Genomic DNA, 115,343 nt, shown 5'->3' on the forward strand with positions numbered 1-115,343 from the left:
GGCGATTGCAGCGCGTGCCACGATGCTGCCGACCATACGCCGTTGGGCGGAGGAATGCCGGTCAATTCGCCGTTAGGTCCGATTTACGCAAGCAACATCACGCCGGATCCCACGCTTGGCATCGGGCAGTACACGTTAAAGGAGTTCTCCGATGCATTGCGCTATGGCAAGCGTCGCGACGGCAAGCGGCTTTACCCTGCCATGCCTTATCCCTCGTTTGCGAACATGACCGACGACGATGTCGCCGCGCTGTATGCATATCTGATGCACGGCGTGACTCCCGTGGCAAAGCGCGCGCCGCAGACGGAATTGCCGTTTCCGTTCAATCAACGGTGGGGCATGGCCTTCTGGAATTTGCTGTTCGGCAACCGCGACGAGTTTTCTCCCAGTCCAAAGCAAACGGCACAGTGGAACCGGGGCGCCTATCTTGTGCAGGGCCTTGGGCACTGCGGCGCCTGTCATACGCCACGCGGTCCTGCCTACAATGAACTGGGTTATAGCGAGAAATCGCCGTGGTACCTCACAGGAGGCGTCAATGACCATTGGCTTGCGCCCAACCTCACCGGCGACCCGGGAAGCGGACTTGGGCGGTGGTCTGCGCGCCATATCGCTGACTTCCTGCGCACCGGGCACGGTGCGGGCGCGATTGCCTTTGGCGCAATGGCTCCCGTCGTGGGGGAAAGCACCCAGTACATGACCGACGCGGATCTGGACGCTATCGCCGTCTATCTCAAGTCGCTTGCGCCGCAGCAAACGTATGGAAGCTACAGCAACGACAAGCGCGTACGCGTTCAAACCGAGCGGACGCTCGGAACCGGCGAGGTTGAGCGTCACGGTGCGGGAATCTACCTGTCGTTCTGTGCGCGTTGCCATGAGGTCGACGGACGTGGTCAGCCGGGCAAGATCGCAGCGCTTGCCGGAAGTCCACTCGTGCTCGCGAAGGATCCGACGTCTGTCTTGCGCATCGTGATCGAAGGAAGCAGGAGCCCGATGACGCGAACCGGACCCGCGCCGCAGAAGATGCCTGGCTTTCATGGTGAGTTGACGTCCGCGCAGATCGCAGAGGTGGTGAGTTTCGTGCGAAACGCGTGGGGAAACCACGCGGACCCCGTATCCGATAGGGAAGTGGAGCGGCTTCGCTCGAAGATTCATCGGTAATCGCGTGCTGACCAGATGGACTTCGTATTGCAGGACGCGTCAGCCCACGCCTCGCCATTCCGGTGTGGCGCTTCGCACGCAGTGGTTCCGGTAGTGCTCCGATTCGTTGCCTGATTTGCATTCGTCTCGGGCGACGGGCGACTCCAGAAACGGTGGCTCCCGGTTCAAAGCGCCCCCGCACAATCGCGAATTTCTTTTCGACACGTGCGGCGTCGGCGCTGCTCATGGATAATCGCTGAATCGCGACGTGGGCTCGTCCACTGTCGACGTCGGCGTATAGCCCGGTACACTCGCGCGAAATTGATTGAGCAGCCCGTTATCGACCTGCGAAAAGCCCTTGAGCTGTAGCTGCATCAGGACGCGCGTTCCGGTACTCGGCGAAGTAGTCGAGCTGGTTGCATTGGTGTACTTTTCAAATGCCACGCCCAATGACCAGCAGTCCGCCTCATATTGCAGCCCGAGCAATCCGGCAATCAGCCGATGCGCGCTCATGTCGTAATTGACGCGCGCCACACTCACCACATTGCGTGCAAGCGGCCATTGCCCGGAGACAATGAACTGATTGACCGGCTGATAATCCAGCGTACTATTTGCACGCGTATAGCGGTACGCCATGTTCAGCACCTGGTGCGCGCCGGGTGCCCAGCCGAACCCGGCTTCGGCATGCGTGAGGTAATGATTTGCCTGGCTGTACTCGACCGCCTGCTCGGCGCTTATGTCCGGACCGACTTTGTACGACGCGCCCGCAATAATGCCGGTACGCGCAACCGTACTGATTGCGTCATCGGCCTGCAACGTCACGCGCGGCGTGCGAAAGTCGTATTGCTGCGCGAGAATAAAACGCGCGCGCTCATCGCCGCTTGCGGGATCGATAAAACGCGTGGTCAATGCGGCCGTCGCGCGGTTCGAATCGGACACTCTGTCATTGCCGACAAAGCTATTCGCCATGAAGAGTTCTGTGAGTCCGAAATCGGCCGCGGCAGTATCGAATAGCGGCACATATGCCTGATTGCGATAAGGCGTGTAGACATAGAAGAGGCGTGGCTCGAGCGTCTGGATGTACGACTGCCCGAAGAGCCGCACGCTTCGCTCAAAGCGCATGCCCGAATCGAGGCTGAACGTCGGCACATTGACGCTGAACGACTTGGGCTCGCCGGCGGGCACGTCCGTCCCTATCGACGTGAGATCGTACGCAGCAAAATGCCAGGCGAGCTTCGGTGTGATGAACCATCCCGGTCGTTCTATCGGATAGCTCACGTAGGGATTGAAGACGAAGCGGTTCCCCTGCGTCATATCCGACGACGAGATCGTGAAGCGCGTGGCGTCCGCTTCCGCGCCGAAGTCGAAGCCGCCTACGTCGTAGCGCGCATAATGCACGTTTACCTGGGGCTCGCGGTTGTATGTCGAGTCGCTGGAAAACGACTGCCAGCGCTGCTCGCGTGCAAGCACGCTCCACGGCCCATTGGAATAGGTCAGCCCGGCTTCCTGCTGATAGAGCGTGGTCGAACCCGTGGGAAACGCGACGCCCGATGCAAGATCGGTCACGACCGTGGAGTCGGAGACGCGGTTGTAGTCGACGTATGCGCCAAAGCCGGAGCCCAGATTCCAGTGCTGATTCAACGCGATCGAATAGCGCTGTGTGTTGGTGATTGCATCATGCGGCAGCCACGCAATCGAAATCGAGCCCGAATCGTTTGGCCGCAGGTAGCGGTAGTCCGCAGTCAGCATCTCACCTCTACGAGTCATGATGCGCGGTGTCAGTGTGAGATCGTAATTCGGCGCGAGGTTGAAGTAGTACGGCAGCGCAACATCCACGCCGTCGGTTGAGCTCATTGAGAAGGTCGGCGGCAGTAAACCGCTGCGCCGCGCTCCCGACAAAGGAAAAGAAAGCCAGGGACTCGCGAGAAGCGGCACCCCCCGGAAGAACAGCACGCCGTTGTGGGCAATGCCCTCGTCGTTACCGCTGTCCATGTCGAACTCGGATGCCTTCACGTACCAGGCAGGCTCCGACTCGCATTGACACGTGCTGTACGTGCCGCGCCGCACCACCGTGCGCTCTTTATCCAGAAGATCGATGCGCTGCGCGCTGCCCCATCCGCCCGTTAGGTGAAAGCGGTACTTCGGCACGCTGATATAGCCTTCATTCGCTTCCACGTAGAAATGCGCGTCCGGCCCGTCGAACACGTTGCCGTTCTGGACGAGCTGCACATTGCCGTAGGCATCGGCTTTGTCAGTATCGACGTCGTAATGCAACGCGTCGCCCTTCACGATAGACACATTGCGCCGCAACTGCGCGTGACCCTTCAGCGATACGTCTGTGTCCCTGGTAGTCGTTATCGAATCGGCAATAGCCGACATGGCGGGCTTATCGCCCGCGCGCAAGGTCTGTTCGGTCAATTGCGGTGCGAGCCGCAAGCCCCACACGCCGTCAACCGATTCCGGCAGAGCGGCCGCGCCGCTCAATTGAGCATACGCGGCGAGCGGCACATAGCCCGCTGTGCATAGCATGAAAGAAACGAGCGGCTTCAAGCGAATACATAGAAATACACTGCGTAGTTTCAAAAGAAATAACGATCGGAAAGGATAAAGGACGCAGCGATGCAGCGACGCATGAGGAACCCGGTTCCGCGCGCGGACGGCGCGCCAGAAAATGACTCCGCTACTGGAGCGTCACGTCACCGGCCCGAGGCTCGCTCGCGGCCACCACGCCGCCGAGCGCCTGGAGCAGATAAGGGATCTGCTCGGCCGGCAATGAGAACGAGAGACCTGCATTAGCAGACAGGCGGAAGCGGATCACGACCATTTCCATTCCATTGAGCCTGCCGACTTCCCAACCCTGACAGTGCAGCGCGAAGCCCATGTCCTGATTGTTGTGTGCCACGCGGTCCGCGTGTTCGATGGCATTCGGCAGGGCCACGAGCAGATCGTTGAGCACCGAGCGATGCAGTGCCGCAGTGGGCTGATTTCCGTGAATCAGCAGGTATTGACCATCCGCCGTCAACTGCATGTCGGTAATCGAATTCAGCATGAAGGAGACGTCAGACACGGGTCGCATCCTCCCGCGCATTGCTGGCGCGATCCACGGTGTTCGTTGGATTGCGCGGCCTTTCGTGCCGGACAAACAATGACGCCGTGGCGAGGCGCACCGAAAAGATCGGCGTCGAACTGACGCGCAGGATTGCCGCAAAAACGGCCGGTGAGAAAAATTCCATCATGACCAACTCTCCTAATCGCGTTACGCCGGTAGCGGAATCGACGATCTGAAGATAGCAGCGAGAGCACGCCGCTGGGTTACACGCCCACTACGCTTGCTTCGGTTCTGTAACGCATTATTTCCCACTCATGCCGCGCAAACACATAAGGCACGGCGCACCGGCACATTGCACACACCGGCAACCTTAAGGTGCGGAAAGTTTCCAGTAACGATAGCCGCGGCACACGTCCCTATACTTCGCGCTTTCCAGAGCCAAAGACCCTCGTTTCGAATGCGCCGCTTGCCTTCGAGCGTTCCCATCTGCGCTTTGCGCGCCGCATCAGGACCGAAAACCAAGATGAATTTCCAAGCTTTGACCAGCCGGCTAGCAGGCGCGCTTTCATTCGCCGGCATCACGCTGGCAACCGGCCCGGCTCACGCCGCCGAGCCGTTCGTCGTGCAGGACATCAAAATCGAAGGCCTGCAACGCATCGAACCCGGGACACTCTTCGCCTATCTGCCAATCAAGCAAGGGCAGACATTCACGGACGATAAGGCTTCCGAATCGATTCGCGCGCTTTATGCCACTGGTTTTTTCAACGACGTGCGCATTTCGACAGAGGGTAATATCGTCACAGTGCACGTACAGGAAAGGCCGGCGGTCGGTACGATCGACTTCGCGGGCATCCACGAATTCGACAAGGAGAATTTGACGAAAGCGCTTCGGGCCGTCGGTCTGTCGCAGGGCCGCTCTTACGACAGAGCGCTCGTCGACAAGGCGGAACAGGAATTGAAGCGCCAGTATCTGACGCGCGGCTACTACGCCGCTGAAGTGACAACGACTACTACGCCAATTGACCGCCATCGCGTCGCCATTCTTTTTTCGGTAGCGGAAGGGCCGAGCGCGAAGATCAGGCAGATCAATTTCATCGGCAATAGCACATTCAGCACTGACACTTTGCGCGACGAAATGCAGCTGTCTACGCCGAACTGGTTTTCCTGGTACACGAAGAACGATCTGTATGCAAAGGACAAACTCACCGGCGATCTGGAACACGTGCGCTCTTACTATCTGGATCGTGGCTATCTGGAGTTCAATATCGAGTCGACGCAGGTATCGTTGACGCCTGACAAGAAGGAGATGTATCTGACTGTCACCCTGCACGAAGGCGAGCCGTACACCATTTCTTCAATCAAGCTCGCGGGCAATCTGCTCGATCGTGAAGCCGAACTCACGAAGCTCGTGAACATTAAACCCGGTGAACGCTTTTCTGCCGAGAAACTGCAGGCCGCGACAAAGGCTGTCGTGGACAAGCTCGGTGAATATGGCTACGCGTTCGCCACGGTTAATGCATTGCCGAAAATCGACCAGCAGCACCATACCGTCGACCTCACGCTGCAGGTGGACCCAAGCCGGCGCGTCTACGTACGCCACATCAACGTGACCGGCAACACGCGCACGCGCGACGAAGTGGTGCGCCGCGAAATGCGCCAGTTGGAGAGCTCGTGGTTCGACTCCAATCGCCTCATGCTCTCTAAAGACCGCGTCAATCGCCTCGGCTATTTCACCGACGTGGATGTAACAACCGTTCCGGTGGAAGGCTCGCCCGATCAGGTGGACGTGGACGTCAAGGTCAACGAGAAGCCGACAGGTGCAATCACATTGGGCGCGGGCTTTTCATCGACAGATAAAGTGGTGCTCTCTGCCGGGATTTCGCAGGACAACGTGTTCGGCTCCGGTACGAGCCTCGCGTTGAATGTGAACACGGCGAAAACATACCGTACGCTTTCGCTCACGCAGACCGATCCCTACTTCACGGTAGACGGCATCAAGCGCATTACCGATGTCTATTACCGCACCAGCTATCCGCTCTATTACTACACCGATACGAGCTTCAAGATCGTTACTGTGGGAGCCGATTTGAAGTTTGGAATTCCGTTCTCGGAAGCCGACACAGTGTATTTCGGTCTGGGCCTCGAACAGAACCGGCTAAGCATCGATTCGTCGACACCTCAGAGCTACAAGGACTACGTGACCGAATTCGGAAACGTGGTCAACAATGTACCGATTACAGCGGGCTGGGCACGCGACAATCGCGACAGCGCACTGGTGCCGAGCCGCGGCTATTTCTTGCAGGCCAATAGCGAAATCGGTACGCCGGCGGGTGGCACTGAGTACTACAAGACCGACGTTCAGGCGCAGTACTACTACTCTTTCTCGCGCGGCTTCATTCTCGGGCTGAACCTTCAGGGCGGCTACGGCAACGGCTTTGCCGGCAAGGCCTATCCGATCTTCAAGAACTACTACGCGGGCGGCATCGGCTCTGTGCGTGGCTACGAATCCGGCTCGCTCGGCCCGACCGACAAGACGACCGGTGATCCAATCGGCGGCTCGCGAATGGTCGTTGCAAATGTGGAAATGACGTTCCCACTTCCCGGCACCGGATGGGATAGAACTTTGCGCGTATTTACTTTCCTCGATGCCGGCAACGTTTGGGGCAACGAGGGCAATAGTAACGGCGCAAACGGCTTACGCTATAGCTACGGCGCAGGACTCGAATGGATCTCGCCGATCGGTCCGCTCAAACTCTCTCTCGGCTTTCCTGTCGTCAAACACGCGACCGACAAGTATCAGAAGTTCCAGTTTCAGATCGGCACTTCGTTTTAATCGTAGACACTCTCAGGTTCTTCGTTGTGCCGTGCTGATGGCGCTTGCTGCCCGCCGGCCCCGTAGCTGAGCGCGAGCGCAGCCTTGCGCGATAACCAAAAAAGCCCGCAAATGCGGGCTTTTTTGCGAAGTGCCGCTCGTCACGGCACTCATGCAGGCGTAATGCGTGGCTTAGAAGCGGTGACGGATGCCGACCGTGCCAACCACTTGCGAGCTCGTCGACGAAGCGCTCACGCCCACGATGTCGGCGGTAATGCCCGAATTGCCCGTGCTGCCGACGTGCTGATATGCGGCTTCAGCATAGACGTCGGTACGCTTGGACAAGGCGTAGTCGGTTTGCAGCGTGACCTGATGGTACTTCGGGCTCACGCCGTCAAGACGCGCGTCGGTGAACGTGTAAGCGCCCGACACCGAGAGCGCCGGCGTCAACGCATAACGGCCGTTCACTTCATAGTTCGTGAAGCGCGCGCTGCCACCGGTCAGAGCCAGCCCGCTGCTCGTACCCGATGCCGACGAACCGATCGCGGTCGCGCCGTTCAGTTGCGTTTGCGTCACGACGAGGCCGACGTTCGCGGGGCCGAACGCGTAGCTCAGGCCCGCGCCGTAGGTACGCTGACGCGCTGCCGTGAAGGTCGAATCGCCGCTCGCAACCGCGCCGCTCGAGTTGGTCGACGAACCTGCGCCGTTGATTTGCAGGTAGCCCGCTGCGACCTTCAGGCCGCCGAACACGTACGATGCACCGACGCTGTAAGCGCGGCTGTCGGCGAAGCTGCCGGCTGCATTCGAGAAGCCGTACAGCGCGCCCAACTTGAAGCCGCTGTAATCGACGCTCTGGAACTTCACGGCGTTGTTGATGCGCACCGAGTTGTTCAGGTTGTCGTTGTCATACGGGTGCGACGCGAGCGTGCCGCCATATTGCGTACCGTTCAGCGCGAGCGGCCCGAGATAGTCGACCACGCTGTCGTACTGGCGGCCGAGCGTAACGGTGCCGAACTGGTTGCTCGACAGACCGACGAATGCCTGGCGGCCGAACTCGCGGCTGTTCTGACCGAGCTTGCCCGTCGACAGATTGAAGCCGTTTTCCAGCACAAAGACCGCCTTCAGGCCGCCGCCGAGTTCCTCCGAGCCGCGCAGACCCCAGCGATTGCCGTTCAGCACGCCACTGGCCTGCTGGAAGTTGCTGCTGCCGCCAGAGTTGCTGGTGTAGGTCAGGCCGGTGTCGATCAGGCCATACAGAGTCACGGAGCTTTGCGCGTGAGCGACGCCCGCGGCGCCGGCAAGAGCGAGCGAGAGGCCCGACAATACGAATTTTTTCATTGAATATCTCCTGAATCCAATAGCGGTTGCTATCGAGCGGCGGAGAATAGCGCAGAAATTCCAGAACTATTTTTCAGTGTATTACGGCGTTGTGTTTTAGCGACGTCATCCGATTTTAACTTTCATTTTATTTTCCGCCGGCGCCGTTATTGGCCGCCCAAATGAAATGGGGCGTACCCCTCTCGCGAGTACGCCCCAAGTGCCTGATTTTAAAACGCGCTCGGAATCTCAGGCGAATCGAGAATAGCATGGAGAATAGTTTGCGACAACGTCGATCCGCCAGTTCATTCTTTCATTGCGTTTCAATTGGAATTATTGGTAATTGCCTGTCAGCTTTTTAAACCATTTAAATCGATTGTTGCGCAAACGGCAAAGACATTTTGCCTTATTTAAAGCCCGATAACTATTCGACGGGATTCTGCGCGCTGACACAACGGAACCCCGCATAAACGTACTGATAATGCGGCTGAAACCAGTTGCGAAACGTCGGCCGCAACATGCACTGTGCGGTGCGAGCCGAGCCGCCCTTGAGCACATAATGCTTCCCGTCGAAGAAATTGGCAGAGTAACCAGGATAGAACGGAAAAGGCTCGAACCCCGGCAGGCGGTCGAACGAGGTTGAGGTCCACTCCCAGCCGTTGCCGAACTGACCTTCCACGCCGAATGCGCTCACGTTCTCGGGATAAGCGTCTACCGGTCGCGGATCCCAGTGACGGAAATCGAAGTTGCCTGAGCCCGTGTGCGGCGCGCCCTGCGCGGCGCGTTGCCATTGCGCTTCGGTAGGCAGCGCCTTGCCCGCCCAGCGCGCATACGCGCTTGCCTCGGCGTGGCTGACGTATGCGGGCCAGTCGAGCGGCAGGGGTACTTCGTCGAACATCGTGCGCAATATCCATGCGTCGGCTTGGCCGTGCGCGGCGCGCCGCGACCAGCAAGCCGGGTGCTCGATGTGCTCCGCTTCCTTCCATGCCCAGTCCTGCTCCGACCACCACTTTGGCTCGCGATAACCGCCGGCCTCGATGAACTCGCGAAACGCGCTGTTGGTCACCATATAGCGGTCGATCTCGAAGGACGGCACGTCCACCTGCAATTCGCCGAACTCGTTGTCCCAGCCAAAGCGGCCGCCGTCGCGCGGCATGCCAAGCGTGGCCGAACCCGCCGGCACGCTGACCATGGGCGGTAAGCTGTTCACGCGGCCGGGTCCCGTCATGACAGGCTCACGCAGTTCGGTCAGTTTCTGCTCGAGCGGCAGTTGATGAAGCATGTAGGCAAGCGTCTCCGCGTGCATCAGGCGATGCTCGATCGCGACGTTCAGCAATTGCCCTGACGCCTCGACGCGCGCGGCGTCGGTCAGCGCCCGCACTTCGCGGTCGATCTGCTCGCGCGCATGCACACCGTAGTTGCGCACGGTATCGAGCGAAGGCCAATCGCCTGGTTGATCGGTGGGAAAGCCGCCGTCGACCGGGTCGATGCCGAATGCGAAAAGCTGATCGAGCTGCGGATCGAATGCCGGCAGATCGAATAGACGCTGATCGAAAAGATTACGGTCGAAAGCTTCGAGATGCCCGATATAAAACACGATCCGATGCCGCTCGCGGATCGGTCTTTCGTACAGGAACTCGGGCTTGACGATGGAAAAGAGGGCGTCTGTGACTTGACGCGCGTCGATCAGACGTTGGACAAGCGGATGATGCGGACCGGGATCGCGGTACATTTCGCCGGGCTCCTTGCGGGGGACGGACTAAACAAAGACTGTACCCGCTCGCAGATAGCATGCCAAGGCAAAAGGCTCACCGGAAAAACGTGGGAACGGGCGCGGCCGTGCAGGCCGTGCCCATCCGATCTGGTTCAAACCTGGCGCAAGCCGTCCAGATCGACGATACGAATGTGCTTGCCTTGCGTGTCGATCAGGCCGCGTTTTTGAAATCTTGACAGTGTGCGGCTCACCGTTTCGAGCGTCATGCCGAGGTAGCTGCCCATATCTTCGCGCGTCATGCGCAGATTGAATTCGGCCGACGAATAACCGCGCTGCGCGTTGCGCTCGGACACGTCGAGCAGGAAAGCCGCGACCCGTTCGTCGGCGGAGAGCGAGCCGAGCACCATCATCTGGGCGGCTTCGCGCACGATCTGCTCGCCGAGCAGCTTGTGCAGGCGCTCCTGCATCGAGCCGATTTCGCGGCACAGCGACTTGAGCGCGGTGTACGGCACGATGCACACCGTGCTGTCCTCGAGTGCGACGGCGCTGCATGCATGCCGGTCTTCGCTGATGCCGTCGAGTCCGAGCGCTTCGCCTGCGAGCCGCAAGCCCGTGACCTGCTCGCGCCCGTCCCGGTGCGCCATGACGGTTTTCATCGAACCCGAGCGCACCGCATACAGATTGTCGAAACGATCGCCGCTGCGATACAGCGCCTCGCCGCGATGGACGGAACGCGCCGAGCAGATCAGCGTTTCGAGTTTGGACAGTTCCTCGGTCGACAAACCTTGCGGCATGCAGAGCTGCCGCATCGCGCAACTCGAGCAGCGCGCGGCGCTGCGAGTGTGAGTGCGCGCGGCGGCACGCGGCGCCGTCCGGCGGCTAGTTCGCGGCGGCGCGTTGACGGCGGGGCCGGTTGCAATCGCGGAATCGGCGGCGTGGGCAAGAGCGGTGGAAGTAAGCATGTCTGAGCCAATGTCAGGGGTAATGACCGATTGTCCCACCGGCTCTGTCCCCCGTTTAGCGGCAAAATGCCGCGCTCGCGCGCTCAGGCGTTTTGAGCGGCGTCAGATTACGGCGACGACGCGGAAGTGTCCTAACGTGTCGACGTGTTCGCAAATAGCCTTACTCATCCCTTCATGCGAAGCGGGCGCTTTTCCGCTCGCTCGCAAACGTTTGGCAAATTTTTTACTTTCTCGGACGAGCCACTCTCAAGGTTTAGGAAATTGTGTCGTCATATCTTCTGAGGAAAACGACGGCAACGAGAAAGGGCGGACTAAGAGGCGCCCGCGTCGGCGCACGCTGGCCTCTGGCGTTGGGCGCAGTGAACCGTCTTCGAAAGGGGGAGATTTTCACGCCGAAGCGCAGCAGCGGCGCCGCCTCGCCGCGGTCTGCGCGCGCTTCGCGACAACTTTGATCGGGCTGTTGGGTAAGGAATTAGACACATGAAGATTTCGAATTTGAGAATCGGAGTTCGGCTCGGCTCCGCCTTTGCGCTAATGGTTGCGCTGCTTGTCGGCACAGCCGTGGTGGGCATCGAGCATCTGCAGTCCACTAACACGAAGATGGACGAGATCGTCAGCAATCGCTACACGCTGATTGCGCTCAGCAATCAGATCAAGAGCAACGGCTACAAGGCAAACGGCATTCTGAGCAATCTGCTGCTGACTACATCGCCGGACAAGGCGAAGCAGTATATGGACGACTATGCGGCCATCCGCAAAGCCAACGCGCAGGCCTATGGGGAACTCGAAAAGCACCTGACCAGCGACGAAACCAAGGTCCTCTTCAAGCAGCAGTTCGACGCACGTTCGGCATACGGCGTGAGCGTGAAGAGCTTTTTCGATCTGGTCAGCAAGAACCAGCAGCAGGAAGCGCGCGACGTCTATCAGGGCGACATGGCACGGCTGCAGGACGCTTACTACCTGCTCGTCGACAAGATGGTCGACGTGCAGGCCGAACGGATGGCGCACGATGTCGCCGACGCCGTTGCCGAAGCGCACAGCGCGAAGCTGCAGATGATTCTTCTCGCGCTCTTCGCAACCGCGATCGCGATCGCCACGGGCATCTTCATCACGCGCACCATCACGCGGCCCATCAACCGGGCGGTGGTTCTCGCCGAAGCGGTTGCGGCCGGCGATCTAACGCATCGTCTGCAGATCGATTCGACCGACGAAGTGGGGCGTCTTCTGACCGCGCTCGAACGCATGACCGGCAACCTGCACGGCATTGTCGCGCAAGTGCGCCAGGGCACCGACACGATCAGCCAGGCGACGCGCGAAGTGGCGAGCGGCAATATGGACTTGTCGAGCCGCACCGAGCACCAGGCAAGTTCGCTCGAAGAAACGGCGGCTGCGATGGAACAGCTCACGTCGACGGTCAAGCAGAACGCCGACAACGCACGCGAAGCGAACCAGCTTGCATCGAATGCGTCGGACGTCGCGGTCAAGGGCGGTGAGGCGGTGAACCAGGTCGTGAGCACGATGAGCGCGATCAACGAGTCGTCGCGCCGGATTGTCGAGATTATCGGCGTGATCGACGGCATTGCATTCCAGACCAATATTCTCGCGCTGAACGCCGCTGTGGAAGCGGCCCGCGCCGGCGAACACGGCCGCGGTTTCGCGGTGGTCGCAAGCGAAGTGCGCGGGCTCGCGCAGCGCAGCGCCGTCGCGGCGAAGGAAATCAAGGAATTGATCGCCGACTCGGTGAATCAGGTCGGCACCGGCGGCAAGATGGTCGAGGAAGCCGGGCAGATCATCAGCGAAGTCGTGAGGAGCATTCGCCATGTGACGGAGATCGTCGCCGAGATCAGCTCGTCGAGCAAGGAGCAAAGCGAAGGCATCGAGCAGATCAACCACGCGGTCACGCAGATGGACAAGGTCACACAGGAAAACGCCGCGCTGGTCGAGCAAAGCGCCGCGGCCGCGCAGGCCCTGCAGGACCAGGCGCAGCAACTCACTCATACCGTCAGCACCTTCAAGCTCGACGACGACGCGTCCAGACAACGGCGCGCCGCGCGCGACTCGCATGCGCCTCACACGAACGAAGTGAGCGACGCCGGTGCGTGGCTCATGACGGCCCAGTAGAAGTCGAGGCAGGCAACGGACGGAGACACGAGCCGGTCGCGCGGACCGGCTCGATAACAAACAGAAGACGGAGCGCGACTGCAAGCCCGCATCCGCATTGCGTTCCTTGCCGTTTTGCTGTCTGCCGGGGGGCGCGGCCAGCCGCCGCGTTGCCGTCAACGGGCGTTGCCCGCGCATCCGGACGTGGACAGCGAAATCCAATTAACGATTTCTTCCGCACGCTATCCAACATGTCCCACGTCTCTTCTGAATCGATTGTTCTTTCACGCTCGCCGGCCAGCGCGGTTCTCGAACCGGCAGGCGAACTGGCTTCGGTCGCGCGGACGCTGCAAGTCCGCCGCTTTATCGACGCGTTTCGTCAGCACGGTCACCGTCAGGCTTTGCTCGACCCGCTGCGCCTTACGCCTGTGCCCGAGGTGCCCGAGCTCGACCCCGTGTTCCACGGGCTCGAACCGGCGCAGCCGATTGGCGCCGAGAATCCACTGCTGCCGCCCTCGGCTGCCGTGCATGAACTCGAGCGGCAACTGCGGCGCGTCTATTGCGGCGCAATTGGCCTCGATCTGACCGGCATACGCGACCCGCAGCGCCGCGCCCAATTGTCCGCATGGCTGAAGGCCGAGCAGCTCGCGCCATTGCCGGCACGCGAGCAGCGGCGCCGTCTGCTGCGTCGCCTCGTGGCTGCGGAGATGTGGGAGCGTCATGTCGCGGCGACGTTCGAACATGCAAAGCGCTTCTCACTCGAAGGGTGCGAGAGCCTCGTGCCGCTCGTCGAAGCGATTGTCGATCAGGCTGCCGCTCATGGCGTTCAGCGGGTGTTCGCTGGCATGCCGCATCGCGGGCGCCTGAATGTGCTCGTCAACGTGATGGGTCTTGACCCGGCGAAGCTGGTCGCCTGCCTCGATCCGGATTCCGATGCTGCGGCCGCACAGCGCGATCTGCCTTACCACCTCGGCGGCGACACGGTCAGAAAGACGCCCAATGGCGAGGTTGCAATCTTCCTTGCCCACAATCCGTCGCATCTGCAAAGCGTGTATCCGGTCGTGAGCGGCATGGCTCGCGCATATCAGGACGAACACCGCGGCTTCGGCTGCCTGCCGCTCGTGGTGCACGGCGACGCCGCGTTCGCGGGCCAGGGCATCGTGATGGAAACGCTGAACATGACGCGCAAGGCAGGATATGCATTGGGCGGCACCGTCCACGTGATCGTGAACAATCAGATCGGCTTTACGACGCCCAACCGGATGGATGCCGAAGCGCATTCCTATTGCACGGACATTGCGCGGATGATCGACGCGCCCGTAATCCGCGTGAATGCCGACCGTCCCGACGAAGTAGTGCGCGCCGCGAAGCTCGCATTGCAATACCGGATGGAGCACGAGGCCGATGTGGTGATCGACCTGATCGGCTATCGGCGTCTGGGCCACTCGGAGCATGACATTCCCGCTCTCACGCAGCCGTTGCAGCAGGCGGCGATTGCTACGCATCAGACGGTCACCGAGCTGTATCACGCGGCCATCGGCGAAGAAACGCCGCTCGAGGAATTGCGCGCGGATGCATTGAAGCACCTTCAGGCGCCGGCTGCGCAAACGTTGTCGCGGCCGCGCGGCAACGGGACGAAGCGCACGCGACCCGTGACGCTCGCGCGCGTGCAGTCGCTCACTGCGGCATTGACCCGCACGCCGCCGGAGTTGCGGTTGCACGACTTCGTGCGCAATGTGACGGCGAAGTGGCAGAAAAGCGTTGCTCACGAAACAGCCGCTGTCGACTGGTGCTTCGCGGAGAACCTTGCCTACGCAACGCTGCTCGACGACGGGCATAGTGTGCGCATCTCCGGTATGGACGTCGGCCGCGGCACGTTCATGCACCGTCATGCGGTGTGGCATTCGCAAGGCGACACGTCCGGCGCGCTGGAACCATATGTGCCGCTGCAAAACCTCGGTGTGCATCAAGGCGAGTTCGACATCGTCAATTCGCCGCTGACCGAGGAGGCCGTGCTTGGTTTCGAATACGGCTACAGCGTGCAGACGGGCACGCACCTGGCTATCTGGGAAGCGCAGTTCGGCGACTTCGTGAACGGCGCGCAGGTCATCATCGATCAGTACATCGCCGCGGGCGAGTACAAATGGGGACAGCCGTCCGGCTTGACGATGCTGCTGCCGCATGGCCACGAAGGTGTAGGTCCCGAGCATTCGACCGGCTACATCAGCCGCTTCCTGCAACTGTGCGCCGGCGGCAACATGAAGGTCGCGATGCCGTCGACCTCGGCGCAGTGGTTCCACATGCTGCGCGAGCAGGCGTTGAGTGCGGACCCGAAGCCGCTTGTCGTGATGTCGCCGAAAGGCCAGCTTTATGGCAACGCGCGGTCGCATTCGCCGCTCGGCGAGCTGATCGGCGGCGCGTTTGCTCCGGTGCTGCGCGACAGCAGCGTGGCTTCGCCCGAAGAAGTGACGCGCGTCGTGCTGTCGAGCGGCAAGTTCTTCTACGACTTGCAGGCGGCCCGCGATGCCTCTGGCGACACGCGAACCGCGCTCATCCGCGTCGAGCAGTTGTACCCGTTCCCGACGAGCGAGCTTGCCGTTGCGCTCGCCGCTTTCCCGAAGCTCGCGGAAGTGGTGTGGGCGCAGGAAGAAGAGAAGAAGCACGGCGCATGGCATTTCGTGCGCGACGAAATCGGGCGGGCAGTTCCGTCGAACTGCCGCGTTGTCGACGTGTGCCGGCGCGAGAGCCCCTCGGGTGCTCATTCGTCGATACGCGCGCATCACGACGAACAGCAGCGTCTCGTCGCGGCTGCTCTCGCGCGCGCCTGAAGTTGCAAAGTCAAGCAGTGCGCGTGCGGGGCCGCAATTGAGTTGCTATTGTTAACAACAGGCGAGGATGTCATGAGCGGCAGTTGACCATGTCGCCCGGCGGCAGCCCTCGCCGGTTCCGGCTTTGCTTTCTTGCTTGCCGCGCGCATGCTGTTCGTTCAGGCGATCAGCGCGCGTTGGCATGCGGGTTGCGAAGCAGGTTGTCGAAGCGATAGGACAATTGCACATGGCAACCGTACTGCTTGTAGATGACGACGCCGGCGCGCTGGATGCATGGAGCGCAATCTGCGCGGCCGAGGGCTACGAAGTCAAGACCGCGCTCGACGGCAAGTCGGCGCTCGCGCAGTTCATCGCTGCGCCTGTGGACGTGGTGGTTGCCGACTGGCGCATGCCGGTGATGTCGGGCAGCGAACTGTGCCATCGCTTGCGCACGCTGCCCGGTCTTGCCGACGTGGCCTTCATACTCGTCTCCGGAGAGCCGAGCCCACCTGCCTTTGTCAGCTTCGACGGCTTTCTGCGCAAGCCCGTGGAGGGTCCGGTGCTGCTCGCCACGATGCGGCGCCTGCTCGACGATCACGTGACTCATCGCACGTTGCAACGGGGTGGCTCGTCGTGATGCCGATTGCCGCATCGCGCTGCGGCAAGTTCAGGCTGGCGCGTGCGCGTCGTCCGACGGCCTGCCTGCCGCCGACGGAATGAGCAGTACCGGCAAGCCCGCCTGGCGCACGCAACGCTCGGCGACGCTGCCGAGAATCAGGCGGCGAAATCCGCGCCGGCCATGCGTGCCCATGACCAGCAGGTCGGCGTTGAAATCGGCGGCGGCCTTCAGTATGGCGGTCGACACATCGTCGAGCGACGCTGCTTCGCTCACCAGTATCTCGCCCTTCACACCTTGCGCGTCCATTTCGCGCGCAAACTCCGCGCCGAGTTCCTTACCTTGTTCGATGAGGCTGTTGCGAAGCACCGCGGGGTCGTAGCCCGGCGCCTCGAAGTACAGCGGCGTGTTTCGACCACATAGAATGGTTGCAAGACGGCGCCGGTGGACCTGGCGAGTGCGAGCGCCGCCTCGAAGGCGCGGCGCGAAGTCTGGCTGCCGTCGACAGCAACAATAATGCGTGTGTACATATCCACTCCACGTCAGGTTGAGGGCTTCGATCATCACCGTCCAACTCGCGTTCGGACAGGATGTAAATCAACCGGTTCACAAATTTTCAAAGGGATGGGCGCCAGACCGGTCCGTCTGCGAGCGAAGAGCCGCAGCGCCATCGGGACGGCCGGCCTCGGCGCACATGAACGGATGTTTGGCTCGTGAGGCGCTCTTGCGCGATTCGCGTTTCGCCGCTCAGGCACGCGTGCCGCGCGACTGGCGCACCTGGCCGACAGTAAGCGGCCAGGCGGCAAAGCAGCGCTGCCGGGCAGCCGAGCGGCAAAGGAACCCGGCAGCCGGTCAGCTAAGCGGCTGCGGCCATCGGCCCGAACAGCGCCGTGCGGGTCTTCGGACTGACTGCGATGTCCAGCGCCACCGCGCGTTCCACGCCGATCTGCAGCGGTGAGCCGAGCCGGTTGATGTCAATGCCGGTCTTGCGCAGCAGCCGTTCAATCGGCGTGGTGGTGACCGTCACATAGCGCGTGATGCCCATGCGGTCGGCGAAAGTCACGAGTTCGTGGATGGCCTGCATCGTCAGGTCCGCGAAGCCGAACGACTTCTCTTCGCCGCTGGTGTCGATTGCGAAGCGGCTCAGCTCCCAGATATGCCGCCCGACCGGCGCCGCCGCGCCGTGCAGGAGTTGCGGGAAAGTGTCCTTCAGCATGTTCGGCCCCTCGGTGGGCATGAGGCGCCAGCAGCCGCGCACCCGCCGGTCTTCGCCCTGGATCAGCATGTAATGCGGGCCCAGCGCGTCGTAGCCGTCGATCTCCATGCCCGCTATGGTCGGAATGTCCCACCCCAGCCGGCCGTGAAACACCCGCGCCCGCAGGCGGTACATCTCGTTGATGTCCTCGTTGTCGAACTCCTGACGCATTCCAATCCGGATCGCTGTTTGCATGACGTTCTCCTGAACGTGTTGGGAAAACCAATACGCAGGAAAACTTATGCATTCTGAATCGTTCCGCCACCTATCTACCTGGATAGGTGTGCATGCTTATCGGATATCGCAAAATTTGAGACAGGAACAGCACTCAACCGACGGGACACAAAAATGGAACTTCTCGACAATCACTGGCAACCGCAAACTGGCCTCCAAACGCGTCCGGCGGAGCCTTCCACGGCGGTGGACCGGGTTCTGATCATTGCTTACCGCAAGAAGAAAAAAGAGAGCCAGCGCCGCTTCTGGGCTCGCTTCGGAGTCACGCAGTCGCGCGGCAGCCGCTTCGAGTCCGGCGCGGAAATCCCGGCGCCGGTTTCCATTCTGCTGGGCCTTTATTTCACCAAGACTGTTTCCGACGCGGATCTCGGCCGCGCCGAGCGTGTACTGCACAGCCGCGACGCCGCGGCGTTGCTCAACCCGGGTCAATAAGTCCGAGTTGGGTCGCAATCACGGCTGCCGCGCGCCGCGAATTCACGCCGAGTTTGGTCCTGATGTTTTTCATGTGGAAGTTCACGACGGCTTCCGAGCAATTCAGGATATGGGAAATTTCCCACGTGGATTTACCGCGCGCGGTCCATTGAAGACACTCGCGTTCGCGCGGCGTGAGCTTCGGCAACAGCGTCTGGGCGTGTGTATGCAGATGGCGCTGGCTCGTGTCGATCACCAGATCGCGCAATAACACCAGGTTCGGCAATACCACGTCGATATGACGCCAGAAGGTGTCGGTCGGGCTGGCGTCGTTCACGAAGCACATCATGCCGGCTTCCTGGTTCGGGCCGTGAATCGGCAAGGTCACGCCCGCACGCAAACCATGAGCGCGGGCTTCCTCATACATCGACTGCTGCGGCGCAGTCGTGAAAATTTCCGGCGACCACACAAGCGGCGTCGAGCGCGTCGCGCAATGCGCGACCGTCGGGTCGATATGCACGAGGCCCTGCTCGTCGTAGGTACGGCGCCACGCAGGCGCATAGGTGCTGCGGACATATGCGTCTTCCAGACGCATGGTCGGGCGGGGCAGCATCGCAATCAGAAGCCGGTCGAATCCCCAAGTCTCGGCGAGGTCCGCGACTGCGCTGAACCATTCCGCCTCGTCGGCGGCGTCCAGTAGCGGTGCCATCTGCTCGATAAAATGTAGCGACAATTTCGACTCTCTCAGACTCGCAAATATTCAGCTTGGTTATTTGCGTAGGTTTTATGTGCAGGGCTTTAATCCGCACAATCTATCACCAAAAAACGTTTTGCAAAGCCGAGGGGCCACAACGGTCTGCTATTAATCGGACCTGGCTGTCGTGCGAATTCCGGCACGCCGATAATGGCCCATCGAGCGTTCGGGTCTTCGCGCCCGGTGCGCTGTACGCCTTGACCAGCAAGCGTTCAGCGCTGAACAATCTGGTGGCGCAGTTTTAAGCCGCCATCCGGCTCATGCCCATTAAATGGGCAAAATGACCTTATTCGCCAAACGGCCGCTTTAGCGGACGGTGCGGACTGCCGGATTTACCACCCTTTCTGTGCGCTCATCTGATTGTCTTGTTGCTATTGTCATACAAAAAACCGTTATCCGTATGTGACCGTTTCGCCCGGAACGCGAAGGCTTCGCAAACTTTCGCTCGCTCGCAGTCGTTTGACCGCTTCGCGCAGCTCGCCGACGTGGAGCTGCCGCGGGCGCGGCCGGGTTCGACGGCGCCCGAACATCATGCGAAGATCGCCGATGCGGCCCGCACGCTGCTCACACTCGAACGGGAATTTGCGCGCGCGTGCCGGACACTAATTCATCCCATAGAGACAGCATGACCGACAACAGCCGACGTTATCCCGACCCTTCCGTGCGTGTGTTCGATCCGCGCTTCAAGTCGCTGATTCTTGCTTCGGCGTCTGTCGAGTGTCTGTATCAGGGCGCGCGCTGGTCCGAGGGGCCGGTCTGGTTCGGCGACGGCCGTTATCTGCTGTGGAGCGACATTCCCAACGACCGCATCCTGCGCTGGGACGAATCGAGCGGCGCGGTCAGCACGTTCCGCCAGTCGTCGAACAATGCGAACGGCCATACGCGCGACCGGCAAGGCCGGCTCGTGAGCTGCGAGCATTTGACGCGCCGCGTGACCCGCACCGAATACGACGGCTCGATCACCGTGCTGGCGGATCGTTACCGTGGCAAGCGCTTCAATTCGCCGAACGACGTAGTTGTCAGATCGGACGGTTCCATCTGGTTCAGCGATCCCACGTTCGGCATCGACAGCTTCTACGAAGGCGAGAAACAGGAATCGGAACTGCCGGCGTGCGTCTACCGCATCGACGGCCAGTCGGGCGAAGTGAGCAAGGTCGCCGACGACATATCCGGACCGAACGGCCTCGCGTTTTCGCCGGACGAGTCCATGCTCTACATCGTCGAATCGCGGGGCGAGCCGCGCAAGATCCGTGCGTTCGATGTCGTCGCCAACGGTGCGGGCGCCGCGCTGGCGAACAACCGCGTGCTCATCGACGCGGGCCCGGGCACGCCGGATGGCTTTCGCGTCGACATCCACGGTAACCTCTGGTGCGGCTGGGGCATGGGCACCGACGAGCTCGACGGCGTGCGCGTCTTCTCCTCGGAAGGCGAGCCGCTCGGGCACATTGCGTTGCCGGAGCGCTGCGCGAACGTGTGCTTCGGCGGACGTCATCGCAACCGGCTCTTCATGGCGGCGAGTCACGGCCTTTACTCCCTGTATGTGAACACGCAGGGCGTGAGCGGCGGCTGAGTTCGCACGCGAGGCGCAACGCTGCACCCATGGTTGACTGACACTCGCTCCTTGCCGACACAGCGAGTCAGCGGGTCGGGGTTTGCCCTCGTATACAACTTCGCCAGGTCATTGACGACGAAGGCCTTCGAGGCCGTAGCGGCAGATCAGTGCGGAAAACCCGGTCACGCGTATTTGCTTGACATCGGCTGTGCCGCTTCGCTATGTTGCAGTGGTTGAAAGAGACAAAGACGCGCGGGGTAGTCGACCGGCGGACTTCATACCAAGAAGCGAGGAGACGCAATGACTGTTTCGTGCAGGTTGTCGCTCAGGCTGGTGTCGATATGTCTCGCGGCGAGCGCCGCATTCGCGTCCGCCGCGCATGCGGCCGATCCCGTCACACTCAATATCGTCGACGTGGCCGGCGATCTTCAACTCACGCAAAAGGGCTTCGAGGCCTTCAAGGCGAAGTATCCGAACCTCGTCGCCAATATCACCTACACGAACGCGCCCGCGCCGCAATTGCCCGGCAAGATCAAGGCGATGCAGGCAGCCGGCCGCTCGGACATCGACCTCGTGCTGACCGGCACCGACGCACTCGCGGCCGGCATCGAACAGAACCTGTGGACGAAGCTACTGCCCGACAATGCGGCGCAGTTCCCCGGCGTGCTCGACAAGTACGCGCCAGGTCCGCGCAAGATGCAGGAGCTTGCGCAGGGCTTCGGCCTCGAGGTCGCCTATATGCCGGCCGGACCGCTCCTCGAATTCAACCCCGCAAAAGTCAGCGATCCGCCGAAAACGCCGGAGCAACTGCTGCAATGGTGCAAAGCCCACCCCGACAAGCTCATCTACGCGCGTCCCGCGAACTCAGGGCCGGGCCGCACGTTTCTGATGGGCCTGCCCTATGTGCTCGGCGACAGGAATCCGCAAGATCCCATCAACGGCTGGGACAAGACCTGGGCTTTCCTCAAGCAACTGAACGAGTGCATTCCGTACTATCCGGGCGGCACGTCCGCAGTCATGAAGGAGCTTGGCGAGGGCACGCGCGACATGACGGTCACGGTGACGGGCTGGGACATCAATCCACGCGCGCTGGGCATCGTGCCCGCTGATTTCCGCGTGCAGGCGTTCGACAACATGACGTGGGTGAACGACGCGCACTACATGGTGATTCCGAAGGGCGTGCCGAAGGAAAAACTGGACGTGCTCTACAAGCTGATGAACTTCATGCTGGAGCCCGCGCAGCAGGCCATGACCTACGACGACGGATACTTCTATCCGGGCCCGGCGATCAAGGGCATAACCGAAGTACAGGCGCCCGCGCATAGCCAGGAAGTCCTGAAGAAATACGGACGCCCCGAGTACGCGAAGCTGCTGGCGGAACGCCCGCATGTGTTGCCGCTCAATGCGGCGGCAATGGTCGCCGCGTTCAGGAAGTGGGACACGGAAGTCGGTGCGCAGAAGACCAAATAGCCAAAGCAGATAACCCGCGCTCGGACATCCATGCAAGTGCGATTCGCGCGTGACCGCTCGCGCGCATCAGGGAACCGCCCATGAAGCATCACTTTGAGCAGTTGCGGCTCGATTCGGTGAGCCGCAGTTTCACGAATGCGGAAGGCCAGTCGATCGCGGCTTTGCAAGGGCTCGATCTGAACATCCGGCGCGGCGAGTTCATTGCGTTGCTTGGACCTTCTGGCTGCGGCAAGTCGACGGCGCTGAACTGCATTGCCGGTTTGCAACCGCTGAGCGGCGGCGGCATCTGGCTCGACGACAAACGTATCGACGTATTGCCTCCGGAAAAACGCGGCTTCGGCATGGTGTTTCAGAACTACGCGCTGTTTCCGCACATGAGCGTGCTCGACAACGTCGGCTTCGGTCTGAAGATGCGAGGCGTCGGCAAAAGCGAAATGATGCGGCGCGCGCGCGAGGCGCTGCAGCTGGTGCAGCTCGTGGGCCATGAACGGAAGCTGCCCGGGCAGCTTTCCGGCGGTCAGCAACAACGCGTGGCGATTGCGCGCGCCATCGTGATCGAGCCGCCGCTCATTCTGATGGACGAACCGCTTTCAAATCTTGACACGAAGCTGCGCATCGAAATGCGTGCGGAGATCCGGCGCATTCATAGCCAGCTCGAACGCGCGACGCTGTACGTCACGCACGATCAGGACGAAGCTCTTTCGATGGCCGACCGCATCGTCGTGATGAGAGAGGGCGTGGTGCAACAGGTCGCCACGCCGAAAGAGGTCTACACGCGCCCGCGCAATCTGCATGTAGCGCGCTTCATGGGCTATCGCAATGTCGCCGAATTCACGCTCGAAGGCACGCAAGGCGAAGGCGTTGCGGTGAGCGCAAACGGCGTGCGTCTGATCGGCACGCCGATGGCCGCGTTCGACAGCAAACGCGTGAGTGTGGCATTGCGTCCGGAAGACATGGAGCGTGCGGCGCCTGACGCGGAGAATGCGTTCGATGCGTTGGTCACCGTGGTCGAATATGGCGGCAACAGTTCGCTGCTACGCGTGCAGACCGCGTTCGGCGACTTGTGGGCGCGCGTGCCCGGCGAGTTCGAAGAGGGCCAGCGCATCAGCTTGCGGGTGCCGCCGTCGCGCACGCTGGTCTATGACGCAGAGGCGGCATGAACTCGCCGACGTTGCCCACGCCGGTTCCACCCACTGCGCCTTTGCGGCAGCGCGACCGCAAGGCGTGGCTCGTCACGCCGGCGTTGCTCTTCATTCTCGCGTTGTTCATCTATCCGTTCGCCTACGGTCTTGCACTGTCGTTCCGGCCGATGAACGGCGGCAGTGCGTGGGCCAACTATCTGATGTTCTTCACCGACACGTCGATGTGGCCGACCATCCTCGTCACATTGAAGCTCGCTGTGCCCGCGACGCTGATCAATGTGGGCGTGTCGGTGCCCGTCGCATTCGCGTTGCGGCGGCATTCGCGTTATCAGAAGTTCGTGACTACGTTGCTGGTGATTCCCGTCACGCTCGGCACCGTGCTGATAGCCGACGGCATGCTCACTTACTTCGGGCCCAACGGCTGGTTCCCGCAGGCGCTGCACGGTATGCATCTCTATGCGAGCGAAGTGCGGCTCACGCATAACTTCTGGGGCGTGCTGATTTCGCTGATCGTGTCCGGTTTTCCGTTCGCGTTCCTGTTGACGCTGTCGTACGTGACCGGCATTGACCCGACGCTCGCGAGCGCCGCCGCCACGCTCGGCGCAAGCCCTTGGGAACAGTTTCGGCGCATCTACCTGCCGCTGCTGGTGCCGGGTTTGACGATGGCGGCGTGTCTTTCGTTCGTGCAGGCGTTTTCGGTGTTTCCATCGGCCGTGCTGTTGGGCGCGCCGGCGGGGCCGACACGCGTGATGTCGATTGCCGCCGCTGAAGCCGCGTTCGAAAGCTATGACTATTCGCTCGCATCCGCGATTGCGATGGTGATGGGCTTCGTGCAATTGCTGGTGGTCGCCGCCATGCTCGGCGCGCGCCGCCTGTTCTACAGCGGCCCGGCAACAGGAGGCAAAGGCTGATGACGACCGAGCATCGCGGCGCGCCGGCTTCCTGGTCCGCATCGCCATCCAGACAGCAGGGCGACGACGCCCGCGAGCCCGGCAAGCGCGTGAAGCAGCGCGCGAGCGTGCCCGGCCGCGTGTGGCGCGTGATCGTGTGGGGCGTGATGGTGTTCTTCCTCGTCAACGTTGTGTTGCTGATTGCAACGGTGGCGGTGAATTCAATCGCGACGCGCTGGTTCGGCACTTTGCTGCCGCAGGGCTTCACGCTCCATTGGTATGCGCAGGCGTGGAGCGACTTCCAGTTGGCGAGCGTGTTGTGGGTGACGGTCGAAGTGGTGGGCGCGGTCGTGCTGCTCTCGGTGCTGCTCGGCGTGCCCGCGGCGTACGCCCTCGCGCGCGTGCAGTTTCCCGGCAAGCGCATCGCGATGCTGATTTTCCTGCTGCCCTTGATGGTGCCGCCCGTCACCTACGGCATTCCAATGGCAACGGTGATGTACAAGATCGGGCTCGCCGGCACACTGAGCGGCGTGATACTCGCGAACCTCGTGCCCGCGCTGCCCTTCGTGATTCTCGTGATGACGCCGTTCATCGAGCAGATCGATCCGAACCTCGAAGCGGCGGCGCGGATTTTCGGCGCGAACACGTTCCGCTATTTCCGCTACGTGCTGCTGCCGCTGCTCGTGCCCGGCATGCTGGCCGCCGCGCTGCTCGTGCTTGTGCGCACCATCGGCATGTTCGAGCTGACGTTTTTTACAGCGGGCCCCGCGACGCAAACGCTCGTGGTCGCGCTGTACTACGCGGTGTTTTCAACCGGCGTGCGCGCGCCGCAATCCATCGACGCGATGGCGATGATCTACATGGCGATCACGCTCATCTGGGTATTGATCGCGCTGCAGTTCGTGAGCCCCACGCAGATCGTCTCGCGCGTGAAGGAGCAGAAGCACTGAGCGGCGCGCGGCGCAGCGCACGAGAGCGCCGGCGTATGTCGCTCCTGGCTCAGTAGCCCACGCGATAAACCCGGCCCGTCTGCGCGCCTTCCACGCTGCGCAGATAGGCTTGCGCTGCGCGTTGCGCAGTGACCGGTTCGAAGCCGCGGAAGTACGGCGCGTAACCTTCCATCGACTCGCTCAACACCGTAGGGCTGACCACGTTGATGCGGATGCCGCGCGGCAGTTCGATCGCCGCGCCGCGAACGAAGCCTTCCAGCGCGAGATTGACGGTCGTCGCATTCGCGCCCTCGCGAATGGGCTCATCGCCGATAATGCCGCTCGTCAGCGTGAACGAGCCGCCGTCGTTCACATAGTTCTGCGCCGCCAGCACCACGTTGATCTGCCCCATCAGCTTGTCGCGCAGGCCGACCCAGAACTGCTCGACACTCATTTGCGGCAGCGGGCCGAAATGCACTTTGCCGATGGTGGTGATCACCCCGTCCACCTTGCCGATTTCGCGAAAGAGCCGCTCGACGCTCGCGGGGTCGGTGCTGTCCACCTGATACTGGCCGCGCGTCGCGCCCACCTCGACAACTTCATGGCGGGCCTTCAGCTCCGCGCTCACTGCCTGGCCGAGTGTGCCGGTGGCGCCGATCACGACGATCTTTTTCATTCGCTGCTCCGTTGAGTTTGACGTGCGGCGATTGTGCGCCGCACTGCCCGGCAAGAAAAAGCCCCGGTGGCGAGCAGGTCTCGCAACCGCCAGTTTGTAATCGTCGAAATCCGCTAAAAACGCGCGGCCTGTTTAAACGGTGCGCGCGCCGGTATCTACCGACAAATCGGCTTTACCGGCGCGATTCAAACAAACATGCAAGAACGCCTGATTATTTCACGCGATGTATTTCGATCAGGCGCGTGGGCCGCAAATGATTAAGGGCGTAATGGACGCGGCCGTGTTCTCCGCGGTTTTCGCCAGCGCGCGAATAGTCGAAAAGATCCTCCGTGGAATGCAGCGCCTGCGGCTCGAGCATGCCTTTGTCGATCACGGTATAGCCCGGCTCTAGTGCAAGCAGCAGATGATTGCCGCCGACCCGGCTGTCGAATCCCGCCATGCCATCGAGCGCTTCCGGCACGCTGTTGACGAGAGTGGCGTTGCTGGTGGTGATTTCGTCCACCGCGATTGGGGCCTGGCCGGCAATGCGCGCGGCTTCGTGGTTCTTGCCGTCGGTGTCGACCGTGCTGTCGTGCGTGCGGTCGTTATGCAACTCGGCGCTGCATGGGCGGCTCGAACCCGTTGGTTTGCCCGCGTCTGCAGACTTGTCGATATGGCTGTTCATATGCATTCTCCTTTCAAGAAGTCAGGTGCCGGAACAGCAAACTCCGTACCCTTTCCTAGGCGATTGCGATCGCGCGTCTTTCGTTTTTTTTTATGAACGCGCATTTTCTACAGAGTATGATCATACTCCGGCGAGAGGAGGGCGGTTCAAGCGCAGCAGTTAATGCGCACCGCGCCGGTTCTACTGTGCGGAATTCTCACCGCTGTTTCCCGAGCGTGTGCGACGAACGCGGGCTTACTCAAAACATTCTATACGGGGCCGTCAGGGCGGGTGACATATGCACTTCGATGCTGCATTCACACATCGCGGCTATTTGTTAAATTGCGCACCGGCGCGCGCCGGCGACGGCAGTTGGCAGCCGTACGTGGTCATCTCGCGGTCGAGCGACGGCGAGCTCGTCGCCAACCGTTTTTTTCCTACCGACCTGCGCTTCCGCGACGAAGCCGCCGCCATCGCCCATGCGCGCGATTGGGCGGTGCGCTGGATCGACGCGAGCAGTGTGACCATCTGAGCGGCTCTCTGCATTCGCTCCTCCGCTCGCACGCCTTCGCGCAACGCTGCGCCAGGCTCTGCAAAACGCGGTAATCTCTCGGAACAATCACCCGATACCGTGCCCCGTCGCACGGTGCTGTCTTTTATGCCTAACGTGCCTTCCCACAACTGGGGCCTCGAACAGATCGTCGCGGACCTGCGCGCCTCGCGCGAAGAACTGCATCGCACGCGGCATCCGCTCGGCATTCGCGAGTTGCCGTCGCGCGAAGCGGTGGTCGGCATTGTCGCCGGCCTGCGCGCGGCGCTTTTCCCCACGCACTATGGCGCGCCCGATCTGACTGACGAAACCGTCGACTACTACGTCGGCCACACGCTCGAAAGCACTTTGCGTCTGCTCGCCGAACAGATTCGCCGTGCGCTGCGCTTCCTGCCTGAACACGCGCAAACGTCGGAGGCCGAATTGCGCCAGCGCGCGTTCGAGGTTGCCCGCGAGTTCGGCACGCTGTTGCCCGGCATCCGCGCGCTGCTGGTGAGCGACATTCAGGCCGCGTTCACCGGCGACCCGGCCGCGCAGCACATCACCGAAATCCTGCTTTGCTACCCGGGCGTGTGGGCGATGACGCATCATCGGCTCGCGCATGCGCTGCATCGTCTCGGCGTGCCGTTGCTCGCGCGCTTCATCAACGAGATCGCGCACTCCGCGACCGGCATCGACATTCATCCTGGCGCGACCATTGGCCCGAGTTTTTTCATCGACCACGGCACGGGCGTCGTGATCGGCGAAACGGCGATCATCGGCGAGCATGTGCGCGTGTACCAGGCGGTGACGCTCGGTGCGAAGAGCTTTGCCGCGGATGTCGACGGCACGCTCATCAAGGGCAATGCGCGGCATCCTATCGTCGAGGACGACGTGGTGATCTACGCGGGCGCGACCATTCTCGGACGCGTGACGATTGGGCGGGGCTCGGTGATCGGCGGCAATGTGTGGCTCACGCATAGCGTGCCGCCCGGCAGCAGTGTTTCGCAAGGCAAGGTGCGCGAAGGCGAGCGCGACGAAGGGCGGCGTTGATGCTCACGCGCGACGGGACGCGTGGCCGCGTCCACATGCCCCGTTGTGCGATAGCCGGCGTGGAGGCGACCGTGGCCGAAACCACGCGCGCGTTTCCGCGCCATTCGCATGACCGTTTCGGCGTGGGCGTGATCGTCAGCGGCGGGCATAAGTCGGCAAGCGGCCGCGGTCCCGTCGAAGCGCGCATGAACGATGTGATCACGGTCAACCCCGGCGAAGTGCACGACGGCAGTCCGCTCGACGAGCGCGGCCGCGCCTGGCACATGCTGTATTTCGAGCCGTCGATGCTGGTAGGCGCCGCAGCTGAATTGAGCGGGGCCGAGGTGCGCGAAGTCGAGCTCGCGCAGCCGGTCGTGCACGATGCGTTGCTCAAGCATCTCTTCGAACGACTATTTGCGGTGGCGGTTCGGCCGCCTTGCGCGAGGGACAACCTCGCGCGCGAGCAGGCGTTGCTCGAGTTGATCGCGCATCTGCTGTCTACGCATGCGAGCCGTGACGCAACGCGTCATGCGCACGCGTTGGCGTCGCATTCGCTCGGCCCGATCGCGCGTGCCAAGGCACGTATCGACGACGACCCCGCCGCGCCGCTCACCCTCGCCGAGCTCGCCGGCGAAGCGGGCATCAGCCGCTTCCAGTTGCTGCGAGCTTTCGCGCACGAAACCGGTCTGCCGCCGCACGCCTACCGGATGCAACGGCGCGTGGCGCTGGCGCGGCAACTGATAGCAAGCGGCATATCGCTCGTTGACACGGCTGCGGCAGCGGGTTTTGCCGATCAGAGTCACATGACGCGGGCTTTCGTGCGCCTCTTCGGCATCACGCCGGCGACATACGCTGCGGCCATGCGTTGATGTCCATGTTGACGTTGACGAGCGCGGCCGCGGGCAACGCCTCGGCCTGAAGCTCGAAACCGCAGGTCACAACCTCAAATGCTTCAGCATCTCGAGCCCATGCGTGCCGGGCAGCCCCGCATGCCGGCTGACAAACCAGGCTGCGGCCCATGAAGCAGCGACCACGATTAGATCGCAGCGACCGCTGTTCCATAGATTCAACGAATGCCGTCCGGCGATCCACGGCACGCCGAGCGGATTGGGCCAGTCGGCGAGCAGATGCATCAGGCCGCCGCATGCGAAGCCGAACGCGGGCGCCGCATAGATGGAATGCCCGAGTTGGTGATATGAAACCGCGAGCAATGCAATCCAGCCGATGCCCCAATGCGTCAACGTACGGTGCGCGATCCACAGTCGACGCGTGCGCGACCACCATGCGACTTCGAGCCAGTCGGGCGCCGTGCTTCCCGCGACGCCTGCGATGAAGCTCATCAGCACGCCGAAATAGAAGAGGCCGTCGTGGCCGCCGCCGGTGTGCACGACAAGGGCCGCCGCAATGATGCCGGCCGCAAAACCGGTTGCGTGGTGTGCGTTGCTGGATGCCATTGGAAGTTACAGGCCGGCGCGCGGCGTATGAAGATCACGTCGCGCAGCGCGCAATATTGAAGCGCATCTCTGCTTCCGGCGGATCGTCGGGCGCATTCGCCCCATGCATCACCTTGATGACAGAGCCGGCGTTCGACGGCGTCAGCGTGACGAAGTACGAATTGTTTGAGTCGGAGCCGACCGCGATTTCAGTCGCGCTGCCCACGCGCGACAGGCGCACTCGCGACAAGCGGCTTTGCAGGCAACTGGCGATATAGGCGGGCGCACGCTGCGAGGATACGTAGATCATGGGCTGCGACGGGTCGCGTGCGGAAGGTCCGCTGGACGAGCCACAAGCGGCGAGGGTCGCGATCACAACAGCAGCGGGAGCAAGCAGGAAGATTCGTTTCATGGCGATGTCGTCGGCGTCCCCGGTCATGTGCGGGAACGTGGGGCGCGGGCGAAGCGGCAGCGCGCTCGATGCAACGATTGACGCAGCGCCATGCTTCGCGACGAAGCCGCTCTTCACGCGTGTGGCGATCATGCTGCGCGCACAATTCAATCGCGATCGGAAAGCGGACGCCCGAGTATACCGAGCGCACGCTCGCACCGTCAGTTCCGTTACAAGCTGAAACGTCGCTGCTGTTGCTGGCGGTTTTTATACCGGCATGTCATGTGGAGGTTCAATGGCGGGATACCCGGGCGGACTTGTCCGTTCGTCAGAGTGCGGCGCTTTGCATGCGCGAGGCAGGTAGAATCGCAGGCTCGAAGTGTGTACATGTCCAGCGAAAGTGAGTGAACCTGCAATGACCGACCCAATCCTTCCATCGTCCGCCCCTGCTGTTGATGCCACGACGGAAGGCTCGTCCGCACACGACGCCGCGCAGTTCGAAGGCGATTGCGAAACGGTGCATGAAGACCGCCTGTGGCGCGACGACGGCTGGACCGCGCGCGTGATCAAGAATGAAGACGACGAAGGTTGGGCTGTCGCCATGATCAAGGACGGCGAAGCGGAGCCCGCGCTCGTCGGCCCATGGACGATGGGCCGCAACAAGAAAGACCCGAAGCCGCTCGATACCGCCGCGTTCAACACTCTCGTGAAAACCGCGTCCGAGGTGTTGCGCCGCCACGAGCAGCAGTTGCGTGCGCAACTTCATAAGGCCGTGCGCGTATCGAGCGCGGACGGCAACGACGAACTCGACATTACGCTCGACATCGTGCCCGATGAAGACGAGCCCTACGCGCTGCTCACCGCACTGGACGCGTATGGCGAGCAGCTCGCGCAAGTGCAGGTCGCGCCGAACTTCAAGCTCAGCAAGGCAAGCGCGACGGCATGGGTGGAGAACGAATTCCGGCGTCCCGGTTGAAATCCGCGCGCGGACCGGTGGTTCGCCCACAAGCGGAAGTATTACCATAAGCTGTCAATATACTTTCACATTCAATACATAGAATCCTCGCGTCATAGCGGCGCGAGCGTGAATCATGCGGTCTGAATCCGGGTCGTGCTGGCTGTGAGTCAACCCACGCCACCCACAACCAGGATTACGACAACATGGCAGAGCCGTTCGATCTCTCCCGCCGCAAGGCCCTGAAACTGTTTGCCGGTGTACCGATGCTGCCGCTGGGCGGGCTTGCCACGGCGTCCATGTTGAGCGCTTGCGGAGGCGGCAGCAACGATCTCGCAACGCCGGTCAAGCCGGTTGCCAACTTCGTGTCGGCGGCATTCAGTTCAATGGCCGCGCCGACGCTCGCCGACCCCGCGGCCATGGCAAAGACCACGGTCGGCTCGACGCTGACCGTGCAGCTGAGCGACGGCAGCAGCCGCACCTTCAAGCTGTCGTATCAGCCGTTTTTCATCACCGGCGACATGGTGCCGAACATTCAGGGCGGGACGATTCTCGCGGGCGGCTATGTGGACATCAACAATCAGCCGATCATCGACAAATCGGTGGCCGGCAAGGAACGCCAGTTCTATTCAGATTGCCCGGACGGCAGCTCGCTGATCCGTCTCGACAGTCCCACGGTCAAAGGTATCAAGGGCAAGGCCGTGTTCGCGGTCGTGCAATTCGAGTACACCACGCGCGATCAGAGCCTCGTGTCGATGTACGGCCAGCTGCCCTCACCGATCGCCGTGCTGACGCTCGATCAGGACCAGGCGACCGGCAAGCTGACGCTGGTCGGCTATCACAATGTGGATACGTCGAAGGTGCATGGCTTGTGGATCACCTGCGGCGCGAGCCTGTCGCCGTGGAACACGCATCTGTCGAGCGAGGAATACGAGCCGGACGCGGCGACCATCGCCACCAACAGCCAGTTCAAGGGCTTCAGCCGCAACCTGTATGGCAGCGAGACTGCGGCGAATCCATATCACTATGGCCATCTGCCGGAAGTGACGGTCAACCCCGACGGCACTGGCAGCATCAAAAAACACTACTGCCTCGGCCGCATCTCGCACGAACTCGTTCAGGTGATGCCCGACAGGCGCACCGTGCTAATGGGCGACGACGCCACCAACGGCGGCCTCTTCATGTTCGTCGCGGACCGCGAGGCCGATCTCTCGGCGGGCACGCTGTACGTCGCCAAATGGACGCAGGTGTCGTCGAGCGGCGCGGGCGCGGCAACGCTTTCGTGGCTCAACCTCGGCCACGCGACCAGCGCCGAAATCGAGTCGCTTGCCAATACGCTGACCGCCGCCGACATCATGGACGTCAAGACCGCCGACCCCGTCGACGCGTCGTACACGAAGATCAATTACAACGGCACTTTCAACTGGGTTCGCGTGAAGCCGGGGATGACCAAGGCCGCGGCCTTCCTCGAGACGCATCGCTACGCGGCGCTCGCCGGCGGCAGCATGGGCTTTACGAAGCTCGAAGGCACGACCGTCAATATCAAGGACAAAATGTTGTATTCGGCTATGTCGCGTATCGAGAAGTCGATGGTGCGCGGCAACGCGGCGTCGACGGACGTGGCTGTGGACAAGACCATCAGCGCCGGCGCCGTGTACGCGCTGAACATGAAGAGCGGCCAGTTGGACCGCAGCGGCGGCGCGATCAATAGCGAGTGGGTGCCGGTCGACATGGCGGCGCCAGCGGCGCTCGTCGGCGAGGACCTGTCCGTAGCAGACGCGCTCGGCAACACTGCAAATCCGGAGCGCATCGCGAACCCGGACAACCTCAAGTTCTCGGAGAAGTTGCGCACGCTCTTCATCGGCGAGGACAGCGGCATGCACGTGAACAACTTCCTGTGGGCGTACAACGTCGACACGAAGACGCTCTCGCGCGTGCTGTCGTGCCCGGCGGGCGCGGAGTCGACGGGCCTGCACGCAGTCGACGAAATCAACGGCTGGACTTATGTGATGAGCAATTTCCAGCACGTCGGCGACTGGGAAAGCCCGCTGCACGACAAGGTCAAGGCCACACTCGATCCGCTGGTGCGTGCCAACTACAAGGACCGCTTTGGCGCAACGGTCGGCTATCTGACGGCTGATCCGACGTCGATCAAGTTGTAATCGCGTGCGAGGCGGCGCGCGCCGTGCTGCGCCGCCTCAACTCCGCTTGCAGAAAATTGCCGTGATGAGCGGCGCCACGCGGTGCACGATTGCCGAGCCGCCGGCCGCCGTCACCGCGTCTCTCACCTTCGATTCGCTCCCGAACACCACCACGCCATAGGCCGAGCGCGCAACCGGCTCGCCTTCCCCCACGCGGAACATGGGATCGTCCTTCTCATAGCCGACCACCGCGAAAACGTGGAAGCCGAACGCGCTCAGGTCCGCGCCTTGCGCGGGTGAGAATGCATTGATCGAATTGCTCTCGACCCGCGTGGGCTTCGGATCGATCAGTTGCTGGCCGGCCAGATCGGCGATGAACTGATGGCCGGTTTCATTGCAAGCGAGCGGCGCGTCAAGAGCGGCCGCGTGAACGGCAAGCGGAAGCGCGCCGGCCGCGACAGCGACGACGACGCTACAGAAAGCACGCGAGGCGGCAAGCGGAAAGAAGCGTTTCATAGCATGGACAGCGGCATATTCGATGTAGCGCAATGTAGTGTGTTCGCAACGCGCGGCGCGGCGTTCGACGCAGCCCGGCGAGCCCAGCAAGACGTTGCGCATCGAAGAGTTCCGGCGGGGCAGGCGCAACAGGATTCGCACTTTAGCGCGATTCGGCCAAAGCTGCTTCACGCGCGAGCGGTTTGCAACGCCGGGGCGGGTTTGGGGGACGGCAAAGAAACTAACAGGAAGAAAGCAATCTTTCGCGATCCCGTATATATTTCCGGGTTATGAATTCAAGACCGCATACTCCCATAAATGTACCGCCGCCCAGAACCTGGGACGCGCGGTTGGCCCGCTGGCTCGTGGTACCGCTCGTCGATACGCGGGTGTCCCCTAATCATCTGACTACGCTGCGTCTGTTGATTGGCGTCGCAGGCGCGCTGTGCCTCGCGCGCGGCGGCTTTGCGTGGGCCAATGCCGGCGCGTTGCTGATCGTGCTGTCCAATTTCGTCGATCACACCGACGGCGAACTCGCGCGCATTGGCGGCAAGTCGAGCCGCATCGGTCATTTTTACGATCTCGCGGCAGATGCGCTAGTCACCGTTATGCTGTTCGTCGGCATGGGCATCGGCGCGGGCGCATCGAACAGCGGCGGGCTCGCGCTCGGGCCGGGCTGGCTCGGCGCCGTGGCGGGCGTCGCTGTCGCGCTGATCTTCTTCTTGCGCATGCGTATCGAGGAAATGGCGGGCAAGGCGGGCACGAAGCAGGCGGCACTCGGCGGCTTCGAAACGGAAGACGTGCTGTATCTGCTGCCCATCGTCACGCTGACGAGCGTGGTGTTGCCGTTCGTCGTCGTCGCCTCTATCGGCGCGCCGCTTTTCGCCGTGTGGGTCATGATCGACTACCGGCGTGTGGTGCGCCGTAGCGCGAAGTCGTCCGCGGCGGGCGCGGCGGGCGCGGCGGCGTCCGAAACGAGTCAGGTGTGGGCGGGCAAATGAGTACACACGCCGAAGATGACGTGACCGCATCCATCGTCCAGGAATCTTCCGTCGCTGCGCTTAAGGCGGCGCCGGACGCCGACCGCGCGGTCGCGAGCCGCACGCGCACGTTCGACAATCCGCGCCTGCGCAAGGACTTCGCCGACCAGGGCGCGTTCCTCTATATGGAGGATTTCCTCGCGCCGGAAGTCACCGCACAGCTCGTACACAGCGCGCGTGCGCTGCTCGACGAAGTGAACCGCAATTACCTGCCCGGCCACAAGCAGGGCGGCAGCGTGAGCCGTCATACCATCGACCGTCTCGCGCCGTTCATCGCCGAACTGTATCGCTCGAAGGAGCTGATCGGCTGGCTCGAGCAACTGAGCGGCGACAAGCTGCAAGTGTCGCCGGCCGACGATCCGCACGCCTACGCGCTGTACTACTACACGCGGCCGGGCGACCACATCGGCTGGCACTACGATACTTCGTACTACGACGGCCGGCGCTACACGCTGCTGCTTGGCGTGATCGACGAATCGTCGTGCCGGCTCGACTACGAACTGCATACGCGCAATCCCGATGTGCCGGATCAACCGGGCTCGGTGCAAATTCCGCCGGGCGGCCTCGTGTTTTTCGACGGCGACAAGCTGCGTCATCGCATCACGCCGGCCGGCCCGAACGAAATGCGCGTATCGCTCACGTTCGAATACGTCACGGACCCGAATATGCGTCCGTGGCGCCGCTTCATTTCCAACATGAAAGACGCCATTGCGTATTTCGGCTTCCGCCAGGTGTTCCGTCAAATGACACGAGGCAATAGCCGTGGCGAGGACCGCGCATGACTCGGGCGGCCCTGATTCTGCTGTCGATCGGTACGGCGCTCTTTGTCGGCCTGCTCGCGTGGCAGGGCTTCGGTTCGGTCGCGTCGACTCTCCTCGCGGCCGGCTGGGGGCTCGCGCTGGTGGCGGCGTTCCACGTCGTGCCGCTCGCGCTCGATGCAGGCGCGATCTCGGCACTGTTGCCGCGCCGTCGCGATAACGCGCATGCTCATCACCCTCTGCCGGTGCGCGACGCGCTGTTCGCGCGCTGGATCGGCGAATCCGTGAACAGCCTGCTGCCGGCCGGCCAGATCGGCGGGCCCGTGGTGATGGTGCGACAGTTGTCGCAGCGCGGCATGCGCATGCGGGACGCGGCCGCCGCCATCACCGTGAGCACGACCGCTCAGGCGCTGGCGCAGATCATCTTCGCATTGTTCGGGCTGCTGATGTTCGGCGCCTATGCCGCGCACGGCGCGCTGCACGATCTGCGAACCGCGACGCTCATTGCAACGGCCGTGCTGGGCGGCATGATCGTAGGCTTTTACTATGCGCAGCGGCGCGGGCTGTTCGGCCGCCTGCTGGGCGTGCTGTCGAAAGTATTCGGCAGGCGCGACTGGTCCGGGCTCGTGACGCGCGCCGAAGCCGTCGACGCCGCCGTGCAGGCCATGTACCGTGAGCGAACCCGCGTGGTGGCGAGCTTCGCGTTCAGCCTTGCGGGCTGGATAGTTGGCACGGTGGAAGTATGGCTCGCGCTGCGCTTTCTCGGCCATCCGGTGGATTGGGTCGATGCGCTGCTGCTCGAAAGCCTCGGTCAGGCGATTCGCGGCGCGGCCTTCATGATTCCCGGCTCGCTCGGCGTGCAGGAAGGCGGCTATCTGCTGCTTGCGCCGCTGGTGGGTTTGCCGCCCGACGCGGCGCTCGCGCTGTCGCTCGCCAAGCGCGCGCGCGAAATCCTGCTAGGCTTGCCGGGTCTGCTGGTCTTGCACTTCAGCGAACGAAGCTGGCAACGGCGGCGTGCCCTTGGGCGCGTTCCCGCCGTCGATTAAACTCCGTATCTTTTCAAAGGACCGCGCATGCGTGCCATCATCCTCGCTGCGGGCCTCGGCCTGCGTCTCCAGCAACCGCCGGAAGCCCAGTTCCCGAAATGCCTGTTGCAGTTCGACGGCATGAGCCTGCTCGAACGGCATCTGCAGATGCTCGAAACCGCCGGCGTGACAGAAGTCGTGCTGGCGCTCGGCTTTCAGCCCGAGTCGGTGCAGGGAGAACTGGCGCGCATCAACTGGCCGCACAAGGTTGAAACCGTGCTCAACACGCGCTACGACCTGGGCAGCGTGCTGACGGTGCATACGGTGGCCGAGGCGCTCACGCGCGGCGGCGACGTGCTGTTGATGGACGCCGACGTGCTCTACGACGAGCGCATTCTGAACGCGCTGGTGGCGGGCGAAACGGTCAACCGTCTGTTGATCGACCGCGGCTTCGAAGCCGGTGACGAGCCCGTCAAGCTGTGTCTGAAAGACGGCGTGCCGGTGGAGTTGCGCAAGCAGCTCGCGGTGAATCTGGAATACGACACCATCGGCGAATCCGTGGGCTTCTTCCGCTTCCGCGAAGAAACGGCGCGGCGATTTGCGCAAATCGTGGCAGGCTACATCGACAGCGGCCGGGCGAACATGCCGCACGAAGAAGCGGTGCGCGATCTGCTGCTTGAGCGCAGCCAGGTGTTCGATACCGCAGACGTGACCGGCGCGCCGTGGATCGAGATCGATTTCCCGAACGACGTGGCGCGCGCCACGACCGAAATTCTGCCGCAGCTGCAGCCGCTCGTCAGCGCTTCTCGCTGAGTTCTCGCTGAATTTTGCGCTGAATTTGCGCTGAGCTGGCGTCCAGCTTGCCACGCATATGAAGAGCCGGCTTTATGCCGGCTCTTCGTCTTTAAAGCCCTTGCAACAGCATCGGCCGCGGGTATGTGCAACACGAAACAGCGTTGCAGGCGCTGCTTCGCTACACCGCTTCTTTCACCGCTCTCAGGAACTGCTGCGTGCGTTCATGCTGCGGCGCGCTGAAGAACTGCTGCGGCGGACCCTGCTCGATGATCTTGCCTTGCGAGAAAAAGCACACACGGTCCGCGAATTCGCGCGCGAAACCCATCTGGTGCGTCACCATCAGCATCGTCAGGTTGTGCTCGCTGCCAAGGCGGCGGATCACGTTCAGCACTTCGCCACACAACTCGGGATCGAGCGCGGAAGTCACTTCGTCGAACAGCATGACCTTCGGCCGCATGGCCAGCGCACGTGCAATCGCCACGCGCTGTTGCTGTCCGCCCGACAACTGCGACGGGTAGTGATTGCATTTGTCCTCGAGTCCGACGAGCGACAGCAGATCGCGCGCTCGCTCGGTCGCTTCCTTGCGTGAGAGGCCGAGCACCTGCATCGGCGCTTCTATGGTGTTGGCGAGCGCCGTCATGTGCGGAAACAGGTTGAAGCTCTGAAACACCATGCCGATCTTGCTGCGCACGCGCCGCAAGTGTTTCAGCGATGCGGGCACCAGTTCGCCGTTCTTTCGCATATGCGTGAGCGGCTCGCCGTCCACTTCGATCATGCCGTCCGTCAGCGGGTCGAGCGTCATCAGCACGCGCAGCAGCGTGGACTTGCCTGAACCGCTCGGGCCGATGATCGCGACTTTCTCGTTGCGGCCAATATCCAAGTTCAGCTCGTCGAGCACGGTGAGCGCGCCGTAGCGCTTCGTCACGCCGACAAAGCGCACCATGGGCGCCTCGCCCGGTACGCCGGCCTGCGGGTCGAGTACGGAAGCGGGATCGTCTCGTTTCATCGGGTTCTCCACGGATAAGGCCGAATGCGGCGGGGTAAGGGCATCGACGTCGGTCTTCACGGTCATGGCAACCTCAAACCGTATTCGAGCCGCCGCACGAGTTGCGCGAAGGTCATGCTGATGAGCAGAAAGAAGATGCCTGCCAGCGTGATCGGCTCGAGGTAGCGGAACGTCTCCGAGCCGATGTTCTTGGCCTGCTGCATCAATTCGACGACGGTAATGGCCGAGAGCACGGGCGTGTCCTTGAACATCGCCACCAGATAGTTGCCGAGCGCGGGAATCACCGGGCGAATCGCCTGCGGCAGGATCACGCCGCGGTAGGTGCGCCACGGCGACAGCGACAGCGCGCAAGCCGCTTCCCACTGGCCGCGCGCCACGCCGTTCAGGCCCGCGCGATACACCTCCGACGTATAGCACGCGTAATGCAGCGCGATGCCGACGGTGCCCGCCGTCAACGCCGACATGGTGATGCCATACACGGGCAGCACGTAAAACAATACGTACACCTGAATCAGCAAAGGCGTGCTGCGAATGAATTCGACGATAAACCCGACCGTGCGCGACACCGCCTTGACGGGGCTGCGCCGCAGCACGGCGAGAACGAGCCCGAGCACCAGCGCGATAGCGAAACCGACTAGCGTGATGAGGATGGTGTAAATCGACGCGCGCAAGAGAGCGGGCAGAATCTGCTCCGCGTAGTGCAGATCGAAAAAGCTGTTCATCGGGCGGCCCTCTGGATGATGCCGTGGCTCACGCGGCGCTCGAAATGCCGCATCAACGCGACCAGAATCTGCGCGAGCACGAAGTAGATGACGAGCGTGAGCATGAAGATCTCAGCGGTCTTGAAGGTCGCCTCGTCGAGCTGCCGCGCGCGAAACGTCAGATCGGACAGCGTGATCAGCGAGACGAGCGAAGTGCCTTTGAGCAGCTCGATCATCAGATTGGTGGCGGGCGGCAGCGCGTTGATCATCGCCTGCGGCAGCACGATGCGGCGCATTCGGGCGAGCGGCGACATGTTCAGCGCGAGCGCCGCCTCGAATTGTCCGCCGGGCACCGAACGCAATGCGCCGCGCAAAATCTCCGAACCGTATGCGCCGTAATGCAAACCCAGTCCGACGATGGCGACGGTAAACGGCGTCATCTCGATGCGAAACGGCGGCAGCGGCAGCACGAAGAAAAACCAGAATAGTTGCACGAGCAACGAGGTGCCGCGAAAGATCTCGACGTAAGCATTGCCGAGCCAGCGCAGCGGAGCCCAGGGCGCGAGCTTCGCGGCGGTCGCGACGAACGCCATCACGATCGCGAGCACGGTTGCGAAGGCGGCAATCTCCACCGTCACGAGCGTGCCTTGGAGCAGCAGGGGAAACAGTTCACGCATGGCGGTTCCTCGCTTGCATGACGGCGTGTGCGCCTGCACACGCCTTGGGATTCAGGTCCGGCCGTGGCCGGTGCACCCGCGGCTCGCTTACTTGCCGCAGATCTCGGCAGCGGTGCGCGTAGTCACATTCGTTTTATCAAAGCCGAACGGCGCGACGGTCTGCAGATGATCGGCGGTGCCCAGCCATTCATGCAACTGCTTGTTGACCGCATCGCGCAGATCCGTGTCTTCGGGGCGGAACGCAAGTGCGCCGTAGCCTGTGTGCTTCGGGTCGTCGGTGAAATTCGCAACCGCCTCGACCTGGTCGGAGGCTTTCGCGGCGAGGCCCTTCATGGTCAGCGCGGTGCCGGCCGCGGCGTCCGCGCGGCGCGCGCGCACCGCCTGCAATTGCGCGGTCGTGTCGGGCACCTGCATGAGCTGGGCGTCTTTCACGCCGGCATCGCGCGAATTCGCGAGTTCCACCGCGCCGGCCATCACCGCGAGCTTGACGTCGGCCTGCTTGCCGATATCCGCATAGCTATGAAGGTTCTTGGGATTGCCTTTGGGCACGAGCAGCGTGTCCTGGATCTGATACTGCGGGTTGGCGAACGCAACCTGCTTGCAGCGCTCCGGCGTGATGTACATGCCGGCCGCGATCACGTCGAAGCGGCCCGCGCGCAGGCCCGGAATCAGCGAGCCCCATTCGGTCAGCACGCCGTCCACCTTCTTCACGCCCATCTTTGCGAAGATTTTGCGAGCGATCTCCGGCGATTCGCCGGTCACCTTGCCGTCAGGCGTGGTGTAGGCGAACGGCGCTTCATTGGCATAGCCGATGCGCACCTCGCCCGTGCGCTGGATGCGCTGCAACGTCGTTTCCGCCGACGCATATTGCGCCGGCACGGCCAGAGTCGCCGCAGCGACGCAGAGGGCTCCCAGCAATCCTGAAGTGCGCTTCGCTTTCATATCGATTCCGTTGTAAACGTGGGTGATGAATGAGGTGATGAACGGGGTGATCAATGTCGCGACGCATCATGCACGCGCCAGGGCGAAGGACCGCCGATGCCGCGTCTTGCCTCGCCTTCCGCCGCAACCCTGAATGCAGCATACAAAGCCAATTTTTTAATCCGATTGCTCTAGGACAATAATTTTCCGGGCCTGTTTCGCGGCAGTATGAGAGGCATTGGCAGCCGGTATGACAGGCTTGCCGCGAGGCCGGCAGCAAGGGTTTACGACGAGGGCCCACGAGCTTGCAAAGGGGGCTTTGAACGAGCCGCTCGCAACAGGGCACTCGCAACAGGGCACTTCGCAAGAGTAGAGCAGTGCAACACTGGAGGCGCAGGTGATCGAGCAGTGGCGTGATGCGGTGCGCGCGGTGCACGGCGTGGAGTCGAAATACAAGCGGCTGGTGAAGGCCATTGCGGGCGATATAGAAAGCGCCACGCTGCCCGCCGGCGCACGTTTGCCGCCGCAGCGCGATGTGGCCGCCGAGCTGGCCATCAGCGTGCAGACCGTGACCAACGCATACAAGGAGCTGGAACGGCAGGGGCTGATCCGCTGCGAAGTCGGCCGCGGCAGTTTCGTGGCGGCGCGCGTTACGGAAACCATGTCGAACTACATGCTCGATACGGCCGAGCGCTCGGTGGTCGACTTTTCGATTGCGCGCATCATTCACACGCCGGAACACGACGCGATGTGGCGCAAGGTCTGCGCGACACTCTCCACGCTCGACGACCAACCGTGGATTCGCGCGTTCCGGCCGATTGCGGGCTTCGAGCATCATCGGCAGGCGGGTGTCGCGTGGCTCGCTTCGCTGGGCATGCCCGCATCGACGGATACGCTGCTCGTCACGAATGGCGCCGCGCACGGCATCTTTCTCGCGCTCGCCTCGCTCGTGGGCCCAGGCGACACCGTGCTGTGCGAAAGCCTGACAGATCACGGCGTGATAGGTTCGGCCAACGTGCTCGGCTTCACGCTTAAGGGCCTGGAAATCGACGAATACGGCATCCACCCCGAACATTTCGAGGAGATGTGTGACAGCGAGCGGATCAGCGCGCTCGTCTGCACCCCCACGCTGAACAACCCCACGGTCGCGATGATGCCGGACTCAAGGCGCCGCGCGATCGCACGCATTGCGGAGCGCTACGGCGTGTATGTGATCGAAGACGATGTGTACGGTCCCTTGCCCGCGAAGCCGGCGACGCCCATTGCGAGCCTCATTCCCGAGTTGTCGTTCTATTGCACGAGCATGACGAAGTCGGTGCTCACCGGTTTGCGCATCGGCTACCTGACCACGCCGCGCCGCCTCGCGCTGCGCGCGGAGAGTGTGTTGCGAGTGAGCAGCTGGATGGCGACCTCGCCGATGGCCGAGGTCGCGACGCGCTGGATCGTCGACGGCACAGCGGAGCGTCTCGTGCAGATTCAGCGCGAACGTTTGGGACGACGCCAGGCGCTTTTGCAGCAAACGCTCGGCGCCTATGTTCTCGGCGCACATCCGCAAGCCTTGTCCGCGTGGCTGCGCGTGCCCGAACACTGGCAGGCGGACCGCCTCGTCAGGGAACTGCGCAATCGCGACATTGCGGTGACTTCCGCTGAGCCGTTCCTCGTGCGCGGCGCTGACCGGCCGAGTGCGGTGCGTGTGTGCGTAGGCGCCGAAGTGAGCGACGAAATCTACAAGGCGGCGCTCGAAACCATGCGCGAGGTCTTTGAGCAGTATCCGCAAGTGCACGATTTCACCTGACCGCCAGCCTCGTTGAGACGCAGTGCGCGAAATGAACTAGGACAATAGAAATCGCTTTTTAGAACATTAGACTGGGCTGCATTCGAAACGATGTGGCCGCAGCCGGCTCGACGCCCGAGGCGTCATGCAGAAGCGGAAGCATCGAATTAAACCCTTTTGTGCAGGGCCGAGTTCATGTCCGTTCTGTCGCTGGCCGATGTCTACCGCGCGCGTCGCCGTATCGAGGGGCGCGTGTTGCGCACGCCGCTCATCGAATCGCCGAGCCTGTCGGCAATCGCGGGCACGCCGGTTTTCCTCAAGCTCGAAACCGTGCAGCCGACCGGCAGTTTCAAGCTGCGCGGCGCGACCAATGCGCTGACCGAACTCGCGGGGCAGGGTTGCCGCAAGGTCGTCACGGCATCGACTGGAAATCACGGGCGCGCGGTGGCTCATGCGGCGCGCGCGCTCGGTATCGAAGCGACCGTCTGCATGTCGGCGCTCGTGCCGGATAACAAGGTCGAGGCGGTGCGCGCGCTCGGAGCCCGAGTGCGCATTGTCGGCAAAAGCCAGGACGACGCCGAGCGTGAAGCGCTGCGGCTCGTGCGCGAAGAAGACTTCGCTTATGTGCCGCCGTTCGACGATCTGCAGGTGATCGCGGGACAGGCGACCATCGGCCTGGAAATTGTCGAAGCGGTGCCGGACGTTGCTCATATCGTGGTGCCATTGTCGGGCGGCGGCCTGTTTGCAGGCGTCGCGTTTGCGGCGAAAAGCGCAAATCGCGCGATTCGCATGAGCGGCGTGACAATGGCTCGCGGCGCCGCGATGCATGCGAGTCTCGCGAGCGGACGACCGGTGCTGGTCGAGGAAGTCGATACGCTGGCTGACTCGCTCGGCGGCGGTATCGGCCTCGAAAACCGCTATACGTATCAACTCACCCGCGATCTCATCGACGACACGCTGCTGCTCGGCGAGGACTCGATTGCGCGCGGCATCGTCCATGCATATCGGCACGAGCGTCTCGTCGTTGAGGGCGCGGCGGCAGTCGGCATCGCGGCGTTGCTCGACGGCGCGCTGCACGATGCGCGCGGTCCGCTGGTGATCATCGTGACGGGCGCCAATATCGACATCGAGCTGCATCGCCGTATCGTCAATGCGATGCCCGCGCAATCCCATACTGACAAAACCCCATGACGTCCATCACTTTGCTCGGCGAAGCGCAGCTTCGCGAACTGGTGCCGCTCGATCTCGCGGCCATCGATCAGGTCGAAGCGGCCTTCCTCGCGTTGGCGACCGAAGACGTCGCGATGCCGCCCATCTTGCGCCTCGATCTACCCGCGCGAAACGGCGAGGTGGATGTCAAGACTGCTTATCTGCCGCGCTTCGACAGCTTTGCGATCAAGGTCAGTCCGGGTTTTTTCAACAATCCCGCGCTCGGTCTGCCGAGCCTGAATGGTTTGATGCTGGTGCTCTCCGCGAAGACCGGCCTGACCGAGGCGGTCCTGCTGGATAACGGCTATCTGACGGCAGTGCGTACTGCAGCAGCCGGCGCGGTCGCGGCGCGCTGGCTCGCCAAAGAGCAGACGCCGCAAGTGGCAGTGCTCGGCGCGGGCGAGCAGGCGCGCTTGCAATTGCAGGCGCTGACTCTCGTGCGCCGTGTCGAACATGTGCGCGTGTGGGCGCGCAATCGTTCCAACGCACAGCGCTTTGCCGAAGAGATGACGGCCACGCTCGGCGTGCGCTGCGAAGCCGCACGCGATGTCGCGCACGCGCTCGCCGAAGCCGACATCGCCATCACGACGACGCCGAGCCGCACGCCTCTGATTGAAGCCGCACATCTGCACGCCGGTTTGCATATCACCGCAATGGGCTCCGATGCCGAGCACAAGAACGAAATCGCGCCGGCCGCATTGGCCGCGGCGCGCTACATCTGCGACCGCGTGCAGCAAACGCGCGTGCTTGGCGAACTGCATCATGCGCTGAATGCGCGCGCGATCAAGGCCGACGCCAGCATCGTCGAGCTAGGCGAGGTGATCGCAGGCAAGGCGGTCGGACGGACAAACGATACCGACGTGACGATCTGCGATCTGACCGGCACCGGTGCGCAGGACACGGCGATCGCCGCGCTCGCTTTACAGCGGGCGCACGCCGCCAAAGCAGGAATGATTTTTCGTAACGATGTGCAGCGCTAAGAGGGGACGATGTCCGAGACAACGCAAGTGGAACGCAAGGTGAGCGATCAGGCGTCGGCTGTACGCCTGCCGTTCGAACGGCCCGAATACGACGCACGTATCGGCAAGACGCGCAAGGCGATGCAGGCCGCCGGGATCGAATTGCTGATCGTGTCGGACCCGACCAATATGGCGTGGCTGACCGGCTACGACGGCTGGTCTTTCTACGTGCATCAATGTGTGCTGCTGGCGCTCGACGGCGAACCCGTATGGTTCGGCCGCGGCCAGGACGCAAACGGCGCGAAGCGCACGGTGTTCATGCAGCATGACCATATAGTTGGTTATCCAGATCATTACGTTCAGTCCGCCATGCGTCATCCGATGGATTACCTTGCGCGCGAGGTGATCGAGGCGCGCGGTTGGGGCGCGCTCAGAATCGGCGTCGAAATGGATAACTACTATTTCAGCGCAGCGGCCTACCGTTCGCTCGTGCAGCATCTGCCCCAGGCAAAATGGCAGGACGCGACGAGCCTCGTGAACTGGCAACGTGCGGTGAAATCGCCGCGCGAAATCGAATATATGCGTGTGGCGGCGCGCATTGTGGAGACGATGCACGAGCGCATTGTCGAGCGGATCGAGCCTGGCATGCGCAAGAACGATCTGGTGGCCGAGATCTACTCGACCGGCGTTCGCGGCGTGGACGGTCACGGCGGCGATTATCCGGCCATCGTGCCGTTGCTGCCGACCGGCGCAGACGCCGCCGCTCCGCACCTCACGTGGGACGACACGCCGTTTGCGAAAGGAGCGGGCACGTTCTTCGAAATCGCCGGCTGCTTCAAGCGCTATCACTGCCCGCAGTCGCGCACGGTGTTTCTCGGCAAGCCGCCCCGGCACTTCATCGAGGGTGAGCGCGCAGTAGTGGAAGGCATCGAGGCGGGGCTCGCCGCGGCCAAACCGGGCAACACCTGCGAGGACATCGCCAATGCATTCTTCGCGGTGTTGCACAAATACGGCATCGAAAAGAACAGCCGCTGTGGCTATCCAATCGGCGCGAGCTATCCGCCGGACTGGGGCGAGCGCACCATGAGCCTGCGTCCCGGGGACAAGACGGTCCTCGAACCGGGCATGACGTTTCATTTCATGCCCGGCTTATGGCTCGACGATTGGGGCCTCGAAATTACGGAAAGCATCCTGATTACAGCAAACGGCGTCGAGCCGTTCTGCAACACGCCGCGCAAGCTGTTCGTGAAGGAGTAGTGCATATGCGCGCATCACCCATTCAGCCGACAGTCGATTTCGACGCAGACGGCGAACAGCACGGCTTTCTGAAACTGCCGTATTCGCACGACGCCTCCGCGTGGGGCGCCGTGATGATTCCGATCACCGTGATCCGCAACGGCGATGGGCCGACCGCGCTTCTCACGGGCGGCAATCACGGCGACGAATACGAAGGCCCCATCGCGCTCTCGCAGCTCGCGGCTACGCTGCGAGCCGCGGACGTGAAGGGGCGCGTCATCATCGTGCCGTTTATGAATTACCCGGCGTTTCGCGCGGGCACCCGTACGTCGCCCATCGACCGCGGCAATCTCAACCGCAGTTTTCCCGGCAAACCGGACGGCACCGTCACCGAGAAAATCGCCGACTATTTTCAGCGCCATCTGTTGCCGCTCGCGGACTACGTGCTCGATCTGCACGCTGGTGGCCGCACGCTCGACTTCGTGCCGTTCGCCGCGATTCATCTGCTGCCCGATGAGCGGCAGCAGGCGCGCTGCGAATCGGCGATGCGTGCATTCGGCGCGCCGTATTCAATGCGGATGCTGGAACTGGACAGCGTCGGCCTCTTCGATACGGCGGCCGAGGAAGCGGGCAAGGTGTTCGTATCGACGGAACTCGGCGGCGGCGGCACGGCCACGGCGCGAAGTGTTGCCGTCGGCGCTCGCGGCGTCCGGGGCTTTCTGCAGCACGCGGGGATTCTTGCTCGCGCGCCTAACGAGGATGCTCCACGCACCACGATATTGCTCGATATGCCTGACGGTGCCTGCTTCACCACCAGCGAACACGACGGTCTGCTGGAACTGTGCAAGGACCTCGGCGAGATGGTGGAAAGCGGCGAGGTGATCGCGCGCATCTACGACGCGTCGCGCACTGGCGTTGCGCCGGTGGAATATCGCGCGCGCCGTGGAGGCCTGCTCGCCGCGCGGCATTTTCCGGGCCTTGTACGCATTGGCGATACGGTTGCAGTGGTGGCCGATGTGGTCGAACGCGGCATACCGGTGAGCGTCTGAGCGCGATGAAACTCGACCGCTATGACCTGGCGATTCTGCGCATTCTTGCGCGCGACGGACGCATCACGAAATCGCGTCTCGCGGAAGAAATCAACCTGTCGATTTCGCCGGCATGGGAGCGCGTCAAGCGTCTCGAAGACAGCGGCGTGATTCGCGGTTATCGCGCTGACGTCGACTGGCTGCGCGCGTTCAAAGGCGCGCGCGTGGTGGTGGAAGTGACGCTCGCGCGCCACACGGCGCACGATATGCGGCGTTTCGAGGAACGCATCGGCGCGTCGCCGGAAGTCGTGCAATGCCATGCAACGGGCGGCGGCGTCGACTATGTGATGCACGTGATGTCGCGCGACATCGACCACTATCAGCGTTTTATCGATTCATTGCTGACAGAGGAGTTGGGTATCGAAAAGTACTTCACGTACATCGTCACGAAGGTCGTGAAGAGCATGCCCGAAGGTGTTCCCGAGTGGGCCGAGGAAACGTTCGGCGACGAGAGCTGACGCGCGCCGCGACGCTGCCGAAAAAACACCATGCGCCGCCGGGCATTACGGAAAAAACGCGGGCGTTTCCACTCGAGAACCGAAAAAACCGCAACGCCGCTGAACGTACAGTGACAGACATACATCGCACACAGGAGGTCGTCATGTTGCTGGGTCATCCGGTTCTGTTCAAATCGCTGTGCTACGTCGACGGGCGCTGGGTTCACAGCGCGAGCGCAGCGAGTATCGCCGTGCACAATCCCGCGGATCAGCAAGTGCTCGGACATGTGCCGATGCTGGACGCCGCGCAGATCACGCAAGCAGTCGATGCCGCAGAGCGGGCCTTCTCCGCGTGGCGCTGGCTGCCGGTCGCGAAACGCTCTGCGTTGCTGCTGCGCTGGCACGAACTGATCCTGCGCCATCAGCATGACCTTGCCGCGATTCTCTCGCTCGAACAGGGCAAACCGCTTGCGGAAGCGCGCGGCGAAATCGCGTACGGCGCGAGCTTCGTCGAATGGTTCGCGCATGAAGTGCGGCGCCTGAACGGCCGCACGATTCCCACGCATATCGACGGTGCGCAACTGGGCACCGTGATCGAACCTGTGGGCGTCGCGGCCTTGATCACGCCGTGGAACTTCCCTTGCGCAATGATCACGCGCAAGGCGGCCGCCGCGCTCGCGGCTGGCTGCACGGTGGTGGTGAAGCCAGCACATGAAACGCCGTTCTCCGCTCTCGCGCTCGCTCAACTCGCCGAAGAAGCGGGTTTCCCGGCCGGTGTGTTCAATGTGGTGCTCGGCGAACCGCAAATGGCAATGCAAACGCTGGTTGGCGACCCGCGTGTGCGCTCGGTGAGCTTTACTGGTTCCACTCGCGTTGGCGCACTCGTCATGCAGGCTGTGGCAAACGCCGGCATCAAGAAGACGGCGCTGGAGTTGGGCGGCAATGCGCCGTTCATCGTCACCGAAGATGCAGACCTGGATGAAGCCGTGCGCGTGGCCGTCGCGGCCAAGTTCCAGACTTCGGGCCAGGATTGCTGCGCCGCCAATCGCATCTTCGTTGCACGTCCGCTGTACGAGGCGTTCGTCGCGGGATACAGCGATGCGGTTCGCGCACTGAAGGTGGGCTCGGCATTCGAAGCCGACGTCGACGTCGGCCCGCTGATGCATCAGGCCGCGTTCGACACGACCCTGCAGCGCGTCGCGGACGCGCAAGCGAAGGGCGCTCGCATCACAGTGGGCGGCTCGGCGCACGAACTCGGCGGCTGGTTCTTCGTGCCTACCGTGGTGGCCGACGCCGCGCCCGGCATGCGCATTTACGACGAAGAAAACTTCGCGCCGATTTCCGCGGTGACGCCATTTGATTCGCTCGACGAAGTAATCCAACGTGCGAACGACACCGAGTACGGACTCGCCGCCTATGTCTGTTCGCGCGATCTCAACACGGTGTTTCAGCTGATCCGGCGTCTCGACTTCGCGATGGTTTCCGTGAACGGCGCGAAGTTCACGGGCGCGCCGATTCCGTTTGGCGGCATCAAGTCGTCGGGTCTGGGCCGCGAAGGCGGCGCCGAGGGCTTCGAACCGTTTGTCGAGACGCGCTATTTCTGCCTCGGCCAACTCGGCTTGCCGGTGACCGGGAGTCTTCCCGCTCGCAGCGCCGCGGCCGCATAACCCTAATTCATGAATTCAACGAAGGAGCCTGTCATGACTCAGTCCGAACAAACCCAGCAACTCGACCAACTCTTCAGCGCCGACCGCGCGCATTTCATGCATCCTTCGACCCACGCTCACGACCATGCGAGTGGCGCATTGCCGGGCCGCATCGTGACCGGCGCGAAGGGCATCCGCATTGAAGACCATCAAGGCAAGACATTTATCGACGCCTTCGCGGGCCTGTATTGCGTGAACATCGGCTACGGCCGCACCGAGGTTGCCGAGGCGATCTACGAGCAGGCGAAGAAGCTCGCTTACTACCACACGTATGTCGGCCATTCGACGGATACGATCATCGAACTGTCGTCGCGCATCATCGAATGGGCGCCGCAGGGCATGAAGAAGGTCTATTACGGCATGTCCGGTTCGGACGCGAACGAAACGCAGATCAAGCTCGTCTGGTACTACAACAACGTGAAGGGCCGGCCGAACAAGAAGAAGATCATCTCGCGGCAGCGTGGCTATCACGGCTCGGGCATCGTGACCGGCAGCCTCACCGGCTTGCCGAGCTTCCATCAATGTTTCGACCTGCCGATCGAGCGCGTCAAACACACCACGTGCCCGCACTGGTATCGGAACGCGCCGGCCGGCATGAACGAAACGCAGTTCGTCGCGTACTGCGTGGAGGAACTGGAGCAACTGATCGCGCGTGAAGGCGCCGACACGATCGCTGCGTTCATCGGCGAACCGGTCATGGGTACCGGCGGGATCCTGCCGCCGCCGGCCGGCTATTGGGCCGCGATCCAGCAGGTGCTGAAGAAGCACGACATTCTGCTGATCTGCGATGAGGTGGTCTGCGGTTTCGGCCGGCTCGGTTCGAAGATGGGCGCGCAGCACTACGGCATCACGCCCGACCTGATCACGGTCGCGAAGGGCCTGACGAGCGCTTATGCGCCGCTTTCCGGCGTGATCGTGAGCGAGGGCGTGTGGGATGTGATCGACAAGGCTTCGCAGGAATTCGGGCCGATGGGTCACGGCTGGACCTACTCGGGACATCCGATCTGCGCGGCGGCGGCACTGGCGAACCTCGATATTATCGAGCGCGAGAATCTGACGCAAAACGCGGCACAAACCGGCGCCTATCTACTCGAACAGTTGCACGCCGCTTTCGATTCGCATCCGCTCGTCGGCGAAGTGCGCGGCGCGGGCATGCTGGCCGCGCTCGAATTCATGGCCGACAAGGATGCCCGCCGGCCCTTCGATGCGGCGTTGAAGGTCGGCCCGCGCGTGTCGGCTGCTGCGTTGCAACGCGGACTGATTGCCCGTGCGATGCCGCACGGCGACATTCTCGGCTTCGCGCCGCCGCTCGTGACTTCACGTGCGGACGTCGACGAAATCGTGAAGCTCGCGCGCGCGGCGGTCGACGAGGTCGCCTCGCAGGTATTCACGCCCGCGGCTGCCGTTTGATCGAGCTTTGTGCCTCTTTGTGTGCCGCAGTAACCGCCATACGGAATTGCGCGGCTTCGCAAAGAGGCGCTTCACATGTTATAAGCCCAAGGCAACTGCAGTTATCGTCAGGTGAAACAGTCGTCTTGGGGGATATCAATGAAGTTGTTCCGCAACGCCAGATCGTCCGCCAGCGTATTTGCGCTGGCCACTGTGTTGTCTGTTTCCTTCGGCTTTCTCGAGACGACGCCGGCCGTCGCGAAGCCGCCCGCGAAGGCGCAACCGGCTGTACTGACCGCGTCCGCCATCGCGGTCGCGGACGAATACAGCGCCGATGCCGCCGAACATATCTTCAAGGAGGGCGGCAATGCGGTCGACGCCGCAGTGGCCATCGCCTTCACACTTGCCGTAACCTATCCGGAAGCGGGCAACATCGGCGGCGGCGGCTTCATGACGCTGTATGTGGGCGGCAAGCCGTACTTCCTCGACTATCGTGAGCGCGCGCCGCTCGCGGCCACGAAGAACATGTATCTCGACGACAAGGGCGAGGTCATCAAAGGCATGAGCCTGTATGGCTACCGCGCGGTGGGCGTGCCCGGCACGGTAGACGGCATGTGGCAGGCGCAGCGCCGCTTCGGCAAACTCAAGTGGAAGCAGGTGCTCGCACCGGCCATCCACTATGCGCGCGACGGCTTCGAGGTCAGCGAACAGTTGCAGCAGCGCCGCGATGCGGCGGCCAAGGAATTCGCTGGCAAGACCAACTTCGACACCTACTTCGGCAACCTGAAGCAGGGCGTGAACTTCAAGCAACCTGATCTCGCCGCCGTGCTGCAGCGCATTTCCGACCAGGGCGCGAGAGATTTCTATTCGGGCAAGACGGCTGACCTGATCGCGGAATCCATGCGCGGTCACGGTCTCATCACCAAGGCCGATTTGCAGCAGTACAAGGCCGTCTGGCGTCAGCCGATCGCGGCCGACTGGAAGGGCTACCGCGTGTATACTGCGCCGCCTCCGAGCTCGGGCGGCATCGGCCTCGTGCAGCTGCTCAAGATGAAGGCCGATCGTGCGGCGGATTTCAAGGACGTCCCGCTCAATTCGCCGCAATACATTCACCTGATCGCGGAAATCGAAAAGCGCGTGTTCGCCGACCGAGCGCAATATCTCGGCGATCCGGACTTCTACAAGGTGCCGGTCGCGCAACTCACCGACGACGCGTACATCGCGAAGCGTGCCTCTGAGGTCAATCCGGACACGCCGTCGGACACCAGGAGCGTGCAGCCTGGACTCGGCACGTCGATGCCGGAGAAGGCGGAAACCACCCATTTCTCCGTGGTCGACAAGTGGGGTAACGCGGTGTCGAACACCTATACGGTGAACGGCTATTTCGGTTCGGGCGTGGTCGCTGATCGCACCGGCATCGTGCTGAACGACGAGATGGACGACTTCTCCGCGAAGCCGGGCGTGGCGAACATGTTCGGCGTGGTGGGCAGCGACGCCAACTCCATCGAGCCGAAGAAGCGCCCGCTGTCTTCCATGAGCCCGACGATTCTCACCAAGGACGGCAAGGTATCGCTCGTGATCGGCACGCCTGGCGGCTCGCGCATCTTCACGTCGATTTTCCAGGTAATCAACAACATCTACGACTTCAACATGCCGTTGCCGGACGCGGTTGCCGCGATGCGCTTCCATCATCAGCTGCTGCCGCCGAACACGATTTTCTGGGAGCCGTATATGCCGATCAACGGCGAGCTCGCCAAAGAGGTCGAGGCCAAGGGCTATACGCTGAAGGCGCAGAACTTCAATGGCGACATTCAGGCGATCAAGATCAACGACAACACGCCCGAGCCGGCAGCGGATCCGCGCGGCCGTGGCGTGACGCGGATCATCCAGTAAACGTGGTTTGCACCGCAGCGCGGAGCATCTGTCCGGATGCTCTGCCGCTCACATAGCAGAAGACCTCGCGCTCGAAAGAGCCCGAGGTCTTTTTTTGCGTGCGAATCAGCTTGTCTGTTCGACCGGCATCAACGTCAGTTCGAGCCGTTGCGCGCCACGCAGCACCGTCACGTTAACCGGCTTGTCGATTCGCGACGCATCGAGCGTGCGCTGCAGCGCATCCACGTCCTGCACAGGTTGCGAGTCGATGGCGACGATGGTGTCGTCCGTGCGCAACCCGCCTGCCGCAGCCGGACTGCCTTTGACGATTTCCATCACATGCACGCCGCTTTGCGCGCTCAGGCCGAAATAGCGCTGCACGCGGCGCGGCAGCGGCGTGGTGGTGCCGGCCACGCCGATATACGCGCGCCGCACGCGGCCGTGCGCGAAGATTTGCATGATGACCCACTTGGCGGTGTCGATGGCGGTGGCGAAGCAGATGGACTGGGCGCCGGGGATGATCGCGGTATTCACACCGATCACCTGGCCCGCCGAGTTGATCAGCGGGCCGCCGGAGTTGCCGGGATTCAGCGCTGCGTCGGTCTGGATCACGTCGTAGATCATGCGGCCCGAGTTCGAGCGCAGCGAGCGGCCGAGCGCCGACACGACGCCCGTCGTGACCGTTTGCGCGAGGCCGAGCGGATTGCCCACCGCAATGGCGATCTGTCCCACGCGCAGCTTCGACGATTCGCCGAGTTCGACGTGAGGCAGCGGTTCCGGCGAGCCGATGCGCAGCACGGCGAGATCGCTGCCGGGGTCGTCGCCGACCAGATCTGCGTCGAACCTGGCGCCGTCGGCAAGCGTCACCTGAATGTGGGTTGCGCCGTGCACGACGTGGCTATTGGTCAGCAGATAGCCGTCCGGCGTGAAGATGAAGCCCGAGCCGGTGCCGCTGCGCGCGCCGCGTTCGCGGCCCGGTGCAGCGACGGGCAGCCGGCGTTCGACGGAGATAAAGGCGACGGCCTGCTGCACGCGCTCGAGCGCGCCGATCACGGTGCGCGAGTAGGCGTCGAGCAGGGCGTCGTCGGATAGAGGGGTGAGTGGGTTGGGCCCGGGGGCGTCGGATGCGGCGCGCGACAGGTCATCAATGAAGCGTGGACGGCTTCCCATGGCGATGCTCCGGATAAACGGAAACGCAGATGCGGGGCGCGCCAGGCGTTTTCAAGTGCGAAGCGGCGCACGCCTGAAGCATCGTGCCGTATGAGACACTTTGTGCTGGCAGGCCGATAGCGCGCCATTTTCGGCCGCCAGGCCGCGCTGCGCCACGTCACCTAACGTCGTTACGCCAGGGAGTGAGCCATGATGGACCCATCCGCCGTGTCCTCCGTTGAAACTGCGACATCGTCCGGCAGCACGCCTGACGAACCGCGGATCGAGTCGCTCAGCGCGATTACCCTCGCCACCAGTGACATGCGGCAAGCGGTGCGCTTCTATCAGGCGCTTGGCTTTCCGCTCAAATTCGGCGGCGAAGACGCTGCGTTCACGTCGTTCGCGTTCGGCGGCACGTTCTTGAACCTGATTGCCGATCCGCGTGCGCCGGTTAGCTGGTGGGGCCGCGTGATTGTCTATGTCTCGGATGTCGACGCGATCCATCGCAAGGCACTGGCGGCGGGTTTCAAGCCCTCGCTGGAGCCGTCCGACGCGCCGTGGGGCGAGCGTTATTTTCACATCACGGATCCGGACGGCCACGAACTCAGCTTCGCGAAACCGCTGCGCCAGTAGCGGGTGCCGGCGGAAAACTCGCTATCATGAAGCGGCAGGACGGTAACATGGCTGACACCGGGCGCACCGATAATCGGGCGCGTCCGCGTCGCGCATGTCGCCGCGCGCCCGATCATTTCCGCCGCGAGGAGAGCCGCAATGAAAGAGCAGGATTCGAGACCCGAAGCCGAGTCGCTGATTGAGCGGCAGCGCCGTTTCGAGGAAGACCTCATCGACGCGTACGACGAGGAACTCGAAATGGAGGTCGACGACCGCATCCTCGACGGTCCCGAGACTTTCACGCGCGAGCACCGCGACGCACGCAAGATGTACTTCCGCGAGCTGTTCCGCCTGCAGGGCGAACTCGTCAAGCTGCAGGACTGGATCGTGCAGACCGGGCATCGTCTGGTCGTGATTTTCGAAGGACGCGATGCTGCGGGCAAGGGCGGCGCGATCAAGCGCATCACGCAGCGGCTCAATCCGCGCGTGTGCCGCGTCGCGGCTCTGCCGGCACCGAACAACCGCGAGCGCACCCAATGGTACTTTCAGCGTTATGTCTCGCATTTGCCTGCGGGCGGCGAGATGGTGCTGTTCGATCGCAGCTGGTACAACCGCGCGGGCGTCGAACGCGTGATGAATTTCTGCACCGACGAAGAATACGAAGAGTTCTTCCGCTCAGTGCCGGAGTTTGAAAAGATGCTCGTGCGCAGCGGCGTGCAGATCGTCAAGTACTGGTTCTCCATTACCGACGAGGAGCAGGAAATCCGCTTCCAGAACCGTATTCATGATCCGCTGAAGCAGTGGAAGCTGAGTCCGATGGATCTGGAAAGCCGCCGCCGCTGGGAGGCTTATACGCAGGCGAAAGAGGTGATGCTGCAACGCTCGCACATTCCCGAGGCGCCGTGGTGGGTCGTGCAGGCCGTCGACAAGAAGCGCGCGCGGCTGAACTGCATTCACCATCTGCTAAGCCAGGTGCCGTATCACGAGATCGAGCATCCGACCATCGAACTGCCCGCGCGTGTTTATCACGACGAGTACAGCCGTCAGCCGGTGCCGGCTTCCATGATCGTGCCCGAGGTGTATTGAGCGTAAAGCGAACTTCGGGAGCAACCACCGCGACGAACCGCAGCGGGCCCCCAGCCAACGTTTCAGAACACCGCCCGAAACACCCAGTACAACCCCGCCGCGAGCGCAATGGACGCCGGCAGTGTCAGCACCCACGCAAGCACCAGGCTGCGCACGGTGGCCCATTGCAAACCCGAGCCGTTGGCCGCCATCGTGCCGGCCACGCCCGAAGACAGCACATGCGTGGTGGAAACCGGCAGACCATACACGTCGGCCGCGCCGATCGTCAGCATCGCGACGAGTTCGGCGGATGCGCCCTGTCCGTACGTCAAATGCTGCTTGCCGATCTTCTCGCCGACGGTCACCACGATGCGCTTCCATCCGACCATCGTGCCCATGCCGAGCGCGATGGCGACCGCGACCTTGACCCACGTCGGAATGAACTTGGTCGCATGATCCGTTTGCGCCTTGAAGTTCTGGATGGCTTTCGCATCTTCCGGTGTGAAGGCGGGCTGCTTCGCCTTGCCCATCAGGCGAATCGCTTCCGAGGCGACATACATGTTGTTGCGCACGTTATCGACGATGCCTTGCGGCACCGCGGCCATCGAACCCGATGCGCCGACTTGCTGCGCGATGATGTCCGTGAGCTGCTTCAGCGCGGGCAACGTCGCGGGCGTGAGTTGGCGCGTGCGCACATATGCTTCGACATCCGCACGCGGATTGGCGGACTGCGGCGCGCCGTTCGTGTATCGCGCGAGCGTGGCCGAGGTTTGCTGAGCGACCGCCACGAAGGTCTGCGTTTCGGCGGGCGTCACCGCCTTGTTCAGCGCATAGGCCGTGGGCACCGTGCCGATCAGGATCAGCATGATGAGGCCCATGCCTTTCTGGCCGTCGTTCGAGCCGTGCGCAAACGAAACGCCCGTGCACGTCAGGATCAGCAGGCTGCGAATCCAGAACGGCGGCGGTTCCTTGCCCTTCGGCTCGGCGTAGAGCGCGGGAATGCGCACCACGGCTTTCAGGATCATGAGCAGCAGGCCGGCCGCGAGAAAGCCGATCAGCGGCGAAAACAGCAGGGATTTGCCGACGCCGAGCGCCTGGTTCCAGTCCACGCCGCTCGTGCCGTTCACGCCATGAATCAACTGGTTCATCAGGCCGACGCCGATGATCGAGCCGATCAGCGTGTGCGAGCTCGACGACGGCAAGCCGAAATACCAGGTGCCCAGATTCCAGATGATCGCCGCGATCAACAGCGCGAACACCATCGCAAAGCCGGCGCTGCTGCCCACTTGCAGGATCAGCTCAACCGGCAGCAGTTGCAGGATGCCGAACGCGACGGCCCCGCTCGAGGTCAGCACGCCGAGAAAATTCCAGGCACCCGACCACACCACCGCGAGATTGGGTGCGAGCGAATGCGTATAGATGACGGTGGCGACAGCGTTGGCGGTATCGTGAAAGCCGTTGACGAATTCGAATCCAAGCGCGATCAGCAGCGCAACGCCGAGCAGCAGATACGGCAGCATCGAACTTTCGCGCACCGGTTGCAGGTCGCCCACCAGTTGCATCCCGCAATAGCCGACGCCGACTACGATCACGGCGAGGAAAATCACGAGGCCGAGATTGCGCCCCTTGCCACTTACCCCACTGGGTTGAGGGTATGAAAGTTCCGGCATGACGTGTGCCTCTGGAGAAAGGTCGCGGAACTTTGGATCGTGCGGGCCATGTGTGTCGGTACGATGACAGCTAAATCTCGTTGCCGCACCTGGCCGTGGGATGCGGCGTGCATAACGCACATGGCGGATTGCGCCGCGATTTTGCCGCCGCGCGCCGGTCCATTTAAGACGCCTGGGCCCCTTTTTTGCTACGCTGGAAGACTCGCAGTACCTTCCAGGAGTCTCCATGAAGCGCGACGCTCACAAGGAAAGCAGTAAGGCGGACGGCGGCCCTCCGGCCGCGGATTCCAGCACGCCCGAAACGACAGCGCAAGAGGCCTTCGCGTCGTATGCCGCACCGCTCGTGAGCGACGCGATCGCGTATGCCAATGCGGTGCGCGACAATCCATCGCCGGAAGCGCTGCATAAGCTTCGCGTTTCGCTGCGCCGCTTGCGCTCGCTGTGGTGGGCCTTCGCGCCGCTGCTGGAGAAGGGTGAAAACACCCGGCAACGTGCGCTCTACAAGTATCTGGCCACAGCAGCGGGCAAGACGCGCGACTGGGACATCCTGATCGAACTGATCCGGAATGAGGACGGTGCCAGCGACTTCGCCCCCACGCTCGAGGAAGCGCGCGACAATGCACTTGCGACGAGCCGCGAGACGCTGAGCAACGCGGACGTCAAGCATTTGCTGCGCGACGCACTGACGAGCGCATCCACCGAAATCAACACCGCGCATGAACGCGTGCCGCTGCGCAAGTTCGCGAACAAGCGGGTTGCAGCTTCGGAGCGCTCCCTGATGAAGCGCGCGAAACGCGCCCGCCACGCGAAGCGTTCGAACTACGCTGCCTTTCACGACGTAAGAAAGGCCGGCAAAAAAGTGCGCTATCTGCTGGAATTTTTCGAGCCGGTCCTGAGCGGCAGCCACAAGCGCACGCTCAAGCGTTTGAAGCAGGTGCAAAAACGTTTCGGCAAACTAAACGATATCGTGGCAAGCGAAATGCTGTTGCGCGACAACGCGAGTCTGTTTGCCGGCGCGGGCGACGCGGACAGCGTGCTGCAGTCGCTGCACAAGGAACGCAAACGCAGGATGCGTTCGGCCGCCGGACTGCTGCGCAAACTGTGACGCGCGAAGGCGGCGTGGCGCGCGGCAGGCTCGGCGCCCGCACATAACATCTGATGGCGGTCCGCACGCCCTCGATGCGGGCCGCTTGCAACGGAGGCAACGCGCAGGTGGCATATCGAGCGCATTCGTGGGCGCGGCGCTGGCGCCGAAAGCTGCGGCATCAAGGAGCCGGCGTCACACGTTATGTGGGCAACCATCCGGTGCTGGCCGGTCTCGCCGGCACGCTGGTGGCCGTCGCGATGGCGGGCCTCACGCTGCTCACGCTCCTCAATGGCCGTACCGACGCGCTCGACCATGCTCGGGAGACGTCGGAGAATCTCGTGTCGATCATTTCCAGCGACCTGGAAAGAAACGTCGAGATCTACGCCCTTTCGTTGCAGGCGATGGTTGACGGCGCCGAGCATCATTTCGAACTCAGCGCGGGGCTGCCTGACGATGTGCGTCGCGCGGTGCTGTTCGACCGCGCGACAACGGCCGCTTACCTCGGCGGCGCATATATTGTCGGCGCAAACGGTGAGGTGATTGCCTCGCAAAGCGGCGAGATCAATCGCAATATTCGCTTGACCGACCGCGACTATTTCGTCGTGCATCAACGCAATCCGGCAGTGGGGCTTTATCTGTCGCATCCCTTCCGCTCGCGATTGCGCGACGGCAAGTGGTCGATCGGTCTCACGCGGCGTATCAACGACGCAAACGGCCGTTTTGCCGGCGTCGCGCTGCTGGCGATCCGCATCGAGTACTTTCAGCGTCTGCTCGAGCGGATCAGTATCGGCAAACAGGGTTCGGTGTTCATCGCGATGGAAGACGGCACGCTCATCGCGCGCAAGCCTTACTCGCCGCGCGATATCGGCGCGAGCATTGCGAAGTCGCCGATCTTCATCAGAATGGCCGCGCAGGGCGCCGGTTCCTATGTGGCGCGTTCTGCCATGGACGGCGTGCAGCGCATGTTCACCTATGTGCGCGTGACTGGCACGCCGCTGATCGTGGTCGTCGCGCCCGCCGTCGACGACGTGCTCGCGCCGTGGCGGCACCGGGCCATGATCAGCGGCGCGTTGACGCTCGCGTTCGGCGCGGTGTTCGTGGTCGTGTCGTGGCTGCTCGCGTATGCATTGCACGGCAAGCTGCGCGCGCAGGCCGCGCTGATGCGTCTGGCCGCCACCGACCCGCTGACCGGGCTCAGCAATCGTCGCGTGCTCGATAGCCGTCTCGACGAGGAGTGGCGGCGCGCGCGGCGCACGGGCCAGCCGCTGTCGGCGCTTTTCATCGATATCGATCACTTCAAGCGCTTTAACGACACCTACGGGCATGCAAGCGGCGACGAGGCGCTGAGCGCGGTGGCCGAGTGCATTTCGACGACCGTGCGCCGCGCGGTCGACGTGGTCGCGCGCTATGGCGGCGAGGAGTTCGCCGTGATCCTGCCGGATACGTCTGCCGATGGCGCGCGTGCTGTTGCCGAGAAGATCCGGCGCAGCGTGCAGGCACAGGACATTCCGCACGGCGGCGGCGAAAGGGTCACGGTCACGGTAAGCGTGGGTTGCGCGACGATGATGCCTGTGCAAGGGTCGAACGCGCTCGATCTGCTTGCCGCCGCCGACCGCCAGCTCTATGTGGCGAAAGCGGCGGGACGCAACCGCGTTGCTTGCGGGCAATTGGCCGAGGGTTCCGTGGCGCAGGATTCGCCGTCGTAGGCGCGCTTCATTCAAACGCGAGGCGACGCTCGACAAACGGGCCAGCGCTTACGCGCTTGCCCTCTTTCGCGGCGCGAAGCCGCGCAGCGTCACGGCGTTTGTGGCGTCGCTACGCGAGTTGCCGGGTGCGTGAGTGCGCTTGCCCGAGGCCGTCTCGTCGGTGAGCAGCAAGCCGACCGGGAAACCGCGCCGCTGCCATGCCTCCAGCCCGCCATGCAGCGCGCGAATCCGCGTATAGCCGTAGTTGCGCATGCGCACGCTGATCTCGGCCGCCGTCGCGCTGTCCGGGCACACGCAGTAGATCACGCTGTCGTAAGTGCGCAGCGCGACGTCAATCTGCTCCAGCGAGTGCGGATCAAGCGAGAGGGCGCCGGGAATCGGCGAGGCGGCGTCGAGCGCCACGCTCTGCGGACGGGCGTCGAGCACCTTGGGCGTCGTCTTGCGGCCCACGGCGCGGCGCGGCCCTCGCGTTTGCATGGCGCTATCGGTGGTATTGCTTGTATCGGCGGTATCGACGAAAGCGGCTTGACGGCGCGCCCGCCGCTGCTGCACTAGCCGATACGCGAGATACAGCAACGCGGCTGCTATCAGCAGGTCGATGACGGTGCCGCCACGCGCCCGGACGAACGCGAACAGCATGTGCAATTGCCGTTCGGCCGCTGCACCGCCGAGCAGCCAGAACGTGGCCCACGCGGTTGCCCCGGTGAGATCCCAGATTGCATAGATGCGGGCGTCGACGGCCGTGGTGCCCATCAGCGGCGGCGTGACGAGCGCGAGGCCAGGTATGAACTTCGAGATCGACACGAGCGGCACGCCGAAGCGCTCGAACAGCGCGCGCGCCTGTTCGACGCGGGCATCGACGGCAGGCAGCATCTGGCCGAGCACGCCGATCAGCTTGCGCCCATAAAGACGCCCCGCGGTGAACCAGACGCCGTCGCCGATCAGCGCGCCGAGCACGGCCGCGCACAGCACCGGCCAGAACGACAGGGTACCCGCCGCAATCGCGGAGCCGGCGAACAGCAACACCGGCACGGCGGGAATCGGCACGCCGAGGCGCGTCATCAGCACGTTGGCGAACACAACCGCGCCGCCCCACGTGGACACCGCCGACGACGGAAACTCTACCAATTGCGGCGCTCCTCTGTTTCTTTTCCGTTTCTGGTTGGCAAGCTCGACACGCCGGTCGTACAGCCGGCCGGTCCCCTCACGCAAAGCGCGTTCCTGTGGCGCTCGGCGTCCTTCGTTGTCGAGGATACTCGATGGACCGCGAGCGCGGCCACACACAACGCGCTGCAATTTCGTTCAAGACCTGAAAGCGCGGCGTATCTAATCTGCGTGCTCTTCCCTTTGCCTCGGAGATGCACGATGAATTCACGCTATGTCGGCTATGTCTGCTGTGCGCTGGCGATGGTCGGCGTGGGCAGCACGGTGGTGGTGAGCAAGTCCATTGCCGCTGGATTGCCGCCGTTCAGCGCGACCGCGCTGCGCTTTGCAATTGCCTTTCCATTGTTCGTGCTTGTCATGCGCTGGCGCCGCGTACGCTGGCCACGCCTTCACCGGCGCGACGCCGCGCTGGTGATCGCGCAGGCCGCGGCGGGCAGCGTCGGTTATACGGTGTTGCTGATTAGCGGCATGAAGCTCGCTTCGGCCGGCGATGCCGGCGTGATCGCCGGCACCTTGCCCGCAGTGTCGGCGGTGGTTGCCATGCTGGCGTTGGGCGAGCGCCCGTCGCCGGCGCTGCTCTGTGCGATCGTGCTTGCCACGGCGGGCGTGCTCGTCTGCACCGTGCGTCCCGGCGCTGGCGCCCCGCCGCATGAAGGCGGTTCTCTGCCCGGCAACCTGCTGGTGTTCGCGGCGATTGTCTGCGAGGCGCTCTTCATTCTGCTCAATCGCAAGCTGCGCACGCCGGTTGCGCCGCTGCCGCTCTCGGCGCTGATGTGCGGCATCGGCTTCGCGGTTTGCATCGTGCCGGCCTGCTTCGAGAAACCCTGGGCCCTGCCACTCGACGCTGCGGCCATCATCGGCGTGATTTATTACGCGCTGGTGCCGACCGTGGCGGGCTTCGTTCTCTGGTATGAAGGCGCGGCGCGCATCAGCGGCGCCGAAGCCGGCCTGATGACGGCGCTCGTGCCGGTCAGTGCTTTGGCATTGGCCGCGCTGCTGCTGCGCGAACCGGTCAGCACGGCGCAGTTGACGGGCGTGGCCTGTGTGCTTTGCGCCGTCATGCTCGCGACCTTCGGGCAAACGCACGGCACGCGCAGAGCGGCCTGATGCGTGCAGCCAATCGCGCGGCTCGCGGTGGTCTGGCGCTTACGTATTCGGCACGGCCACCGCGCCGGGATTGCCGACAATCGACAGAAACTCGCGGCGCGTGGACGGGTCGGTGCGGAAGGTGCCGAGCATGCGCGACGTGACCATCGTCACGCCGGCCTTGTGCACGCCGCGCGTCGACATGCACTGATGCGCGGCTTCCAGAATCACGCCGACGCCCGCCGGTTGCAGCACGTCGTTCAGCGTATCGGCGATCTGCACCGTCATCTTTTCCTGAATCTGCAGGCGCTTCGCGAATGCGTCGACCAGCCGCGCGAGCTTCGAAATGCCGACCACGCGATGCCCCGGCAGATAGGCGACGTGCGCGCGCCCGATGATCGGCACCATGTGATGTTCGCAATAGCTCTCGAAGCGGATGTCCTTCAGCACGATCATCTCGTCGTAGCCGTCCACCTCGGAGAAGGTGCGCGCGAGAATTTCGCGCGGGTCGACCTGGTAGCCCGCGTAGAACTCTTCATAGGAGCGCACCACGCGCGCCGGTGTGTCGATCAGACCTTCGCGCTGCGGATCGTCGCCGGCCCAACGCAGCAGCACGCGTACGGCTGCTTCGGCTTCCTCGCGGCTCGGACGGCCGTTGGCGCCCGCGGGCGTGGTTTGTTCTTTATTGCTGCTGGTCATCCGTCGCTCCTGCGGGAATCGCGCGTCGACCCAAAAAGGGAGCGCGCGCGGGATCATGAATACAGTCATTGTTCCATGTTTACGCCGGCTCGTGCCGATGCCCCTTCCGGCGCCGCGGGGCCAGGGCTTCATTTCGGCCATTCGTCGAGCGCGTCGTTGAAAAGCTCGGCGACCACGCCGCGCAGCCAGGTGCCGCGCGGATCGTTATGAAACTTGCGATGCCAGTGCTGCCGCAAATCGAAGCGCGGCAACGGCAACGGAGGTTCGACGAGCGTGATCGACGCATGCTCGGACACATATGCGAAGCCGATTGCATGCGGCACGGTGGCAATCAGATCCGTGCGCGCGAGGATGAACGGCAGGCTCATGAAGTGCGGCGTTTCCAGCACTGCGCGCCGCGCAATACGCTTTTTCGCGAGGTACTGCTCGAGCACTTCCTGGCTGCGTCCTTCGGCGCGCACCACGGCGTGCCCCGACGCCACATACTGCGCGAGCGTGAGCGGCGCTCTGGACAGCGGATGACCGGCGCGCATCAGGCAGATAAAGCGGTGCGTGAAGAGCCGCTGCTGGAAGAAGTTGTTGCCCGACAGGTCCGGAAAGTAACCGACGGCGAGGTCCACGTCGCCCGATTCGAGCCCGCGTTCCACATGCGACGGCGGCAGAGAGACGGAGCGCAGATTCGCGCGCGGCGCGCGCTCGGCGAAAAGCTGCAGTAGCCGCGGCAGAAACACAATTTCGCCGACGTCGGAGAGCGCGATCGAGAAGGTATGCGTGCTCGTGTCCGGATCGAATTCCTGGACGTCGAGCATGCCTTTTTCGATCCGTAGAAGCGCGTCGCGCGCGGCGGGCAGGATCGCGAGCGCGCGCGGCGTGGGCTCCATGCCTTTGGACGTGCGCACGAACAGCGGGTCGTCGAAATATTCGCGCAGCCGCCCAAGCGCCGTGCTCACACGCGGCTGGCTCACGCCGAGCTGCTCGGCCGCGCGGCTCACGTTGCGGGTGTCCTCCATCGCCACGAGATAGGGGATAAGGTTCAGGTCAAGGTGGATGTCCGACATGCTGTTCGACCGGCGGCCGTGTTGGCTATTCAATATGTCGATAAAGGGTAGCGGAAAAATGCCTGGCCGCGATAGTGGGGTTTGTCGCGGTTTCAGACCGTGGCCGCGTCGGCGCACGCGAGCAAGCAGCGCGCGGTCCGCCATGCGCAGACCTATGATTAAGGGAAAGTCCGCGCCTTGACAATACAGCGCCAGCCCAACCATAATCGCCAGATCGTTCGCTAATCGAATCACTGTTCGTTGTACGAACAACGAGGCGATGAGCCGTAGGAAGTCGGCTCCATGCGGCCACGCCTGGCGCGCGTAGCGCCCCACAAGGAAATTCGACATGATCAACAAGATTTTCGAGTCACTGCAGTCGGCCGTCGCCGACGTCCACGACGGGGCGACCGTCATGATCGGCGGCTTCGGCACCGCCGGCATGCCGTCGGAGCTGATCGACGCGCTCATCGAGCAGGGCGCGCGCGAGCTCACCATCGTCAACAACAATGCGGGCAACGGTGATATCGGCCTCGCGGCGCTGCTCAAGGCAAAGCGCGTGCGCAAGATCATCTGCTCGTTCCCGCGCCAAACCGATTCGTATGTGTTCGACGCGCTGTATCGCGCCGGCGAGATCGAACTGGAACTCGTGCCGCAAGGCAATCTGGCCGAGCGCATCCGCGCGGCGGGCGCGGGCATCGGCGGATTCTTCACACCGACCGGTTACGGCACGAAGCTCGCCGAAGGCAAGGAAACGCGCCTGATCGACGGCAAGCACTACGTGCTCGAGTCGCCGCTGCACGCGGATTTCGCGCTGATCAAGGCGTACAAGGGCGACCGCTGGGGCAACCTCGTGTATCGCAAGACGGCTCGCAACTTCGGGCCGATCATGGCGAGCGCGGCAAAAACCGCGATCGTGCAGGTGTCGCAAGTGGTGCCGCTCGGCGCGCTCGACCCGGAAAACATCGTCACGCCGGGCATTTTCGTGCAGCGCGTGATCGAAGTGCCGCAAGCGGCGCATGCCCCTCAACCCAATCCGCGCGACGCCGCTGCCTGAACCGGAGACCGACATGAAGAAACTGACCCGCGATGAAATGGCGAAGCGCGTTGCGCAGGATATTCCGGAAGGCGCGTATGTGAACCTCGGTATCGGCGTCCCGACGCTCGTTGCAAACCACCTCGGCGCCGACAAGGAAATCTTCCTGCACAGCGAAAATGGCCTGCTCGGCATGGGCCCCGCGCCCGCGAAGGGCGAGGAAGACGACGAACTGATCAACGCCGGCAAGCAGCACGTCACGCTGCTGACGGGCGGCGCCTTCTTCCACCACGCCGATTCGTTCGCGATGATGCGCGGCGGTCACCTCGATTTCTGCGTGCTCGGCGCATTCCAGGTGTCGGCGAAGGGCGACCTCGCAAACTGGCACACCGGCGCGCCGGACGCGATTCCGGCTGTTGGCGGCGCGATGGATCTGGCCATCGGCGCGAAGCAGGTCTACGTGATGATGGAGCATCTGACCAAGCAGGGCGAAAGCAAGATTGCCGCGGAGTGCACCTATCCGGTGACGGGCGTAGGTTGCGTCGACCGCATCTACACGGATCTGGCGATGATCGACGTGACGGAGCAAGGCCTCGTGGTGCGCGAGATTTTCTCCGACATCGACTTCGACGCCTTGCTGAAGCTCACAGGCGTACCGCTGATCGACGGTACGCAAACGACGCGAGCCGCGTGAGCGCAGTAGCGTTTAGCGATGCGCGTTGAAGTCCGCGCGCCGCGGTCCACATGCCGCGGCGCGCAACGCGTTGCCGCGCACAGTGCTACATTCGTCAGAATCCCTCGATCATCGAAGTCATCATGCTCGACTCCAGCGGCCGGCTGACCGGCCTTCTTTGCGGCACGCAGCCGATGAACGACATCTGGGCGCCACGCGCCACGCTGCAACGGATGCTCGACGTCGAAGCGGCTCTCGCGCGCGCTTCGGCAACACACAATGTGATTCCGCAAGCAGCGGTGCCGGCTATCGAGGCTGCTTGCCACGCCGATCAACTCGACGCCGACGCGCTTGCGCGCGACGCCGCACTTGGCGGCAATCTCGCGATTCCCCTCGTCAAGCAACTCACTGCGCGCGTCAAAGCTGCGGACGCCGAAGCTTCGAAATTTGTGCATTGGGGCGCGACGAGCCAGGACATTATCGACACAGCGACGGTGCTGCAACTGCGCGACACGTTCGAGCTGCTCGACACCGGTTTGCAATCCACCTGCAACGCAATCGCACAACTCGCGGCCACGCATCGTGCGACGCCGATGATCGGCCGCACGTGGCTGCAGCAGGCGCTGCCCATTACGCTCGGCCTGAAGTTCGCGCAATGGCTCGATGCGTTGCTGCGTCACCGCGAACGGCTCGACGCGTTGCGTGAACGTGTGCTCGTGCTGCAATTCGGCGGCGCGGCCGGCACGCTCGCGAGTCTGCGCGCTGCCGCGCCGCAAGTCACGCAAGCGCTGGCGCAGGAACTCGGGCTTACTGTGCCCACCTTGCCATGGCATACGCAGCGCGACCGCATCGCGGAGACCGCGGCGTTCTTCGGCATGCTGATCGGCACGCTCGGCAAGATTGCGCGCGACGTCTCGCTGCAAATGCAAACCGAAATAGACGAACTCGCGGAGCCCGCCGCCGCCGGCAAAGGCGGATCGTCCACCATGCCGCACAAGCGCAATCCGGTTGGCTGCGCGGCCGTGCTCACGGCTGCCACGCGCGCGCCGGGGCTGGTCGCCACGGTATTCGCGGGCATGGTGCAGGAACACGAGCGCGCGCTCGGCGGCTGGCAGGCAGAATGGGATGCGTTGCCCGACCTCGCGCGGCTCGCGGGCGGCGCGCTCGCGAACATCGAGCAGATCGCGAGCGGCCTCAACGTGAACGTGCCGCGCCTTGCCGCGAATCTCGACATAACGCATGGTCTGATTCTCGGCGAAGCGGTGATGCTTGCGCTCGGCGACAGTATCGGCCGGATGAATGCGCATCATCTCGTGGAGCGCGCGTCGAAAGCGGCGATTCGCGAAGGGCGAACGCTTTTCGACGTGCTCTCTGCGGATGCGGCTGTGACCGAACATCTGTCTGTCGAGCGCCTGAAGCAACTGCTCGATCCCGCTCACTACGTCGGCCAGGCGCACGCTTTTGTCGATGCGGCGCTGGCGCTTCATACCGCGCGTTCGCAGCGCACCATTTCGAAGGAGTAACGGCATGCCTTACGCCGCAGTCAACGGCACCGAGCTTCACTATCGAATCGACGGCGACCGCCACGGCAGTGCGCCGTGGGTGATCCTGTCGAATTCGCTCGGCAGCGATCTGTCCATGTGGACGCCGCAAGTGGCGGCGCTATCGAAGCACTTTCGCGTGCTGCGCTACGACACGCGCGGTCACGGCCATTCGGAAGCGCCGAAAGGACCGTACACCATCGAGCATCTGACGGGCGACGTGCTCGGCCTGATGGACACGCTCAAGATCGCGCGCGCGAATTTCTGCGGCGTGTCGATGGGCGGACTCACTGGCGTTGCGTTGGCCGCGCGTCATGCAAGCCGCTTTGAGCGCGTGGTGCTCGCCAACACGGCGGCGCGCATCGGCTCGCCGGAAGTGTGGGTGCCGCGTGCCGCGCGCGCTCGCACCGAAGGCATGCTGGCACTCGCCGACGCGGTGTTGCCGCGCTGGTTCACCGCCGAGTACATCGAGCGTGAACCGGTGGTGTTCGCTATGATCCGCGACGTGTTCGTGCATACCGACAAGGAAGGTTATGCGTTGAACTGCGAGGCGATCGACGCCACCGATCTGCGCCCCGAAACGCATGGCATCAAGCTGCCGGTGCTGGTGATCAGCGGCACGCATGACGTGGCCGCGACGCCCGCGCAAGGCCGCGAACTGGCGCAGGCTGTCCCGGGCGCGCGTTACGTCGAACTGGACGCCTCGCATATTTCCAACATCGAGAAGGCCGATGCTTTCACGAAGACAGTCATCGACTTTTTGACGGAGTCCAAATGAACGACGAAGACCGCTACGAAGCCGGACTCGGCGTGCGCCGCGCGGTGCTGGGCGACGCGCACGTCGACCGCTCGCTGGCAAACCGCACGGAACTGACGGAAGAGTTTCAGAACTTCATTACCCGTTACGCGTGGGGCGAGGTGTGGACGCGCGAGGGTTTGCCGCGACACACGCGCAGTCTGCTGACCATTGCAATGATGGTCGCGCTCAATCGCAGCGAGGAACTCGCACTGCACCTGCGTGCCGCGAAAAACAATGGCGTGACGCGCGAGCAGATCAAGGAAGTGCTGCTGCAAACCGCGATTTACTGCGGCGTGCCGGCCGCGAATTCGGCTTTTCATCTGGCCGATAAACTTTTCCGCGAGGACGATGCAGCGGCGAAGCCTTGAGTTTTTTGCCGCGTTTGATTGCGGATCGAGGCTTTGAAATCAAAACGCGCGCCGATAGCCCGGCGCGCGTTTTCATATGGCGCGGTGGTCCAGTGCGCCGGCTTCTGCGTGGGCATCGGCGTCGGTCGCATTCGCCGCATCGACTATGTCAGCGTGGGCATTCGAATCGGTGTCGGCCGTTGAGTGCAGCCGCACCGCGCGCAACACAGTGTCTTTGATCACTTCGCGCCAATGCGCGAGCGCCGCCTTGTCCATTAGCGGTTCGCCGAGAAATGCGCCCAACGTGTACTGGTTCGCGTTATAAAAATAGCCGAGCGAAGCGATCATCAAATACACGTCGCGCGCTTTGATGTCCGTGCGGAACACATGCTGCGCCTTGCCTGCATCCAACAGTTTTTGCACGACAGAAATTGCGTAGCCCGAAATCTCCTTCAGCTTCGAAGACTTCTTCGCGTGCTTGCCTTGATGCAGATTCTCGCTTGACAGCAGCGTGACGAATTCAGGGTGATCCAGGTAGTACTGCCAGACGAATTCGACCATCTGTTCGAGGCCACGCACCGGGTTCTGCAGGTCGAGATCGAGTTTGCTTTCCGCTTCATTGAATTGCGTGTAGATCGTCTCCAGTACCTCGACGAACAGCTGCTCCTTGCTGCCGAAATAATAGTAGATCATCCGGTCGTGCGAGCGCGCGGCCTTCGAGATGCTTTCCACGCGGCCGCTCGCATAGCCTTGCTTCGCGAACACCTTGATTGCCGCTTTCAGAATCTTGGCGCGCGTGTCCTGCGCCTGTTTCGCACGGATGCCGGTGGCGCCCGGCTTGCGGGCGGCGGTGGGACTCATGGCGGTGTGGTATCTCTTCGTTGTGTGTTGAACGGCTCGAACCCTCGCACCGGGTTCGCGAGGCAATGCAGGCGTCCTTATCATACAGCGCGTGTTGCCTGCTGCGGGACCTCTTTCAGGCGATGCACGGCGCACAGCTTCGGCGTAAATTGAAAGCGGCAACGAAGCGTCAACCAAGCGCCAATCAAGCGGCGACCGGGCGGGCATCGGCCTTTGAATGCGGCGGCGCACCATGCGCTGGCTGACCGGAAACTCATTGCGCAGTCTATTTTGATCGAGTAGATTTCCAACAAGTTTGGTGTAGCGGATACTACACGAACGGTGAGTGACCGCAACATGGAAATATGCGAGTCACACGAAAGACCCTTGAAACAGGGGCTTTTCGGCGACCGGGCTGGACCGATTGTAATGTCGTCGTATGGAACCCCCACCATGACAGAACATACGAAGGTCGATTTCGGTGCGGAGCGCGTCGACGGCGAAATCGCCTCGACGCCTGGCCCCACCGTGCTCGAGAAGGCGGCGCCGCGCAGCGAGCGTATGGCGTCGAACAAGATCGAATGCAATGCCTGCCCGGTGCTGTGCCAGATATCGGAAGGGCGCACCGGCGCCTGCGATCGTTATGCGAATGCGCAAGGGCGGCTGATTCGCGTCGACCCGGTGGTGTTCCTGTCTAACTCTCGTTCGCACTCGAATAGCGCGGAGGCCGCCATTGAATTTGCGGCGCCGTCCGAAACGCAGGATCATGCCGCCGACGAAGCGCTCTTCGTGACCGGCGTGGGCGCATCGTCCACGTATCCCGACTACAAACCCGCGCCTTTTATCGTTGGCTCGAAGCTCGACGACGTCGACATGGTCACGGTCGTCACGGAAGGCATCTTCAGCTATTGCAGCTTCAAGGTAAAGATCGACACGGACCGCTTTCTCGGACCCGAACAGGCGAATGTGCGTTGCCAGGGCGAGATTGTCGGTCACGTGACGACAGCGGAATACGGTTCGCAAATGCTGAGTCTCGGCGGCGTGCATCATTTAACCGGCGGCAGCAAGAAAGAAGGCCGCGTGACCTGCGACATGATGCTCGCGCTCGGCAACAAGCGGGCGGTGGAACTCAGCATAGACGGTGGCGCAAGCCTCGTGATTCGCGCGGGCGCGGCGCCGGTGGTCGACGGTGTCGAGGAGCAGCGAATGCGCGTGGGCTGCGGCTCCGCGACCATCGGTATTTTCGCCAAACAATGGTTCGGCCATGCCGACGAAGTCGTCGTGGTCGACGATCACATCACCGGCGTGCTGACTGAACATCAGGCAGGGCGCTGCCTCGGCATGACGCGCTCGGGCATCAGGATTCGCGGACGCAAGTCGACACCCGGCCGCTATTTCCAGGTGGCGAACCCCGGCATCGGCTGGGGCGGCACGGATATTCAGGATCCCCTGGCGATTGTCGAAGGCTTCGATCCCGCAGTCGCGAAACCCGGAATGCGCCTGCTGATGGTGTCGACCACCGGCGAACACGCGCAGTGGTACCAACTCGACCATGATCTCGTGCCGCGCATCGCGGCCATGCCGGAGGCGGTGCGTCGCACGGTGGAACGGATCGGCGAGAACTGCGAACCTTCGCTTGCCACGGTACTGTTTCTCGGCGGCGCGGGCGGAAGTCTGCGCGCGGGCGCGACTGAAAACCCGGTGCTGCTCACGCGTGCCATCAAGCAGAAACTGGTGAACGTGACCTGCGGGGGCGCGCCGGCTTATGTGTGGCCCGGCGGCGGCATCACCGTGATGGTCGACGTATCGCGCATGCCCGACCGTTCGTTCGGTACAGTGCCCACACCGGCGATTGTCGCGCCAATCGAATTCACGATGACCTACGACGCCTATCGCGATCTTGGCGGCCATCTGGATGCAGTGAGATCATTGGAGAGTGTGTTGGCGAGCGGTCCCGATCACACGGAAGGCGCGCCGCTCGCCCGCCGCATCGTGGCGCGCAATCCGGACAATCCGTGGCCGCCGGCCGTGCCGCCCATGCTCGGCTGATCCGCACAACCACTTGGCCCACATCACGCGATGAACCCGACCCGCACACGTATCGACGCGACGCGCTGGCATTGGCAGCATGGCCCGATCGACCTGATTCTCAGCGCCGACGGCGAGCCCGCGGCGCTGCAATCGGCTTATGCGGCATGCTGGACGCGGTTTGTCGACGTGTTGCCCGAGCTCGTCGGCGAATTGAAACTACTGCGTCAACCGTTGCCCGCCGATGCGGCCTTCAACGAATGCGCGCTGCAAGGCACGGTGGCGCGCCGCATGTGGTCCGCGTGCTACCCATATCGAGCACGGTTTATCACACCGATGGCCGCCGTTGCAGGCAGCGTCGCTGACGAACTGATAGGCGCGTTCGCAAGAGAAGGCGTCGCCCGGGCGTACATCAACAATGGCGGGGACATTGCGTTTCATCTGACCGAAGGCCGGCAGTATCGTGTAGGCGTGTTTGCCGATCTGTCGCAATCGCTCGACAAAATGCAGCTTGCGAACGGCCTCGCGCTCGACGCGAATCTCACGCTGGATGCGCCCATGGCCATTCGCGGCATAGCGACGAGCGGCTGGCGCGGCCGCAGTTTCAGCTTTGGTATCGCCGACAGCGTGACCGTGCTCGCGCGCGAAGCGGCAAGCGCGGACGCCGCCGCGACGATGATCGCGAACGCGGTGAACCTTGATCATGCCGGCATCGTCCGCATGCCGGCTTCGTCGCTGAAGGACGATACTGACCTGGGCGATCAGCTCGTCACCGTGGACGTTCCTTCACTCCCAGAGCCGCTTGTGGATTTCGCGCTTGCACGCGGCGTCGAAACCGCGCAGCGTTTGCTGGAGCGCGGTCTGATAGAAGGCGCCGCATTGTTCCTGCAAGGACGCGTGCGGACAGTCGGCATGCAACGCACAGGCGCATTGCTCACCACGACGCAACGCGCTTACATCACAACGGAGGCTCCGTGTTCGAAATACGCCGCGTGCTGACGCACGTCGAAGACATCTTCCACGAGTTCGGGCCCGCGCCCGAGAAGCCGCTGCGGCGCGGCGCGATTGTCGCCGTGATGACCAACCCGTTTGCAGGCCGTTACGAGCCGAAAATCGAACACGCAATGGAAGCGCTCAAGCCCATCGGTTTCGATATGGCGCAACGGCTGCTGGCGGCAATGGCGGTTCCGCACTCGTCGATAGAAGGCTACGGCAAGGGCGCGATTGTCGGCGCGCGCGGCGAACTGGAACACGGCGCGTTGTGGCATGTGCCCGGCGGCTATGCGATGCGGGAGTTGCTGGAAAAGAACGGCGTGCCGACCAATGCCATCGTGCCGTCGACGAAAAAAGTCGGCGCACCGTCCAGCGCGCTCGACGTGCCGCTCACGCACGTCAACGCTAGCTACGTGCGCAGTCACTTCGACGCCATCGAAGTGCGCGTGCCGGGCGCGCCCGCCGCGGACGAAGTGGTGTACATCCTCGCGATGAGCACAGGGCAGCGCGTGCATGCGCGTGTCGGCGGACTCGCCAAAGAGGCGATTGTGGGCAAGGACGGCCTGCGCTGAAACCTGCTTGAAACGCACTGGAACGCGCTGAATGCAGCGACAGGTACATCGAAACTCGGAGAGCGAAATGGCAATCAGGCTTCGCAAGCTGGTCGTGCAAGTAGACGAAACACGCATGGAAATGGGACAAAACGTCGATCCGCCCGCGCGTCGCGCGGTCGCTATCGCGGTGATCGACAATCCGTATGCAGGCCGCTACGAGGCGAAGCTCGATGCGCTGATCGATGCAGGCGAAGAACTCGGCGCGCTGCTCGGCAAGCGCTGCGTCGAAGCGCTCGGTATCGAACCAGGTGAAGCGCAAAGCTACGGCAAGGCCGCGATTGTCGGGGAGGCCGGCGAACTCGAGCATGCCGCGGCGATTCTGCATCCGAAGCTCGGCGCGCCGCTGCGCGCAGCGGTGGAGAAGGGCGCGGCGCTCGTGCCGTCGGCGAAAAAAATGGGCACGCTCGGCACCGCCATCGACGTCCCGCTTGGTCACAAGGATGCGGCTTTCGTGCGCAGTCATTTCGACGCGATCGAGGCGCGCGTGTCCGACGCGCCGCGCGCGAATGAAATTGTCGTCGCCGTCGCGGTGACGGCTTCCGGCCGGCCGTTGCCGCGCATCGGCGGATTGCAGGCGAACGAGATCAAGGGCGAGGATGGTTTGCGCTGAGGTCGGCATGCATTTGTTTCGCGGGTCCCCACAAGGGATTTCTTTCAGGTAGTGTGCTGCCGTTGATGCGTGCGAGCACGGTGCCGCACGTGCTGCAACGTCTGCTGGCCCGGCCGCACGGATATCGCGCGTGCGGGCGGTCGGCAAGCTGCCGAGGGTCTCGATGCTTTCGAATTTGCTGGTACAACTGGTCAACGGACTCGCCGATGCGTCGACGCTCTTTCTGGTCGCCGCTGGCTTGTCGTTGATCTTCGGCGTGACGCGCATCGTCAATTTCGCGCACGGCTCGTTCTACATGTTCGGCATCTACGTTGCGTACAGCATCGCGAGCCGCTTCGGGCATACGGCCGGCGGCTTCTGGCTTTCCGTGCTGGCCGCCGCAGTCGTGGTCGCCGTGCTCGGCGCGCTGGTCGAAGTCATCGTGCTGCGGCGCATTTATCAGGCGCCCGAGTTGTTTCATCTGCTCGCCACGTTCGCGCTCGTATTGATCTTTCGCGACGCCGCGCTATGGCTGTGGGGGCCGCAAGATCTGTTTGGGCCGCGCGCGCCGCATCTGGCGGGCGCAGTGAATTTCCTCGGCCATCCGCTGCCGACTTATGACATAGCGTTGATCGTGATCGGCCCAGTCGTGTTGCTGCTGCTCTGGTATGCGTTGACGCGCACGCGTTGGGGCACGCTCGTGCGCGCCGCGACGCAGGACCGCGAAATGCTCGGCGCGCTCGGCATCAATCAGGCGTGGCTGTTCACCGGCGTGTTTTTCGTCGGCGCGTTTCTCGCGGGTTTGGGCGGCGCGCTGCAAGGGCCGCGTATGTCGGCGAATCTCTCACTCGATCTCGAGACAATCGGCAATGCGTTCGTGGTCGTGGTGGTCGGCGGCATGGGCTCGATTCCGGGCGCATTCGTGGCCGCGCTGATCATCGCGGAGATCAAGGCGCTGTGCATCGGCATTGGACATGTGACGATTTTCGGCGTCGGCCTGTCGTTGAGCCGCTTCACGCTGGTCGCGGAATTCGTCGTGATGGCTGTGGTGCTGGTCGTGCGGCCGTGGGGTCTGCTCGGCCGCGCGAGCGCCGCGGTGCGCGGCATGGCAGCGCCCGAAACGCCCTTGCGTCCCGCGGGAAAACGCGTCAAATGGCTGGCCGCAATCGTGCTGCTGGTTCTGCTGCTTGCACCGCTCGCGGCCAATGCATTCCCCTATATGCCGGTGCTGCTGGTGGAGATACTGATCGCCGTTCTGTTTGCAACGAGCCTGCATTTCATCATGGGGCCGGGCGGCATGCATTCGTTCGGCCACGCTGCCTACTTCGGGCTCGGCGCATATGGCGCGGCGCTGTTCCTCAAGGTACTGAACCTGCCGATGGAAGCCGCATTGCTGCTGGCGCCGCTTCTCGCAGTGGGAGGCGCGCTGGTATTCGGCTGGTTCTGCGTGCGCCTCTCGGGCGTCTATCTCGCGATGCTGACACTCGCGTTCGCGCAGATCGTGTGGTCGGTCGTTTTCCAATGGGACGATGTGACAGGCGGCAGCAACGGCATTCTCGGTTTGTGGCCGGCTGACTGGCTCTCGTCTCCAGTCGCGTTTTATTACTTGGCGCTCGCGTGTGCGGTGATCGGCGTATGGCTGTTGCGGCGCATGCTGTTTTCGCCGCTGGGTTATGCGATGCGTGCGTCGCGCGATTCCGTGCTGCGAGCTGAGGCTATCGGCATCGACGTGAAGCGCGTGCAGTGGGCGGCGTTCGTAATCGCGTCGCTGTTCTGCGGACTCGCGGGTTCCTTGTATGCGTTCTCCAAGGGCACGATCTCGCCGGAAGTGATTAGCGTGAGCCGCTCCGTCGACGGTCTCGTCATGGTGTTGCTCGGCGGTTTGCAAACGCTCACTGGGCCGATTGTCGGCGCAGCCGTGTTTACGTGGCTGCAGGACACCGTTGCGCGGCAGACGGACTATTGGCAGGCGCTGCTCGGCTTCGCAATTCTGCTGCTCGTGATCGCATTTCCGCAGGGCATTGTCGGTTTCATCCGCGAGCGTTTCGGCGACGACACCAACGCCCGCGACAACGCGGAGAAAACCGCTGCGCCCGCTTCGCAACACACGGCGATCAAGGAGGGGCTATGAGCTTGCTGCAAGTGTCCGGCCTCTCGAAGTCGTTCGGAGGACTGAAGGCAGTGGACAACGTGTCGTTCACGCTCGAAGCCGGTCAGCTTCTCGCGCTGCTCGGCCCGAACGGCGCGGGCAAGTCGACATGCTTCAACATGGTGAATGGACAACTAGCGCCCTCATCGGGCTCTATCCGTTTCGACGGACATGAGCTCGTCGGCATGCGTCCGCGCGACATCTGGCGGCTCGGCGTAGGCCGCACTTTCCAGATTGCCGCGACCTTCAATTCGATGACCGTGCTGGAGAACGTGCAGATGGCTCTCGTGTCGCGCGAACGCAAAACCTTCGGCCTCTGGAAGCCCGCAGGCTCGCGCTATGCCGATGAGGCCTTCGCACTGCTCGAACAGGTCGGCATGGCCGCCGACGCCAACCGCGCATGCGGCGTGCTCGCATATGGCGACGTGAAACGGGTCGAACTGGCGATTGCGCTCGCGAACCGCCCAAAGCTGTTATTGATGGACGAGCCCACTGCCGGCATGGCGCCAAAGGAGCGCAACGAACTGATGGCGCTGACCAGACGGCTCGTCGCCGAGCAGCAGATTGGCGTGCTGTTTACCGAGCACAGCATGGACGTAGTGTTCGCCTACGCCGACCGCATGATCGTGCTCGCGCGCGGCAAACTGATTGCCGAAGGCGACGGCGACACGATCCGCAACGACCCGCGCGTGCAGGAAGTGTATTTCGGCACCGGCAGGACGTTTCAGCCGCATGCGGCGCTGCACGACACGGCAGGCGGTCGCGCCGGTGAAGGAGTCCTGCAATGAGCGAGCCGATGCTGAAAGTCGCTGGCCTCAACGCGTTTTATGGGCGCGCGCATATTCTTTTCGACGTCGGCCTGGAAGTCGGGCGCGGCGAAGTGGTCGCGTTGATGGGCCGCAACGGCGCGGGCAAGTCGACCACCATGAAAGCGGTCATGGGTTTGCTGCCGCGTCGCCAAGGCCAGGTCACGTTTCGCGGGCAGAACATCGCCGCTTTGCCGCCGTACAAGATCGCGCGCATGGGCATGGGCTTCGTTCCGGAAGACCGGCGCGTATTCGCGGACCTGACAGTGATGGAAAACCTCGACACGGGCCGCCAGCCGCCGCGCGAAGGCGCGCCGCAATGGACGCCGGAAAAGCTGTTCCGCCTCTTTCCGAATCTTGGCGAAATGCCCAGGCGCCCCGGCGGGCAGATGAGCGGTGGCGAGCAGCAGATGCTCACGGTGTCGCGCACCTTGATGGGCAATCCGTATCTCGTGCTGCTCGATGAACCGTCGGAAGGCGTCGCGCCCGTGATCGTCGAACAGATGGCCAACATGATTCTTGAGCTGAAGCGCGAGGGGCTGTCTATTCTGTTGTCCGAACAGAATCTGCACTTTGCGGAACTGGTGAGCGACCGCGCGTATGTGCTCGAAAAAGGGCAGATCCGCTTTAGCGGCACCATTGGCGAACTTGCGAAGAACGAAACAGTGAGGCGCGCTTATCTGAGCGTGTGATCCAACCGTCGTTGCACAAGGAGAAGCAGATGGCAGCAGAGACGTTGACAGGCTTGTCGGGCAAGGTCGCGGTAACCAACATCGGCCTGCTGTTATCCGGCGACATCAATCAGCCGATTCTCGACGCCAATACGCTCGTGATCGACGACGGCGTGATCGTTGCAGTGGGCAAGGAGAAGGACTGCGACCTGGAAGGCGCGCGGACCACTGTCGATTGCAAAGGCACCACCGTTGCGCCCGGGCTGATCGACTCGCACGTGCATCCGGTATTCGGCGACTGGACGCCGCGTCAGAATCAGCTCGGCTGGATCGAATCGAATCTGAACGGCGGCGTGACAACAATGATCTCGGCCGGCGAAGTGCATTTGCCTGGTCGTCCGAAAGATGTGCTCGGCGTGAAAGCGCTCGCCATTACCGCGCAGCGTTCGTTTGAAGGCATGCGCGGCGCGGGCGTCGGCGGGGGCGTCAAGGTGATGGCGGGCGCGCCGGTAATCGAAAAGGGCATGGTCGAGGAAGATTTCAAGGAACTGTCCGAAGCGGGCGTGAAGCTGCTTGGCGAAGTGGGCCTGGGCAGCGTGAAGGCCGGCGAGGAAGCCGCGCAGATGGTCGCGTGGGCGCGCAAGTACGGCATTCAAAGCACGATTCATACGGGCGGCCCGTCCATTCCAGGCTCGGGGCTGATCGACCGCGACGTCGTGCTCGCGGCCGATGCGGACGTGATTGGCCATATCAACGGCGGGCATACGTCGCTGTCTTATCGCCATGTTTGCGATCTCTGCGAGCAGTCGAGCCGCGCGCTGGAAATCGTCCATAACGGCAACGAACGCATTGCATTGCTGACGGCGCGTCATGCCGTCGAATTGAAATGCCCGCACCGGATCATTCTCGGCACCGATAGTCCTGCGGGTTCCGGCGTGCAACCGCTCGGCATCCTGCGCATGATCGCGCTCATTTCGAGTCTCGCGGACGTGCCCGCGGAAATCGCGTTCTGCTTTGCCACAGGCAACACCGCGCGCCAACGCAACCTGCGCCAGGGGCTGATCGAAGTAGGCCGTCCCGCCGATCTGGTGTTCATGGACCGCGCGCAACACACGGCTGCGGATACGCTGCTCGAAAGCGTGCAACTCGGCGATATTCCTGGCGTGGGCATGGTGATGATCGACGGCTTGATCCGCTGCCGGCGCAGCCGCAACACGCCGCCCGCTACCGAAGTGCCGGTAGTGCTATGAATGCACTTCGTCCACTTTGCACGGCACGGCCGGTGCGCACATGAACGGGCCCGCGCCGCTTACGCTGAAGGTCAACGGCGCGACGCATCTTGTGAGCGCGTCGGCGGACACGCCTTTGCTTTATCTGCTGCGCAACGACCTCGCACTCAATGGGCCGAAATTCGGCTGCGGACTGGGCGAGTGCGGCGCATGCACGGTGCTGCTCGACGGCATGCCGACACGCGCCTGCGTCACGACCGCGAAGGTGGCGCTGGGCCACGAGATCACCACGCTCGAAGGGCTGGGCACGCGGGCCGCGCTGCATCCGGTGCAACAGGCGTTTATCGAGGAACAGGCCGCGCAATGCGGCTATTGCCTGAGCGGCATGATCATGACGACCAAGGCGCTGCTCGAACGCGATCCGCATCCGAGCGTCGAGACGATTCGCCGCGAGTTGTCGCGCAACCTGTGCCGTTGCGGCACGCATGTCGAGATCATGCGCGCGGTGCAGCGCGCGGCCGACCTGCTCGCGATGCAGAAAAGCTCGCGCGAAGCAGGCGATGAAGGGGCGCATGCATGACAGGACCGGACTTCAGCGTGGATCGACGCGCCGCGCCGCCGTCGCGCAAGCAACTCTACGACGCGCAGAGCGTGCTGATCGTCACGCGGCCGCCGCAAGCTCCGGTCAAGCCGGCGGTCGGCCAACCCGGCTCGCGTTCGTCGTTTGTGCCCACAGAGGCGGACATGTTCCTCGCTGTGCGCGACGACGGCAGCGTGATTGCTTTCAATGGCCATGTGGATCTCGGTACGGGTATCGGCACCGCGCTTGCGCAGATCGTCGCCGAAGAACTCGATGTGCCTTTGACGCGCGTGTCGATCGTGCTTGGCCACACGAATGAGACGCCGAATCAGGGGCCGACGATTGCCAGCGCCACGCTGCAGATCACGGCCGTGCCTTTGCGGCATGCCGCGGCGCAGGCCCGGCAGTGGCTCATCGCGCAAGCGGCCGTGCGGTTTGGCGTCGGCGTGGAAAAGCTCGCTGTTCGCGACGGCATCGTGTTCGGACGCGATGGCACGAGTGCAAGCGCTGGCGTTGGCGTCAAACGCATCGGCTACGGCGAGCTGATCGCCGGACAACGCATCGAATTGCAGTTGCGCACCGACGCGCCTCTCAAAGACCCGAACACATACACGGTGGTCGGCAAAAACGCGCCGCGCGTCGATATTCCCGCGAAGGCAACCGGCGAATCGAGCTTCGTGCACGATGTGCGCGTGCCCGGCATGCTGCATGGGCGCGTCGTGCGTCCGCCGTATGCGGGCGTTGCGCAGGGCGATTTCGTCGGCAATAGTCTGCTGGGTGTCGACGAAGAGTCGATCCGCAATCTGCCCGGCATCGTCAAGGTCGTGGTGATTCGCGACTTCGTCGGCATCGTGGCGGAGCGCGAGGAAGTCGCGCAGCAGGCCGCGAAACGGCTCGATGTGCAATGGAAAAGCACCCCGCCTCTGCCGCCGCTCGAAACCAGCGAAGAAGTGGAAGCCGCGCTGCGTGCCAATCCGGCCACGCGGCGCGACCTCGTGATCGATGGCGATGTCGACACGGCGCTTGCACGCGACCCGGCCCGCACGCTGAATCGCACATACGTATGGCCGTTTCAGATGCATGCGTCGATTGGGCCTTCGTGCGCCGTGGCCGACTATCGCGAGGGCGCATTGAAGGTGTGGTCCGGCACCCAGAACCCTCATTCGCTGCGTGCCGATCTCGCGTTGCTGCTGGCAATGAATGAAGCGCAGATCGAGATCGTGCGCATGGACGCGGCAGGCTGCTACGGCCGCAATTGTGCAGACGACGTCGCCGCGGACGCCGCCTTGCTCTCGCGTGCGACGGGCGCGCCGGTTCGCGTGCAACTGTCGCGTGAGGACGAGCATGCATGGGAGCCGAAGGGCGCAGCGCAATTGATGGACGTGCGCGGCGCTTTGAGCGCGGAAGGCGAACTCGCGGCTTACGAATTCGCGACGCGTTATCCATCGAACGATGCGCCTACGTTGGCGCTATTGCTGACCGGCGCACTCTCAGCGCAGCCGCAGGTATTCGAAATGGGCGATCGCACGGCTGTCCCGCCCTACGACTTCAGCGCGATGAGCATCGTCTGCGACGACACGCCACCTATCGTGCGCGCCTCTTGGTTGCGCGGCGTGTCCGCGTTGCCCAACACCTTTGCTCACGAGTCGTTCATCGACGAACTCGCTGTTGAGGCCGGCGCCGATCCCGTCGAGTTTCGCCTGAAGCATTTGGGCGATCCACGCGCGGCCGAGCTGGTCAGGGCGGTCGCGGACCGTGCGGGTTGGCAGCCGCGGTCGCGGCAAACCGCAACCGGCGAGCCGCGCGAAGACGGTGACATAGCGCGCGGCCGCGGCATTGCCTACGCGCGCTATGTGCACAGCAAGTTTCCCGGCTTCGGCGCGGCATGGTGCGCGTGGGTCGCGGACGTGGAAGTCAATCGCAGAAGCGGCGAACTCGCGGTGACGCGCGTCGTGGTCGGTCAGGACAACGGCACGACGATCAACCCCGACGGCGTGCGTCACCAGATTCACGGCAACGTGATCCAGGCGACGAGCCGCGCGCTGAAAGAACGCGTGACGTTTAGCGACAACGCGGTGACGAGCCAGGAGTGGGGCGCGTATCCGATCCTCACGTTCCGCGAGGTGCCCGTGATCGACGTCGTGATGATGCCGCGGCACGGCGAGCCGCCAATGGGTGCGGGCGAGTCGGCCTCGCTGCCCGGGGCGGCCGCAATTGCGAACGCGTTGTACGACGCAACCGGCGTGCGTTTTCGCAGGCCGCCGTTCACGCCCGAGACGATTCGCGCAGCGCTCGCCGATGCGAAAGCCGAGGAGGCCGCCGCGCGCCGGAAAAAGCGCTGGCGGCTCGGTTTTCTAGGTGCGTTCGCGGCAGGCGCGGCGGGCTGGCTCGGCGCGCTGTCGTTTGCGCCGCAGCCCATTGCGCCGATTGCGCCGCCGCTTGCTAGTGCGTTCGCTCCCGAATTGATCGCGCGCGGCAAGGTGCTGGCGTCGCTCGGCAATTGCGCGGTGTGCCATACCGCGCGCAACGGCGTGCCGAACGCCGGCGGCAAGCCGCTGGAAACACCGTTCGGCACCGTCTACAGCACGAACATCACGCCCGATGCGCAAACGGGCATCGGTTCGTGGTCGCTCGAAGCGTTCATTCGGGCGATGCGCGAGGGCATCAGCCGCGACGGACATCGGCTGTATCCGGCATTCCCGTACACATCATTCAAAAATACTTCCGACGACGACCTGAAAGCGCTGTACGCCTACCTGATGTCGCAAACGCCTGTGCGCTTCCGTCCGCCGGAAACGAGGCTGCCGTTTCCGTTCAGTGCGCGTCCGCTGATGGCTGCCTGGAATGGCCTCTTTCTCGCGCGCAATACGTTCGCCGCGAGTCCGGTGCAAAGCGCGCAATGGAATCGCGGCGCGTATCTCGTCAATGGCCTTGGGCATTGCAGCGCCTGTCACACGCCGCGCAATGCATTCGGCGCCGAGAAGACCGGGGCGGCTTTCATGGGCGGCGGCAGCGCGGAAGGCTGGGAGGCGCCCGCGTTGTCGTCGCTGTCGAACTCCCCGGTGCCATGGACCGAGGACGAACTGTTCAGCTATCTGCGCTTTGGTCACGCGCCGCTGCATGGCGTGGCCGCGGGGCCGATGGCGCCCGTCGTCGCTGATCTCGCTGCGCTGCCCGATAGCGACATTCGCGCAATGGCGGCGTATCTCGCGTCGCTTAGCCCGGTCGAGCCCAACGTCGATGTGGCGGCGATGGCGCGTCAATACGAAGCGGCCAGCACGATTCGCGGCGTGCCGTCGGGCATGGGCGCGCGGCTTTTCGACGGCGCCTGCGCGGCATGTCATCACACTGGCAGCGGGCCGCAACTGTTCGGCGCGCACCCGTCGCTCGCGCTCAACACGAACGTGCATAGCGCGACGCCCGATAATCTGATTCGCGTGATTCTCGACGGCATCGGCTCGCCTGCTCGGCCCGAACTCGGTACGATGCCGGCATATCGCGACAGTTTCAACGACGCCCAGGTCGCCGAGCTCGTGTCGTATCTGCGCCAGCAATTCGCGGGCGGCAAGCCTGCCTGGCAGGACGTGACGGCGAGCGTCGCTCGGATTCGCGCAATGCCGCGCGCCGAGTGAGCGTGCGAACGAGGGCGCGCAAAGATGGACGGGGCGGACAGCCCGTTAGAAAACCAACGCATTCCCGCAATCCCTTTGATACGGAGAAACGCATGACCACGCGCGCAGGATGGATCTCTCGCATTACGCTATCGACGGTTCTTTCATTCGCCGCCCTCGGCGCAAACGCTGAGCAGACCATCAAGATCGGGGAAATCAATAGCTACAAGGCGCAGCCGGCCTTTCTCGGGCCTTACAAAAACGGCTGGAATCTGGCGCTTGAGCAGATCAACGGCGCGGGCGGCGTGCTCGGCAAGAAGCTCGAAGTCGTTTCGCGCGACGACAACGGCAACCCCGGCGACACCATTCGCGTGGCGCAGGAGCTGATCGCGCGCGAGCAGGTGCAGTTGCTGTTCGGCGGCTTCCTGTCGAACACGGGTCTCGCGCTCACTGATTTCGCCAGGCAGAAGAAGATGTTCTTCCTGGCAGCCGAACCGCTGACCGACAAGATCGTCTGGGCCGACGGCAACAAATACACGTACCGTTTGCGTCCGTCCACGTACATGCAGGTCGCGATGCTTGTGCCCGAAGCGGCCAAGCTGAAGAAGAAGCGCTGGGCGCTCGTCTATCCGAACTACGAGTATGGCCAGTCGGCGGTGGCCACGTTCAAGAAGCTCCTCACCGCCGCGCAGCCTGACGTGCAGTTCGTCGCGGAGCAGGCCACGCCGCTCGGCAACGTGGATGCGGGCGCGGTCACGCAGGCGATCGCGGACGCAAAGCCCGACGCGATTTTCAACGTGCTGTTCGGCGCCGACCTCGGCAAGTTCGTGCGCGAGGGCAATACGCGTGGCCTCTTCAAGGACCGCACGGTGGTGTCGCTGCTGACCGGCGAGCCGGATTATCTCGATCCGCTTGGCGCCGAGGCGCCGACCGGCTGGATCGTGACCGGCTACCCGTGGTATTCGATCGACACGCCCGCGAACAGGAAGTTTGTCGAGGCCTATCAGGCCAAGTATCACGACTATCCGCGGCTCGGCTCGGTGGTCGGTTACTCGGCGCTGATGTCCATCGCGGCAGGCATCAAGAAGGCCGGTTCCGTCGATACCGACAAGCTCGCGGCAGCGTTCAAGGGCTTGGGCGTGGAGACGCCGTTCGGGCCGATCACCTATCGTGCGCAGGACAATCAGTCGACCATGGGCGCTTATGTCGGCGTGACGGGGTTGAAGGACGGCAAGGGCGTGATGACGTCGTATCGCTACATTGACGGCGCGAGCGTGCAGCCGTCGGACGCCGAGGTGAAGAAGCTGCGGCCGGCGGAGTGAGGACGCAAGGGGCGCGTGGTCCAAGCGCCCTGCCATCGCGCCACACCGTTGCATGTTGCTTGACGGCAAGTGGCGGTAGCAAATACGTTGTAGGTCCGCGTGCCGACCAGGGTCGGTACGCGTCATGCAACCCTGTCCGTTGCCATTCATCGCATCCATCCAGCGCTCGCTGGAGACTATCCAACCGGATGCGTGTGTTCCCCGAAAAATATAAGACACCGTTGGGTGATGGGTAGGACTCTGCTTGAGATGCCACCGGGGCTTGGTCTGCTGATCTCTGTCGTCCTGACTGAGGCGGTTACTCTCGCATATGGCAAAACTGGGACAAGTTGCCTCCCGGACGCTGAGCGGAAGCATCATTGACCGCCGTCAAGGTTTTCAATGTTCTCGTGAAAGCTATTCACCGCGCATGAAAGTGCCCTCTTTTTAGAACTTGTCCTATTGAGCCGCGCGCCAGCTTGTCAAACCATCAGAGGTTCGAATTTGGCGACAGATGGGCCGGAAGCGCTTCTGGCTTACCGGCCAGAAAGTTCGGAATCCTGATAACGAACCAGGCAGGTAACTATGGCGGAATCTGATCGTCTTGAGACGAATCTGACGGGTCGACAGTCGGCGCATATCAAACTGAACCGGCGTTACCCGAACGACAGGGCACCACGAGGAGAGGAACAACGGCCGCTGCCCGAGGTGTCGGTAATCGAATGGGAAGTACGGGAGGAGGTGTGCAAGCCGTACAGGATCACGGCACTGGTCTTCACATCGGAGCCGGTGTCGCGCAGGGATATCCTCGGGCAGTGGGCGGACTTCACGTTCCACACCGAAGAAGCGGCACCGGTTCGCGAATTCCGGGGGTTCGTTTCGCGCGTCGGATCAGTCTCGCGTTCGCGTGACGGCTGCAGCTATCGTGTAGAAATCCGCCAGCGCCTGGGGATGCTTGACGGACCGGGCAACTGCGCGACGTACCAGAACCGCACATCCGCGGACATCATCCAGGAGGTCATCGAACGCAACGGCATACGTCCGTGGATACAGGTCGAGCAGCGCCTGCGGCGCAAGCACCCGAGGCACCCGTTCCGTTTCCAGTACAACATGGGCGACCTGGCCGATTGCCGGCTTGAAATGGAGCAGGCGGGCCTGTTCTGGTTCATGGAAGAGGGCAAGCACGGCGAGGTTCTGGTGATTGCCGATGACATCGACGGCTATACGCGTCCGGCCATCGAATTGCCGAATCTCCCTCCTTCGGGGCTGCTGAACACGTTCAGCGAGACGATCCTCTCGCTGAAGGTCAGAACGCGCACCGTGCCCGAGTCGTTCATCGTGGCGGACTACAACCCGGAGAATGCCGCGACGGTCCTTCGCGAAGAGGGGCGGGCACGCAACGAGTTCAGCATCGAGCAGGAAACCGGGACGATGATGGGCACGCCCATGGTCTGGGGCACCCAACACGCGGATGCGGCAGGCGCGAAGCGTGAGGCGGTGCTGCGGCACGAAGCGGCGCGGGCGCATCAGGTCACCTGCAAGGGGAAGTCCACGATGCCGTCGATCCGGCCAGGGTGCATCGTGAAGCCGGACATGCTTGACGCAATGGACGACAACGCCGCAATCGACACCAAGGAAGGACTGTTCGTCTGGAAGACGGTGCATCGCGGCGCACGCAACCAGAACTACTGCAACAGCTTCCGCGCGATCCCTGCTGGGCGGCCTTACCGGTTGCCGATAGACGAGTCGAAATGGCCGCGTATTCACACGCTGGGATTCACGGTCACGTCACCGGACAGATACAGGTATCCGTATCTGGATGCAGAGGGGCGAATTATCGTGCGCTTTCACTGTGACTTCGGCAACTGGCCGAAGGGTGGGGAGAGTGTCCCGTTACGCATGGCCAAACCCTTCGCCAGCAAGGACCGTTCGGGACTGAACATGCCGCCCGTGGATGGCGATCACGGTGTAGCGGGCTTCTATGAAGGCAACCCCAACAAGCCGTTCGCGCTGGCATTCCTGCCAAACAGCGTGAACCCGGACCTTATCAACAGTTCGCGCAGACGCATATCGCGCAACGAGATACGCACGCGCTCGGGCAACAACCTCTGGTTCGATGACTGGCAGGGGCAGGAAGGCATCGAACTCAGTACCGAGCACTCGGGCCGCTCGCAGCTCAACCTGGGCTTCATACCGGATGGTGATCTGAAGCCGAGAGGTGCGGGGGCGGAACTGCGCACGTCAGGCCATCTGGTTGACCGGGGCGGCGCGGGCGTGATGGTGACCGCGTACAACGGGCCAGGCGGAAGCGGCAAGGTGCTCGCCATGGACGAGACGGACGCGCAACTGACGGATCACCAGGTGTTCGTCAAGTCACTTGCCGGTTCTGCGGAGGCGTCGAAAGCATCGCCCGCCGATCTTGACGCACAGCAGGCGATCCATGACGGCCTGAAGGAGCTGAAGAAGCCAGGCGTGCTGGTGACCGGTCCCGGTCCGGTCGGTATCGCCTCGGGAGGCGGCGTACATGTGGCCGCAGACGGCCCTATCATCGGCAGCGCAAAGAAAGGCGTGCATTTCAGTACGCTCAGGCGCTTTACCGTCGCAGCAGGCGACCTGCTGTCGATGTTCTCGCAGAAGGGCATGCGCCTCATCACGGCAGCGGGGGACTTCGTTGCGCAGGCCCAGCGTGGCCGTATGCAGTTCGCGTCGCAGGGCGACATGACGATGCAGACGGTGGATGGCGTGTTGCACGTGAAGTCATCGAAGGAAATTGTGCTGAATGTGGGCGGCTCCTACCTGCGTATGACGCCGGGGGCTATCGAATTCGGCTCGCGGGGTGGTGCCGTGTTCAGGACAAGTGGCCTCAAAAAGACCGGACCCGCGCAGATGGACCTGGGCGGCGCGGCATTCGCACCACAGTTCGTGCCGTACACGACACAGTGCGAAGTGTGGCGTACCAACCCGGATTTCGTCCCGCCGCCTGCACCGCCAGCGCCTGCACCGGACGCCTCGCAGTGGGAGTCGCTGGCGAATACAGGGGCGGTTGCTCCTGCGCCCGACGCGGGTACTGGTGATTTTCCGCCGTTCGACGGCAAGCCATCGAATGTCGATACAGCGATTCCTAAAGTCAAGGTCAAACTGGACAACCCCGACGACCAGAAGCAGACCTACATTTCGCCCGACCCCATCAAGCTGGTGAGCGCTGCTCCGTGTGGCTGGAAAATCCCGGACCTGAAGGCCGAGGTAAAACAGCATATTGAAGCTACATCGTATTTGGGCATGCTGAAAACTCGTAAGCCGTGGAAGAGCGCGGACGGTGCTATATGGTTTAGGGGCGGTGGTTCCAGGGACTCGAAGTTTGAATTCGCATACAGCACGCAGGATAAGACGATAACCTGCACGGTTCGGGCCATGCTGGTTCCGATGGATCTGTTTCCTGTGGATCTGAATGGCGCGCGCGATACATCGATGCGTGCCGACAAAACGACGGTCCCCTATGAGTATTCCGCCCACTCTCAGATGACGCCCGGTTCCATAGTCGATGGAGTAAAAATGGATTACCGCGATGCGGTGGGCTCACAATTCGATGTCAAGAAGCTAATCAGCCGTATCGAGGCGGTGCTGAACCAGGGCGGCTACAAACTGGTCCTGGACGGATGTGCGAAAGGTGCAGCGTGCGGATGCCGGGTAAATGTCAAATTCAGGGTCGATCTTCGTGTGTCGATCAGGGGTACGCCCATTCCCGGCTTTAGCCCCCACGTATCACTCAAACTGTTTCCCCAGGTACTTCGGGCGGACACGGGGTCGTGGGGGGAACAGTATAAATACAAAATTGACAAAAAAATTTACGACTATCCGGACGCAAACGTGGAAGCGCACGAATGCGGACACTATTTCAACTTTCCCGATGAATACTACGACCAGGGTGGCTGGCTTCACGAATCGTATATCAAGAATGAGCAGATTGATTTCTCGCTGGTTGATGCAAAGGCAGGAACGCTTTTCTGGCAAGGATATGCAGCGAACACCGCGCGCGATTCCAACGGATTGCCATATGGCGGCAATGTGATGGGCGAAGGTGCTAATGCGCCGCTGCAGCCCGGTCGCAATACAGCGGGCATCAAGCCATATTACCTGGAATACGTGCGACGACAGTTTTCGGTGGCGACGAACAAGTTATGGAGGGTCGGCTATGACGCGTAGTCCTTGGGTCAAATTTTTGGGTCGAGCGGCCCTGCTGTGCTTTACGTTTGGTGTCAACGTTCACGCTGTGACCGTGAACCCGGAGAACAGGACGATGCAATTCAGTTACACGACAAATGGAGCTGCCGATGGCAGCATCAACACATACGGGAACAATGAAGTCTCGGTTTCCGGTGATGTGCTGCGGGTTCAGATTGGTGACTCAGACGGAAGCAGGAATATCAGCGGTGTTGGTATCTTTGAATTGAAGCTAGATGGAGAGAATCTGGAAGCAGCCCGGCAGATGGCAGAACTGCTGTGTTCCCCAAAAGACCCTTCAAGCGATGTAACGCTGCCTGATCTCTACGGCGCGAAGTGCGGCGGAGAGATGCGTAGCAGTTATATAAGGGACTTCAGCCGCCCAGTTGTAGCCAAGATATTCGACCTGATGAACAAGTTGAAACACGCGGGCGTCCAGGACGGCCGGAAACTTGTGAAGCTCGATGTTTCGTTGACGTCAATTCATCGCGCCGAGGATGGCTTTATCGTCTCCGTCAAATTCACGAACGATGGTGAGTATCCGATCAAGTTTAGGACGCCAGATAAATGGGATACGACAATGGGCAAGGACAGCTTGGGTGTGAGTGATACGCAGAGCGGCATGGACGCAAAGTTCGGCCTTGGTCTTGCTGGACAGACGCTAGTCGATCCTGCGCAGTTTCCTGATGGCGAGGTCAATCTTGCACCGCATAGCGCCGTCGTTTTGAAGATCAAGACAAACAAAATCGATAAATTTGCTGCTGGCACCTACGATTTGTATGCGGGTGCTTTCATGAGCATGGAAGTGACCGGAATCCAGAACAGTCTGCTCTATGTCGATTTCCACTCGGACTACAAAAATCCAACTCGCGTAACGTTTGACCGTGACTACCCCTCGACCCCGCAGGAGCGCGAGCAGTGGGAGGCGACGCATCGCCGTGACATGTCCTGGTGGCCGGTCAACCCCGGCGAGACTTTTGCCGAGGACGGCCTGTACCGCGCCGTGCGCACTGGCTACAGCACGTACCGTAGCCTGCAGCTCGTGCCGTTCAAGGCCGGGGCCGTTGCAACGACCGAACCCGTGCAAATGCTGATGGAGCGGGGCAACGGCATCAGCCTCAACGGCGCGGTGCAGTGGCTGTGGGAGGCCAGCGCGCCCACACCTGTGAAGCAGTATTCCTTCGACCTCATCGAGGAGACGCGGCAGTTCTGCGAGCCGGGATCGGTATGCCCGCGCAGTGGCCGCTGGCTCCCGCGCATCCGGCAGGGATGGCAGAACGACTACCGGTACGACTTCGCGGGCGTCGTCACGGTGCAGCGCGGACAGACGATGCCGACCCCGAAACACGCAGGCGGCACGGCCGACTGGGAATGGGTGGGAACCTGACATGCGAGAACGCGCCTGCATATTCCAGCATGACCGGACCACGGCGAACGGCGTCGTGCTTGACGGACTGGACGATATCGGCCTCGATGACCGGAAAATGAGTTACCTCGGCGCACAGGTTCAGTGTCCCGCCTGCAATTCCATTGGCGTGATCGAGCCGGATGGTGTGCGGCTGGCCGGTGACGATCTCGGCGGCAGGCAACACACACTGGGGGACGATCTGTGCCGCTGCAGGTGCAGCCCGCCACCACGGCTGCGCGCGTCGCAGCGTGAATGGACAGTCGAAGTGTAACCGGAGGTTAAATGGCTTTTGACTGGGAGCCGCGATTTCCTGCGGAATACAAGGCGGAGGAACTGCCGTCGGTCTGGTTCTTTCTCGCGCTGTACCTGATCGTTGAAAGTGCCGCACTCTGGATCGTCCTGTCCAGTGGGCCGAAGGCTGGCCCGATACCGTGGGACAGGATCATCCGCGGTGCTTTGGCCGTGCCGTTTTTCTTATGGCTCGCACTCAGCGGTTTCGTGTGCGTGTTTCTTTATGATGCGCCTAATCGCATCGCGGCACGCGATAACACCGCGCGCTGGTGTCTGATAACGGACTGGCAAAGGCGAAGCCGTGCGGGCCTGGGGGTGCTGGACAGCGTGATTCTGACACCCGAACCCGACCTTGCCGAGCGCATGCTGAAGCTGGAAGGTCAGCCGCCCGACAATCCCGGGCGGGTCATGTGTCTTGCCAGCGTCGAGGGGAGCGATGCCGTCCAGCGCGAACGTATGCTGATTGAAACCATGCTGGCACCGCTGGCGCCACAACTGGCGCTGGTGGCGAAAGACCATTCATTTGAGGTCGTGATCCAGTGCGACCGGACCGAAGCATCGCTTGACTTCCAGGCGGTCTGGGAACACGCCCGGTTACCGGGCACGCCGCGCGTCAGATGGATCGGCAACGACCAGGACCCCGGATTTGCGGAAGACTGGTTCAAGGACGACGGCCGCCCGACTTACTACCGGTATGGGATCGCCATAAGACTGGAGCACCGTCTCCTGCTGGCGTGGCATCTGAATGACGGAAACGTGGACGATAAGCCCGGCGTTTCGGAGGCAGCCGTCGCGCTGCTGTTCGGCCTGCCCGCACTGATGGAGACAAGGCCGCAGCCGAAGGTTCAGGCCTGGCTGCTACGGCAGATCGTTGCGGGAGCCGACGGGGCCGGGAAGGCGCTCACACTGCTGCTGGATTCGGAGCAGGTGCAGCGTACACGTATCCGTCACTTCTGGTTCAGCCGTCTGAAGGGCCTGGCGCAGCACGCCACCCTGGGGGCGGTGAGGGAGTCGGGCCTGAAGGTGAAAGAGCATGCGCTTGAGACGGCTATCGGTCCACAGGCTCCGGTGGCGCGATGGGTGCTGCAGGCGCTGGCCGCAAGGATGGCCCATTTCGGCCAGGGCGCACAGCTCGTCGCGTTGCCGCATGAGCGGGGTGTCGTATTGAATGTGGTGGCGAAAGAACCGGATCGCGTCGGGGTGCCATGGAAGAAGGAATACGAGTACAACCCCATCCTGGGGCCTGAGTTCATCTTTTGTGGGGCGGTCTGGATGGCCGACATCCTGGCTTTCTGGACCGGAAGTTGGGGTCCGGACGACACCTTTGTCACATGTGCGATGGCGGCTTTCGCGGTAGCGTATTTCCTTCTGCGTCACCGGGAGAGGACTGTTTCTGTCACGGTTTCTGTCGCCAGGGCAGTAGCGGATTTCATGATGGAGATCGTTGAAGAGTTTCGGCGGGGCATCTTCATTCGTTGAAAACAGGAGGATACATGCCAAAACATATGCTCTATTCCGCGCCGTTCGAATCACGCCTCGAGACGCGTGAAAGGTGGCGCAGGGTTCACATGAGGCCCCGCGTCACGAAGTGGCTGCTTATGTGCATTGCGCTTGCAGCCGCTGTGACGGCCTTCGCCCTGTGGGACTGGCGGGAGCAGAACCCGGGCTGGTCGTTGCCGGCTACCGAGGCAGCGCTCTGCTGGCTCTATCTTGCGGTAGGGACCGTGCGTTGAGACTGTGCCGCTGGCGGCGCTATGTCTCAATGGTCATGTACATGGAGGCGATTGAGGACGGCCTGTGAAGGGACAGGCCGATCAGCCCGGAGCGGTGCAACCGGTGGTACAGGGAACACGGTTCGCCCTGGCGACTACAGGCCGTGCCGGAATCCAGGCGGGTGCACCAGGGTCCGCAAGAGCGGCCGATGTCGTGAAGCTGGAGCCGAACTGTTGCTACACAGGCCCCATCAACCTCGCATTACGCCACCCCGCACGCTCAACAAGATGCACCGCGCCTATTCCTCCGCGTCGTGCTCTGCCACGAAGCGCCTCAAATAAGCCAGCACCGCAGCCTCGACCGCGCGATGGTCGGCGGTGCTCTTGGAGCCCGCGTTCTCCTCGTCGCCGAACAGTGACGAAGGCGCGTCGTGCACGTCGATTTCCTGCCCTTCGCGGAAGATGCGAATCTCGTGGACATCTTCCGCGTATTCGGCGATCCAATGAACGCCTTCGATATGCGCACCTGCGCGCACGTTGGGGATTTTCATGGGCGTCTCCGGTTCGGACCGGTCCAGTGCGCCGGTCCTTGACTACACCATACGCCGTCCACGTGAACGGCGCGAGTCCCGGCAAGCCGTCTCACGACCCCGGCACAGCCATTGCTGCACAGCTTGGGCCACAGTCAATGGGAGAACTGTCATGCCCGAGAAGAAAACCCTCAAGCGCGCCGAAGCCGACAAACGCGCCGGCAAGTCGGCGAGCACGCAAGCCGGAGAGTTCGTCAAGGAACAGGTGGACAAGGTGCGCGCCGGCAAGCACGGCGTCCGCTCGCCGAAGCAGGCCATTGCCATTGGATTGTCGGAGGCGCGTCGCGCGGGCGTCGATCTGAAGGCGCCAAAGAAAGGCACCACGAGCGAGGCCACGCGCAAGAAAGCGGAGAAGGACAGCGCCGCCGGACAGAAGAAGAGCGCCACGAAAAAGACAGCCAGCAAGGAGTCGACGGCGAAGCGCTCACGCACCAGCACCAATGTGCTGAAGCGTGAAAGCACGGCCGGCGCCTCGCATTCGGCCATGTCGAAGCAGGCGAAGTCGGCGGCGGCCAAACGCCCGGCCGCGAGCCGCTCGGCGGCGGCAAAGAAGGCCGCTGCGACCAAGGGCGCGGCTGGACGTTCAGCCGCGGCCAAAAAGGCGGCGCAGACGCGGGCCGCGCGCGCGCATCATCATTGATGCCGGTGGCGGCGCGTGAGCCTTGAGACGCGCGCCGCTTCGAGCCGTTCGCCTTACTGCACGGTGGCGAGCACGTCGCCGACCGTCTTGAAGATGTGCGCGATCTGCTCTTCGTTGATGATGAGCGGCGGCGAAAACGCCAGAATGTCGCCGGTAAAGCGCACCAGCACGCCCGCCTCGAAGCATTTGACGAACGCTTCGTAGGCGCGCGCGCCCGGCGCGCCGTCGCGCGATTCGAGCTCGATGCCCGCGATCATCCCGAGGTTGCGGATGTCCTTGACGTGCTTCGCGCCGCGCAGCGAATGAGCGGCGGCTTCGAACGTCGGCGCCAGCGAAACAGCGCGCTCGAACAGGCCCTCGCTGCGGTACAGGTCGAGCGTGGCGATGGCGGCGGCAACCGCGGCCGGGTGCGCCGAGTACGTGTAGCCGTGGAAGAGTTCGATTGCGCCTTGCGCGCCGGCGTTGACGATCGTGTCGTGCACCGTGCGGCTCGCCGCGACTGCGCCCAGCGGAATCGACGCGTTGTTGATCGCCTTGGCCATCGTGATGAGGTCGGGCGTTACGCCGAAATATTCGCTGGCCGTGGCCTTGCCGACGCGGCCAAAGCCCGTGATCACTTCGTCGAAAATGAGCAGGATGCCGTGCTTCGTGCAGATTTCGCGCAGCTTCTGCAGGTAGCCTTGCGGCGGAATCAGCACGCCAGTGGAGCCCGCGACCGGTTCCACGATCACCGCGGCAATCGTCGATGCATCGTGCAGCGCGACGATGCGCTCCAGTTCGTCCGCGAGATGGGCGCCCCAGGCCGGCTGACCCTTGGTGAACGCGTTCTGTTCGAGGTTGTGCGTATGCGGCAGATGGTCGACCGCCGGCAGCAATGCGCCGGAAAAGGTCTTGCGGTTCGGCGCGATGCCGCCGACCGAGATGCCGCCGAAGCCCACGCCATGATAACCGCGTTCCCGGCCGATCAGGCGCGTGCGCTGCGCTTCTCCGCGCGAGCGGTGATAGGCGAGCGCGATTTTCAGCGCGGTGTCGACGGATTCCGAACCCGAGTTCGTGAAGAAAATGCGGTCGAGGCCTTCAGGCATCAGTTCCGCGACCTTGGTGGCGGCTTCGAACGCGAGCGGGTGGCCCATCTGGAAGGTCGGCGCAAAGTCGAGCTTGGAAAGCTGCTGCGTGATGGCGGCGACGATCTCGTCGCGGCCGTGGCCAGCGTTCACACACCACAGGCCCGCGCAGCCGTCGAGCACTTCGCGGCCGTCGGTGCTGCGGTAATACATGCCTTTCGCCGATTCGAGCAGGCGCGGCGCGGCCTTGAACTGGCGGTTGGCGGTGAAGGGCATCCAGAAAGACGACAGATCGTCGATGACGGGGCGCGAAGTCATGGTTTCTCCTCGAAGCGGTTTCCCAAGCGGGACTTGCTTTGGGCGTTCCCCCAGAGGGATTCCACCGGGGCATAGCCAAAACTGTAGCGTTCGCGGTTTAATGGCGGCATAAACAGTTGACGCGGTGTCGCGCTAACTGTGTTGGTGGATTCGCGGTAACTGTGCCGACGTCATTCACTTCCAGCCGTCCGCCGCGGCCGGCTTCTTTGTCCGACTCTGACCATGATCGAATTGAACCTCGAGCGCGACCGGCGCGCCGCCCCGACGCTGGTCGAGCAGGTCGTGCAAGGTTTTGCGCAAGCCATCGAGGCGCACTCGCTGCGCGCGGGCGCGCTACTGCCTTCGGTGCGGCAACTGGCGCAGACCCACGAACTGAGCACCTTCACGGTCACTGAGGCGTACAACCGTCTTGTCTCGATGGGGCTCGTGGTCGCGCGGCGCGGCTCGGGTTATCGCGTCGCGGCGCGCTCGCCTGCACCGCGAGCCGCCGTCACCGACTGGCAGCCGCCGAGCCTCACCGCGACGTGGCTGCTGTCCGACGTGTTCGCCGACCATTCGGTGCCGATCAAGGCAGGCGGCGGCTGGCTGCCGAACGAGTGGGTCAACGAGACCGGCCTGCAGCACGCGCTGCGCGCGATGAGCCGCGTGCCCGCGGCGCGGCTCGGCGATTATGGCCACCCGTACGGTTTTGCGCCGTTGCGCGAGCGTATCGCCGAGCAGCTCGACCGGCATGGCTTGCCTGTCGACGTGTCCAACGTGCTGCTCACGCAGGGTGCTACGCAAGGGCTCGATCTGATCGTACGCACCTTGCTGCGCGCGGGCGACGCGGTGATCGTCGAAGATCCGGGCTATTGCAATCTGCTGCAGATTCTCAAGCTTGCGGGGCTCATCGTGCATGGCGTGCCGCGCACGCCCGCCGGCGTGGATACTGACGTGCTCGAAGCGCTCGTCGCCGAGCACAAGCCGAAGGCTATTTTCGTCAACACGACGCTGCAGAATCCGACCGGCGCGACCTTCGGCATGTCGGCGGCCTTCCGTTTACTGCAGATCGCCGAACGCCAGCGCATGTGGGTGATCGAGGACGACGTGAGCCGCGAACTCGCGCCGTCCGGCGCGCCGCTGTTTGCAGCGATGGAGGGCTTGCAGCGCGTGCTGTATGTTGGCGGCTTTTCGAAGACGGTCACGCCGGGGCTGCGCTGCGGCTACGTCGTGGCGGAGCGCGCGGTGCTGCGCGAGCTGGCGCGCACGAAGATGGCGGTGGGGCTGACGTCGTCGGAGGCGATTGAGCGGATCGTCGACAAGGTGCTGCTGGAGGGCCGTTACGTGCGTCACGTGGAAGCGGTCAACGAGCGGCTCAAGCTCGCGCATGCCACCGTCGAGGAGCGGCTCGACTCGCTCGGCCTCGAAGTGTTTCATCGTCCGCGAGCGGGGCTTTTTTTGTGGGCGCGCCTCGCCATTGAGGCCGAGCGTGCCGGCGACGTCGCGACGGCCGCGCTCAAGCACGGCATCTGGCTCGCGCCGGGCTCGTACTTCCGACCCGACGACGCGCCCAGCGCGTGGTTCCGCTTCAACGTCCCCTATTCGACCGACGACGCGTTGTGGCGCTTCATCGAGCGCGTGGAGCGCGGTGCGGTCTAGCCGCGCCCGTCTGGCGGCTCACGCGGCGGCTGCGTCGAACAGCTTGAGCGCGATCGGGTAAAGGGATGCGACGAGAAGCAACGCCATTGTGATGTTGAAGGTGCGCAGACGCCGCGCGTCGGACAACACGCGCCGCATCGCGGTGCCGAAACCGGCCCACAGGCAGATGCACGGAAAGCCGATCACATAGAACAGCACGGCCATGGCAACCGCGTTCATACTGTAGCTCTCGCTCAGGTGGATGGTCGTGGCGGCGGTCAGCACCATCATCCATGCCTTGGGGTTGACCCACTGGAAAGCGATGGCTTCGTAGAACCTCATGGGCCGGCGTTCGCCCTGCTTGACCTTCAGTTCGCCCGACGTGCCGATCTTCCACGCGAGGTAGAGCAGGTAAGCGACGCTTGCCACTTCGAGCACCGTGTACAGCACCGGGAAGTGGAGGAAGGCCTCGCCGAGACCGACGCCGACCGACAGCATCAACAGCACGACGCCTGCACTGATGCCCGAAATATGCGGCAACGTGCGGCGAAAACCGAAGTTGACGCCCGAGGCGAGCAACATCGTATTGTTCGGACCGGGGGTGATGCTGGTGACGAGCGCGAACAGAATGCCGGCGGGCAGCGCGCTGAGCGTGAGTGAGAACATGGCGGGCTCCAGAGGCGGGCAGGGACGTTTGAGCATTCTAGCGAGCGTTGCCGGTACAGTACCTGTACGGTTTGAGGGATGATGTCCGGTACAGGAAAACGGCCGAGCGGTGCGTCAGTCCTTGAGGCGCAAACTGTCAAACGACAGTAATAGTGAGATGGAGCAGAACGCTACACGTTCGTTGGCGGCGAGGTCTGGCGCGCGGTTTGACAGGCATGATCGCTCCATCCGGCGGGATCGCTGATATGGCAACAGTCGGCCATGAGCGGTCGCTTCGTCGCCGTGTCCGCATAGCAGCCGTTCGGCGGTACAGTGACGCTCCGCGCGCTGCGGCGAGGGTATGATCGCACTTTAAATCCGCTTGATTTCGGCATGCTCGCGCTCAAACTAACGCTTGTCCCGCTGTTCTTGTTTGTCGTTTCCATGTCGGGTAAATGGTGGGGGCCATCTATCGCTGGCTGGTTGGCGGGTCTACCTGTGGTCGCCGGTCCGATTCTATTCATTCTCGTGCTCACGCATGGCCCGAGCTTCGGCGCGCGCGCTGCCACGCTGTCCCTCTCCGCGATCCTCGCATCCGAAGCATTCAATTTCGCGTATGCATGGACGTGCCGCTCGCGTTCGTGGCCGGAAGCGTTAGCTGTCGGTCTCGTTACTTGGTTTATCTCGGCGTGTGGCTTATCAATGTTGCCGACTTCACCTATTTGGGCCGCAACCGCCGCCCTCGCTGCCGTGTGCTTCGGCCAGTCGTTCTTGCCGCGCAGCGCGGCGGTCGCACCTGGCGCGCCGCTTACGCGGGCCGATCTGATAGGCAGGATGGTTGCTGGCGCGGTCCTGACGTTATTGGTTACCTCGTTATCCGGTTGGGCGGGCCCTGCATGGAGCGGTTTGCTCGCGGTATTTCCACTGCTCGGGATTGTTTTATCGGTGTCTTCACACCGAGCACACGGGCCAGCCTTCGTGATTTCGCTGCTGCGGGGCATGGTGCTTGGCAGGTTCTCGTTTGCAGCCTTTTGTTTGCTGCTTACGTTCTCACTGTCTTACCAGCGTCCACTTGTGGCCTTCGCCGAGGCCTCGGTCGTGGCGATGATCGTGCAGTGGGGCACCAAGCGACTGGCAACGATGCAGCGCGCAAAAATTGCGGAGCGGAACGTCGCTGCTATGGATTGACGCTTCAACCGAATCTCGCTGGCTGGAAGCTGGCTGAGCGTCTGCTTTCATATGGATCGACCGTCCCTTCCGGGTCGATGGACTGATATGACTGTCATGCAACTCTCCATGTCGTCGTTCAGGGAATGTGGCTACAGCCTGATTTGACGACGTTCGGGATGGCGAGGGACATCGCCAGTCTGCTGACGCCCTGGATGCAGCCCGCGAGCTCTTGCGCAACGGCAACCACGCTCGTGTTTACGTTCTTGCCACGCGCTGCGAGCTTGCAATATCGCCGGCACCGTCGCAGCGGAGCATCCCATGGGCGGTCAATGATCGTTTCGGGACGGTTTCGGACGCCTACGGCCGTGGCGGCCTGCAATCACCGCGCGCGCAGCGCGTCGACGACGTTCATGCGCGACGCGCGCAACGCGGGCAGAAAGCCGCCGACCAACCCCATGGTCACCGAGAACGCCAATGTCTTCCCGACAATAGCGGGCGTCAGGATGAAGCGGAACGACAGGTCCGCGAAGGTCTGGAAGTTGGTTGTGGAGAACGACGCGAACTGCATGAACGCCGCGCAGCCAAGCCCCGCCAGTCCGCCGACAAGCCCCAGCAGCATCGCTTCGACGAGGAAGGCCGCGAGCACGTTCGCGCGCTTGAAGCCGAGCGCGCGCAACGTGCCGATCTCCGCCACGCGATTCGCCACGGACGCATACATCGTGATCATCGCGCCGATCATCGCGGCGATCGAAAAGATGGCCGACAGCGTGAAGCCGAGTATGTTGAGGAACGTCGACAGCGCCTTCGACTGGTCGCTGTAAAAGGTTCGCTCGCGTTTCGCTTCGTCGGCGAGGCGCGGGTCGACGTCGATATCGCTCCTGAAGCGCTCCAACTGATCGCCCTGTGCAAGCCGCACGACCATCGACGAATAACTCGTCCGGCGAAACGCCTGCATCAGCTGGTCGGCATCGCCCCAGATCTCCGAATCGAACCCGCTGCCGCCCGCGTCGAATGTGCCGACCACGGTCCACTCCCGCTGCGCAAAACGCAAATGCTCGCCAGGCTGCGTGCCCGCGAAGCCCTTTGCAATGCTGCTGCCGACCACAATCTCCGACGATCCCGGCGTGAAGAGGCGCCCCGATGCAAGCCGTACCTGGGGCCGCAAGCCGATACCCGCCTGCGACACACCGCGTATCACCACGTTCGACGGCTTGCCCGAGCCGATTTTCGCCAGCGAGATCAGCACGACCGACTCTTTTGACGCGAGCCTTCGTCCGTCGGCGCCGACCGCGACGGCAGGATGCATCTCGATCACGTTGGCCTGATTGCGGTCGATCGCGCTCTGCACTTCCGTCTCCGCGCCCTTGCGGATCACGACGACGTTGTCCTCTTCGCCCGTCGAGACCAGTGTTTTCTTGAGACCCGCGTCGAGCATCAGCACCGTCGAGAACACGAATACGACCAGCGCGAGTCCCCCCGCCGTAAGCGCCGTCGTCAGGCGACGGGTCCACAGGTTGCGGGCGATATATGAAAGCGGAATGGCCACGATGCGCTACCCGATGGCCCGCAGGCCTTCGACGATCCGCACGCGCGCCGCCTGGATCGCCGGAATGATCGCCGCCGCCACGCCGACGACACCCGCACACGCCGCCTGCAACAGCACCGTCTCGCGCGACACGTGGAAGACGGGGAATACGCCGCCTGTTGCCTGCCGGAAGATAGTGGCGGCGGGTGGCGTCAACAGCATGCCGAGCCCGCCGCCCGCGATGCACAGCGTCAACGACTCGCCGAACATCAGGAGCGCGAGAAAGCCCGGTCCGAAGCCGAGAGCCTTGAGCGTCGCATATTCGACGGTGCGCTCGCGCGCGCTCATCGCCATTGCATTCGCCATTACGGCCATGATGATGACGATCACCACATACGACACGACGCGGATGGCCGCGATGATCTGATTCGACATGGCGACGAAGCCGAGCTGGAACGCCTGCTCGGTCTCGGTCAGCGTTTCGGCGAGGGAGTTCCTGAACACGTTGTCGATATTGCGCGAGATCGCAGCGGCCTCCTCGGGAACCGCGATGCCCAGCACGTAGACACCGACCTGATCCGCACGCCGCCCGGGCATCTTGCGCACCGATTCGTTCAGATAGTCCCAGTGAAAAATGAGTTGCCGGGTGATCGTCGATTCGTCGCGGCCATCCATGATGCCACGCACGACAAACTCCCAGGTGCCCGGATAGATCGTGCCTTTGATGGGAATGACGTCGCCGACCTTGAAGCCGAATTGCGTCGCGAGTTGCCGGCCGACGAGGCAGCCCTTGCGGTCGCGCTGGTAATCGCTGCGCTGTTGAGCGGGCACGATCAGCTCGGGATAGAGGTCCAGATAGTTGTCGGACACGGCGAACTGCGCGAAGAAGTTCTTCGGCTCACGATACACGCCGCCGAACCAGCTTGAGCGCGCAACCAGCGTCACGCCTTCCACGCCGCGAATGCGGTTCTCGTAGCTGAGCGGCAGCGAGAACGACAGCGAAATGGCGTTACGCGTGACGAGCCGCGCGTTCGATGCGGCCGCGGCGCCCGCATACCACGCATCGACTACCGTATTGAGGAGGCCGTATGCGAGCACCGCGATCGTGAGCCCGAGCACCGTCAACGCAGTGCGCAGCTTGTGGCGCAGCGCGTTGCGCGTGATCAGCTTCAGCGCGTGCATGACGGCCTGCCGTCGCGCTGATCAGCGTGTGTTGCCATCTGTCAGCTCCCCTTTGTCCAGATGCACGAGCGCATTCGCGGCGGCTGCCGCATGCGCGTCGTGCGTGACCATGATGATGGTCTTGCCCAGTTCGCGGTTCAGACGTTGCAGCATCGCGAGCACGTCTTCCGCCGATGCGCGATCGAGATCGCCCGTCGGTTCGTCGGCGACGATCAGCGTCGGGTCGGTGATGAGTGCGCGCGCAATCGCGACGCGCTGCTGCTGTCCGCCGGACAGCTCCGACGGATAGTGATGCGAACGGTTTGCCAGGTTGACCATCTCCAGCACCAGCTCGACGCGCTCGCGCCGCTCCTTGCGCGTGAGCCTCGTGAGCATTAGCGGCAACTCGATGTTCTCGAACGCCGTCAGCACCGGCATCAGGTTGTAGAACTGGAAGATGAAGCCGACGTTGGCCGCACGCCAGTCGGCCAGCGCCGCTTCGGACAGTTGCGTGATATCGAGCCCGCCCACGCGCAGCACGCCGTCATCGGGCCGGTCGATGCCCGCAATCAGGTTGAGCAGCGTGCTCTTGCCTGATCCCGACGGCCCCATCAATGCGATGAAGTCGCCTTCTTCGATCGAAAGCGTGATGTTGGACAGCACGGGCACCGTCTGCACGCCGCGCCGGTACGACTTCACGAGGTGCAAGATCTCGACCAGCGGCGCGGCGCCATTCGCGCGGTTCATAGGTTGCTGCCCGCTCACGTTATGGCTTCGCCACGTTGACTTTCGCGCCGTCCTTCAGCTGCGCGTCGGGCGCACGCACCAGCACGTCTCCCGCACGCACGCCGTCGAGCGCGATCAGGTCGCCGAGTTTCGCGCCCGTCGTGACGGGCACCTGATGTACGGTCTCGTCCTTGACGACGAAGACGACGCTGCGTCCGTCGCGCTGAACCACGGCAGCCGGCTGCGCAGCGACGACGGGTCGCCGGTCCTGCGGCGGCACTGGCCTCGACAGGAAGGCGATCTTTGCGCTCATGTCCGGCAGCACGCGTTCGTCGCGATCGACGAAGCGCACCTTGACGAGCACCGTCGCCTTGGAGCGGTCGACGGTCGGCACGATGCGCGATACGCGGCCCGCGAGACGCAGTTCGGGGAGCGCGTCGAGCTGGATCTCGCAAGGCGCGTCGACGGCGATCTTCGCGATGTTCGATTCCGCGACATCCGCCTCGACTTCGAGCGTGTCCATGTCGGCGATGGTGACGACGGCTCCCTTGCTGTCGGACGCCTGAGAAAACGGCGTGATGTTGTCGCCGACGTTCGCATGCTTCTCGATCACCACGCCGTTGAACGGCGCGCGAATCACCGTCTGATCGACAGCGACCTGTGCGGCCTGCGCGTTCGCCTGCGCCGACACGATGGCCGCGCGGCTGTTGTCGATCGACGCCTTGGCCTTGTCGTAGCGCGCGAGATCGGCGTCGTACTGGGTTGCCGGCATTGCACCGCTTGGCACCAGAATCGCCGAGCGGCGCAGGTTGAGTTCAGCGTTTTTCAGTTCGGCGACCTGCAGCGCGAGATTCGCTTGTGCGACCTTCACCTGCGCCTTCGCCTGCGCCAGCGACGCCTCTACGTCCGCACTTTCCAGCCTGGCGATGACTTCATCCTTTTTCACATGCGTGCCTTCGAGCACCCCGAGCCATTGGAGCCGCCCTTGTGCCTTCGACGCCACGGCCGCCTTGCGTTGCGGCACGACGTAGCCGGTCGCGTTCAGCAACGTGTAGCTCTGCGACGGATAAACGGAGACGACGGACGTGGTTTGCACGGTGCGCGGGCTGGCGAACCGCAAGCCGGCCACGAGCGCGGCGACGACGATCAACGCGGCCACCCCGTAGCCGGTCAAGTTACGCCGACGGCGTGCGGTCACGGGCGCGCGGTCGATTGTGAGTCGTTTGAGATCGTGTTCAGCCAATTTTGTATCGGTTCGCCGGGCAGCGCTCGTGCTGCCCCGGCTACTCGCGCTATGGACGGGCAACCAGTATAGCGCCGCGTCTCGCGTGTAAACCCCGCGCGTCGAACGGTGCCTGAAAACGACGGTGCGCCGCCCCTCGAAGAGAGCGATTCGCGATCCATGAGTGACCGACGCGTGACTCTTGCAACGCGAAACACCGTTCATCGACCTGGGACAAAGTCGGGGGCTGCCACTTGACTGAGAGAATTCGGGCCTTGTGCGTCGCGATCGCGAATCCTACGTGTGCGAAAGCTTTCCCGACGCCAGCAGGAGGCCCGTCCGGCGACGATCTGCGAGAATAGATGCCGAATCTCCTTGGCCGATCGTCGGATGGAACTCAGACAACTACGCTATTTCCTCAGTGTCGTGGAACACGGAAGCATGGGCAAGGCAGCGCTGGAACTTGGCCTCGTCACTTCGGCATTGAGTCAGCAGATTAGCCGTCTCGAAGGCGAACTGTCCACGCGCCTCCTGCAACGCACGTCCACCGGCGTCGTGCCGACCGACGCCGGTCTCGCCTTCTGGCGCCAGGCGCAATTAGCGCTACGTCATATCGACGACGCTGCGCTCGCTGCGCGTTCCGCTCGTCTGTCGGGCCATGTGAGCGTCGGCATGGCGCCGAGCACGGCGAGTGTGCTCGGTGTCGCGTTCATGCAGGCCATGCACACGCGTTATCCCGATGTACGGCTGCACCTGGTTGAAAGTCTTTCCGGCTATCTCGCCTCCATGCTGAGCGCGCGTCAGATCGATCTCGCCGTGTTGTTTCGGCCGGAACCCGCGCAACGCTGGAGCGTGGTGTCGCTGCTGGACGAGCGGCTGTTTCTGATCGGCGCGGGCGATCTCGAGGGGATGCCGGCTAGCGCATCCGTCCGGCTGAAAAACCTCGGCAAGCTTCCGCTCATTCTCCCGAGCGGCACGCACGGGCTGCGCTCGCTGTTGTCATCGGCGTTCAGTCGCGCCGGTTACGAGCCGAACATCGTCGCCGAAGTCGACGGCCTTGCGTTGCTGATGGATACCGTGCGCACGGGCATCGGAGCCACGATACAGCCGGGCGCAGCGCTCGCTCGGCCCGAGAACGTGATACTGAAGAGCGTGCCCGTCACGGAGAAATACGCCACGCGGCCCAACATGATTGCCAGCATTTCCGACGACGAACTGTCCCCCGCCGGTCTCGCCGCGCGCGTGGTTCTCGCCGACGTCGCGCGTCAACTCGTGCGGGAAGGACGCTGGCCCGGCGCGCGGCTGCGCAGCCCGCAGGCTTCACAAAAACTGAAGGCCACTTGACGGCGCGCTGATGGCGCAACGGGCACGAGATCCTTAGGATGCGTCCGAAAGGAGACAAGTCTAATGGTAGATGTGCTCGTAATCGGGGGAGGCAATGCTGCGCTATGCGCGGCATTGATGGCGCGTGAGGCAGGCGCGTCGGTCCTGCTTCTCGAATCCGCGCCGCGCGAATGGCGCGGCGGCAACTCGCAACACACGCGCAATCTGCGCTGCATGCACGACGCGCCGCAAGACGTCCTCGTCGACGCCTATCCGGAAGAGGAATTCTGGCAAGACCTGCTGAAGGTCACCGGCGGCATCACCAACGAGCATCTGGCGCGGCTGACGATTCGCGCATCGTCCACCTGCCGGCCATGGATGCAGAAGCACGGCGTGCGCTTTCAGCCGCCGCTGTCCGGTGCGCTGCATGTGGCGCGCACGAACGCGTTCTTCATGGGCGGCGGCAAGGCGCTCGTCAACGCGTATTACCGCAGCGCCGAAGCGCTCGGCGTCGACATCCGCTACGACACGCCCGTCGATACACTGGAACTCGAAGGCGGACGTTTCATCGCGGCGCGCAGCGGCAACCAGCGTTTCGAAGCGCGCGCCTGCGTTCTGGCGGCGGGCGGCTTCGAGTCAAACCGTGAATGGTTGCGGCAAGCGTGGGGGCAAAACGAGCGGGGCGAATGGCCCGCCGACAACTTCCTGATTCGGGGCACGCGCTTCAACATGGGCGTGCTCATCCAGCACATGATCGACGCGGGCGCAGACATGATCGGCGATCCGTCGCAGTCGCATTGCGTCGCGATCGACGCGCGCGCGCCGTTGTATGACGGCGGCATCTGCACGCGCATCGACTGCGTGTCGCTCGGCGTCGTCGTCAATCGCGAGGCGGAGCGTTTCTACGACGAAGGCGAGGATTTCTGGCCCAAGCGCTATGCGATCTGGGGCCGGCTCGTCGCGCACCAGCCGGGACAGATCGGCTATTCGATCATCGACTCGAAAGCCATTGGCCGCTTCATGCCGCCGGTGTTTCCGGGCGAAAAGGCTGACACGCTGCCGGAGCTGGCGCGCAAGCTGAAGCTGCCTGAGGCCCGCTTCATGGAGACGCTCACACGCTATAACGACGCGTGCCGCGTCGGCACCTTCGATCACACTGCGCTCGACGACTGCCATACCGATGGCCTCGCGCCGCCCAAGACGCACTGGGCGCGCCGCATCGATACGCCGCCTTTTTACGGCTATGCGCTGCGACCGGGCATCACCTTCACCTACCTCGGCCTGAAGACCAACGACCGCGCACAGGTTCACTTCGGCGGCGAGCCGAGCGACAACCTTTTCGTCGCCGGCGAAATGATGGCGGGGAACGTGCTCGGCAAGGGTTATACGGCGGGCGTGGGCATGTCGATCGGTACGGCGTTCGGGCGCATCGCCGGTACGCAGGCCGCGCGCGCCGCACTCAATGCAACGGAGGCTCACAGTGCAGCAGTCTGACGCGCTCGCGCCCGAACGCACGCGCACTGCGTCGTCGGTCGAGGCGAAAAGAACCACAACCATCAACAGCGCGCGGGTGATCCCGATCGTGCCGATGAGCGACAACGGGAGCGAAGTCGCGCGGCAGATGCAGATCTGCAACGCGTGCCGCTATTGCGAAGGCTTCTGCGCCGTGTTCCCCGCGATGACCCGCCGCCTGGAATTCGGCAAGGCGGACGTCCACTATCTCGCCAATCTCTGCCACAACTGCGGGGCGTGCTATCACGCTTGCCAGTACGCGCCGCCGCACGAATTCGCCGTCAATGTGCCGAAGGCGATGGCGCAGGTGCGGCTTGAAACATACAGCGAATACGCGTTTCCCGGGACCTTCGGCGCGCTGTACAAGCGCAACGGCCTGACACTCTCGGTGGCGCTTGCGGCGGGGCTCGCACTCTTTCTGCTGCTCGGCACCGCGCTGCACGGTGGTGTTTCGGACGAAGTCGCGCCGACCAACTTCTACGCGATCTTCCCGCACAATCTGCTCGCGACGATGTTCGGTGCGATCTTCCTGTTCGCGATCATGGCGCTCGGCATCGGCGTCACGCGCTTCTGGCGCGACGTGTCGGCGGGAACTGTGAGCGCGAGCGCGCCTGCCGTCGCGGAGGCCACGAAGCATGCGCTGACGCTCAAATATCTCGACGGCGGCCACGGCGACGGCTGCAATGAAGAGAACGACGCTTTCACGCTCGCGCGTCGCCGTTTTCATCACCTGACGTTTTACGGCTTCATGCTGTGCTTCGCGGCGACGGCGGTTGCAACGCTCTATCACTACGTGCTCGGCCTCGAAGCGCCGTATCCGTTCGTGAGCGCGCCGGTGTTGCTGGGCACTGTGGGCGGTGTGGGACTGATAGCCGGGCCGGCAGGGCTCTTGTGGCTGAATATGAAGCGCAATCCCGAGCGAGGCGATACCCGTCAGCGTCCAATGGACCGCGGCTTCATCGCGCTCCTGCTGCTTACGAGCGCGTCCGGTCTCGCGCTCCTCGCGTTGCGTACGACAGCCGCGATGCCGTCGTTGCTCGCGATTCACCTGGGCATCGTCATGGCGCTCTTCGCCACGCTTCCCTACGGCAAGTTCGCGCACGGCGTTTTCCGTTCGGCCGCGCTGCTCAAATCGTCGATAGACAAGCGGCAAGGCACTTCAATGAACCTCGGTTCGGACTAACAACGACAGGGCGCCGGGTGCGCCCGTCATCACACAACAAGCAGGAGACAACAACATGAACCCCGCAGAACCGATTGCCGGCACGTCCGGCGGCTCTTCCATGACCCGCGCCGCCGCCGTGCTGCGCGTCACGAGCGGCAATTTCCTCGAACAGTTCGATTTCTTTCTGTTCGGCTTCTATGCGACATCGATCTCGAAGATCTTCTTCCCGTCGACGAGCGAGTTCGCCTCGCTGATGCTCACCTTCGCCGTGTTCGGCGCGGGCTTTCTGATGCGGCCGCTCGGCGCGATCTTGCTGGGCGCGTACATCGACAAGGTGGGGCGCCGCACCGGGCTGATCGTCACGCTGTCGATCATGGCGAGCGGGACGATCCTGATTGCGTGTGTGCCCGGTTACGCGACGATCGGCCTCGCCGCGCCCGTGCTTGTGCTGCTCGGACGCTTGCTGCAGGGCTTTTCGGCGGGCGCGGAACTGGGTGGCGTGTCGGTCTATCTCGCGGAAATGGCGACGCCCGGCAGAAAGGGCTTTTACACGAGCTGGCAGTCCGCGAGCCAGCAGGTGGCCATTCTGATGGCGGCCGCGATCGGCTATGGTCTGAATCAGTGGCTCACCGCGCAGCAGATCGGCGCATGGGGCTGGCGGGTGCCGTTTTTCATCGGCTGCGCGATCGTGCCGTTCCTGTTCCTGCTGCGCCGTTCTTTGCAGGAAACCGCCGCATTCCAGGCGCGGCGTCACCGTCCGCAGGCGCGCGAGATGTTCACGATGCTGCTCGGCAACTGGCGCGTCGTCGTTGCCGGCACGCTGCTCACCGCGATGACTACCACCACGTTCTATCTCATCACCGTCTACACGCCGACGTTCGGCAAATCGGTGCTCAAGCTGTCGACCGCCGACAGCCTGATGGTGACGCTGCTCGTCGCAGTGTCAAACTTCGTGTGGCTGCCGATCGGCGGCACGGTTTCCGACCGTATCGGCCGCAAGCCGCTGCTGCTCGCCATTACCGTGCTCGCGATTTTCACGGCGTATCCGGCGCTCTCATGGCTCGCCGATGCACCAAGTTTCGCACGCATGCTGATCGTGCTGCTGTGGTTCTCGTTCTTCTTCGGCATGTACAACGGCGCGATGGTCGCCGCGCTCACCGAAGTAATGCCTGTCGAAGTGCGCGTCGCCGGGTTCTCGCTCGCGTTCAGTCTCGCGACGGCGGTGTTCGGCGGCTTCACGCCGGCTGTATCGACGTATTTGATTCAGGTCACCCACGACAAGGCGGCGCCCGGTTACTGGCTGAGTTTTGCAGCGTTCTGCGGTCTTTGCGCGACGCTCGGACTGTACCGGCGTGGTGCGCGTCGCAATGCATCGGCGGCCTCGGTCTGACATCCACCGCATTGGCGCGGTTCAGCAAGCCCGGCTCCGGGCCGGGCTTGCACCGGTCGGCGGGCCATAGTCGGCCACAGGTCGGTGTTCATATGCGCTGCAATTGGACCCCGGCCAGGAAGTGCTGGCGATCCGGCGCGATTGCGGTCGCTGAACGGTAGCAAACCAATGCGTTCGCCATTCGGATTTACTGCGGGTGTGGGAATGGGCAATTATGCATATCGCATGGTTTGTCCTTTTAGTATCTGCCAACCAATAATAATTAACATTTCCTTGTATGAAGAATTGATAAAATCGCGGGCGCATACCAAGGTATGGCGAAGCTTTGTCAAGACGGGGTGATCGCATGAATACGCAGCAAATATCGGTAAACGCAAGATTCCCGTAGCTGAACGGTCTGGTGTATTAAAAACGGCCGCCAGCAGGCGGTTTCCCAAAAAGTCATCCTTCCGGCGGCAAGAACGAGGCGGGCCAAAGGCGCGCTGCGTTGCCGATGAGATCATGCCGATATCGTCATTGACTCCAGCCCCCAACGCGCTGGCGGGGCTTTCGGAGGCGTTCCAGCAGTTTGACCAGTTGCTGTCGAACTTCACGCAGTCGCAACGGCTGCTCAAGACGCAGTTCGCGCCCGACGCCGGGTTACCCGCAAACGCGTTGCTCCCTTACCGGCTGACCGGTAGTGAAGGCATCTGCGAACCGCTTCATTACAGGCTGCAGTGCCTGTCCACCGACATCCGGTTGCCCCTCAAGGCGGTGACCGGCGTGCCCGTCGCGTTCCAGATCACCGACTTCACCGGCAGCAGCCGGACCGTCTGCGCGATCGTGACCGGCGTGGACCAACTGGCGTCCGACGGCGGCTTCGTGCTCAGTGAACTGACGTGCGAAGACGCGCTGTCCGTCCTGCGCGAGCGCGTCACCTGGCGCGTGTTTCCGTCGAAGTCAGTCATCGACATCACGAACGACATTTTGACTGCACACATCCAGGGCAACGGTGTGCTCGCCGGCGCGTTCAGGCTGGATACCGGCAGTCTCCAGGAAAGCTATCCGAAGCGCGCCTTCACGATGCAGGCTGGCGAGAGCGACGCCGCGTTCCTGATGCGCCTGTGGCGGCAGGAAGGCATCAGCTGGTACTTCTCGCACTCGATCAACGATGGCTGGCCGATACACACGCTGCATCTGGTCGATAATCCGCATTCGTGGAAGGACAACCCCGCCGGAACCGTCCGGTTCCATCGCGCGGATGCCACCGAGAAGGACGACACGGTCACGTCGTTTCGGGCACATCGCAGCGTCACCTCGGGCGGAGTGCTTGGCGGTTCGTCCGACTATCGCACCGGCCGCGTCCAGCAGGTCGAGGAAACCAGCATCCAGGACCAGGGGAAGCACGGCAAGGCGCTCAGTGCAACGCTGACGCAGTACCACTACGACTCGCCTCACTTGGCGGACAGCGGCGAGCATTACCGGCAGATCAACCGCCGGCGCCAGCAGGCGCATGAGCTGCGGTCCAAGTACTTCTCCGGCGAAAGCGTGGTGCGTGCGTTCAGTGGCGCCGCAGGCACTGTGTTTTCCCTGTCGGGCCACGTCGAGATCGACCAGCACTCTGGCACGCAACGCCGGTTCGTGCTGACTTCCGTCGAGATCGAGGTCCACAACAACCTGCTGCCGCAATCTCCGGGGAACGGCCTGAAGGGTATTGACCAGAGCGAACCGGGATACCTGAACCGCTTTCGCTGCGTTCGGGCGGACATCCCGGTTGTGCCGGAATACGATCCGGCCAGTGCGCCCTCGGTCGGGCCAATGACTGCGCGTGTGGTTGGCGCGCCGGGGCTGGAAATCGATGTGGACGAGCAGGGCCGGATTGCCGTGCAGTTTCCTTTTGCGCGGCAGGAGGACCACCCTGTCGCGGGTGCGAGCGGCACACCCCGCGATTCGGCCCGTATCCGGTTTGCGCCACCCTGGGCTGACCAGCAGGCGGGCGCCGCCTTGTGGCCGCGAGTCGGCAGCGAGGTGCTGATACTGTTCCAGCACAACGACCCCGACAAGCCCATCGCGATCGCCAGTCTGCACGGAGCCAACCACGCGCCGACGCAGTTCTCCGGCGCAGGCAGCCTGCCCGGCAACGCGGCGTTATACGGCATCCGCTCAAAGGAAGTGGGCGGAGTCGGATACGGCGAACTGCTGTTCGACGACACGACAGGCCAGACGAAGACAAAGCTCTCGTCCGAGTATGGAAAGACGCAGCTTAACCAGGGGTGGATCGGTCATCCGCGGGCTGAAGGAAAATCCGACAAACGCGGGGAAGGCTTCGAGCTGAGAACCGACCTCTCGGGTGCGATCCGCGCGGCGCAGTTACTGATTTCGACCGATGTTCGAGCGAACGCGACCGGCAAGGTGCTGGACCGGCAGGAGCTGATCGGCCAGCTGGAAGCGGCACTTGCCATTGCAAAGCAGCTTGCCAGCCTGTCTGAAACGCACGAGGCCGACACGACGGACACCGGGCCCCAGCAAAAACTTGTCGACCAGATCAAGCAGTGGGATAGCGGCGGGCAGGACGGTGCCGCCATTGCGATGAGCGCGCCCGACGGCATTGCGCTATCCAGTCCGCATAACGTGGTGGCTTCGGCCGGGACGCACATCGACGTCACCGCCGTCCAGGACGCCAACATCAGTGCGGGCCGCAAGATTCTGCTGCGCGCGGCACAGGGCCTGTCGGCGTTTGCGAAAGCCGGCATGAAGCTGATCGCCGGAACGGGCGACATCACGGTGCAGGCGCAACAGGGCAAGGCTGAAATCGGCTCGTCCGAACGGCTGCATCTGTATTCGCTCAAGGAGCTGCTGATCGAGGCGCCCAGTGTCGTGATCAAAGCCAATGGCGTCACATATTCGCTCGCGGATGGCAAGGTGCTCGCCTCGTCGAGCGGCGCGCACAGGATCGAATCGGCTGGCTTCTCGCATACGGGTGGCGGTGGTGGCAGCCCGGACCTGCCGCACATGCCTGCTTCCACCATGAAGACAGATGAGAAGTTTGCGGTGGCGACGCGTAACGGCCGCGCCTGGACGAATCTCCAGCACCACGTCGAGGACGAGACGAGCGCTGTCCGGGACGCGGGCAAGCTGGCGAGCGACGGCGCGAACCAGAACGTCGTGCAGGACGCGCAAATCCGGCCACTGACGTTGATTCCGAAACTCTAACTTTCGACTGGCGACATGAGCACATCCACAGCAGAAATGGATGCGGAGACCGCAGTCCACCAGAAGGCCCGTCGTCGCGTGCCGCTGCAGTTCGACGAGAATGGCGATCCGTATTTCGAGAGCGTGACGAGTCCGGAGAGCTTCAAGATGCGCGCGCTATGCGTGATGCCGCCTCGGCACGTGATTCCCGTAATCTTCGTGCCGGGCATCATGGGCAGTAACCTGTGCTCGAACGGCAAGAACCAGAAGGAGGGGGCGAGTGCGTGGACCCCACCCAACGGCATCTGGCAGGGTCTGGGGGAAGTCCAGCGGCGAAGCCGGCAGACGCCCGCGAACCGTCAGCAGCAGATGTCGCCGGATGCGGTGAAAGTCGACAATACCGGCCCGGTCCATGTTCCCCGCACCCTGTTCACGCTGACCGAAAAAGAAGCGAAACGCCGCGGATGGGGCGAAGTGCATCTCGACAGTTATGGCAAGGTGCTGGCTGAACTGGAGATGGGACTCAACGAGCAGTACACCGACGCGGGGACTTCGGTCCACAATCTGCTGCCGGTCTGGCAGATCGCAAAGACGCTGAAGTACAGGAACGAGGACGTCCGGAAACGCTGGAACCCGGTCAATACCGAGCTGCAGCCGTTGAGCGACGATGAATTCACGCGTCTCGACGACTACTACTACCCGGTGTGGGCATGCGGCTATAACTGGCTCGGCAGCAACGAAGCTTCGTCCGACCAGCTCGTCGCACGGATTCAGGATGCCCTGGACTGGTACGCGAAAGGCAAGTACTGGATTCCCGTGGGGAAGGTCATCATCGTGACGCACTCGATGGGCGGGCTCGTTGCACGACGTGCTGTGCAGAAGGCACAGGACAGGATTCTTGGCGTCGTGCATGGCGTGCAACCTGTCGGCGGTGCGCCGGTGGTCTATCGACGGTTGCGCGCGGGCACCGAGACCAACGGATGGTTCGACCTTGCCGGAATGGCGGCCGCGGCGGTGCTAGGCTGGAGTGCAGCCGATATCACCTGCGTGATGGCGAATTCGCCAGGTCCGCTGGAACTGCTGCCGACGAAGCATTACCCGCCGGGCTGGCTGCGGTTTGAGCAGAACCGCGGTGGGAAGACGAAGGAGTTGATGCCGGCGTTGCCGGTGGCCGATCCCTACGAGGAAATCTATTCGAAAAGGGCGCAGGACGTGTGGTGGGGAATGATCGACGATACACTCATCGACCCGGCGCATCTCACTTCCGGCAACGACAGGGCACCGTTCATGCAATACAAGCGGGTTCTGAAGACGGCGATGGACTTTCACGAGACAGTGAAGCTCGACTGTCATCCCGTTACGTACGCGCACTACGGGAGCGATCCGAAGCAGGTTTCGTTCGGAAAAGTCCTGTGGACCACGACGGATCACGTCGGCTCCGATGCGTTGACGGGCCTGGCTATGTCAAAGGCGCAATCGTTCACCTTGTTCGGGAAATCAACGCTCGTCTTTGGCGAGCAGAAGTTGACGCTGAAGCTGGAGGGGCATGAGTCACCGACGGAGCAGGACAATACAAACGCGGGTGACGGCACGGTTCCCCTTTCGTCAGGCGCCCTCATTTCCAAAGCAACACCTGAACCTAAGGCTTTCAGCATGACCGGCTTTGATCACGCCGCGAGCTACAAGGACGAGAACGTGCTGAACAACGTCCTGTATTGCCTGGCAAAAATTGTGCAGCTTGCCCCCGCTGTCAGCACGCTGCCTTCGACCAAAGGATGACATGTTGGGACGATCGGTTCTGCTGGCGTTGGGTGCCAGCCTCATTTCATCAATCTGCTTCGCGAAAGAGCCTGTGATGAGCAACGTCAAAACGTATTGCTTTGGCCGCTATCTGGTCGATCTCCCGGCCGATGCAGTAGTAAGCGGGCAAGCCTACCAATATATGTTCGGTCAGATTGATTCCGAACCCACGAATATCGACCAGAAGGGTTTTTCTGACATGCTCGCAAGACGCTCGGATAGCCTGAAGTCAACGAGCGAGCTTAAAGGTCGTACGCTCAAGGGTGTTGTTTCTAATGGTCCGGCGGCCGAAGCGCTCATAACGTCCGAGAAGATATTTGGGGAAGACAACTATGGTTTCGAGGCGTACTGGTTCACGCCTCATCGTCTGTTTACTCTCAAGACGCAGGACATGGAGCAGTCCACCTTTCAGGCAAAGGTGCTGCCACGGGTGAAAGAGCGATTGCTACCCAATCTTCGCGCAAGGAATCGCGACGACATTCCCTCACAACCCGGCTTCTGCCTCAAAAATGGCTTCATTGCGGATGACGGTAAGACCCCACAGTACGAAGAGGCCGGTATCAGCTTCAAGTTTCCACAGTGGCCGGGGGTACTGGTATCCGTCAACTCGTCGACCGTGACAAAGCTCGGAGAGCCAAAACTACTCGAGCGGATGGCGAAGGCGCCTATTCCCGATGCGTACAGGAGCTTGATGAGTTCGATCCACAATCTTCGAAAAGGCACGCGGGTTGCCGCCGGTCGGGAGGGCGAGGAAGTCCTGTCGACCGTACCTACCGACGGCGGGTACCGGGTTCATCAGTTCCAGTGGGAAGCGCAGGGCAGCAAGATCAATGATCCGCTCGATCCCACACTGACTGTCGAATTCGAAAGCGGGATGACACGTATAGACGGCCAACCCGCGCGCCCCAAGCTTACTGACGAAGAGGCCGTCCGGTTGTTCGATGCCGTAGTCAATTCGATACGACTGCGTCCGACGGGTGGCAGCGGCAAGGTGTCAGGCATTGAACCGGGTCCGACGCACTCGCTCGGAACGCTGGCGCGAACCGGTAGCGTGTGTCCTCAATCCGGATGGTGGACCTGTCCCGAAGCCAACGGTCATGAGATTGTCGGCGGGACGCGTCAGCACTTCGCAGCGGGCACTGTGATGCCACAGGTTCGTGTCGCGAGTCGTGCGGCTTTTCTTGACCGCGTGCTAGGCAAGCAGCAGGAACACGCCGTCAATACCACCTGGAAGCTGGTGGGCTTTGACAAAGAGTCGCCGACGGACGCGTCTGGCGAATCCGCGCCGAACGAAGGCTGAACGGGTGCGAGGATACAACGTGAGAAACGTTATTCGCGTGGGTGACCCGACAAGTCATGGCGGTGTCGTGGAAACCGGCGATTCGACCTTCGAGGTTGACGGCCGTGCCGTCGCGCGTGTCGGTGACGTCTGTACCTGCCCGATCGCAGGCCACCAGGGTTGCGTAATCATCGAAGGCGATCCCACTTTCGTGATCGGCGGCCGCGCTGTTGCGTTCGATGGACACAAGACGAGTTGTGGAGCCGCGCTTCGCTCCACGGCAAGCACCTTTGGCGGCGAATGAAAGAGTCATGGTGCGGCGGGTTTCAGCGCGCAGACTCCCGGTTTTGGCTGCGTTTGACACTACGTCGTCCAGCCTTGTGAAGTCATGCATTTTTACATGAGCGCCCCGCTTGTGCGCCGACCTTCACGCTTGAGCGTCGAGCGCTAGCTGGCGGAATGCGCGCAAGGTTGCTGCCGCGCCGCTTATACCGCACCATCCGGGGCAGTCCACCTTTGGACACTGACATCTGCCAGCGCCTCGAATATAGCCGGCGTGCGTTCCAGGCGAGCGATCGTTCGTGCGCCTTCGAGGGCGGCTACCAATGCCGCTGCGGTAGATGATGCGCGCGAGGGCGCGAAACCGCACCCCCTGAAATGCCCGGCGATAACTTCCGTCGAATCGACGAAACCCCGCGCTACGCGTTTGGTCAGCTCAGCGTCGAGCGCGGGCAGCTCATTCGCCAGGTTTTGCATCAGACATCCATACTGGAAATCCGAGGCGACCATTTCGGCCGCGAATGTGCCGAAAATCTGATGCACAAACTTCAGGGCATCGCCTGTCGTGTCCGCCGAGATATTCCGCAATACAGCGATTCGATGCGCAATGTAATTATCGATTGCTTCTTCTGCGAGCTGTGCCTTGCCGCGTGGAAAGTGGAAGTAGAACGATCCTTTGGGCGCACCGCTCTCTTCGAGGATCTGGGTCAATCCCGTCGCAGTGTAACCCTGGATGCGAAACAGTCGTTCCGCCGTGGCAATCGCGCGGGCGCGGGCGTCAGTCTTACGTGGCATGTCGTGAACATAGCACGTTTGGCTTGATGATTCTATGGTGGTTGCTATAGTATGGTGATCACCATATAAGGAGTCTGGCGATGCCCCTCAAACCAATCGCAAGCCAAGAAGGTCCGTTCAGGGCTGCGCAGCCTGCCCAGATTACGGCAGGAACAACTCCGGACGAAGCATGCGGGCTGACTCGCTCGCGCTATGTAGAGCGTCTTCATCTCGGGGCTGATCGTCCTCGATTGCACGGCCGCAGTGCGAGTTCTTCGCTGCGTGCGCTGTCGCGGAAGCTGAAGACAGCGCCGGCCCGCGGAAGGTGCGTTCCGTCATGAGTAATCCACCTGGCCCTAAGCCGTCGGCGTCCCGACGAGCCGTCCTGGCGATGGGCGCGGCCAGCCTGGTGGCGGCTTTGCTTCGACCCGCCCGTGCAAACGTCATAGGAGGAACTGATTTGGCCGCATCAACGTATGGCGAGGAAACGCTTCCCAAGGGCGTCCGCTCGCGCATGATCCACGGGGTCAACGGCCTCGATGTCCATATCCTCGAGGCTGGCTACGAAAGCCCCGGCCGGCCGCTCGCACTGCTTTTGCACGGCTTTCCCGATCTGGCTTACGGCTGGCGACACCTGATGCCGATTCTGGCCGACGCGGGCTACCATGTCGTGGCGCCCGACCAGCGGGGTTTTGGCCGCACCACCGGTTGGGTGAACGACTATGACGCTCCGCTGGCGCCCTTCAGCCTCCTGAACATGACGCGTGACGCCCTTGGATTGGTTTTGGCGTTGGGGTATCGGCGTACGGCAATGCTCGTCGGGCATGACCTGGGCTCGCCCGTGGCCGCCTATTGCTCGCTGGCCCGACCTGACGTCTTTCCCTCGGTGGTGCTGATGAGCGCACCGTTTCCCGGTGCGCCAGCGCTTCCGTTCAACATTGCGCAAAGCGAGGTATCGTCGGCTCAACCGAACAATGGCAATCAGAAGTTAGCGACGGCGCTGGCGGCGCTCGATCCGCCGAGAGAGTATTACCAGCAATACTTGAGCACGCGGAAGGCGAACCATGACATGTGGCACCCGCCTCAAGGCTTACACGCGTTCCTTCGCGCATTTTTCTACGTCAAGAGCGCCGACTGGCCGGGAAACAAGCCGCATCCGTTGAAGGCGCTAACCGCCGCAGAACTCGCACAAATGCCCACCTATTACGTCATGGAGCTC

The 115,343-nt window shown here is 62.9% G+C and carries 98 protein-coding genes and 2 pseudogenes (2 of these 100 running past the window's edge); 66 read left to right on the forward strand and 34 right to left on the reverse strand.

From position 1 onward, the window contains the following. Positions 1 to 1,158 carry the 3' portion of a cytochrome c gene (locus tag A3AC_RS0100770; RefSeq protein ID WP_025596564.1) on the forward strand. It extends 177 nt beyond the left edge of the window, so 1,158 of the gene's 1,335 nt are visible here — the last part of the coding sequence; its start codon lies off the left edge, out of view; it ends in the stop codon at positions 1,156 to 1,158. A 222-nt stretch (positions 1,159 to 1,380) separates the two neighbouring features. Here A3AC_RS0100770 and A3AC_RS0100775 read toward each other — a convergent pair whose 3' ends face one another. From A3AC_RS0100775 to A3AC_RS30590, 3 genes are all read right to left on the reverse strand, one after another. Further along, complete coding sequence (locus A3AC_RS0100775) at positions 1,381 to 3,666, reverse strand: LPS-assembly protein LptD (RefSeq protein ID WP_025596565.1); 2,286 nt, start codon at positions 3,664 to 3,666, stop codon at positions 1,381 to 1,383. A gap of 151 nt (positions 3,667 to 3,817) precedes the next feature. After that, a complete protein-coding gene (locus A3AC_RS0100780) occupies positions 3,818 to 4,204 on the reverse strand; it encodes a hypothetical protein (protein ID WP_025596566.1) in 387 nt (128 codons plus the stop codon). After that, a complete protein-coding gene (locus A3AC_RS30590) occupies positions 4,197 to 4,373 on the reverse strand; it encodes a hypothetical protein (protein ID WP_198017957.1) in 177 nt (58 codons plus the stop codon). Before A3AC_RS30590 ends, A3AC_RS0100780 begins: the two co-directional genes overlap by 8 nt. A gap of 336 nt (positions 4,374 to 4,709) precedes the next feature. On the opposite strand from A3AC_RS30590, the gene bamA reads away from it, so the two are divergent. Continuing rightward, positions 4,710 to 7,019: an outer membrane protein assembly factor BamA gene (gene bamA / locus A3AC_RS0100790; protein ID WP_025596567.1), complete on the forward strand. Its 2,310-nt coding sequence runs from the start codon at positions 4,710 to 4,712 to the stop codon at positions 7,017 to 7,019. Between the two features lie 171 nt (positions 7,020 to 7,190). On the opposite strand, the gene A3AC_RS0100795 is transcribed toward bamA, so the two are convergent. The 3 genes from A3AC_RS0100795 to A3AC_RS0100805 all read right to left on the reverse strand — a co-directional run bounded on the left by A3AC_RS0100795 (position 7,191) and on the right by A3AC_RS0100805 (position 10,838). Then, positions 7,191 to 8,336, reverse strand: coding sequence for a porin (locus A3AC_RS0100795; RefSeq protein ID WP_025596568.1), 1,146 nt, complete (start codon positions 8,334 to 8,336; stop codon positions 7,191 to 7,193). 403 nt (positions 8,337 to 8,739) lie between these two features. After that, complete coding sequence (locus tag A3AC_RS0100800) at positions 8,740 to 10,047, reverse strand: SUMF1/EgtB/PvdO family nonheme iron enzyme (protein ID WP_025596569.1); 1,308 nt, start codon at positions 10,045 to 10,047, stop codon at positions 8,740 to 8,742. Positions 10,048 to 10,181: 134 nt separating this feature from the next. Continuing rightward, a complete protein-coding gene (locus A3AC_RS0100805; protein WP_025596570.1) occupies positions 10,182 to 10,838 on the reverse strand; it encodes a helix-turn-helix domain-containing protein in 657 nt (218 codons plus the stop codon). A 633-nt stretch (positions 10,839 to 11,471) separates the two neighbouring features. Between A3AC_RS0100805 and A3AC_RS0100810 the strand changes: the two genes are divergently transcribed. The 3 genes from A3AC_RS0100810 (at position 11,472) to A3AC_RS0100820 (ending at position 16,535) form a co-directional block, all read left to right on the forward strand. After that, on the forward strand, positions 11,472 to 13,112 hold the full coding sequence (locus A3AC_RS0100810; RefSeq protein WP_025596571.1) for a methyl-accepting chemotaxis protein: 1,641 nt from the start codon (positions 11,472 to 11,474) through the stop codon (positions 13,110 to 13,112). Between the two features lie 230 nt (positions 13,113 to 13,342). Next, positions 13,343 to 15,919, forward strand: coding sequence for a 2-oxoglutarate dehydrogenase E1 component (locus A3AC_RS0100815; RefSeq protein ID WP_025596572.1), 2,577 nt, complete (start codon positions 13,343 to 13,345; stop codon positions 15,917 to 15,919). 226 nt (positions 15,920 to 16,145) lie between these two features. Further along, positions 16,146 to 16,535: a response regulator gene (locus A3AC_RS0100820; RefSeq protein ID WP_025596573.1), complete on the forward strand. Its 390-nt coding sequence runs from the start codon at positions 16,146 to 16,148 to the stop codon at positions 16,533 to 16,535. A gap of 30 nt (positions 16,536 to 16,565) precedes the next feature. Here A3AC_RS0100820 and A3AC_RS28930 read toward each other — a convergent pair. Beyond that, positions 16,566 to 17,044, reverse strand: a pseudogene (locus tag A3AC_RS28930) (universal stress protein). A 326-nt stretch (positions 17,045 to 17,370) separates the two neighbouring features. Then, the gene (locus tag A3AC_RS0100830) at positions 17,371 to 17,964 is read right to left on the reverse strand and encodes an acyl-homoserine-lactone synthase (RefSeq protein WP_025596574.1); all 594 of its coding nucleotides are present in this window, start codon (positions 17,962 to 17,964) and stop codon (positions 17,371 to 17,373) included. Positions 17,965 to 18,117: 153 nt separating this feature from the next. On the opposite strand from A3AC_RS0100830, the gene A3AC_RS0100835 reads away from it, so the two are divergent. Continuing rightward, on the forward strand, positions 18,118 to 18,435 hold the full coding sequence (locus A3AC_RS0100835) for a hypothetical protein (protein WP_025596575.1): 318 nt from the start codon (positions 18,118 to 18,120) through the stop codon (positions 18,433 to 18,435). On the opposite strand, the gene A3AC_RS0100840 is transcribed toward A3AC_RS0100835, so the two are convergent. Further along, complete coding sequence (locus tag A3AC_RS0100840) at positions 18,419 to 19,123, reverse strand: helix-turn-helix transcriptional regulator (protein ID WP_025596576.1); 705 nt, start codon at positions 19,121 to 19,123, stop codon at positions 18,419 to 18,421. The genes A3AC_RS0100835 and A3AC_RS0100840 overlap by 17 nt on opposite strands. 670 nt (positions 19,124 to 19,793) lie before the next feature. On the opposite strand from A3AC_RS0100840, the gene A3AC_RS0100850 reads away from it, so the two are divergent. The 5 genes from A3AC_RS0100850 to A3AC_RS0100870 all read left to right on the forward strand — a co-directional run bounded on the left by A3AC_RS0100850 (position 19,794) and on the right by A3AC_RS0100870 (position 25,172). Further along, positions 19,794 to 20,738, forward strand: coding sequence for an SMP-30/gluconolactonase/LRE family protein (locus A3AC_RS0100850; RefSeq protein WP_025596578.1), 945 nt, complete (start codon positions 19,794 to 19,796; stop codon positions 20,736 to 20,738). Positions 20,739 to 21,020: 282 nt separating this feature from the next. Continuing rightward, positions 21,021 to 22,190 carry an extracellular solute-binding protein gene (locus tag A3AC_RS0100855; protein ID WP_025596579.1) on the forward strand — a complete coding sequence of 390 codons (1,170 nt, stop codon included), beginning with the start codon at positions 21,021 to 21,023 and terminating at the stop codon, positions 22,188 to 22,190. An 80-nt stretch (positions 22,191 to 22,270) separates the two neighbouring features. Next, a complete protein-coding gene (locus tag A3AC_RS0100860; RefSeq protein ID WP_025596580.1) occupies positions 22,271 to 23,350 on the forward strand; it encodes an ABC transporter ATP-binding protein in 1,080 nt (359 codons plus the stop codon). Beyond that, the gene (locus tag A3AC_RS0100865) at positions 23,347 to 24,243 is read left to right on the forward strand and encodes an ABC transporter permease (RefSeq protein WP_035474424.1); all 897 of its coding nucleotides are present in this window, start codon (positions 23,347 to 23,349) and stop codon (positions 24,241 to 24,243) included. Before A3AC_RS0100860 ends, A3AC_RS0100865 begins: the two co-directional genes overlap by 4 nt. Then, positions 24,243 to 25,172 carry an ABC transporter permease gene (locus A3AC_RS0100870; RefSeq protein ID WP_025596582.1) on the forward strand — a complete coding sequence of 310 codons (930 nt, stop codon included), beginning with the start codon at positions 24,243 to 24,245 and terminating at the stop codon, positions 25,170 to 25,172. Before A3AC_RS0100865 ends, A3AC_RS0100870 begins: the two co-directional genes overlap by 1 nt. A 49-nt stretch (positions 25,173 to 25,221) precedes the next feature. Here the strand turns inward: A3AC_RS0100870 and A3AC_RS0100875 are convergent, their stop codons facing one another. Both A3AC_RS0100875 and A3AC_RS0100880 read right to left on the reverse strand, forming a co-directional pair. After that, positions 25,222 to 25,827, reverse strand: coding sequence for a short chain dehydrogenase (locus A3AC_RS0100875; RefSeq protein WP_025596583.1), 606 nt, complete (start codon positions 25,825 to 25,827; stop codon positions 25,222 to 25,224). A gap of 211 nt (positions 25,828 to 26,038) precedes the next feature. Beyond that, entirely contained in the window at positions 26,039 to 26,491 is a 453-nt protein-coding gene (locus tag A3AC_RS0100880; protein WP_025596584.1) for a DUF3005 domain-containing protein, read from the reverse strand. Between the two features lie 277 nt (positions 26,492 to 26,768). Between A3AC_RS0100880 and A3AC_RS0100885 the strand changes: the two genes are divergently transcribed. The 3 genes from A3AC_RS0100885 (at position 26,769) to A3AC_RS0100895 (ending at position 28,900) form a co-directional block, all read left to right on the forward strand. Beyond that, positions 26,769 to 27,002, forward strand: coding sequence for a hypothetical protein (locus A3AC_RS0100885; RefSeq protein WP_025596585.1), 234 nt, complete (start codon positions 26,769 to 26,771; stop codon positions 27,000 to 27,002). 126 nt (positions 27,003 to 27,128) lie between these two features. Continuing rightward, positions 27,129 to 28,052, forward strand: a complete 924-nt coding sequence (gene epsC / locus A3AC_RS0100890) for a serine O-acetyltransferase EpsC (RefSeq protein ID WP_025596586.1) — start codon at positions 27,129 to 27,131, stop codon at positions 28,050 to 28,052. Beyond that, a complete protein-coding gene (locus A3AC_RS0100895) occupies positions 28,052 to 28,900 on the forward strand; it encodes a helix-turn-helix transcriptional regulator (RefSeq protein ID WP_025596587.1) in 849 nt (282 codons plus the stop codon). The genes epsC and A3AC_RS0100895 overlap by 1 nt, the downstream gene beginning before the upstream one ends. A gap of 66 nt (positions 28,901 to 28,966) precedes the next feature. Here A3AC_RS0100895 and A3AC_RS0100905 read toward each other — a convergent pair whose 3' ends face one another. Beyond that, the gene (locus tag A3AC_RS0100905; protein ID WP_025596588.1) at positions 28,967 to 29,485 is read right to left on the reverse strand and encodes a metal-dependent hydrolase; all 519 of its coding nucleotides are present in this window, start codon (positions 29,483 to 29,485) and stop codon (positions 28,967 to 28,969) included. 34 nt (positions 29,486 to 29,519) lie between these two features. Next, entirely contained in the window at positions 29,520 to 30,008 is a 489-nt protein-coding gene (locus A3AC_RS0100910) for a sugar ABC transporter ATPase (RefSeq protein WP_442856437.1), read from the reverse strand. Between the two features lie 262 nt (positions 30,009 to 30,270). Between A3AC_RS0100910 and A3AC_RS0100915 the strand changes: the two genes are divergently transcribed. After that, on the forward strand, positions 30,271 to 30,831 hold the full coding sequence (locus tag A3AC_RS0100915; protein ID WP_025596590.1) for a hypothetical protein: 561 nt from the start codon (positions 30,271 to 30,273) through the stop codon (positions 30,829 to 30,831). Positions 30,832 to 31,016: 185 nt separating this feature from the next. Next, positions 31,017 to 32,972, forward strand: coding sequence for a PhoX family protein (locus A3AC_RS0100920; protein WP_025596591.1), 1,956 nt, complete (start codon positions 31,017 to 31,019; stop codon positions 32,970 to 32,972). Positions 32,973 to 33,008: 36 nt separating this feature from the next. Here the strand turns inward: A3AC_RS0100920 and A3AC_RS0100925 are convergent, their stop codons facing one another. Then, positions 33,009 to 33,467: a hypothetical protein gene (locus A3AC_RS0100925; RefSeq protein ID WP_025596592.1), complete on the reverse strand. Its 459-nt coding sequence runs from the start codon at positions 33,465 to 33,467 to the stop codon at positions 33,009 to 33,011. A 269-nt stretch (positions 33,468 to 33,736) separates the two neighbouring features. Between A3AC_RS0100925 and A3AC_RS0100930 the strand changes: the two genes are divergently transcribed. From A3AC_RS0100930 to A3AC_RS0100945, 4 genes are read left to right on the forward strand one after another with little or no spacing between them, the layout of a single operon-like run. Next, positions 33,737 to 34,447, forward strand: coding sequence for a CDP-alcohol phosphatidyltransferase family protein (locus A3AC_RS0100930; protein ID WP_025596593.1), 711 nt, complete (start codon positions 33,737 to 33,739; stop codon positions 34,445 to 34,447). Continuing rightward, the gene (locus A3AC_RS0100935; protein ID WP_025596594.1) at positions 34,444 to 35,268 is read left to right on the forward strand and encodes a HalD/BesD family halogenase; all 825 of its coding nucleotides are present in this window, start codon (positions 34,444 to 34,446) and stop codon (positions 35,266 to 35,268) included. Before A3AC_RS0100930 ends, A3AC_RS0100935 begins: the two co-directional genes overlap by 4 nt. Then, on the forward strand, positions 35,265 to 36,290 hold the full coding sequence (locus A3AC_RS0100940; RefSeq protein ID WP_025596595.1) for a lysylphosphatidylglycerol synthase domain-containing protein: 1,026 nt from the start codon (positions 35,265 to 35,267) through the stop codon (positions 36,288 to 36,290). The genes A3AC_RS0100935 and A3AC_RS0100940 overlap by 4 nt, the downstream gene beginning before the upstream one ends. 27 nt (positions 36,291 to 36,317) lie before the next feature. Then, positions 36,318 to 37,082: a phosphocholine cytidylyltransferase family protein gene (locus tag A3AC_RS0100945; RefSeq protein ID WP_025596596.1), complete on the forward strand. Its 765-nt coding sequence runs from the start codon at positions 36,318 to 36,320 to the stop codon at positions 37,080 to 37,082. A gap of 160 nt (positions 37,083 to 37,242) precedes the next feature. Here A3AC_RS0100945 and ehuA read toward each other — a convergent pair whose 3' ends face one another. The 4 genes from ehuA to ehuB all read right to left on the reverse strand — a co-directional run bounded on the left by ehuA (position 37,243) and on the right by ehuB (position 40,390). After that, positions 37,243 to 38,070 (reverse strand): ectoine/hydroxyectoine ABC transporter ATP-binding protein EhuA, encoded by an 828-nt coding sequence (gene ehuA, locus A3AC_RS0100950; RefSeq protein WP_035474638.1) that lies wholly within the window; start codon positions 38,068 to 38,070, stop codon positions 37,243 to 37,245. A 62-nt stretch (positions 38,071 to 38,132) separates the two neighbouring features. After that, the gene (gene ehuD, locus A3AC_RS0100955; RefSeq protein WP_025596598.1) at positions 38,133 to 38,792 is read right to left on the reverse strand and encodes an ectoine/hydroxyectoine ABC transporter permease subunit EhuD; all 660 of its coding nucleotides are present in this window, start codon (positions 38,790 to 38,792) and stop codon (positions 38,133 to 38,135) included. Then, positions 38,789 to 39,448 carry an ectoine/hydroxyectoine ABC transporter permease subunit EhuC gene (ehuC, locus tag A3AC_RS0100960; RefSeq protein WP_025596599.1) on the reverse strand — a complete coding sequence of 220 codons (660 nt, stop codon included), beginning with the start codon at positions 39,446 to 39,448 and terminating at the stop codon, positions 38,789 to 38,791. The genes ehuD and ehuC overlap by 4 nt, the downstream gene beginning before the upstream one ends. 87 nt (positions 39,449 to 39,535) lie before the next feature. Then, the gene (ehuB, locus tag A3AC_RS0100965; RefSeq protein WP_025596600.1) at positions 39,536 to 40,390 is read right to left on the reverse strand and encodes an ectoine/hydroxyectoine ABC transporter substrate-binding protein EhuB; all 855 of its coding nucleotides are present in this window, start codon (positions 40,388 to 40,390) and stop codon (positions 39,536 to 39,538) included. A gap of 376 nt (positions 40,391 to 40,766) precedes the next feature. On the opposite strand from ehuB, the gene ehuR reads away from it, so the two are divergent. The 9 genes from ehuR (at position 40,767) to ggt (ending at position 52,060) form a co-directional block, all read left to right on the forward strand. Continuing rightward, positions 40,767 to 42,164, forward strand: coding sequence for a MocR-like ectoine utilization transcription factor EhuR (gene ehuR, locus A3AC_RS0100970; protein WP_025596601.1), 1,398 nt, complete (start codon positions 40,767 to 40,769; stop codon positions 42,162 to 42,164). Between the two features lie 174 nt (positions 42,165 to 42,338). After that, positions 42,339 to 43,334 (forward strand): hydroxyectoine utilization dehydratase EutB, encoded by a 996-nt coding sequence (gene eutB, locus A3AC_RS0100975; protein ID WP_025596602.1) that lies wholly within the window; start codon positions 42,339 to 42,341, stop codon positions 43,332 to 43,334. Then, entirely contained in the window at positions 43,331 to 44,332 is a 1,002-nt protein-coding gene (locus A3AC_RS0100980) for a cyclodeaminase (protein WP_025596603.1), read from the forward strand. The genes eutB and A3AC_RS0100980 overlap by 4 nt, the downstream gene beginning before the upstream one ends. Positions 44,333 to 44,341: 9 nt before the next feature. Continuing rightward, positions 44,342 to 45,568, forward strand: a complete 1,227-nt coding sequence (gene doeA / locus A3AC_RS0100985) for an ectoine hydrolase DoeA (protein ID WP_025596604.1) — start codon at positions 44,342 to 44,344, stop codon at positions 45,566 to 45,568. Between the two features lie 5 nt (positions 45,569 to 45,573). Then, positions 45,574 to 46,596: a N(2)-acetyl-L-2,4-diaminobutanoate deacetylase DoeB gene (doeB, locus tag A3AC_RS0100990; protein ID WP_025596605.1), complete on the forward strand. Its 1,023-nt coding sequence runs from the start codon at positions 45,574 to 45,576 to the stop codon at positions 46,594 to 46,596. A 5-nt stretch (positions 46,597 to 46,601) separates the two neighbouring features. Next, the gene (locus A3AC_RS0100995; protein ID WP_025596606.1) at positions 46,602 to 47,093 is read left to right on the forward strand and encodes an Lrp/AsnC family transcriptional regulator; all 492 of its coding nucleotides are present in this window, start codon (positions 46,602 to 46,604) and stop codon (positions 47,091 to 47,093) included. Positions 47,094 to 47,236: 143 nt separating this feature from the next. Continuing rightward, positions 47,237 to 48,739 carry an NAD-dependent succinate-semialdehyde dehydrogenase gene (locus A3AC_RS0101000; protein ID WP_025596607.1) on the forward strand — a complete coding sequence of 501 codons (1,503 nt, stop codon included), beginning with the start codon at positions 47,237 to 47,239 and terminating at the stop codon, positions 48,737 to 48,739. Positions 48,740 to 48,772: 33 nt separating this feature from the next. After that, positions 48,773 to 50,188: an aspartate aminotransferase family protein gene (locus A3AC_RS0101005; RefSeq protein ID WP_025596608.1), complete on the forward strand. Its 1,416-nt coding sequence runs from the start codon at positions 48,773 to 48,775 to the stop codon at positions 50,186 to 50,188. A gap of 138 nt (positions 50,189 to 50,326) precedes the next feature. After that, positions 50,327 to 52,060, forward strand: a complete 1,734-nt coding sequence (ggt, locus tag A3AC_RS0101010; RefSeq protein ID WP_025596609.1) for a gamma-glutamyltransferase — start codon at positions 50,327 to 50,329, stop codon at positions 52,058 to 52,060. A 105-nt stretch (positions 52,061 to 52,165) separates the two neighbouring features. On the opposite strand, the gene A3AC_RS0101015 is transcribed toward ggt, so the two are convergent. Continuing rightward, the gene (locus A3AC_RS0101015) at positions 52,166 to 53,209 is read right to left on the reverse strand and encodes a S1C family serine protease (RefSeq protein ID WP_025596610.1); all 1,044 of its coding nucleotides are present in this window, start codon (positions 53,207 to 53,209) and stop codon (positions 52,166 to 52,168) included. 192 nt (positions 53,210 to 53,401) lie between these two features. On the opposite strand from A3AC_RS0101015, the gene A3AC_RS0101020 reads away from it, so the two are divergent. Then, positions 53,402 to 53,821 (forward strand): VOC family protein, encoded by a 420-nt coding sequence (locus A3AC_RS0101020; protein ID WP_035474641.1) that lies wholly within the window; start codon positions 53,402 to 53,404, stop codon positions 53,819 to 53,821. A gap of 138 nt (positions 53,822 to 53,959) precedes the next feature. After that, on the forward strand, positions 53,960 to 54,886 hold the full coding sequence (gene ppk2 / locus A3AC_RS0101025) for a polyphosphate kinase 2 (protein WP_025596612.1): 927 nt from the start codon (positions 53,960 to 53,962) through the stop codon (positions 54,884 to 54,886). 62 nt (positions 54,887 to 54,948) lie between these two features. On the opposite strand, the gene A3AC_RS0101030 is transcribed toward ppk2, so the two are convergent. Then, positions 54,949 to 56,535, reverse strand: a complete 1,587-nt coding sequence (locus A3AC_RS0101030; protein WP_025596613.1) for an inorganic phosphate transporter — start codon at positions 56,533 to 56,535, stop codon at positions 54,949 to 54,951. Between the two features lie 226 nt (positions 56,536 to 56,761). Between A3AC_RS0101030 and A3AC_RS0101035 the strand changes: the two genes are divergently transcribed. Together A3AC_RS0101035 and A3AC_RS0101040 are read left to right on the forward strand one after the other, a co-directional pair. Further along, entirely contained in the window at positions 56,762 to 57,640 is an 879-nt protein-coding gene (locus A3AC_RS0101035; RefSeq protein ID WP_025596614.1) for a CHAD domain-containing protein, read from the forward strand. Between the two features lie 74 nt (positions 57,641 to 57,714). Beyond that, a complete protein-coding gene (locus A3AC_RS0101040; protein ID WP_156924556.1) occupies positions 57,715 to 59,328 on the forward strand; it encodes a GGDEF domain-containing protein in 1,614 nt (537 codons plus the stop codon). Between the two features lie 48 nt (positions 59,329 to 59,376). On the opposite strand, the gene A3AC_RS0101045 is transcribed toward A3AC_RS0101040, so the two are convergent. Further along, a complete protein-coding gene (locus A3AC_RS0101045; RefSeq protein WP_025596616.1) occupies positions 59,377 to 60,456 on the reverse strand; it encodes a VTT domain-containing protein in 1,080 nt (359 codons plus the stop codon). A 237-nt stretch (positions 60,457 to 60,693) separates the two neighbouring features. Between A3AC_RS0101045 and A3AC_RS0101050 the strand changes: the two genes are divergently transcribed. Continuing rightward, a complete protein-coding gene (locus A3AC_RS0101050; protein WP_025596617.1) occupies positions 60,694 to 61,599 on the forward strand; it encodes a DMT family transporter in 906 nt (301 codons plus the stop codon). Positions 61,600 to 61,638: 39 nt separating this feature from the next. Here A3AC_RS0101050 and folE read toward each other — a convergent pair whose 3' ends face one another. Together folE and A3AC_RS0101060 are read right to left on the reverse strand one after the other, a co-directional pair. After that, positions 61,639 to 62,277, reverse strand: coding sequence for a GTP cyclohydrolase I FolE (folE, locus tag A3AC_RS0101055; protein ID WP_025596618.1), 639 nt, complete (start codon positions 62,275 to 62,277; stop codon positions 61,639 to 61,641). Positions 62,278 to 62,405: 128 nt separating this feature from the next. Further along, positions 62,406 to 63,335, reverse strand: a complete 930-nt coding sequence (locus A3AC_RS0101060) for a LysR family transcriptional regulator (RefSeq protein ID WP_025596619.1) — start codon at positions 63,333 to 63,335, stop codon at positions 62,406 to 62,408. 328 nt (positions 63,336 to 63,663) lie between these two features. Between A3AC_RS0101060 and A3AC_RS0101065 the strand changes: the two genes are divergently transcribed. From A3AC_RS0101065 to pcaC, 5 genes are all read left to right on the forward strand, one after another. Beyond that, positions 63,664 to 64,371: a 3-oxoacid CoA-transferase subunit A gene (locus A3AC_RS0101065; protein WP_025596620.1), complete on the forward strand. Its 708-nt coding sequence runs from the start codon at positions 63,664 to 63,666 to the stop codon at positions 64,369 to 64,371. A 13-nt stretch (positions 64,372 to 64,384) separates the two neighbouring features. After that, entirely contained in the window at positions 64,385 to 65,044 is a 660-nt protein-coding gene (locus tag A3AC_RS0101070) for a 3-oxoacid CoA-transferase subunit B (RefSeq protein ID WP_025596621.1), read from the forward strand. 122 nt (positions 65,045 to 65,166) lie between these two features. Next, the gene (locus A3AC_RS0101075) at positions 65,167 to 66,546 is read left to right on the forward strand and encodes a 3-carboxy-cis,cis-muconate cycloisomerase (protein ID WP_025596622.1); all 1,380 of its coding nucleotides are present in this window, start codon (positions 65,167 to 65,169) and stop codon (positions 66,544 to 66,546) included. Between the two features lie 4 nt (positions 66,547 to 66,550). Beyond that, positions 66,551 to 67,342 (forward strand): 3-oxoadipate enol-lactonase, encoded by a 792-nt coding sequence (pcaD, locus tag A3AC_RS0101080; protein WP_025596623.1) that lies wholly within the window; start codon positions 66,551 to 66,553, stop codon positions 67,340 to 67,342. Continuing rightward, complete coding sequence (gene pcaC / locus A3AC_RS0101085) at positions 67,339 to 67,731, forward strand: 4-carboxymuconolactone decarboxylase (protein WP_025596624.1); 393 nt, start codon at positions 67,339 to 67,341, stop codon at positions 67,729 to 67,731. The genes pcaD and pcaC overlap by 4 nt, the downstream gene beginning before the upstream one ends. A gap of 72 nt (positions 67,732 to 67,803) precedes the next feature. On the opposite strand, the gene A3AC_RS0101090 is transcribed toward pcaC, so the two are convergent. Further along, positions 67,804 to 68,571: a TetR family transcriptional regulator gene (locus tag A3AC_RS0101090; protein ID WP_025596625.1), complete on the reverse strand. Its 768-nt coding sequence runs from the start codon at positions 68,569 to 68,571 to the stop codon at positions 67,804 to 67,806. A gap of 432 nt (positions 68,572 to 69,003) precedes the next feature. Here A3AC_RS0101090 and A3AC_RS0101095 point away from each other — a divergent pair, with 432 nt between their 5' ends. From A3AC_RS0101095 to A3AC_RS0101160, 15 genes are all read left to right on the forward strand, one after another. Continuing rightward, the gene (locus A3AC_RS0101095) at positions 69,004 to 70,599 is read left to right on the forward strand and encodes a hypothetical protein (RefSeq protein WP_025596626.1); all 1,596 of its coding nucleotides are present in this window, start codon (positions 69,004 to 69,006) and stop codon (positions 70,597 to 70,599) included. A 30-nt stretch (positions 70,600 to 70,629) separates the two neighbouring features. Next, positions 70,630 to 71,577 (forward strand): UPF0280 family protein, encoded by a 948-nt coding sequence (locus tag A3AC_RS0101100; protein ID WP_025596627.1) that lies wholly within the window; start codon positions 70,630 to 70,632, stop codon positions 71,575 to 71,577. After that, positions 71,553 to 72,143: an amino acid synthesis family protein gene (locus A3AC_RS0101105; protein ID WP_025596628.1), complete on the forward strand. Its 591-nt coding sequence runs from the start codon at positions 71,553 to 71,555 to the stop codon at positions 72,141 to 72,143. The genes A3AC_RS0101100 and A3AC_RS0101105 overlap by 25 nt, the downstream gene beginning before the upstream one ends. Before the next feature lie 67 nt (positions 72,144 to 72,210). Then, complete coding sequence (locus tag A3AC_RS0101110; protein WP_025596629.1) at positions 72,211 to 72,795, forward strand: amino acid synthesis family protein; 585 nt, start codon at positions 72,211 to 72,213, stop codon at positions 72,793 to 72,795. A 163-nt stretch (positions 72,796 to 72,958) separates the two neighbouring features. Next, entirely contained in the window at positions 72,959 to 74,905 is a 1,947-nt protein-coding gene (locus A3AC_RS0101115; RefSeq protein WP_025596630.1) for an ABC transporter permease, read from the forward strand. Beyond that, complete coding sequence (locus tag A3AC_RS0101120) at positions 74,902 to 75,711, forward strand: ABC transporter ATP-binding protein (protein ID WP_025596631.1); 810 nt, start codon at positions 74,902 to 74,904, stop codon at positions 75,709 to 75,711. Before A3AC_RS0101115 ends, A3AC_RS0101120 begins: the two co-directional genes overlap by 4 nt. After that, positions 75,708 to 76,421: an ABC transporter ATP-binding protein gene (locus A3AC_RS0101125; protein WP_025596632.1), complete on the forward strand. Its 714-nt coding sequence runs from the start codon at positions 75,708 to 75,710 to the stop codon at positions 76,419 to 76,421. The genes A3AC_RS0101120 and A3AC_RS0101125 overlap by 4 nt, the downstream gene beginning before the upstream one ends. A gap of 29 nt (positions 76,422 to 76,450) precedes the next feature. Next, on the forward strand, positions 76,451 to 77,650 hold the full coding sequence (locus tag A3AC_RS0101130; RefSeq protein WP_025596633.1) for an amidohydrolase family protein: 1,200 nt from the start codon (positions 76,451 to 76,453) through the stop codon (positions 77,648 to 77,650). Between the two features lie 40 nt (positions 77,651 to 77,690). Further along, on the forward strand, positions 77,691 to 78,209 hold the full coding sequence (locus tag A3AC_RS0101135; RefSeq protein ID WP_025596634.1) for a (2Fe-2S)-binding protein: 519 nt from the start codon (positions 77,691 to 77,693) through the stop codon (positions 78,207 to 78,209). Further along, positions 78,206 to 81,841, forward strand: coding sequence for a molybdopterin cofactor-binding domain-containing protein (locus A3AC_RS0101140; RefSeq protein WP_025596635.1), 3,636 nt, complete (start codon positions 78,206 to 78,208; stop codon positions 81,839 to 81,841). Before A3AC_RS0101135 ends, A3AC_RS0101140 begins: the two co-directional genes overlap by 4 nt. 92 nt (positions 81,842 to 81,933) lie before the next feature. Next, positions 81,934 to 83,142 (forward strand): ABC transporter substrate-binding protein, encoded by a 1,209-nt coding sequence (locus A3AC_RS0101145; protein WP_025596636.1) that lies wholly within the window; start codon positions 81,934 to 81,936, stop codon positions 83,140 to 83,142. Between the two features lie 564 nt (positions 83,143 to 83,706). Continuing rightward, the gene (locus tag A3AC_RS29650; RefSeq protein WP_025596637.1) at positions 83,707 to 87,324 is read left to right on the forward strand and encodes a type VI secretion system Vgr family protein; all 3,618 of its coding nucleotides are present in this window, start codon (positions 83,707 to 83,709) and stop codon (positions 87,322 to 87,324) included. Next, positions 87,314 to 88,729, forward strand: coding sequence for a hypothetical protein (locus A3AC_RS0101155; RefSeq protein WP_025596638.1), 1,416 nt, complete (start codon positions 87,314 to 87,316; stop codon positions 88,727 to 88,729). Before A3AC_RS29650 ends, A3AC_RS0101155 begins: the two co-directional genes overlap by 11 nt. 1 nt (position 88,730) lies before the next feature. Then, positions 88,731 to 89,021, forward strand: coding sequence for a PAAR domain-containing protein (locus A3AC_RS30300; RefSeq protein ID WP_156924557.1), 291 nt, complete (start codon positions 88,731 to 88,733; stop codon positions 89,019 to 89,021). Positions 89,022 to 89,032: 11 nt separating this feature from the next. Continuing rightward, complete coding sequence (locus A3AC_RS0101160; RefSeq protein ID WP_025596639.1) at positions 89,033 to 90,520, forward strand: hypothetical protein; 1,488 nt, start codon at positions 89,033 to 89,035, stop codon at positions 90,518 to 90,520. A gap of 532 nt (positions 90,521 to 91,052) precedes the next feature. Here A3AC_RS0101160 and A3AC_RS0101170 read toward each other — a convergent pair. Continuing rightward, positions 91,053 to 91,304, reverse strand: coding sequence for a hypothetical protein (locus A3AC_RS0101170; RefSeq protein ID WP_025596641.1), 252 nt, complete (start codon positions 91,302 to 91,304; stop codon positions 91,053 to 91,055). 151 nt (positions 91,305 to 91,455) lie between these two features. Between A3AC_RS0101170 and A3AC_RS0101175 the strand changes: the two genes are divergently transcribed. Further along, a complete protein-coding gene (locus A3AC_RS0101175) occupies positions 91,456 to 91,983 on the forward strand; it encodes a DUF6496 domain-containing protein (RefSeq protein ID WP_025596642.1) in 528 nt (175 codons plus the stop codon). A 53-nt stretch (positions 91,984 to 92,036) separates the two neighbouring features. Here the strand turns inward: A3AC_RS0101175 and A3AC_RS0101180 are convergent, their stop codons facing one another. Further along, complete coding sequence (locus A3AC_RS0101180) at positions 92,037 to 93,365, reverse strand: aspartate aminotransferase family protein (protein ID WP_025596643.1); 1,329 nt, start codon at positions 93,363 to 93,365, stop codon at positions 92,037 to 92,039. Between the two features lie 222 nt (positions 93,366 to 93,587). Between A3AC_RS0101180 and A3AC_RS0101185 the strand changes: the two genes are divergently transcribed. After that, positions 93,588 to 95,003: an aminotransferase-like domain-containing protein gene (locus tag A3AC_RS0101185; RefSeq protein ID WP_025596644.1), complete on the forward strand. Its 1,416-nt coding sequence runs from the start codon at positions 93,588 to 93,590 to the stop codon at positions 95,001 to 95,003. Positions 95,004 to 95,021: 18 nt separating this feature from the next. On the opposite strand, the gene A3AC_RS0101190 is transcribed toward A3AC_RS0101185, so the two are convergent. Next, positions 95,022 to 95,648, reverse strand: a complete 627-nt coding sequence (locus tag A3AC_RS0101190; RefSeq protein ID WP_025596645.1) for a LysE family translocator — start codon at positions 95,646 to 95,648, stop codon at positions 95,022 to 95,024. Positions 95,649 to 96,020: 372 nt separating this feature from the next. Here A3AC_RS0101190 and A3AC_RS0101195 point away from each other — a divergent pair, with 372 nt between their 5' ends. Next, positions 96,021 to 96,815: a hypothetical protein gene (locus tag A3AC_RS0101195; protein ID WP_025596646.1), complete on the forward strand. Its 795-nt coding sequence runs from the start codon at positions 96,021 to 96,023 to the stop codon at positions 96,813 to 96,815. A 118-nt stretch (positions 96,816 to 96,933) separates the two neighbouring features. Here A3AC_RS0101195 and A3AC_RS30835 read toward each other — a convergent pair. From A3AC_RS30835 to A3AC_RS0101215, 5 genes and pseudogenes are all read right to left on the reverse strand, one after another. Continuing rightward, a pseudogene (locus A3AC_RS30835) lies at positions 96,934 to 97,146 on the reverse strand (IS110 family transposase); the annotation flags it as partial. 30 nt (positions 97,147 to 97,176) lie between these two features. Beyond that, complete coding sequence (locus tag A3AC_RS0101200; RefSeq protein ID WP_025596647.1) at positions 97,177 to 98,343, reverse strand: ABC transporter permease; 1,167 nt, start codon at positions 98,341 to 98,343, stop codon at positions 97,177 to 97,179. Positions 98,344 to 98,349: 6 nt separating this feature from the next. After that, positions 98,350 to 99,504, reverse strand: coding sequence for an ABC transporter permease (locus tag A3AC_RS0101205; protein ID WP_025596648.1), 1,155 nt, complete (start codon positions 99,502 to 99,504; stop codon positions 98,350 to 98,352). A gap of 21 nt (positions 99,505 to 99,525) precedes the next feature. Then, positions 99,526 to 100,230, reverse strand: coding sequence for an ABC transporter ATP-binding protein (locus A3AC_RS0101210; protein WP_025596649.1), 705 nt, complete (start codon positions 100,228 to 100,230; stop codon positions 99,526 to 99,528). 19 nt (positions 100,231 to 100,249) lie between these two features. Beyond that, positions 100,250 to 101,452: an efflux RND transporter periplasmic adaptor subunit gene (locus tag A3AC_RS0101215; RefSeq protein ID WP_025596650.1), complete on the reverse strand. Its 1,203-nt coding sequence runs from the start codon at positions 101,450 to 101,452 to the stop codon at positions 100,250 to 100,252. Between the two features lie 369 nt (positions 101,453 to 101,821). Here A3AC_RS0101215 and A3AC_RS0101220 point away from each other — a divergent pair, with 369 nt between their 5' ends. The 4 genes from A3AC_RS0101220 to A3AC_RS0101235 all read left to right on the forward strand — a co-directional run bounded on the left by A3AC_RS0101220 (position 101,822) and on the right by A3AC_RS0101235 (position 106,821). After that, positions 101,822 to 102,775 (forward strand): LysR family transcriptional regulator, encoded by a 954-nt coding sequence (locus tag A3AC_RS0101220; RefSeq protein ID WP_025596651.1) that lies wholly within the window; start codon positions 101,822 to 101,824, stop codon positions 102,773 to 102,775. Positions 102,776 to 102,838: 63 nt separating this feature from the next. Next, positions 102,839 to 104,248: an FAD-dependent tricarballylate dehydrogenase TcuA gene (tcuA, locus tag A3AC_RS0101225; RefSeq protein ID WP_025596652.1), complete on the forward strand. Its 1,410-nt coding sequence runs from the start codon at positions 102,839 to 102,841 to the stop codon at positions 104,246 to 104,248. After that, positions 104,235 to 105,449, forward strand: coding sequence for a tricarballylate utilization 4Fe-4S protein TcuB (tcuB, locus tag A3AC_RS0101230; RefSeq protein WP_025596653.1), 1,215 nt, complete (start codon positions 104,235 to 104,237; stop codon positions 105,447 to 105,449). Before tcuA ends, tcuB begins: the two co-directional genes overlap by 14 nt. A gap of 55 nt (positions 105,450 to 105,504) precedes the next feature. Beyond that, complete coding sequence (locus tag A3AC_RS0101235; protein WP_025596654.1) at positions 105,505 to 106,821, forward strand: MFS transporter; 1,317 nt, start codon at positions 105,505 to 105,507, stop codon at positions 106,819 to 106,821. Positions 106,822 to 107,033: 212 nt separating this feature from the next. Here A3AC_RS0101235 and A3AC_RS30305 read toward each other — a convergent pair whose 3' ends face one another. Continuing rightward, positions 107,034 to 107,324 (reverse strand): hypothetical protein, encoded by a 291-nt coding sequence (locus A3AC_RS30305; protein ID WP_156924558.1) that lies wholly within the window; start codon positions 107,322 to 107,324, stop codon positions 107,034 to 107,036. Here A3AC_RS30305 and A3AC_RS0101240 point away from each other — a divergent pair. The 4 genes from A3AC_RS0101240 to A3AC_RS0101255 all read left to right on the forward strand — a co-directional run bounded on the left by A3AC_RS0101240 (position 107,323) and on the right by A3AC_RS0101255 (position 113,375). Further along, positions 107,323 to 110,013: a type VI secretion system Vgr family protein gene (locus A3AC_RS0101240; RefSeq protein WP_084515333.1), complete on the forward strand. Its 2,691-nt coding sequence runs from the start codon at positions 107,323 to 107,325 to the stop codon at positions 110,011 to 110,013. The two genes, A3AC_RS30305 and A3AC_RS0101240, sit on opposite strands and share 2 nt — an antisense overlap. Positions 110,014 to 110,049: 36 nt before the next feature. Continuing rightward, a complete protein-coding gene (locus tag A3AC_RS0101245; protein WP_232231874.1) occupies positions 110,050 to 111,771 on the forward strand; it encodes an alpha/beta hydrolase in 1,722 nt (573 codons plus the stop codon). A gap of 76 nt (positions 111,772 to 111,847) precedes the next feature. Then, positions 111,848 to 113,092 (forward strand): T6SS immunity protein Tli4 family protein, encoded by a 1,245-nt coding sequence (locus A3AC_RS0101250; protein ID WP_232231875.1) that lies wholly within the window; start codon positions 111,848 to 111,850, stop codon positions 113,090 to 113,092. A gap of 19 nt (positions 113,093 to 113,111) precedes the next feature. Further along, positions 113,112 to 113,375, forward strand: coding sequence for a PAAR domain-containing protein (locus A3AC_RS0101255; protein ID WP_025596658.1), 264 nt, complete (start codon positions 113,112 to 113,114; stop codon positions 113,373 to 113,375). Between the two features lie 182 nt (positions 113,376 to 113,557). Here A3AC_RS0101255 and A3AC_RS0101260 read toward each other — a convergent pair whose 3' ends face one another. Further along, complete coding sequence (locus tag A3AC_RS0101260) at positions 113,558 to 114,145, reverse strand: TetR/AcrR family transcriptional regulator (RefSeq protein WP_156924559.1); 588 nt, start codon at positions 114,143 to 114,145, stop codon at positions 113,558 to 113,560. Between the two features lie 493 nt (positions 114,146 to 114,638). Between A3AC_RS0101260 and A3AC_RS0101265 the strand changes: the two genes are divergently transcribed. Further along, a protein-coding gene (locus A3AC_RS0101265; protein WP_025596660.1) for an alpha/beta fold hydrolase crosses the window boundary here: on the forward strand, positions 114,639 to 115,343 show its 5' portion. It continues 426 nt past the right edge of the window; the window shows 705 of its 1,131 coding nt (coding positions 1-705); its start codon is at positions 114,639 to 114,641; the stop codon falls past the right edge of the window.

Origin of the sequence: Burkholderia sp. WSM2230 (genome assembly GCF_000472445.1) — a bacterium.
GTDB lineage: Bacteria > Pseudomonadota > Gammaproteobacteria > Burkholderiales > Burkholderiaceae > Paraburkholderia.

Bases quoted from the DNA above. Each gene is read 5' to 3' on its own strand.
- A3AC_RS0100875 (WP_025596583.1), bottom strand. From the start codon at position 25,827: ATGAAAAAGATCGTCGTGATCGGCGCCACCGGCACACTCGGCCAGGCA.
- A3AC_RS0101130 (WP_025596633.1), top strand. From the start codon at position 76,451: ATGGCAGCAGAGACGTTGACAGGCTTGTCGGGCAAGGTCGCGGTAACC.
- A3AC_RS0101015 (WP_025596610.1), bottom strand. From the start codon at position 53,209: ATGGGAAGCCGTCCACGCTTCATTGATGACCTGTCGCGCGCCGCATCC.
- A3AC_RS0100910 (WP_442856437.1), bottom strand. From the start codon at position 30,008: ATGATCGCCACACGCGTGAAGAGCGGCTTCGTCGCGAAGCATGGCGCT.
- bamA (WP_025596567.1), top strand. From the start codon at position 4,710: ATGAATTTCCAAGCTTTGACCAGCCGGCTAGCAGGCGCGCTTTCATTC.
- A3AC_RS0101030 (WP_025596613.1), bottom strand. From the start codon at position 56,535: ATGCCGGAACTTTCATACCCTCAACCCAGTGGGGTAAGTGGCAAGGGG.
- A3AC_RS0100880 (WP_025596584.1), bottom strand. From the start codon at position 26,491: ATGAACAGCCATATCGACAAGTCTGCAGACGCGGGCAAACCAACGGGT.
- A3AC_RS0100860 (WP_025596580.1), top strand. From the start codon at position 22,271: ATGAAGCATCACTTTGAGCAGTTGCGGCTCGATTCGGTGAGCCGCAGT.
- A3AC_RS30305 (WP_156924558.1), bottom strand. From the start codon at position 107,324: ATGATCTCATCGGCAACGCAGCGCGCCTTTGGCCCGCCTCGTTCTTGC.
- A3AC_RS0101140 (WP_025596635.1), top strand. From the start codon at position 78,206: ATGACAGGACCGGACTTCAGCGTGGATCGACGCGCCGCGCCGCCGTCG.
- A3AC_RS30300 (WP_156924557.1), top strand. From the start codon at position 88,731: ATGCGAGAACGCGCCTGCATATTCCAGCATGACCGGACCACGGCGAAC.
- ehuC (WP_025596599.1), bottom strand. From the start codon at position 39,448: ATGCGTGAACTGTTTCCCCTGCTGCTCCAAGGCACGCTCGTGACGGTG.
- A3AC_RS0100840 (WP_025596576.1), bottom strand. From the start codon at position 19,123: ATGGCACCGCTACTGGACGCCGCCGACGAGGCGGAATGGTTCAGCGCA.
- A3AC_RS0100995 (WP_025596606.1), top strand. From the start codon at position 46,602: ATGAAACTCGACCGCTATGACCTGGCGATTCTGCGCATTCTTGCGCGC.
- A3AC_RS0101000 (WP_025596607.1), top strand. From the start codon at position 47,237: ATGTTGCTGGGTCATCCGGTTCTGTTCAAATCGCTGTGCTACGTCGAC.
- A3AC_RS0100815 (WP_025596572.1), top strand. From the start codon at position 13,343: ATGTCCCACGTCTCTTCTGAATCGATTGTTCTTTCACGCTCGCCGGCC.
- pcaC (WP_025596624.1), top strand. From the start codon at position 67,339: ATGAACGACGAAGACCGCTACGAAGCCGGACTCGGCGTGCGCCGCGCG.
- ppk2 (WP_025596612.1), top strand. From the start codon at position 53,960: ATGAAAGAGCAGGATTCGAGACCCGAAGCCGAGTCGCTGATTGAGCGG.
- A3AC_RS29650 (WP_025596637.1), top strand. From the start codon at position 83,707: ATGGCGGAATCTGATCGTCTTGAGACGAATCTGACGGGTCGACAGTCG.
- A3AC_RS0101075 (WP_025596622.1), top strand. From the start codon at position 65,167: ATGCTCGACTCCAGCGGCCGGCTGACCGGCCTTCTTTGCGGCACGCAG.
- A3AC_RS0101040 (WP_156924556.1), top strand. From the start codon at position 57,715: ATGCGGGCCGCTTGCAACGGAGGCAACGCGCAGGTGGCATATCGAGCG.
- A3AC_RS0101175 (WP_025596642.1), top strand. From the start codon at position 91,456: ATGCCCGAGAAGAAAACCCTCAAGCGCGCCGAAGCCGACAAACGCGCC.
- A3AC_RS0100830 (WP_025596574.1), bottom strand. From the start codon at position 17,964: ATGCAAACAGCGATCCGGATTGGAATGCGTCAGGAGTTCGACAACGAG.
- A3AC_RS0100945 (WP_025596596.1), top strand. From the start codon at position 36,318: ATGCGTGCCATCATCCTCGCTGCGGGCCTCGGCCTGCGTCTCCAGCAA.
- A3AC_RS0101065 (WP_025596620.1), top strand. From the start codon at position 63,664: ATGATCAACAAGATTTTCGAGTCACTGCAGTCGGCCGTCGCCGACGTC.
- A3AC_RS0101090 (WP_025596625.1), bottom strand. From the start codon at position 68,571: ATGAGTCCCACCGCCGCCCGCAAGCCGGGCGCCACCGGCATCCGTGCG.
- A3AC_RS0100920 (WP_025596591.1), top strand. From the start codon at position 31,017: ATGGCAGAGCCGTTCGATCTCTCCCGCCGCAAGGCCCTGAAACTGTTT.
- A3AC_RS0101250 (WP_232231875.1), top strand. From the start codon at position 111,848: ATGAGCAACGTCAAAACGTATTGCTTTGGCCGCTATCTGGTCGATCTC.
- A3AC_RS0101135 (WP_025596634.1), top strand. From the start codon at position 77,691: ATGAACGGGCCCGCGCCGCTTACGCTGAAGGTCAACGGCGCGACGCAT.
- A3AC_RS0101050 (WP_025596617.1), top strand. From the start codon at position 60,694: ATGAATTCACGCTATGTCGGCTATGTCTGCTGTGCGCTGGCGATGGTC.
- A3AC_RS0101195 (WP_025596646.1), top strand. From the start codon at position 96,021: ATGCTCGCGCTCAAACTAACGCTTGTCCCGCTGTTCTTGTTTGTCGTT.
- A3AC_RS0101145 (WP_025596636.1), top strand. From the start codon at position 81,934: ATGACCACGCGCGCAGGATGGATCTCTCGCATTACGCTATCGACGGTT.
- ehuA (WP_035474638.1), bottom strand. From the start codon at position 38,070: ATGAAACGAGACGATCCCGCTTCCGTACTCGACCCGCAGGCCGGCGTA.
- A3AC_RS0101220 (WP_025596651.1), top strand. From the start codon at position 101,822: ATGGAACTCAGACAACTACGCTATTTCCTCAGTGTCGTGGAACACGGA.
- A3AC_RS0101060 (WP_025596619.1), bottom strand. From the start codon at position 63,335: ATGTCGGACATCCACCTTGACCTGAACCTTATCCCCTATCTCGTGGCG.
- A3AC_RS30590 (WP_198017957.1), bottom strand. From the start codon at position 4,373: ATGATGGAATTTTTCTCACCGGCCGTTTTTGCGGCAATCCTGCGCGTC.
- A3AC_RS0100870 (WP_025596582.1), top strand. From the start codon at position 24,243: ATGACGACCGAGCATCGCGGCGCGCCGGCTTCCTGGTCCGCATCGCCA.
- A3AC_RS0101235 (WP_025596654.1), top strand. From the start codon at position 105,505: ATGAACCCCGCAGAACCGATTGCCGGCACGTCCGGCGGCTCTTCCATG.
- ggt (WP_025596609.1), top strand. From the start codon at position 50,327: ATGAAGTTGTTCCGCAACGCCAGATCGTCCGCCAGCGTATTTGCGCTG.
- A3AC_RS0100855 (WP_025596579.1), top strand. From the start codon at position 21,021: ATGACTGTTTCGTGCAGGTTGTCGCTCAGGCTGGTGTCGATATGTCTC.
- A3AC_RS0101180 (WP_025596643.1), bottom strand. From the start codon at position 93,365: ATGACTTCGCGCCCCGTCATCGACGATCTGTCGTCTTTCTGGATGCCC.
- eutB (WP_025596602.1), top strand. From the start codon at position 42,339: ATGTCCGTTCTGTCGCTGGCCGATGTCTACCGCGCGCGTCGCCGTATC.
- A3AC_RS0100915 (WP_025596590.1), top strand. From the start codon at position 30,271: ATGACCGACCCAATCCTTCCATCGTCCGCCCCTGCTGTTGATGCCACG.
- A3AC_RS0101120 (WP_025596631.1), top strand. From the start codon at position 74,902: ATGAGCTTGCTGCAAGTGTCCGGCCTCTCGAAGTCGTTCGGAGGACTG.
- tcuA (WP_025596652.1), top strand. From the start codon at position 102,839: ATGGTAGATGTGCTCGTAATCGGGGGAGGCAATGCTGCGCTATGCGCG.
- ehuB (WP_025596600.1), bottom strand. From the start codon at position 40,390: ATGAAAGCGAAGCGCACTTCAGGATTGCTGGGAGCCCTCTGCGTCGCT.
- A3AC_RS0101100 (WP_025596627.1), top strand. From the start codon at position 70,630: ATGAACCCGACCCGCACACGTATCGACGCGACGCGCTGGCATTGGCAG.
- A3AC_RS0101210 (WP_025596649.1), bottom strand. From the start codon at position 100,230: ATGAACCGCGCGAATGGCGCCGCGCCGCTGGTCGAGATCTTGCACCTC.
- folE (WP_025596618.1), bottom strand. From the start codon at position 62,277: ATGACCAGCAGCAATAAAGAACAAACCACGCCCGCGGGCGCCAACGGC.
- A3AC_RS0101020 (WP_035474641.1), top strand. From the start codon at position 53,402: ATGGACCCATCCGCCGTGTCCTCCGTTGAAACTGCGACATCGTCCGGC.
- A3AC_RS0101170 (WP_025596641.1), bottom strand. From the start codon at position 91,304: ATGAAAATCCCCAACGTGCGCGCAGGTGCGCATATCGAAGGCGTTCAT.
- A3AC_RS0100905 (WP_025596588.1), bottom strand. From the start codon at position 29,485: ATGGCATCCAGCAACGCACACCACGCAACCGGTTTTGCGGCCGGCATC.
- A3AC_RS0100795 (WP_025596568.1), bottom strand. From the start codon at position 8,336: ATGAAAAAATTCGTATTGTCGGGCCTCTCGCTCGCTCTTGCCGGCGCC.
- A3AC_RS0101035 (WP_025596614.1), top strand. From the start codon at position 56,762: ATGAAGCGCGACGCTCACAAGGAAAGCAGTAAGGCGGACGGCGGCCCT.
- A3AC_RS0100895 (WP_025596587.1), top strand. From the start codon at position 28,052: ATGCTCACGCGCGACGGGACGCGTGGCCGCGTCCACATGCCCCGTTGT.
- A3AC_RS0100935 (WP_025596594.1), top strand. From the start codon at position 34,444: ATGAGTACACACGCCGAAGATGACGTGACCGCATCCATCGTCCAGGAA.
- A3AC_RS0100850 (WP_025596578.1), top strand. From the start codon at position 19,794: ATGACCGACAACAGCCGACGTTATCCCGACCCTTCCGTGCGTGTGTTC.
- A3AC_RS0100805 (WP_025596570.1), bottom strand. From the start codon at position 10,838: ATGCGGCAGCTCTGCATGCCGCAAGGTTTGTCGACCGAGGAACTGTCC.
- A3AC_RS0101005 (WP_025596608.1), top strand. From the start codon at position 48,773: ATGACTCAGTCCGAACAAACCCAGCAACTCGACCAACTCTTCAGCGCC.
- ehuD (WP_025596598.1), bottom strand. From the start codon at position 38,792: ATGAACAGCTTTTTCGATCTGCACTACGCGGAGCAGATTCTGCCCGCT.
- A3AC_RS0101125 (WP_025596632.1), top strand. From the start codon at position 75,708: ATGAGCGAGCCGATGCTGAAAGTCGCTGGCCTCAACGCGTTTTATGGG.
- A3AC_RS0100940 (WP_025596595.1), top strand. From the start codon at position 35,265: ATGACTCGGGCGGCCCTGATTCTGCTGTCGATCGGTACGGCGCTCTTT.
- A3AC_RS0100800 (WP_025596569.1), bottom strand. From the start codon at position 10,047: ATGTACCGCGATCCCGGTCCGCATCATCCGCTTGTCCAACGTCTGATC.
- A3AC_RS0101185 (WP_025596644.1), top strand. From the start codon at position 93,588: ATGATCGAATTGAACCTCGAGCGCGACCGGCGCGCCGCCCCGACGCTG.
- A3AC_RS0101190 (WP_025596645.1), bottom strand. From the start codon at position 95,648: ATGTTCTCACTCACGCTCAGCGCGCTGCCCGCCGGCATTCTGTTCGCG.
- doeA (WP_025596604.1), top strand. From the start codon at position 44,342: ATGTCCGAGACAACGCAAGTGGAACGCAAGGTGAGCGATCAGGCGTCG.
- A3AC_RS0101155 (WP_025596638.1), top strand. From the start codon at position 87,314: ATGACGCGTAGTCCTTGGGTCAAATTTTTGGGTCGAGCGGCCCTGCTG.
- A3AC_RS0101115 (WP_025596630.1), top strand. From the start codon at position 72,959: ATGCTTTCGAATTTGCTGGTACAACTGGTCAACGGACTCGCCGATGCG.
- A3AC_RS0100925 (WP_025596592.1), bottom strand. From the start codon at position 33,467: ATGAAACGCTTCTTTCCGCTTGCCGCCTCGCGTGCTTTCTGTAGCGTC.
- A3AC_RS0100980 (WP_025596603.1), top strand. From the start codon at position 43,331: ATGACGTCCATCACTTTGCTCGGCGAAGCGCAGCTTCGCGAACTGGTG.
- A3AC_RS0100865 (WP_035474424.1), top strand. From the start codon at position 23,347: ATGAACTCGCCGACGTTGCCCACGCCGGTTCCACCCACTGCGCCTTTG.
- A3AC_RS0101240 (WP_084515333.1), top strand. From the start codon at position 107,323: ATGCCGATATCGTCATTGACTCCAGCCCCCAACGCGCTGGCGGGGCTT.
- A3AC_RS0101095 (WP_025596626.1), top strand. From the start codon at position 69,004: ATGACAGAACATACGAAGGTCGATTTCGGTGCGGAGCGCGTCGACGGC.
- A3AC_RS0101110 (WP_025596629.1), top strand. From the start codon at position 72,211: ATGGCAATCAGGCTTCGCAAGCTGGTCGTGCAAGTAGACGAAACACGC.
- A3AC_RS0101260 (WP_156924559.1), bottom strand. From the start codon at position 114,145: ATGCCACGTAAGACTGACGCCCGCGCCCGCGCGATTGCCACGGCGGAA.
- A3AC_RS0101070 (WP_025596621.1), top strand. From the start codon at position 64,385: ATGAAGAAACTGACCCGCGATGAAATGGCGAAGCGCGTTGCGCAGGAT.
- A3AC_RS0100835 (WP_025596575.1), top strand. From the start codon at position 18,118: ATGGAACTTCTCGACAATCACTGGCAACCGCAAACTGGCCTCCAAACG.
- epsC (WP_025596586.1), top strand. From the start codon at position 27,129: ATGCCTAACGTGCCTTCCCACAACTGGGGCCTCGAACAGATCGTCGCG.
- A3AC_RS0100810 (WP_025596571.1), top strand. From the start codon at position 11,472: ATGAAGATTTCGAATTTGAGAATCGGAGTTCGGCTCGGCTCCGCCTTT.
- A3AC_RS0101205 (WP_025596648.1), bottom strand. From the start codon at position 99,504: ATGCACGCGCTGAAGCTGATCACGCGCAACGCGCTGCGCCACAAGCTG.
- A3AC_RS0100930 (WP_025596593.1), top strand. From the start codon at position 33,737: ATGAATTCAAGACCGCATACTCCCATAAATGTACCGCCGCCCAGAACC.
- doeB (WP_025596605.1), top strand. From the start codon at position 45,574: ATGCGCGCATCACCCATTCAGCCGACAGTCGATTTCGACGCAGACGGC.
- A3AC_RS0101245 (WP_232231874.1), top strand. From the start codon at position 110,050: ATGGATGCGGAGACCGCAGTCCACCAGAAGGCCCGTCGTCGCGTGCCG.
- pcaD (WP_025596623.1), top strand. From the start codon at position 66,551: ATGCCTTACGCCGCAGTCAACGGCACCGAGCTTCACTATCGAATCGAC.
- A3AC_RS0100885 (WP_025596585.1), top strand. From the start codon at position 26,769: ATGCACTTCGATGCTGCATTCACACATCGCGGCTATTTGTTAAATTGC.
- A3AC_RS0100775 (WP_025596565.1), bottom strand. From the start codon at position 3,666: ATGCTATGCACAGCGGGCTATGTGCCGCTCGCCGCGTATGCTCAATTG.
- A3AC_RS0100820 (WP_025596573.1), top strand. From the start codon at position 16,146: ATGGCAACCGTACTGCTTGTAGATGACGACGCCGGCGCGCTGGATGCA.
- A3AC_RS0101160 (WP_025596639.1), top strand. From the start codon at position 89,033: ATGGCTTTTGACTGGGAGCCGCGATTTCCTGCGGAATACAAGGCGGAG.